The 86,465-nt window shown below is 69.1% G+C and carries 73 protein-coding genes and 9 pseudogenes (1 of these 82 running past the window's edge); 48 read left to right on the top strand and 34 right to left on the bottom strand.

The features are described 5' to 3' along the window. Positions 1–9 precede the first annotated feature (9 nt). Positions 10–1,251: a 3-carboxy-cis,cis-muconate cycloisomerase gene (gene pcaB, locus ACZ3IC_RS21275; RefSeq protein ID WP_467418160.1), complete on the bottom strand. Its 1,242-nt coding sequence runs from the start codon at positions 1,249–1,251 to the stop codon at positions 10–12. 347 nt (positions 1,252–1,598) lie between these two features. Beyond that, positions 1,599–2,366 (bottom strand): VOC family protein, encoded by a 768-nt coding sequence (locus tag ACZ3IC_RS21270; RefSeq protein WP_467418159.1) that lies wholly within the window; start codon positions 2,364–2,366, stop codon positions 1,599–1,601. 755 nt (positions 2,367–3,121) lie between these two features. On the opposite strand from ACZ3IC_RS21270, the pseudogene ACZ3IC_RS21265 reads away from it, so the two are divergent. From ACZ3IC_RS21265 to ACZ3IC_RS21235, 7 genes and pseudogenes are all read left to right on the top strand, one after another. Continuing rightward, positions 3,122–3,601: pseudogene (locus tag ACZ3IC_RS21265) on the top strand (aminoacyl--tRNA ligase-related protein); the annotation flags it as partial. Between the two features lie 454 nt (positions 3,602–4,055). Continuing rightward, positions 4,056–5,684, top strand: a complete 1,629-nt coding sequence (locus tag ACZ3IC_RS21260; RefSeq protein ID WP_467418157.1) for a sensor histidine kinase — start codon at positions 4,056–4,058, stop codon at positions 5,682–5,684. Continuing rightward, positions 5,681–6,088 carry a roadblock/LC7 domain-containing protein gene (locus ACZ3IC_RS21255; RefSeq protein WP_093896207.1) on the top strand — a complete coding sequence of 136 codons (408 nt, stop codon included), beginning with the start codon at positions 5,681–5,683 and terminating at the stop codon, positions 6,086–6,088. Before ACZ3IC_RS21260 ends, ACZ3IC_RS21255 begins: the two co-directional genes overlap by 4 nt. Beyond that, positions 6,085–6,456 carry a DUF742 domain-containing protein gene (locus ACZ3IC_RS21250; protein ID WP_467418154.1) on the top strand — a complete coding sequence of 124 codons (372 nt, stop codon included), beginning with the start codon at positions 6,085–6,087 and terminating at the stop codon, positions 6,454–6,456. Before ACZ3IC_RS21255 ends, ACZ3IC_RS21250 begins: the two co-directional genes overlap by 4 nt. Then, positions 6,437–7,051, top strand: coding sequence for a GTP-binding protein (locus ACZ3IC_RS21245; protein ID WP_467418153.1), 615 nt, complete (start codon positions 6,437–6,439; stop codon positions 7,049–7,051). The genes ACZ3IC_RS21250 and ACZ3IC_RS21245 overlap by 20 nt, the downstream gene beginning before the upstream one ends. Positions 7,052–7,117: 66 nt before the next feature. Next, entirely contained in the window at positions 7,118–8,719 is a 1,602-nt protein-coding gene (locus tag ACZ3IC_RS21240; RefSeq protein WP_467418151.1) for a cytochrome P450, read from the top strand. 171 nt (positions 8,720–8,890) lie between these two features. Beyond that, positions 8,891–10,237 (top strand): 6-phospho-beta-glucosidase, encoded by a 1,347-nt coding sequence (locus tag ACZ3IC_RS21235; protein WP_467418150.1) that lies wholly within the window; start codon positions 8,891–8,893, stop codon positions 10,235–10,237. Here ACZ3IC_RS21235 and ACZ3IC_RS21230 read toward each other — a convergent pair. The 7 genes from ACZ3IC_RS21230 to ACZ3IC_RS21200 form a co-directional block, all read right to left on the bottom strand. Next, entirely contained in the window at positions 10,234–12,261 is a 2,028-nt protein-coding gene (locus ACZ3IC_RS21230) for a hypothetical protein (protein ID WP_467418149.1), read from the bottom strand. The two genes, ACZ3IC_RS21235 and ACZ3IC_RS21230, sit on opposite strands and share 4 nt — an antisense overlap. After that, positions 12,258–13,451 carry a VWA domain-containing protein gene (locus ACZ3IC_RS21225; RefSeq protein WP_467418147.1) on the bottom strand — a complete coding sequence of 398 codons (1,194 nt, stop codon included), beginning with the start codon at positions 13,449–13,451 and terminating at the stop codon, positions 12,258–12,260. Before ACZ3IC_RS21225 ends, ACZ3IC_RS21230 begins: the two co-directional genes overlap by 4 nt. Further along, positions 13,448–15,808 (bottom strand): DUF5682 family protein, encoded by a 2,361-nt coding sequence (locus tag ACZ3IC_RS21220; RefSeq protein WP_467418145.1) that lies wholly within the window; start codon positions 15,806–15,808, stop codon positions 13,448–13,450. Before ACZ3IC_RS21220 ends, ACZ3IC_RS21225 begins: the two co-directional genes overlap by 4 nt. Continuing rightward, positions 15,808–16,944: an AAA family ATPase gene (locus tag ACZ3IC_RS21215; protein WP_467418144.1), complete on the bottom strand. Its 1,137-nt coding sequence runs from the start codon at positions 16,942–16,944 to the stop codon at positions 15,808–15,810. Before ACZ3IC_RS21215 ends, ACZ3IC_RS21220 begins: the two co-directional genes overlap by 1 nt. After that, positions 16,941–20,588: a DUF4132 domain-containing protein gene (locus ACZ3IC_RS21210; protein ID WP_467418143.1), complete on the bottom strand. Its 3,648-nt coding sequence runs from the start codon at positions 20,586–20,588 to the stop codon at positions 16,941–16,943. The genes ACZ3IC_RS21215 and ACZ3IC_RS21210 overlap by 4 nt, the downstream gene beginning before the upstream one ends. A gap of 248 nt (positions 20,589–20,836) precedes the next feature. Then, positions 20,837–21,277, bottom strand: a complete 441-nt coding sequence (locus tag ACZ3IC_RS21205) for a hypothetical protein (protein ID WP_467418142.1) — start codon at positions 21,275–21,277, stop codon at positions 20,837–20,839. After that, positions 21,271–21,729, bottom strand: coding sequence for an ATP-binding protein (locus ACZ3IC_RS21200; protein WP_467418141.1), 459 nt, complete (start codon positions 21,727–21,729; stop codon positions 21,271–21,273). The genes ACZ3IC_RS21205 and ACZ3IC_RS21200 overlap by 7 nt, the downstream gene beginning before the upstream one ends. Positions 21,730–21,933: 204 nt before the next feature. On the opposite strand from ACZ3IC_RS21200, the gene ACZ3IC_RS21195 reads away from it, so the two are divergent. From ACZ3IC_RS21195 to ACZ3IC_RS21180, 4 genes are all read left to right on the top strand, one after another. Beyond that, a complete protein-coding gene (locus ACZ3IC_RS21195) occupies positions 21,934–22,794 on the top strand; it encodes a helix-turn-helix domain-containing protein (RefSeq protein WP_467418140.1) in 861 nt (286 codons plus the stop codon). Further along, on the top strand, positions 22,794–23,030 hold the full coding sequence (locus ACZ3IC_RS21190) for a DUF397 domain-containing protein (RefSeq protein ID WP_467418139.1): 237 nt from the start codon (positions 22,794–22,796) through the stop codon (positions 23,028–23,030). The genes ACZ3IC_RS21195 and ACZ3IC_RS21190 overlap by 1 nt, the downstream gene beginning before the upstream one ends. A gap of 94 nt (positions 23,031–23,124) precedes the next feature. Further along, complete coding sequence (locus ACZ3IC_RS21185; RefSeq protein WP_467418137.1) at positions 23,125–23,934, top strand: SAM-dependent methyltransferase; 810 nt, start codon at positions 23,125–23,127, stop codon at positions 23,932–23,934. A gap of 166 nt (positions 23,935–24,100) precedes the next feature. Beyond that, on the top strand, positions 24,101–24,550 hold the full coding sequence (locus ACZ3IC_RS21180; protein WP_467418135.1) for a YchJ family protein: 450 nt from the start codon (positions 24,101–24,103) through the stop codon (positions 24,548–24,550). A gap of 26 nt (positions 24,551–24,576) precedes the next feature. Here ACZ3IC_RS21180 and ACZ3IC_RS21175 read toward each other — a convergent pair whose 3' ends face one another. From ACZ3IC_RS21175 to ACZ3IC_RS21160, 4 genes are all read right to left on the bottom strand, one after another. Then, positions 24,577–26,652, bottom strand: coding sequence for an MDR family MFS transporter (locus ACZ3IC_RS21175; RefSeq protein ID WP_467418134.1), 2,076 nt, complete (start codon positions 26,650–26,652; stop codon positions 24,577–24,579). An 87-nt stretch (positions 26,653–26,739) separates the two neighbouring features. Beyond that, positions 26,740–26,871 (bottom strand): hypothetical protein, encoded by a 132-nt coding sequence (locus ACZ3IC_RS21170; protein ID WP_467418178.1) that lies wholly within the window; start codon positions 26,869–26,871, stop codon positions 26,740–26,742. A gap of 97 nt (positions 26,872–26,968) precedes the next feature. Then, positions 26,969–27,232, bottom strand: a complete 264-nt coding sequence (locus ACZ3IC_RS21165; RefSeq protein ID WP_467418133.1) for a hypothetical protein — start codon at positions 27,230–27,232, stop codon at positions 26,969–26,971. A gap of 208 nt (positions 27,233–27,440) precedes the next feature. Continuing rightward, positions 27,441–28,655, bottom strand: coding sequence for a PucR-like N-terminal domain-containing protein (locus tag ACZ3IC_RS21160; RefSeq protein ID WP_467418131.1), 1,215 nt, complete (start codon positions 28,653–28,655; stop codon positions 27,441–27,443). 627 nt (positions 28,656–29,282) lie between these two features. Here ACZ3IC_RS21160 and ACZ3IC_RS21155 point away from each other — a divergent pair. The 17 genes from ACZ3IC_RS21155 (at position 29,283) to ACZ3IC_RS21075 (ending at position 46,435) form a co-directional block, all read left to right on the top strand. Continuing rightward, complete coding sequence (locus tag ACZ3IC_RS21155) at positions 29,283–29,930, top strand: hypothetical protein (protein WP_467418130.1); 648 nt, start codon at positions 29,283–29,285, stop codon at positions 29,928–29,930. 182 nt (positions 29,931–30,112) lie between these two features. Further along, entirely contained in the window at positions 30,113–31,552 is a 1,440-nt protein-coding gene (locus ACZ3IC_RS21150) for a DUF6801 domain-containing protein (protein WP_467418129.1), read from the top strand. Between the two features lie 49 nt (positions 31,553–31,601). Beyond that, on the top strand, positions 31,602–32,561 hold the full coding sequence (locus ACZ3IC_RS21145; protein ID WP_467418127.1) for a hypothetical protein: 960 nt from the start codon (positions 31,602–31,604) through the stop codon (positions 32,559–32,561). 575 nt (positions 32,562–33,136) lie between these two features. Then, complete coding sequence (locus ACZ3IC_RS21140) at positions 33,137–34,132, top strand: ABC transporter ATP-binding protein (protein WP_467418126.1); 996 nt, start codon at positions 33,137–33,139, stop codon at positions 34,130–34,132. Next, positions 34,129–34,989: an MlaE family ABC transporter permease gene (locus ACZ3IC_RS21135; protein ID WP_467418125.1), complete on the top strand. Its 861-nt coding sequence runs from the start codon at positions 34,129–34,131 to the stop codon at positions 34,987–34,989. The genes ACZ3IC_RS21140 and ACZ3IC_RS21135 overlap by 4 nt, the downstream gene beginning before the upstream one ends. Before the next feature lie 3 nt (positions 34,990–34,992). After that, positions 34,993–35,796, top strand: coding sequence for an MlaE family ABC transporter permease (locus ACZ3IC_RS21130; RefSeq protein WP_467418123.1), 804 nt, complete (start codon positions 34,993–34,995; stop codon positions 35,794–35,796). Continuing rightward, the gene (locus ACZ3IC_RS21125) at positions 35,796–37,109 is read left to right on the top strand and encodes an MCE family protein (protein ID WP_467418122.1); all 1,314 of its coding nucleotides are present in this window, start codon (positions 35,796–35,798) and stop codon (positions 37,107–37,109) included. The genes ACZ3IC_RS21130 and ACZ3IC_RS21125 overlap by 1 nt, the downstream gene beginning before the upstream one ends. Beyond that, complete coding sequence (locus ACZ3IC_RS21120) at positions 37,106–38,137, top strand: MCE family protein (RefSeq protein WP_467418121.1); 1,032 nt, start codon at positions 37,106–37,108, stop codon at positions 38,135–38,137. Before ACZ3IC_RS21125 ends, ACZ3IC_RS21120 begins: the two co-directional genes overlap by 4 nt. Beyond that, positions 38,134–39,153, top strand: a complete 1,020-nt coding sequence (locus tag ACZ3IC_RS21115) for an MCE family protein (protein WP_467418119.1) — start codon at positions 38,134–38,136, stop codon at positions 39,151–39,153. The genes ACZ3IC_RS21120 and ACZ3IC_RS21115 overlap by 4 nt, the downstream gene beginning before the upstream one ends. A 1-nt stretch (position 39,154) precedes the next feature. Next, positions 39,155–40,273 carry an MCE family protein gene (locus tag ACZ3IC_RS21110; RefSeq protein WP_467418118.1) on the top strand — a complete coding sequence of 373 codons (1,119 nt, stop codon included), beginning with the start codon at positions 39,155–39,157 and terminating at the stop codon, positions 40,271–40,273. Further along, positions 40,270–41,412: an MCE family protein gene (locus tag ACZ3IC_RS21105; RefSeq protein ID WP_467418116.1), complete on the top strand. Its 1,143-nt coding sequence runs from the start codon at positions 40,270–40,272 to the stop codon at positions 41,410–41,412. Before ACZ3IC_RS21110 ends, ACZ3IC_RS21105 begins: the two co-directional genes overlap by 4 nt. Then, complete coding sequence (locus tag ACZ3IC_RS21100) at positions 41,412–42,674, top strand: MCE family protein (RefSeq protein ID WP_467418115.1); 1,263 nt, start codon at positions 41,412–41,414, stop codon at positions 42,672–42,674. The genes ACZ3IC_RS21105 and ACZ3IC_RS21100 overlap by 1 nt, the downstream gene beginning before the upstream one ends. Beyond that, the gene (locus tag ACZ3IC_RS21095) at positions 42,671–43,192 is read left to right on the top strand and encodes a hypothetical protein (protein WP_467418114.1); all 522 of its coding nucleotides are present in this window, start codon (positions 42,671–42,673) and stop codon (positions 43,190–43,192) included. The genes ACZ3IC_RS21100 and ACZ3IC_RS21095 overlap by 4 nt, the downstream gene beginning before the upstream one ends. Beyond that, positions 43,189–43,809 carry a hypothetical protein gene (locus ACZ3IC_RS21090; RefSeq protein ID WP_467418113.1) on the top strand — a complete coding sequence of 207 codons (621 nt, stop codon included), beginning with the start codon at positions 43,189–43,191 and terminating at the stop codon, positions 43,807–43,809. Before ACZ3IC_RS21095 ends, ACZ3IC_RS21090 begins: the two co-directional genes overlap by 4 nt. A gap of 55 nt (positions 43,810–43,864) precedes the next feature. Then, a complete protein-coding gene (locus ACZ3IC_RS21085) occupies positions 43,865–44,395 on the top strand; it encodes a nuclear transport factor 2 family protein (protein WP_467418111.1) in 531 nt (176 codons plus the stop codon). Positions 44,396–44,436: 41 nt separating this feature from the next. Continuing rightward, positions 44,437–45,183, top strand: a complete 747-nt coding sequence (locus tag ACZ3IC_RS21080) for a hypothetical protein (protein ID WP_467418110.1) — start codon at positions 44,437–44,439, stop codon at positions 45,181–45,183. A 22-nt stretch (positions 45,184–45,205) separates the two neighbouring features. After that, positions 45,206–46,435 (top strand): lytic transglycosylase domain-containing protein, encoded by a 1,230-nt coding sequence (locus ACZ3IC_RS21075; RefSeq protein WP_467418108.1) that lies wholly within the window; start codon positions 45,206–45,208, stop codon positions 46,433–46,435. Here the strand turns inward: ACZ3IC_RS21075 and ACZ3IC_RS21070 are convergent. Next, on the bottom strand, positions 46,418–47,485 hold the full coding sequence (locus tag ACZ3IC_RS21070; protein WP_467418106.1) for an ATP-dependent DNA ligase: 1,068 nt from the start codon (positions 47,483–47,485) through the stop codon (positions 46,418–46,420). The genes ACZ3IC_RS21075 and ACZ3IC_RS21070 overlap by 18 nt on opposite strands. 98 nt (positions 47,486–47,583) lie before the next feature. Here ACZ3IC_RS21070 and ligD point away from each other — a divergent pair, with 98 nt between their 5' ends. Both ligD and ACZ3IC_RS21060 read left to right on the top strand, forming a co-directional pair. Beyond that, complete coding sequence (ligD, locus tag ACZ3IC_RS21065) at positions 47,584–48,594, top strand: non-homologous end-joining DNA ligase (RefSeq protein WP_467418173.1); 1,011 nt, start codon at positions 47,584–47,586, stop codon at positions 48,592–48,594. After that, the gene (locus ACZ3IC_RS21060; RefSeq protein WP_467418104.1) at positions 48,591–49,670 is read left to right on the top strand and encodes an ABC transporter permease; all 1,080 of its coding nucleotides are present in this window, start codon (positions 48,591–48,593) and stop codon (positions 49,668–49,670) included. The genes ligD and ACZ3IC_RS21060 overlap by 4 nt, the downstream gene beginning before the upstream one ends. A 13-nt stretch (positions 49,671–49,683) precedes the next feature. Here ACZ3IC_RS21060 and ACZ3IC_RS21055 read toward each other — a convergent pair whose 3' ends face one another. Together ACZ3IC_RS21055 and ACZ3IC_RS21050 are read right to left on the bottom strand one after the other, a co-directional pair. Continuing rightward, on the bottom strand, positions 49,684–51,840 hold the full coding sequence (locus ACZ3IC_RS21055; RefSeq protein ID WP_467418171.1) for an OmpL47-type beta-barrel domain-containing protein: 2,157 nt from the start codon (positions 51,838–51,840) through the stop codon (positions 49,684–49,686). Positions 51,841–51,914: 74 nt separating this feature from the next. Then, complete coding sequence (locus ACZ3IC_RS21050) at positions 51,915–54,353, bottom strand: ThuA domain-containing protein (RefSeq protein ID WP_467418170.1); 2,439 nt, start codon at positions 54,351–54,353, stop codon at positions 51,915–51,917. Positions 54,354–54,706: 353 nt separating this feature from the next. Here ACZ3IC_RS21050 and ACZ3IC_RS21045 point away from each other — a divergent pair. Then, positions 54,707–55,657: pseudogene (locus ACZ3IC_RS21045) on the top strand (multicopper oxidase domain-containing protein); the annotation flags it as partial. Positions 55,658–55,716: 59 nt separating this feature from the next. On the opposite strand, the pseudogene ACZ3IC_RS21040 reads toward ACZ3IC_RS21045, so the two are convergent. Then, positions 55,717–55,770: pseudogene (locus ACZ3IC_RS21040) on the bottom strand (hypothetical protein); the annotation flags it as partial. A gap of 66 nt (positions 55,771–55,836) precedes the next feature. Next, positions 55,837–56,265 (bottom strand): annotated as a pseudogene (locus ACZ3IC_RS21035) (C-terminal helicase domain-containing protein); the annotation flags it as partial. Positions 56,266–56,678: 413 nt separating this feature from the next. On the opposite strand from ACZ3IC_RS21035, the gene ACZ3IC_RS21030 reads away from it, so the two are divergent. Beyond that, positions 56,679–57,479 carry a VOC family protein gene (locus ACZ3IC_RS21030; RefSeq protein ID WP_467418102.1) on the top strand — a complete coding sequence of 267 codons (801 nt, stop codon included), beginning with the start codon at positions 56,679–56,681 and terminating at the stop codon, positions 57,477–57,479. A 73-nt stretch (positions 57,480–57,552) separates the two neighbouring features. Further along, the gene (locus tag ACZ3IC_RS21025; protein ID WP_467418100.1) at positions 57,553–57,807 is read left to right on the top strand and encodes a WhiB family transcriptional regulator; all 255 of its coding nucleotides are present in this window, start codon (positions 57,553–57,555) and stop codon (positions 57,805–57,807) included. Positions 57,808–58,137: 330 nt separating this feature from the next. Here ACZ3IC_RS21025 and ACZ3IC_RS21020 read toward each other — a convergent pair whose 3' ends face one another. After that, on the bottom strand, positions 58,138–59,112 hold the full coding sequence (locus ACZ3IC_RS21020) for an acyl-ACP desaturase (protein ID WP_467418099.1): 975 nt from the start codon (positions 59,110–59,112) through the stop codon (positions 58,138–58,140). 578 nt (positions 59,113–59,690) lie between these two features. Further along, positions 59,691–60,107 carry a spore wall synthesis regulator SsgD gene (gene ssgD, locus ACZ3IC_RS21015; protein ID WP_467418097.1) on the bottom strand — a complete coding sequence of 139 codons (417 nt, stop codon included), beginning with the start codon at positions 60,105–60,107 and terminating at the stop codon, positions 59,691–59,693. Positions 60,108–60,244: 137 nt separating this feature from the next. Between ssgD and ACZ3IC_RS21010 the strand changes: the two are divergent. Further along, positions 60,245–60,666 (top strand): annotated as a pseudogene (locus tag ACZ3IC_RS21010) (hypothetical protein); the annotation flags it as partial. A 491-nt stretch (positions 60,667–61,157) separates the two neighbouring features. Continuing rightward, positions 61,158–62,744, top strand: a complete 1,587-nt coding sequence (locus ACZ3IC_RS21005) for an AMP-binding protein (RefSeq protein ID WP_467418096.1) — start codon at positions 61,158–61,160, stop codon at positions 62,742–62,744. 234 nt (positions 62,745–62,978) lie between these two features. On the opposite strand, the gene ACZ3IC_RS21000 is transcribed toward ACZ3IC_RS21005, so the two are convergent. From ACZ3IC_RS21000 to ACZ3IC_RS20970, 7 genes and pseudogenes are all read right to left on the bottom strand, one after another. Then, positions 62,979–63,299, bottom strand: coding sequence for a thioredoxin family protein (locus ACZ3IC_RS21000; RefSeq protein ID WP_467418094.1), 321 nt, complete (start codon positions 63,297–63,299; stop codon positions 62,979–62,981). A 305-nt stretch (positions 63,300–63,604) separates the two neighbouring features. Next, positions 63,605–64,327, bottom strand: coding sequence for an alpha/beta fold hydrolase (locus tag ACZ3IC_RS20995; protein WP_467418093.1), 723 nt, complete (start codon positions 64,325–64,327; stop codon positions 63,605–63,607). A 345-nt stretch (positions 64,328–64,672) separates the two neighbouring features. Further along, complete coding sequence (locus ACZ3IC_RS20990) at positions 64,673–65,950, bottom strand: RNA polymerase sigma factor (RefSeq protein ID WP_467418092.1); 1,278 nt, start codon at positions 65,948–65,950, stop codon at positions 64,673–64,675. Beyond that, positions 65,947–66,309 (bottom strand): YciI family protein, encoded by a 363-nt coding sequence (locus ACZ3IC_RS20985; RefSeq protein ID WP_467418090.1) that lies wholly within the window; start codon positions 66,307–66,309, stop codon positions 65,947–65,949. Before ACZ3IC_RS20985 ends, ACZ3IC_RS20990 begins: the two co-directional genes overlap by 4 nt. 213 nt (positions 66,310–66,522) lie before the next feature. Further along, positions 66,523–66,793 (bottom strand): annotated as a pseudogene (locus ACZ3IC_RS20980) (Tn3 family transposase); the annotation flags it as partial. Between the two features lie 135 nt (positions 66,794–66,928). Then, complete coding sequence (locus tag ACZ3IC_RS20975) at positions 66,929–67,414, bottom strand: hypothetical protein (RefSeq protein WP_467418089.1); 486 nt, start codon at positions 67,412–67,414, stop codon at positions 66,929–66,931. After that, a complete protein-coding gene (locus ACZ3IC_RS20970; RefSeq protein ID WP_467418088.1) occupies positions 67,411–68,544 on the bottom strand; it encodes an NAD(P)H-dependent glycerol-3-phosphate dehydrogenase in 1,134 nt (377 codons plus the stop codon). The genes ACZ3IC_RS20975 and ACZ3IC_RS20970 overlap by 4 nt, the downstream gene beginning before the upstream one ends. A gap of 597 nt (positions 68,545–69,141) precedes the next feature. Here ACZ3IC_RS20970 and ACZ3IC_RS20965 point away from each other — a divergent pair. The 5 genes from ACZ3IC_RS20965 to ACZ3IC_RS20945 all read left to right on the top strand — a co-directional run bounded on the left by ACZ3IC_RS20965 (position 69,142) and on the right by ACZ3IC_RS20945 (position 73,316). Continuing rightward, the gene (locus ACZ3IC_RS20965) at positions 69,142–69,813 is read left to right on the top strand and encodes a recombinase family protein (protein WP_467418086.1); all 672 of its coding nucleotides are present in this window, start codon (positions 69,142–69,144) and stop codon (positions 69,811–69,813) included. Positions 69,814–71,195: 1,382 nt separating this feature from the next. After that, a complete protein-coding gene (locus ACZ3IC_RS20960; RefSeq protein WP_467418085.1) occupies positions 71,196–71,525 on the top strand; it encodes a tyrosine-type recombinase/integrase in 330 nt (109 codons plus the stop codon). Further along, positions 71,522–71,848 carry a helix-turn-helix domain-containing protein gene (locus tag ACZ3IC_RS20955; protein ID WP_467418084.1) on the top strand — a complete coding sequence of 109 codons (327 nt, stop codon included), beginning with the start codon at positions 71,522–71,524 and terminating at the stop codon, positions 71,846–71,848. Before ACZ3IC_RS20960 ends, ACZ3IC_RS20955 begins: the two co-directional genes overlap by 4 nt. Further along, positions 71,845–72,828 carry a hypothetical protein gene (locus ACZ3IC_RS20950; RefSeq protein WP_467418082.1) on the top strand — a complete coding sequence of 328 codons (984 nt, stop codon included), beginning with the start codon at positions 71,845–71,847 and terminating at the stop codon, positions 72,826–72,828. Before ACZ3IC_RS20955 ends, ACZ3IC_RS20950 begins: the two co-directional genes overlap by 4 nt. Positions 72,829–72,839: 11 nt before the next feature. Next, positions 72,840–73,316, top strand: a complete 477-nt coding sequence (locus ACZ3IC_RS20945; protein ID WP_467418081.1) for a hypothetical protein — start codon at positions 72,840–72,842, stop codon at positions 73,314–73,316. Positions 73,317–73,961: 645 nt separating this feature from the next. Here the strand turns inward: ACZ3IC_RS20945 and ACZ3IC_RS20940 are convergent. Together ACZ3IC_RS20940 and ACZ3IC_RS20935 are read right to left on the bottom strand one after the other, a co-directional pair. Beyond that, positions 73,962–74,939, bottom strand: a complete 978-nt coding sequence (locus ACZ3IC_RS20940; protein WP_467418079.1) for a recombinase family protein — start codon at positions 74,937–74,939, stop codon at positions 73,962–73,964. A 38-nt stretch (positions 74,940–74,977) separates the two neighbouring features. After that, complete coding sequence (locus tag ACZ3IC_RS20935) at positions 74,978–75,325, bottom strand: DUF6193 family natural product biosynthesis protein (protein ID WP_467418168.1); 348 nt, start codon at positions 75,323–75,325, stop codon at positions 74,978–74,980. Between the two features lie 642 nt (positions 75,326–75,967). On the opposite strand from ACZ3IC_RS20935, the pseudogene ACZ3IC_RS20930 reads away from it, so the two are divergent. Continuing rightward, positions 75,968–76,483: pseudogene (locus ACZ3IC_RS20930) on the top strand (TniQ family protein); the annotation flags it as partial. A 341-nt stretch (positions 76,484–76,824) separates the two neighbouring features. Here ACZ3IC_RS20930 and ACZ3IC_RS20925 read toward each other — a convergent pair. Then, positions 76,825–77,043: an alpha-ketoglutarate-dependent dioxygenase AlkB gene (locus ACZ3IC_RS20925; protein ID WP_467418166.1), complete on the bottom strand. Its 219-nt coding sequence runs from the start codon at positions 77,041–77,043 to the stop codon at positions 76,825–76,827. A 192-nt stretch (positions 77,044–77,235) separates the two neighbouring features. On the opposite strand from ACZ3IC_RS20925, the gene ACZ3IC_RS20920 reads away from it, so the two are divergent. Then, positions 77,236–77,466, top strand: coding sequence for a hypothetical protein (locus tag ACZ3IC_RS20920; protein WP_467418078.1), 231 nt, complete (start codon positions 77,236–77,238; stop codon positions 77,464–77,466). 199 nt (positions 77,467–77,665) lie between these two features. Here ACZ3IC_RS20920 and ACZ3IC_RS20915 read toward each other — a convergent pair whose 3' ends face one another. Beyond that, positions 77,666–78,748 carry a hypothetical protein gene (locus tag ACZ3IC_RS20915; protein ID WP_467418077.1) on the bottom strand — a complete coding sequence of 361 codons (1,083 nt, stop codon included), beginning with the start codon at positions 78,746–78,748 and terminating at the stop codon, positions 77,666–77,668. A gap of 227 nt (positions 78,749–78,975) precedes the next feature. Here ACZ3IC_RS20915 and ACZ3IC_RS20910 point away from each other — a divergent pair, with 227 nt between their 5' ends. Continuing rightward, entirely contained in the window at positions 78,976–79,653 is a 678-nt protein-coding gene (locus ACZ3IC_RS20910; protein WP_467418076.1) for an endonuclease V, read from the top strand. 49 nt (positions 79,654–79,702) lie between these two features. Next, the gene (mmpA, locus tag ACZ3IC_RS20905) at positions 79,703–79,846 is read left to right on the top strand and encodes a morphogenic membrane protein MmpA (RefSeq protein WP_467418075.1); all 144 of its coding nucleotides are present in this window, start codon (positions 79,703–79,705) and stop codon (positions 79,844–79,846) included. Between the two features lie 30 nt (positions 79,847–79,876). On the opposite strand, the pseudogene ACZ3IC_RS20900 reads toward mmpA, so the two are convergent. Next, positions 79,877–79,972, bottom strand: a pseudogene (locus ACZ3IC_RS20900) (peptidoglycan-binding domain-containing protein); the annotation flags it as partial. A 63-nt stretch (positions 79,973–80,035) separates the two neighbouring features. Next, the gene (locus ACZ3IC_RS20895; RefSeq protein WP_467418074.1) at positions 80,036–81,226 is read right to left on the bottom strand and encodes a saccharopine dehydrogenase family protein; all 1,191 of its coding nucleotides are present in this window, start codon (positions 81,224–81,226) and stop codon (positions 80,036–80,038) included. A gap of 205 nt (positions 81,227–81,431) precedes the next feature. On the opposite strand from ACZ3IC_RS20895, the gene ACZ3IC_RS20890 reads away from it, so the two are divergent. The 4 genes and pseudogenes from ACZ3IC_RS20890 to ACZ3IC_RS20875 all read left to right on the top strand — a co-directional run bounded on the left by ACZ3IC_RS20890 (position 81,432) and on the right by ACZ3IC_RS20875 (position 86,425). Next, positions 81,432–82,574, top strand: coding sequence for a CaiB/BaiF CoA transferase family protein (locus tag ACZ3IC_RS20890; protein WP_467418072.1), 1,143 nt, complete (start codon positions 81,432–81,434; stop codon positions 82,572–82,574). A 38-nt stretch (positions 82,575–82,612) separates the two neighbouring features. Next, positions 82,613–82,768 (top strand): annotated as a pseudogene (locus tag ACZ3IC_RS20885) (acyl-CoA dehydrogenase family protein); the annotation flags it as partial. A gap of 36 nt (positions 82,769–82,804) precedes the next feature. Beyond that, positions 82,805–84,019 (top strand): acetyl-CoA C-acetyltransferase, encoded by a 1,215-nt coding sequence (locus ACZ3IC_RS20880; RefSeq protein WP_467418071.1) that lies wholly within the window; start codon positions 82,805–82,807, stop codon positions 84,017–84,019. A 234-nt stretch (positions 84,020–84,253) separates the two neighbouring features. Next, positions 84,254–86,425, top strand: coding sequence for a 3-hydroxyacyl-CoA dehydrogenase NAD-binding domain-containing protein (locus ACZ3IC_RS20875; RefSeq protein WP_467418069.1), 2,172 nt, complete (start codon positions 84,254–84,256; stop codon positions 86,423–86,425). A 22-nt stretch (positions 86,426–86,447) separates the two neighbouring features. Here ACZ3IC_RS20875 and ACZ3IC_RS20870 read toward each other — a convergent pair whose 3' ends face one another. Further along, a protein-coding gene (locus ACZ3IC_RS20870; RefSeq protein ID WP_467418068.1) for a MerR family transcriptional regulator crosses the window boundary here: on the bottom strand, positions 86,448–86,465 show its final stretch. Its footprint extends 714 nt past the window's final position; 18 of the gene's 732 nt are visible here — the last part of the coding sequence; its start codon lies off the right edge, out of view — the gene reads right to left on this strand; it ends in the stop codon at positions 86,448–86,450.

Raw genomic sequence — 86,465 nt, 5'->3', positions numbered from 1 at the left:
CTGCACTGGTCACGCTTCCGACGACGCAGCCAGGCCCGAGCCCGCCGCTCCCACTACAAACACCGAGGCCACATCCTCCAGATGCGGTTGCAGTACTAGCCGCTCCGAGACGATCAGCCCGTCGGTGAGCTGGAGATTCTCCTGCATGGTGTACGGGACGACACGCAGTCCGTCGGTGAGTTCGGCGGCGGCGTACGCGGCCCCGCCGACGAGCCGCAGCAATTCGCGCAGCGGCTCCCACTCGGCGTGCCATGCCCCGGCAGGCCGCTCGTCCTCGGCGGCGAGCGATCCGTACAGCGTCGCAGCCAGGCCGGGGGCGCGTCGGGAGGCCGCCGCGATCAGCGTGGCGCGCACCGGGTCGGCCTTGTGCGGCATGGTGGATGGACCACCGTCCTGCCCCTCGGTGACCTCGCCGATCTCGGTACGGGACAGGGTGAGCACATCGGCCGCCAATTTACCGAGCGCGCCTGCCGTGAAGGCGAGCGCGCCCGCCAGGTCGGCGATCGGGGTACGCAGGCTGTGCCACGGCAACAGCGGTTCGGCCAGACCGAGTTCGTTCGCGAACGCTTGGAGCAGGGCCAGTCCAGGGCCGCCGTCGTGGGTATCGGTGGCGTCGTGCACGTCCGTGGTGGGCGCGAAGGCCTCGAAGGCGGCCAACGTTCCTGCCGCGCCGCCGAGTTGTGCGGGTAGCGATTCCCGTACGACCAACAGCCGGTCCCGTGCGTCGAGGATCAGCGCACGCCACCCGGCCGCCTTCAGCCCGAAGGTGATCGGCACGGCGTGCTGGGTGAGCGTACGGCCGGCCATCGGTGTGTTGCGGTGTGCGGCGGCGAGGCGTGCCACCGCGTCCGCGGCCCGTACCAGATCGTCGAGCACCGGCGCCAGCGTCCGTGCCGCGACCAGCATGGCGGCCGTGTCGAGGATGTCCTGGCTGGTGGCGCCCCGGTGCACATACGGCCGAAGGTCCTGGTCCACCGCGGCGACGAGGTCGACGACCAGCGGGATGACCGGATTGCCTCCCGCACGGGCGCGCAGCGCCAGATCCCGTACATCGAACCGGCTCGCGTCGGCCGACGCCGCGGTCACCGCCTGCCCGGCCGCGGCGGGAGCGAGCCCGCAGCCGGACTGGGCGCGGGTGAGCGCGGCCTCGGCGTCGAGCATCGCCTGCAGAAAGGCGCTGTCGCCGGTGGCCGTCTCGGCGGGGGAGCCGACCCGCCCGGGGGCGAGCAGTCCGGCATCGCTCTCGTGCATCAGCTGAACTCCAGGAAGACCGCTTCGCCGTTCCCGGTTGGGCGGAAGTCGAAACGGTGGGTGCAGGTCGCGGGTTCGTGGGTTCGCGGGTCCGTGGGTTCGCGGGTTCGCCGGTCCGCGGGCTCGCGGGTCCGTGGGTCCGCGGGTCCGTGGGTCCGTGGGTCCGTGGGTCCGCGGGTGTCGCGATCAGTGTGGCCCGGCGTTCGGCGTCCAGCGACTCGGATGAACCAGGCGTCCCTCGGCCTGCTCCCGGCGGGGAGCTCCACGAGTCCGGGGACTCTTCGGCCCCGCCGACGTCCGGCTCCGGCGGCAGGATTCCCTGTGCCGGGAGGGGCACTGGCCCGGCACTAGCCCTCGTCGCCCGCCCGGTAGATGCCGAACACCGCACCCTGCGGATCCCGTACCACCGCGATCCGCGGCCCGTCCGGAACGCTCGTCGGCGGCATCAGCAGTTCGCCGCCCGCCCCCTGCGCGGTGGCTGCCGTCGCATCGACGTCCGTCACGGCGAAGTACGGCTGCCAGTTCGGCGGCGTCTCCGGCGGGAAGCTGTCGTCCGTGATCAGCATGCCGCCGAAGTCCTCGTCGGCCACACCCCACTGCGTGTAGTTCTCCGATGCGGCATTCACCGTCCACCCGAAGACCGCGGGATAGAAAGTGAGCGCCGGGTCGGCCTCATGGGTGACGAGTTCGACCCAGCCGAGCGCGCCCGGGGCGTTCAGCCGCTCCGCGCCGGCGAAGGCGCGCCCCTGCCACAGCGAGAACACCGCACCGGACGGATCCGCGACCACCGCGAACCTGCCCTGGTCGAACACGTCCATCGGGCCGACCAGGAGCGAGCCGCCCGCCGACTTCACCTTCTCGACCGTGGCGTCCGTGTCCTCGCTGGCGAATGAGACCGTCCAGGCGGGCGTCTGTCCCGGCTGATAGATCGGACTGAGTGCGGCCACGCGCGCATCTCCGAGGTGCGCCATGGTGTAGCCGCCCGCCTCCTCGCGTGGATCGGTCTCGGGGCGCCAGCCGAAGAGTGCCGCGTAGAACGACTTGGCGGCAGGAATGTCGGTGGTGCTCAGCTCGATCCAGCAGGGACCGCTGGGTACCGGTTTGGTGAGCTTCATTCGGTTTCCTCCATGGACACATGGATGTGTACCTGTCTGTCCTTGTGCAGTTGAACGCTATGACCTTGCGGCGTGGGCAGCCATCGGTGCGGTGCCAGCGGCCTCACCGGAGCAAGTGTTTTACAGGTGTAATACCCGTTAATTTGGTTGGGTGAGCGATACAACCATCCGATCCCGGCAGCCCTCCGTGCGCGAGCTTCCGCCGGCAGCCCCGCTGCGCCTCGCCCGGCCCTCGGACATGTGGTTCCGGACCCGTCCCCGCCCCGCCGCCCGCCCCGGGCACGTCCGAGGAACTGTTCGGTAGCGACGCCGAACGGGCCGCCCTCCGCACCGCGAGCCGTTGCGACGCCCGTCGTGCACTGCTGCGCAGCCTCGCCCCGTGATCGGCGCCGGTGCGGGCATCCTCGCCGCCATGCTCGTGACCAACCGCCGGGCCGCCGGACGCCTCGAAAGTGCACTGGCTGCCACCGAACGGGCCCGCGCCCACGCCGTACACGCACTCACAGCACCGCAGCCGTCGCTCGCCGTCGGCAGCGCATGGCCGGAAGCAGCGCAGGACCGGCGGCGGCACCGGAAAGAAATCCCGCGCGGGTGTCGGTACGTCGCTGTAGCGTCCACCGTATGAAGCGCGCTGCCATGACGACGACGCCGGAGAGTGTCCCGGCGCGCTGACAGCTGTTCAGTCCGAAGCCCCGGGGCGAGTGCCCCGGGGCTTCGCCCTGCGGTCACTGCCCGATGACCGTGAGGAGACCGCCATGCACGACCACCGCAAGCTCGGCCGTGAGCTGGGCCTGTTCGACACCGACCCGCTGATCGGCGCGGGACTGCCGTACTGGCTGCCCGACGGTGCAGTCGTACGTCACACCCTGCAGGAGTAAATCCTCACCGCTGAACAGCGGGCGGGATACCGGCATGTGTACTCGCCGGTGCTCGGCAAGCGGGAGCTGTACGAAATCTCCGGGCACTGGTCGCACTACAGCGACGACATGTTCCCGCCGATGGACCTGGGCGGCGAGCAGGTCGTGCTGCGGCCCAGCCTGTGTCCGCATCGCGCGCTCATCTACCGCTCCCGCTCCCACAGCTACCGCGAACTGCCGCTGCGCATGGCCGAGCTGGGCGGCATGTACCGCTCCGAACTCTCGGGGGTGCTCGGCGGACTGACCCGTGTGAGGGCCATCCAGCTGAACGGCGCGCACGTCTTCTGCCCCCTGGACCAGGCCGCCGAGGAAGCGAGGTTGCCGTGCTTCCGTCCTTCAGTCATGAATGTGCTCCATTCGATCCACTTCGATCTCATGTGCGCTTGCCCCTCGGTGCGGGATGGAACGGATCACTTGCGAGGGTGAGTCGTTCGTCGCTTCCCTGCCCGACGTGCTTGATGCGCAACGGTGCTCTGATCAGGTCTTCGGGCAACTCCGCAGGCGTCCCGCCGTTCGGTACGCAGAGTGTCCCGCCTCGCGGATTCCCCCCTCTCGTCACTCCCTGTGCGCAATCGGAGGCGGTGCGTGCAAAAACTCGTGAGTGTATTACCGCGGGAGTGCTCGCGCAGGGGGTTGGGTGAATGTGCCGGAGCGCTGATTCGATCTGACTAAGCTCACGCGCAGTGAAGCCGAGTTGATGTGAATTCGAGCGCTTGTTCCCAAGTGTCCTGCAAGCGCCCCTACCTCCCGAATCAGCAGCCAGAGGTTTTAGATGGTTCGTGTTCAATCACCGCCGATCGAACGAGAAACCCCCGTCGTTCGCGCCATGTTGTTGCCCGTACTGCTGATGGGCGGCGCAACCGCCGCCGCGGTGGCACTGGTTTCCGCGGCCGCGCGGATACCAGTCGTCGTGTGCGGCGCGCTCGCCACCGTCGTGGTTGCCGCACTCACCGTTCAACTCGCCCGCAGGGCGCGCGATCTGCGTACTCAGCGCGCGGTGTACGAACGGCGCTTCGTCGACCTGGAGCGGCGCATCGCCACCCACGACGACGAGACCGTGCGGATCAGCAAGGAGCTCCTGCCGGCCGCCATCCACCGTCTGCGCGTGGGCAATTCGCCCGAAGAGGTGCTCCGGGACGTAGTCGACGCGGACGAGCTGTACCGCGACCTTCCCGACGCCCAACGCACTCTCGTCTACACGGTGCTGAACATCATCGACAACGAAGAGGCGATGCGTGACTCCGCGCAGCGCGCCTTCGTCAACGTCGCCCGGCGCGTCCAGGCGATCGTCCACCGCCAGGCGAGTGAACTGCGGGAGATGGAGGAGCACCACGGGCGCAACCCCGACGTCTTCGACGACTTGCTCCGCATCGACCACGGCACCGCGCTGATCGGCCGTCTCGCCGACTCCATCGCGGTACTCGGCGGCGCCCGCCCCAGCCGCCAATGGCCCAAGCCCGTACCGCTGTTCAGCGTGCTGCGCGGCGCCATGTCGCGAATCCTGGAGTACCCGCGCGTCGATCTGCACTCGATCGCCAAGGTCGCCATCATCGGCACGGCCGTCGAGCCGCTCATCCACGCCTGCGCCGAACTCCTCGACAACGCCACCCGCTACTCGCCGCCGCAGACCCGGGTGCACGTCACGGCCGTGGAGGTGCAGACCGGCATCGCCATCGAGATCGAGGACGGTGGCGTCTCGCTCAGCGAGGAGGCCCGCGCGCGGGCCGAGAACATGCTCGCCAGGGCCCAGGCCGGCTCCAGCATGAACGACCTCGGCGAGTCCCCGCGTCTCGGCATGGCCGTCGTCGGACGGCTCTCGCGGATGTACGACCTCCAGGTCTCGCTGCGGCAGTCCGCGTACGGCGGCGTCCGCGCCGTACTCATCGTGCCCCGCGTCATGATCACCACCGGACCTGCTCCCGGTATCGCCCACGGCATCGGCGCCACGTCGAGGCCCACCAGCGACATCGACCAGGAGGCCATGAAGCACGTCGTGCCGCCGCGCCGCAAACCCCGCCCCGTGGCCCAGCGCCCCGCCACCGGACCGGTCGCACCCGTCGCCCGGCCGGTCGTCCCCGTTGCCCGGCCGGTCGTCCCCGCGGCCGCCATGGAGGACGACGTCCCCGTGGTGACCGAGTGGACCGCGGGTGGGCTCCCACAACGCCGCAGCCGCGGTCGCGCCCCGCTGGGCTCGCACAATCTCCCCGCACAGCCCGTCAACCCCACCGCAGGACAGCGCAACGGCCACACCAACGGCCATGGCCAGGGGAACGACAGCGGCAAGGAGCAGCCCCCCGGACTCTGGCTGGAGGCCTTCACCAACGCCGTCAACGGCGTGCCGCAGGAGCCGAAGACCGACGAAAACTCTGACGACGCCCGGGACAAGGGAGACCTGAAGTGATCCAGCAGCGGGGAAATATGGACTGGATGCTCAAGGAACTGGCCGACGACGTGCCGGACATCCACCAGATCGTGGTGCTCTCCGCCGACGGTCTGCGCATCGCCCGGCACGGCGGCGACCCCGATGTCGCCGACCGTCTCGCGGCGGCCTGCGCCGGACTCCAGAGCCTGGCCGCAGCGGTCGCCTCCGAAATCCCTTACAGCGACGGCCTCATGCGCCTGGTCGTCATCGAAGTCACCGGCGGCTTCTTCTACTTGATGGCCGCCGGAACCGGCGCGTACCTCGCGGTCCTGGCCGGTGAGACGGTCGACGCGGGGCTTGTCGGGTCGCGGATGCGCGACATGGTCGTCAGGATCGGTGCCCACCTGACGAGCCCGCCGCGCCATGACGGGCAGGCCGGATGAACTCTCCCCGACGAGAACGCCGAAAGGCCGATCCGGCACTGAGCGACCCGGAACGGCTGTATGTGATCACCGGCGATCTTGACGGCAGCGAGCGGGCGCCGCTCGACCTGGTCACGATGGTCGTCGCGAAGGCCGAGCCGACGCCGACGGTCCAGCCCGAACAGGCCGTGATCCTGCGGCTCTGCCAGGCGCCGCTATCCGTCGCCGAGATCTCGGCGTACCTCGGTCTGCCCTTCAGTGTGGTGACGTCGCTCCTCACGGAACTCCTCGCGACCGAACTCATCGAATCGCGCGCGCCCATCGTCCGCGCCACCCTCCCGGACAGGTCCCTTCTCGAAGCGGTGATGCATGGACTTCAGAAACTCTGACACGATCACCGGCCCCCGGAGCGAGGACGTCCTTCCCACCACGGCGACAGCCGCGGTGAAGGTCGTGATCGTCGGCGGATTCGGGGTCGGCAAGACGACCATGGTCGGATCCGTCAGCGAGATCCGTCCGCTGACCACCGAAGAGACCATGACCCAGGCCGGAATCGGCGTCGACGACAACTTCGGGGTGGAAAGCAAGACCGCCACCACCGTCGCCATGGACTTCGGCCGGATCTCCATCACAGAGGAACTGATCCTCTATCTGTTCGGCACCCCGGGCCAGGAACGGTTCTGGTTCCTGTGGAACGGCCTGTTCGAAGGAGCCCTCGGTGCGGTGGTCCTCATCGACACCCGCCGCCTCGAAGTCAGCTTCGACGTCATCGGACGGCTGGAGGAGCGCGGCGTGCCGTTCGTCGTCGCAGTCAACACCTTCCCCGACGCCCCGAAGCACCCCGTCGAGGCGCTGCGCAGCGCCCTGGATCTCCCCGAAGAGGTTCCGGTGATCGACTGCGATGCCCGGCTGCGCACCTCCGGCCGCGACGTATTGATGACCCTGATGCGCTATCTGCACAGTCTGGCCCTCCCGCTCGCCTGACCGCAGCACACCCCCCCGCGCGTCCCCATCCGTCTGGTCCTTGGAATCCTGATCCCTGGAGCGATCGTGACAACCCCATTCCACTACGAGCCCGGAGCGGCCCAGGGGCCGGTTCCGCCCCCCGAGTGCCCGGCCCACGGCCTCGGTATCGGCCCCGGCGGACTGCACCGGCTCTACGGCCCGGAGGCCGAGCGGGACCCCCACGGGCTGTACGACAAACTGCGCGCCGAACACGGCAGCGTGGCCCCCGTACTGCTGCACGGAGACGTACCCGCCTGGCTGGTCCTCGGGCACAGCGAGAACCTGCACATGACCCGCACCCCCTCGCAGTTCTCCCGCGACTCGCGGCGGTGGCGGGCCCTGCGGGACGGCACAGTCGCCCCGGACCATCCGCTCGCCCCGATCTTCACCTGGCAGCCGATCTGCGCCTTCGCCGACGGCGCCACCCACGAACGCCAGCGCGGCGCCGTCACTGACAGCATGGGCCGCATCGACACCCGCGGGGTCCGCCGCCACGTCAACCGCTACAGCAACCGGCTCGTCAACGACTTCTGCCAGGAAGGCCGCGTCGACCTGGTCAGCCAGTTCGCCGAGCGGCTGCCGATGATGGTGATGTGCGCGATCCTCGGCATGCCCGAGGAGTACAATGACCGGATGGTCCAGGCAGCCCGCGACATGACCCGCGGCACGGCGACCGCCGTCGCGAGCAACGCCTACGTCCTCGAAGCGCTGACCCGGCTCGTCCAACGCCGCCGGCGCGAACCCGCGGACGACTTCGCCACCTGGCTCGTCGAGCATCCTGCGGGGATGAACGACCAGGAAGTCAGTGAGCATCTGAGGCTGATCCTCATCGCCTCCTACGAGGCGACCGTCAACCTGATCGCCAACGTCCTGCGCATGGTGCTCACCGACCCCCGCTTCCGGGCCAGGCTCAGCGGCGGCCATATGACGGTGCCCGAAGCGGTCGAGCAGACGCTGTGGGACGAGCCGCCGTTCACCGCGGTCTTCGGCCGTTGGGCGGTCGGCGACACCGAACTGGGCGGCAAGCAGATCAAGGCGGGCGACGCCCTGATTGTCGGCATCGCCCCGGCCAACACCGATCCGGTCGTACGACCCGACCTCAACGCCGACATGGAGGGCAACCGCGCCCATCTCGCGTTCAGCGGGGGCCCCCATGAATGCCCCGGGCAGGACATCGGGCGCGCCATCGCGGACGTCGGTGTCGATGCCCTGCTGATGCGGCTCCCCGACCTCGAACTCGCCGTTGACGAGAGCGAGCTGAGGTGGATCGGGAACATCCTGGGCCGGCACCTGGTGGAGCTTCCGGCGGACTTCGCCGTGCGTGCGCCGCAGGACGACAAGGAACCGCCGTCCATGGGGAGGCCGAACCCGCCGCGCCAGGACTGGGAGGCGCAGCCGACGGTCCGGCACACCGCCCCCACACCCGTACGCGCTCCCAGTACGGCCCCGGCTCCTGCCGCTATGAGTGCGTCGGGTGTGACAGGCATGACAGGTGTGACGGGTGTGACGTCCACGGCGGCGGCCACCGACGAGTCCGGGGGCACGTCCGTCGGGCAGTCCGCCGCCGGCCGGATCCCGCAACAGAGCAGCGGAACCGCACCCGCGAGGCTGTGGCGGGCCGTTTCGCACTGGTGGAGCGGCAACTGACCCGACCGCGCCCGTCGGGGCGGAGGCGACACCGATCACTCACCGGCCCGGTGGCCACGGACCCACACGTCCGTGGCCACCGGGCCGGTGCCGTGGCCACCGGGTGGAAGTCGTTCCGTCCGGAGTCGCGCGGGCCCCGTCCGGGCCGCCCCCCCCGTACCATGCGGAAGCGTGAAGCTGACAATTCTGGGCGGCGGCGGATTCCGGGTTCCACTCGTGTACGGGGCGCTGCTCGCCGATCACGCCGAGGGCCGCGTGTCCGCGGTCACCCTTTACGACACCGACGCCGACCGGCTCACCGCCATCGCCCGGGTGCTCGGCGAACAGGCCGCGAACGTCCCGGACGCGCCGACTGTCAATGCCACCACCGAACTCGACGAGGCACTGCGCGGCGCCGACTTCGTCTTCTCGGCGATCCGTGTCGGCGGCCTCGAAGGCCGGGCCGCCGACGAGCGGGTCGCCCTCGATGAAGGTGTACTCGGCCAGGAGACGGTCGGGGCAGGGGGGATCGCGTACGGGCTGCGCACCGTGCCCGTCGCCGTCGACCTCGCGCAGCGCATCGCCCGGCTCGCCCCGCACGCCTGGGTCATCAACTTCACCAACCCGGCCGGTCTGGTCACCGAGGCCATGTCCCGTTACCTGGGCGACCGGGTCATCGGCATCTGCGACTCCCCGGTGGGCCTCGGCCGCCGTATCGCGCGGGTGCTCGGCGCCGACCCCGACCGGGCCCAAATCGACTACGTCGGCCTCAACCATCTGGGCTGGGTCCGCGGACTGCGTGTCGACGGCCGCGACGAACTCCCGCGACTGCTGGCGGACCCGGAACTCCTCGGCTCCTTCGAGGAGGGCAGGCTCTTCGGCGTCGACTGGCTGCAGTCGTTGGGTGCCATTCCCAACGAGTATCTGCACTACTACTACTTCAACCGGGAAGCCGTACGCGCCTACCAGGACGCTGAACAGACCCGCGGCGCCTTCCTCCGCGAGCAGCAGGAGGGCTTCTACACCCGGATGAAGGACCCGGCCGCCCCGGCACTGCCGTCCTGGGACCGCACCCGCGCCGAACGCGAAGCCACCTACATGTCGGAGAACCGGGAGGTCGCCGGGGTTGGTGAGCGGGACGAAAGCGATCTGGAGTCCGGCGGTTACGAGAAGGTGGCGCTCGCCCTCATGCGGGCCGTCGCCCGCAATGAACGGACCTCGCTCATCCTCAACGTCCGCAACCGCACGACGCTTTCCGTGCTCGACGCGGACGCCGTCATCGAGGTGCCATGCCTGGTCGACGCGAACGGCGCCCATCCCGTCGCCGTCGACCCGCTTCCGTACCACGCCGTCGGTCTGGTCACCGCGGTCAAGGCCGTCGAGCGCGCGGTGCTGGACGCTGCGCAAAGCGGCTCACGTGCCACCGCCGTAAGAGCCTTCGCGCTGCATCCGCTGGTCGATTCGGTGTCCGTGGCCGGACGCCTTTTCGACGGATACACGAAGGTTCATCCCCAACTCGCCTATCTGAACCGGCCCTAGTCGTGCGCCGAAGCGGTCACGAAGTCCGGTTGGAAGGAAAGGAGTTCGCTGCTGACAAGGAGATGGAGCTGGGCGTCCAGCCACGCGTCGGAAGGGGCCGTGAGGCCCTCCTCGTTCAGCGAGGCTCCGTCGTCCAGCGTGTCGAGGAAGGCGCGCAGCAGGGTCGCGGCACGGGCCAGGCCGGTGCGTGACAGCGCCGTCGCCGCCTCGTCGATACGGGAGCGGGCGGGGCTGTTCAGATGGCGCAGTCCGCTGTGCGGCACCGCCGACATTGCGGATATCGCCTCGTCCAGCACCGCCGTCAGCGGATCGGACGGACGGCGCACCGCCGCTGCCAGGGCCGTGGAACCGTCACCGGGGGCGAGATCGGGCACGATCACCCCGGCCGGGGTGAGCACTGCGATCGGATCGATCCGGATTCCTCCGCCGGAGCGGTGCACCGAACCACTGACATGCGTGGCACCACCCTCCAGCGCATCGGCCAGGGCGTCCAAGGCACCGGGGCACTCCGGCCGGTAGCCCGACGTCACCAGCACGGGGGTCCCCGAGGCATCGCGCACGACGGCTTCGAGCCGCTGTTCGGCGGGGTCGTAACCGACGCTCTCCACCTGTGACAGTGCGACGACATGGACCGCCTCCGCCTCGACCCGCGGCCGGATCAGCCGGGGCGGCCTGCCCTCCCAGCCCGCAGTCAGCGCGGACAGATCCCGTACGAGCAAGGGTTCCGGCAGCTCCGTCCAGGCGGCGCCGACAGGGGTGATCGTCGTCGTGCCGAGTCGGCCCCGGGCGATTGTCAGTGCGCGGCTCGCCGTGCGCCGCACGCTTTCGCTGACCAGGCTTCCGGTGGCCAGCGAGCTCAGCGGGGTGGCGAGGACGCGGCGGGTGGCCAGCCGGTGGCCGGTGAGCTCCTTGCCCTCGGCCGCCGTCCAGGTCTTGCGGAGGACGAGGACGGTGCCCGCGCCGGGATGAGCGAAATACACCTCGGAGACCAGGGACTGCGCCGTTCCGTGGATGCGGCAGCCGAGCGAGGTGAGCCGGACCCGGCGCAGCGGGGTGTCCCCGGATTCGCGGGTGCCCAGTACGCCGGGGAGCGTCGCGGCCCGCCGCCGTGCGTGCAACTCGGCGAGCAGCGCGGCGACCAACTCCGGGCGGTAGTGGGCAGTACGGTCGGCGTAAGCCGTGAGCTGGTCCGACAACTCGGCGAGCGCGCCCGCGGGCCAGTGCAGCGACTCGGCGGTCAGCCCGGCACCGGCACGAGCCAGGGCTCCGCCGTGGACCGGTCCGACATGGGCCACGCCCTCCGCCAGCAGCTCATCCGCCAGCCCCACGGCCGCGTCGAGCGAGGGCCGGGCCGTGGCCGGTGCGGTGGAGCGTCCGCCGACCTGGACGGGGACGGACCGCTCGTCGGTCCCCGCTGCGTCGGCCGCCCGGAATGCCCATACCGCGAGCGCCACCACCTCGCCGCGCAGGGCGGCTGCCGCATCTGTCAGCGCGTACGCGATCTCGTCGGGGACGGGGAAGCGCACCGTGCAGGTGGGGAGTTCGACCCGGGGCTCGGGATGGTCCGGGGACGGACGATGCACAACGGCGGCGTATCCCCGTTCGAAGGTGCGACGGGCCGCGGCGAGCGGACGGGCGCCTACGGCTTCGGTGAGGGCCGCGTCGTCGGTGCTGCCGGGGGACCAGTCGGTGACGGGGGCGGCGGCGCTGTTCGGTTCGGCCTCGGACACGCGCTGATAGGCCAGCACCAGAGCGATGAGATGGCGGCACACGCCTGGTGCGGCGCAGCTGCAGTCGCCGCTGTCCAGACCCGTACCGGGCGGCAGCGACGTGGTGGTGCCGTCGTCGAAGCGGGCCCGCACCGTGGTGTCCGGGTCTGTTGTGGGAGTGGGCACCGTGCCCGCGTCCAGCTCCTTCGTGGCTCGTTTGACCAGGCCGCGGTTGGCCAGGGCCGCGAGGGTGTCCGCAGTGAGGGCGAGCAGATCGGGGCGCGCGGCGACGGCGCCGGTCAGCGCGTCGGTCATCGGCCCAGCCTCTCGGCGACGAACTCGGCGAGGCGGCCCGGTGTCATCGCCCCGATGTGTGCCCCGGCCCCGGCGAGCCGCCCGGCCAGTTGACGGTCGTACTCGGGGTTGGCGTCCTCGTCGAGCGCGGCCAGGCCCAGCACGGTGGTGCCCTGCTCCACCAGCGCCCGCACCGCGCGCAGCAGCCGGTAGGGGTCGCCGCCCTCGTAGAAGTCGGTGACCAGCGCGACGATCGTGCGCCGCGGGTTCTCCACCAGCCCCGCGCCGTACTCCACGGCGCGCGCGATGTCGGTACCGCCGCCCAGCTGGACCCGCATCAGCAGCTCGACCGGGTCGGTCACATCCGAGGTCAGGTCCACCACCTGGGTGTCGAAGGCGACGAGATGCGTCTTGAGACCGGGCAGGCCCCACAGACACGCGGCGGTCACCGCGGAGTGGATGACCGATCCGGCCATCGAGCCCGACTGATCGACCAGCAGGATCAGTTGCCAGTGCGTCACATGGCGTCGGGTACGGGAGTGGAAGTGGGCGCGCTCGATGAGCAGGCGCCGCTCGGTCGACTGGTAGTGGGCGAGGTTGGCCCGTACCGTCTGCCGGAAGTCGAAGTCCCTGGCCAGTGGTACCCGGCTGGGCTTGCGGGAGCGCGTGCCGTGGAATGCTCGGCGGATCTCCGGCTGGAGCTTGGCCAAAAGCTGTTTCACCACCGATTCGACGATGCGCCGGGCCAGCCGCAGCACCTGCGGGTTCATCAGATGCTTGGTGCGCAGCACGGCCCGCAGCAGCGTCGCACTCGGCTCGACCCGTTCCAGCACCGCGGGGTCGGTGACGATCTCCTGGATGCCGTACCGCTCGACGGCGTCCCGTTCCAGGCGCTCGATGGTCTCCTTCGGGAAGAGCCGGTGGATGTCGTCGAGCCAGTCGACGGCGGTCACCGCGGACGGGCCGTCCCCGCCTTGCCGGGGGGTGTTGCCCGAGCGGCGCACACCGCGTCTGGTGAGGTCGGGGTCGCGTCCGTAGAGCCAGTCGAGTGCGGCATCCCGGCCGTCGTTGCCCGGTTCCAGCGGTCCGGTGTGCCGTTCGGCGGCGGAGCCGAGGACCAGCCGCCAGCGTTCCAGCCCCGGGTCGGGAGCTGCGCCGGGACCTTCCCCGGGCATGGGTGCCCGGCCGGGTACGTGTTCGGGCGTGGTCATGGGGTGGCTCCCAGTTCATAGCCGGCCAGCAGTCGGGACACGGACTCCTCCAGCGCGCGGGCCCGGGCGATCAGCAGCGGGTCCTCGGTGGTCCGCAGCAAGGAACGCGACGAGCCGCGCACCCCACGCCGTTCCAACAGGCGACCGGCGATCCGGTCGCGTTCGCGTGGCGGGAAGAATGCGAAGGCCTGACGCAGTGCGGGCAGACCCGACAGGAACGCGTCATCGGGCAGCGCACAGACCAGGCTGTCCAGCACATCGATCAGCGACTCCGCTCCGCCGCCGGCCTCCTTGCCGCTCTCGTTCCCCCCGGCGCCCGTCACCTCGTCGCGGGCCAGCGCGAACAGTCCGGCCAGCCAGTCGCCGAGCGCGTCCATACCAGCGGTCGCCACCATACGTACCGCCTCGGCCGGATCCCCCCAGGCGGCCGAGACCTGCTCAAGGGCCCGGTTCAGTCCGAACGCGGCCCCGCGCAGATCGACCGGTGCCTCCGGATCGCCGCTGATCCGCCATGCGATCGCGGTCGCCGTTTCCCGGGGGACGGAGAGCAGCTGCGGCGCGTGCAGCACCGCGTCCCGCACCGCGACCACGGCCCGCAGGCGAGGGAAGTCCACCCCTGACGCACCGCGCGCCCCCTCCAGGAGCCACAGCAACCGCTCCGTCGCCCCGTCGATCACAGCGGCGAGCAGCGGACCGTGCGCCACCCCGAACACTCGGTCGTGCCGCCACAGGCCCAGGGCTGTGGCGAGTATGTCTCCGAGCGGTCCGGTGATCTTCAACTCACGGACACGGAAGGCCAGTTCGCCGAGCAGTTGTTCCGAGAACCCGTCCATGCCGCACAGCACGGCATCGAACAGCGACCGGGCCAGGTCATCGGCCTCGGCCTCGGCGCCCCGCGTCCGCTCGGCTAGCGCGGCCGCCGCCGCCTCCGCCAGGGTCGCGCCGTACGCCCCCGCCTCCACCAGCGCGGCCTCGCGCCCCGCGACAGGCTGCGCCTCCCAGCGTTCGGTGAACACCGGGTCGATTCCGTGCTTGGGACCGGCGGTCCGCCCGTGACCGGGAATCCCCAGCACCCGTAGCCGGTGCAGCACCCGGCTGCGCTCCAGATCAGTGGCGTCCGTGAGATCCAGCCGGTAGGAGGCCTCGGGGCCGCCGTCGAGCGCCAGCCCGGCCAGCCGCGCCGCCACATCGTGTACCAGGGGCGGCGCCGGAGTGCCCGGATGCAGCTGCCCGGTGCGGTCGCCGCTGCACGCCGCCACCATCTCGACGACCGCGGGATGCGCACCCGTCGTCAGCATGCCCCGGCCCGTCCAGGGTAGTGGGCGGTCCAGGTCGTCCGTGATCAGGGCGCCCGCGAGGCCGTCCAGCACATCGATCCTGGCGGGGTGCGGATGACCGCGCAGCGTCGTGAGCCCCTGGGCCAGACTCCGCGCGGCGATCAGATCGGAGGTGGACACCGGGAATCTGCGCGCCCGCAGCCGCTCGACGACCACACGCAGCAGACCGTCCGCCGCGGCCTCGGGGCCCGCTTCCCACACCTGCTGGTAATAGCCGGGCGACGGCATTCCCGACTGGTACCCCGCGAAGGCGTCCAACTGCCGGAAGGAGTAAGGCACGAGGAAACTTCCGGCCATGGCCCCGTCCGGCGGGGCGGGCACCTGCGGCCACCCGTCCCCGCCCCGTTCCCAGTCGTCACTGCTCGTGCCGCTCTGCCCACCGGTTTCGGTGAGCGCACGGAGCGCGGGCTGATGGAAGCCACCGGTCACCACCAGCACAGGCCGGTCCCCGGCCATCTCGACCGCCGCCCGGACCCACGCCGCCATGTACGCCTCGCGGGCCCGGTCGCCCGCATCGGCCTCCGCGTCACCGCGCACCAGGGCGAAGTACGCGTCGAGCCGTTCGGCGAGACCGTCGTCCGGCTCCACCTCGAACAGTCGGTCCCACAGGGCGTCCGAGGAGTCCACCGCGAAGTGCCGGCACAGCCGCTCCGTCGCCTCCGCGTAACGGACCTCCGCATCGGCATAACGGTTGGTGCGCTCGGCGAACGCCGGATGCCAGGCCGGCAGATCGATGAAGCGGACCTCCGCCCCGGCCGCCCGCCCCGCCCGCAACGCGACCCACTCGGGCGAGTAGTCGCACAGCGGTGCCCAGGACGTCGCGGCACGGTCCCCGTCGCGGTAGTGGCTGAACACCGCGACCGGCAGCTCATGCCCGAGCAGCAGCTCATCCAGTCGGCTGTTCATCTCGGCAGGACCCTCGATCAGCACCTGGGCGGGTCGAAGCTCCCCGATGGTCCGCTCGACGAGCCGTGCGCAGGCGGGGGAGTGGTGACGGACCCCCAGGAACACCGCGGCCATCAGTCGGCCAGCAGATGGCGTGCGTCGTACAGGGCCTTCCACGCCGGGCTGCGACGGCGCGGCACCTGCTGCTCCAGATAGCGGCGCAGCCGGGCCAGGTCCTCCGGGCTGTCCTTCGCCGCCGTCCCCGCCAGACACGCCACCACATCGGCGGCACTGCCTGGCTCGCCGCGCAGGAACCAGCCGCGCACGCCCACGGCATGGGCGACCGAGACGGCCTCGGCGGTACTCATCACCGCCGAAGGACGGTCCGAGCCCCCACCGGGCCCGCCCTTCTCGCCGGCCCCCGCGCGCAGTTCCCGGAACGTACCGACCAGGACCTCCAGTACATCCCGGTCCGGCGGCGGCTCCACTCCCGAACGCCGCAGCAGCGTCGTCACCTCCGCCTCGACGAGTGCCAGTTCGGTGTCCAGGTCGGGAATCGGGAACACTGTCTCGAAGTTGAACCGCCGCTTGAGCGCCGCACTCATCTCATTGACGCCCCGGTCCCGGGTGTTGGCCGTCGCGATGACATTGAATCCCTGCCGGGCGAAGACCATGCCTTCCGGTCCGGTCAGCTCGGGGATGGCCACCACCCGTTCGGAGAGCAGCGACAGCAGCGAGTCCTGCACCTCCAGCGGACAGCGGGTGATCTCCTCGAACCGCACGAGCCTGCCCTCGGCCATGCCGCGCAGCATCGGAGCCGGGACGAGCGAACGGGTGGAGGGGCCCTCGGCGACCAGCAGCGCGTAATTCCAGCCGTACTTGATCTGGTCCTCGGTGGTGGCCGCGCCACCCTGCACCGTCAGCGTCGAGTCCCCGCTGACCGCGGCCGCGATCAGTTCGGACAGCAGAGACTTGGCGGTGCCCGGCTCCCCGACCAGCATCAGTCCACGGCTCGTCGCCAGCGTCACCAGCGCACGGTCCACCAGCGACGGGTTGCCGACGAACTTCCGGCTGATTCCCGCGCCCGCGTCACCGATGACAAAACGGCGTGCCGCACGCAGGCTCAACTCCCACCCCGGGGGCCGGGGATCACGGTCGTCGGCGCGCAGCGCCGCCAGCTCCTCGGCGTACCGCACCTCGGCCGGTGGTCGCTGTACCCGAACCGCGTCGCCGTCCGAAGCTTCGGCATGCGTCTCGTTCCGTACGGTCATGATGCGATGCCCTCAGTGAGTTCCGCCAGGTCGCCGAGGAGTTCGGACACGGTCACCGCGTCCAGGTCGGCGAAACGGAGCAGGTGGCTGCGACTGTCCCAGTGATCACTGGGCCGGCTGTCGAGCCAGACCGTTTCGAGGATCTGGTCGGGGAACATGTCGACCACCCCGACCGCGATGCCCTCGTACAGCGCGATCACCAGATAGCAGTCGTCGGCCAGCCGCTTGGAGATCCAGCGCTCCACCCCGGCGTCCTGCGGCGCCCCGCGTTCCCAGCCGCGCCGCTCCAGCCCCAGGACCTTCCCGGTCGGCACCTTGAGCCCCTCGAACCTGGTGAGCCGGTAGCCCGTCATCTCCTCCTCGGACAGCGCGAACACGGAGCGCCCGAGCTGTGCGAACGGCTGAAGGATCTCGTAGTCGGCGAACACCTCGGACCAGGCGGTCAATTTCTCCCCGAGGTGCAGCGGGTGCGCGAGCCGCACGGTCGCATCATCGGCCAGGGCGAAGACATCGTCCTCCGCGTCGGCGAACGTACGGTCCTCCGCGACCCGGAACGCCGTGTGCACCCCGTCGTCCGTCTCGCTCAGCCACACCAGTCGGCGCACCAGATGCCACAGCAGCGGATGACCGACGAACAGCTCCTGGAACTCCTGGGCCGTCCAGGAACGCCCTGTCACCATCGCGGCCTCCAGCCGGCGCACCTGGTCGGAGGCGATCGTCCGGACGTCTTTCTTGAGCGCCATGAAGCGCTTGCGTTCAGCCGGGGCGAGCTCCGCGTCGTCCCGGACTCCCGGCTGCGGCAGATCCTTGCGGCGCTTGCCGTCACCGTCCAGTACGTACGGCCGCAGCTGTTCGTCGAAGCCGACCGTGAACGTACGGGTGCCGTAGTCGACGACTGCCGAACCGTTCGCGTCCAGACCGAAGTCCGGCACCAGACGGTCGGAGAGCTGTTCCCCGGTCAGCCCCAGCCCCGCGGCGACCTCGGCGATCTTCTCCTGGGCCCGTACCTTCAGCGCCTTGAACTTCACCCGCTGCGAGATGCCGTGCAGATGAAGCAGCGCGACATCACTGCCGATGGACGCCAGCACATCGAGACCCTCCACCGCCCGGTGGTGCGCGCCCTCACCGGGCCAGGACCGGATGACCGGTGTGAGTCGGCGGACCGTCTCGTCGTCGCCCAGCAGTCCCAGCGCGTGCAGCGCCCACGATTCCTTCGCGGGCAGATTGGCAAGCTGCCACTGCTCGAACAGGGCCCAGGCGAACTCGGCGAGCGAAACGTCATCGGCCGTTTCGATGAGCGAAGCGACCCCCGGATACACCTCGCCGGGCTTCGACAGCGCCAGCATCGTCAGGGCATGACGCACCGACTGCACCGGCAACGCACCACCGGACCGGACCACGATCTGGGGCAGCAGCGAGGGCTCCGTCCAACCGGGCAGTACGGGCATCTTGGCGGGCAGCGCTCGCTCCAGCGGGTCCGCGGCCAGCAGCACCTCCACCGCGGCCAGCGCCTGCGCGCCGTACGCCCGGGCGGCATCGCGCACCACGGTGTCGCCGTGCGCTGTAGCGATCAGCGTCAGCGCCTGTTCGGCGGCGCGCCGAGCGGCGCCTGTCTTGCCCACGGCGTCCGGCACCAGGAGCGGGGCAGCCGCGACGCCGTGCCGGGTGAACCAGGAACGGGCCGTGGTCGCAGTGGACTTGAGGCGCACCGCCCAGTCCGCCATGTGTCGGGCGACCTGTACATCGACGAACGGGAGCAGCAGCGGGGCGAGTGCACCGGGCTGCCGGGGCACGGCGCGCAACAGCAGCGGCAGAGCAGCGAGGCCGAAGCGGGCGGCGATCGGCTTGAGGGTGTCCTCGCCGTCCCACAAGTCGGTCGGATCCCAGGTGGCGAGCAGCGGTGCGACCAGTTCCTCGGGTCCGTGCACGAAGACCCAGGCCGGCCGCAGGTCGCCCAGGCTCAAGTCGTGGTGCAGGGTGGCGGTGTCCTTCTCCCAGTCGCTGTTGTCGCGCTTGGTCGTGTACCAGGAGGAGGCGGCCGCCCATGTGGCCTGTTCCTCGGGCAGCCACTCCAGCGAGGGCTCGGACACCGGGGTCAGCCCCGTCACGACCGTGGCCTTGGCGCGGGTGAGGGGCCGGGACCACGGCGGCGCCGTCAGGACGGTCGGCAGGGCGTCCGCGGGTGCGTCGGGGATCAGGTCTGTCGGGTTGAGCAGCGGTTCGACGATCTCCACTACCTCGGCGTCCAGCTCCCCGAGTGCGAGCGAGACCAGTTCGTGGTGGGCGCCGATATGACCGCGCAGCAGTTGCAGCGTCCGGCTGGACGACGCGGCCGCGCTGCCGCGAACATCGGCGGCCAGCAGTCGTACCGCACGCACCGGATAGCGGCGCATGGCGTCGAGGAGAGCGGGGCGGACGTGCTTCGAGTCCGCGTGGGCGAGCAGGGCGAGGAAGGCCTCGTCGGTGGGAAGCTCGACCAGGGAGTTGGCGGTGAGCTTCACGCCGTCGGAGTAGTAGTGGTTGCCGTTGAGGGAGTCGGCCAGCAGTGGAGCGATCGCCCCTCCGATGCCCTCGGCCACTGTCGCGATGAACGCGACGCCGTCGGTGAAGACCGGCCGGAAGGGGAACTGCGTCATCTGGTCGGCCGAGTTCAGTGAGCTGAACACCATGGCGTGCAGGGTGCGGTCCTGCTCCGCGCTCACTTCGGGATCCGCGCAGAGCTCGTCGACCCAGCCGGTCTCACTCGGCACCAGATAGGAGACGATGATCTTGCGCAGGGCGTCGGTGCGGCACTTGGCCAGCACCTCGACCGCCGCCCGGTAGGTCTCCTCGTCGGTCGCCGCGAGCAGCGCACGGACCCGGTCCATCGGCAATCTGCGGTCCCTCGCCCAGTACGCATGGCGCGGGCCTGCGAGTGCCTCCAGCCGGGGCTCGCTCCGCCGGTGGCCGCTCTGGTGCCAGTTGGCATCGACCGAGAACATCTCGACCGCGGCCCGTGCGGCGAACGGCAGACCGTAGCGCCCGGACCAGTGGTCCGCCCACGCGGAGTCGGGCACGGGAAGCCTGACGACCGCGGCCATGACGGCCGCTCCGACCGGCGAAGGACTTCCGGCGACATGCGCCCGCAGATGGTCGGCCAGTCCGGCATCCGAACGCGGGGCGTCCATGAACTCCTGGATCCACGCGGTCTCTTCGGTGATCCGGTCCTCGACCTTGCCGAGCACCTCCTGCCGCGCCTTGCCGGGCGCCCGGCGCACTCCGCCGCGCCGGGGGTGGAGCGTTCGCCGCCAGCTCGCGGGAAGTACGAAGGTGTCCTCGTCCGGCAGAGCAAGAGCGTCCGCTTCGGGAAGCGCAGGAGAGTCCCCTCCGGGAACCGCGCCTGGCGCTGTCGCAGTCGCCGCGGCAGCCCCTGTGGCCGTTGCGGTCCCCGCAGCCGAAGCCCCCACCTCGCGGTACCCCTTCTTCTCCTTCTCCGCGATCGTCTTGAGGACCTGCGCCGCCGCGGCCTCGGCCGACGCGTACTCCTTCGTCTGCGTACGTCCGTCGCTTCCGCACCGCCCGTAGCGCACCGTCACCACAGCGCCCTCGGCCTCGGTTTCCCAGAACTTCGACGCACTGCCTTCGACGTACTCCCAGCGGCGCACGGCTCCGCCCCCTTCACACCCGGACAGCCCGCCTGCCGCGGGCTTTCGATCAGTGGTTCCACAGTAGAACGGACCACTGACAACGCAGCGTGACCGAGGTGTCCGGCAGGAATGAAGCAGCAGGTCAACGGGCTGACAGCTCACTGCCGGACGTGCCCGCGGACGGGGCGTCAGCAGTTTGTCGGCTGGGACATACCGAGCCGAGGGAGCGGGGGATTCCTCACCGGGACCCCGTGCTCTCGGCCGCGTCAGGGAGCGGAGACGGCTCGTGCGCCGCCGGACGGCGCCCACGACGGCGTCACACCGGTGACCTGGCACACCATCAGGAAGAGCGGGATGGGTGGGGTGTATGGCGTGCGGTTGTCGGGCTGATGGATCAGCCGGGGCCGCACCGCCGGAACGTACGCCCCTTTCGCATAGGCGGCCTGCGAGGGCCAGTCCAGATAGAGGTCGGATCCCGCGGGCACGATCCACCACCAGCGGTCGGCGTCCGCGAAGACGCAACCGGTGCGTGGCAGATGGGACATCAGCCGGAAGCCGTACCGGGACGGCATCCCCACCGCGTCGCAGCCCAGGGTCGCCGAAAGCGTGGGCGGCAGTGGCAACTGCACCGTGCCCGCGTCGGCGCCGCGCCGGGGCTCGCGGGAGCGGCGCGTTCCGAGCAGATGGGACATCGCGTTCTTCAACATGACCGCTCCGAGCCGTGCGGCAGTTCTGCCCAGACGATGCGGCCCGAGCCGTTGCCCGCGTCGCGGGAACCCCAGGAGCTGCTCATCGCGTCGACGAGCAGCAGGCCGCGTCCGTGTTCGTCATCGGCGGTGCGGCACAGCTGTGGCCCGCCGGGCTGGTGTCCTTGGTCCTGTACGGCTATGCGCAGCCGTCCGTCGAGGCATCGCAGTTCGCATACGACGCGAGCGCTCATGGTGTGGACCACCGCGTTGGTGACCAGTTCGGACACGATCAGGATTGCCGCCTCGTGCGCGTCCCCGTCCAGCCGCCACTCATCGAGCCGTGCCCGCGTCAGCCGCCGTGCACCGGCCACCGACTCGGGGCGCGCGGGCAGCACGAAGCAGTACCGGAGCGCTTCCGTCCCGGGCCTGAGATCCATGAGCCGGGGGATGAGCGCAGTGCCAGGTGCCACGACCGATTCCTCACAGTGGGGGCTGCGTCACACTCAGCGATCTCGAAATGAGGGCGTCCGTGACTACGTGAACTGGTTCGCTCACCAACTCTCCCCCTGTCGAGAACACTTGGCAAGGGGCACTCTGAAAATTTCAGAGTGACTGTGTCTTGGATCGCCTGCGCATGGCACACTGCTGGCAAACAGCGCATCGGGAGGTCTGAAGTGAGCGAACCGCGGTCCGCCCCGACCGTCGGTCAGGTCGTTCTCGGCAAGCGCCTGCAGGAACTGCGGGAGCGTGTCGGCCTGAGCCGTGACCAGGCTGCCAAGGTGCTGCGGGTCGCACCTGCGACGATACGCAGGATGGAGACCGCCGAGGTCGCTCTCAAGATCCCCTATGTCCAACTGCTGCTGAAGGCGTACGGGATCGCCGACGACGAGGCCGACGCCTTCGTGGAGCTCGCCGAGGAGGCCAATAAACCCGGCTGGTGGCAGCGCTTCCACGATGTGCTGCCCGATTGGTTCAGCATGTACGTCAGCCTGGAGGGCGCCGCGAGCCTCCTGCGCATGTACGAGCCGCACTTCGTCCCCGGACTGCTGCAGACCGAGGACTACGCGCGCTCGGTGATGCGCACCGGAGCCGTCGGCCAGACCAGACCCGAGGACATCGAACGTCACGTGGCGCTGCGGATGCAGCGCCAGTCCCTGCTGACCAGACCGGACGCCCCGAAGCTGTGGGTGGTGATGGACGAAACGGTGCTGCGCCGGCCCGTCGGCAGCGTCGACGCCATGCGCCGGCAGATCGACCGGCTGCTCGAAGCGACCGAGATGCCGCATGTGACGCTGCAGATCGCGGAATTCTCGACCGGTCACCATCCGGGCACCTACGGCCCCTTCGTCCTCTTCCGCTTCGGCGTCCCCGAACTCCCCGACATGGTTTACAGCGAGTACCTGACCGGAGCCGTCTACTTCGACGCGCGCCCCGAGGTGGCCTCCTACCTCGAAGTCATGGACCGCATGGCGGCTCAGGCCGCAACTGCACAACGCACGAAGGAAATCCTCCAGGACTTCCGCAAGGAGCTTTGATGGAACCCATATACAACGGCATGCCGGCTGCCGAACTCGGCTCCGATGGCTGGTACAAGCCGTGGAGCGGTGGGAACGGAGGCAATTGCGTCGAGGCCATGAAGCTGTCCGACGGAAGAGTCGCCGTACGCCAGTCCGCCGATCCTGACGGCCCCGCCCTGATCTACTCCCACCGTGAGATCGCCGCCTTCATCCAGGGGGCCAAGTCCGGCCAGGCGGACTTCCTTCTCACCTGAATCCGTGGCCTTCTCAACCGAATCCGCAGCGCCGGAGCCCGTCCCCGCTCCACACTCTTGTTGTTCGCCGACTTATGGACCCATGGAGCGCGCTATGACCGGGCACGAGCCCCCAGCCGTCGAGATCGACACCACCAAGCCGCATTCCGCCCGGATGTACGACTGGTTCCTCGGCGGCAAGGACAACTACCCGGTCGACGAACAGATGGCCCGGCAGCTGCTGTCCCTCGACGCCAGAGGGCGCGACATGGCCCGGGCCAACCGGGCCTTCATGCACCGGGCCACCCGATGGCTCGCCGAGAACGGCATCCGCCAGTTCCTCGACATCGGCACCGGCATACCCACCGAGCCCAATCTCCACCAGATCGCCCAGCGGACCGCCCCGGACGCACGCATCGTCTACTGCGACAACGACCCGATCGTCCTCGCGCACGCGGCGGCCCTGCTGCGCTCCACCCCACAGGGCGCCACCGAGTACATCCAGGCCGACGCCCGCAAGCCGGAAGTCATCCTCGAACAGGCCGGCAAGGTCCTCGACTTCGACAAGCCGATCGCGCTGTCGCTGCTGGCCCTGCTGCACTTCCTGGACGACGAGGACGGCGCGGCCGAGCTCGTCGATCGCCTGGTCGAGCGGCTCCCCTCCGGCAGCTATCTGGTGCTCTCGCACACCACCGGGGACTTCGACCCCGAGGGCGCGGCGCAGGCGTCCGCCATGTACAGGGCTCGCGGAATGACGCTGCGCCTGCGGACCCACGCCGAAGTCAGCACGTTCTTCCGCGGACTCGAGCTCGTCGAGCCGGGTGTCTCGCTCTCCGTGGACTGGCACCCGGAGCTCGGCGAGGTCATCGACGTCCCCGGCGGCGAGCCGATCCCGGGCTACGCGGGCGTGGCCCGCAAGGCCTGACCGTCCCGTCCCGCGCCTCGACGTGCTCACCCGCGTCGGCGGACTCGGTACGACGACGAACCTGCGGGCCCGGCTCCGCCGCCGCACCGGACTGCCTCCCAGCGACTACCGTCGCCGGTTCGCCCCGGCCTGCTGAGCCGCTCGGGCCGCAGGTGACAATGGACTCATGTCACGACGCACCTCACGACCGAGGCGGTCCGTCACCGCCGGAGCGCGGCCTTCCGCGATCACCGCGGACTCGCCGTGCCCGTGCGGCCTGCCCGCCACCTACGCGGACTGCTGCGGTCGACTGCACGCCGGGACCGTCGCCGCGCCGACCTGCGAGGCGCTGATGCGCTCCCGGTACGCCGCATTCGTCGTCCGGGACGAGGCGTACCTGCTCCGTACCTGGCACCCCGGGACCCGGCCGCCCGCCGTCGACTTCGATCCCGGGATGCGGTGGGTGCGCCTGGAGATCTTGGAGAAGACGGACGGCAGCGCGTTCCACACCACGGGCACGGTCACCTTCCGTGCGCATTACACGGACAACGGGCGGCCGGACTCGCTCCATGAGAAGAGCCGCTTCGTCCGGGTCGGGGGCGCCTGGGTGTACTCGACCGCGGACTTCTCCGACTGACCCGGCCGTGCGGTGACCGGGACCGTTCAGATGGCGGCTCTCACCCCTGGCTCGTTCGGCGAGAGTTCCTGCGTCAGGTCCTCCGCCAGCAGGCGCTTGGCGATCACGTCCACCGCCGCCCTCAGCTGCCGGTCGTCCGGGCGTGCCCCGTGCTCGTCCAGGCGTTCATTGAGCCACCGTGCCCACGCGTCGTTGATCGCCGCGGCCTCCCGGCGGCCGGCGGCCGTATGCGTGAACAGATGACCGTCGCCGGTGAGATAGCCCTCCTCGATCATGCGGTCGAAGACCGGCACCAGCACCTCCGGAGGTAGTCGGTGCCGGGTCGCGATCAGACCCAGACCCGCATGGCCGACCATGCGGGTGAACAGCTCGACCTGCATCACCGCCCAGGCCCCCGCCATGTCCAGCCGGGTGTCCGATTCCGCGACGATCCGCCGGGCCGTGTCCGGTCCCGCTCCGTGGAGGATCTTGGCCACGGAGAACTCCAGGAGCTTGGCCGAGTCGCCGGTGCCGGGCTGGGCGAAGCCCTCGCCCATGTCCGTCGAGCCGACCCGTGCCGTGTCCCGCAGCTGCACCTGCTTCAGGAACAGCGCCACGACGAAACCCAGGACCGCGACCGGCACCGTCCACAGGAACACGGTGTGCAGCGTGTCGGCGTACGCCTGGGCCAATGGCGCGGACTGCGCGGCGGGCAGACCGTGCAGCCCCGCCGGGCTCTGGGCCGCCTTCGCCAACACCGCCGGGTCGCCGCCCGCCCGGGCCGCCGCGGCGATGCCCTCGGTCAGATTCGGCTTCAGCGCATTGGCGTAGATCGTGCCGAAGACCGCTGTGCCGAACGAGCTGCCGAGCGTACGGAAGAACGTCACGCCCGAGGTCGCCGTACCCAGATCCGCGTAGTCGACCGTGTTCTGCACGGCGATCGTCAGCACCTGCATGGACAGCCCGATGCCGACGCCGAGCACCAGCATGTACAGCGACTCCAGCCACACCCCGCTGCCCGGACCCATCCGGGACAGCAGATAGAGCCCGACCGCCATGATCAGCGAACCCACGATGGGGAAGAACCGGTACCGGCCCGTCTTGGAGACGACATTGCCGCTGAAGACCGAGGCGACCAGCAGCCCGACGACCATCGGCAGCGTCCGCACCCCCGACAGGGTCGCCGAGTCCCCGTCCACGTACTGCAGATACGTCGGCAGGAAGATCATGGCGCCGAGCATCGCGAAGCCCACGATGAAGCTCAGGATCGAGCAGACGGTGAACACCGGATTCCGGAACAGCCGCATCGGCAGCATCGGTTCCTCGGCCCGGAACTCCACGAGACAGAAGAGCGCCAGCGCGAGGGCGCCACCCGCGAAGAGGCCGATGATGACGGGCGATCCCCATGCGTACTCATTGCCGCCCCAGCTCGTCGCCAGGATCAGCGCGCCGGCGCCGACCGTGACCAGCGCGATGCCCAGATAGTCGATCACGGGCCGTCCGGCGGCCTTGACCGACGGGATCGTCCGGGCGGCGGCGATGACCACCACGATCGCGATCGGCACATTGACGTAGAACGCCCAGCGCCAGCTCAGATGGTCGGTGAAGAGTCCGCCGAGCAATGGCCCGATCACTGTCGACACCCCGAAGACCGCACCGATCGCACCCTGGTACTTGCCGCGCTCGCGCAATGGGATCACATCGGCGATCAGCGCCATCGAGGTGACCATCAGCCCGCCCGCGCCGATGCCCTGCAGTCCGCGCCAGACGATCAGCAGCGTCATATTGGTCGCGAGACCGCACAGGAACGAGCCGGTGATGAAGATGATCGCCGACAGCTGGAAGATGATCTTCCGGCCGAACAGGTCGCCGAACTTGCCGACCAGGACCGTCGCCACCGTCTCGGCGAGCAGATAAGCGGTGACCACCCAGGACATATGGGCTGCGCCGCCGAGATCCGAAACGATCGTCGGCAGTGCGGTACCGACGATCGTCTGGTCCAGGGCGGCCAGCAGAATCCCCAGCACGATCGTCGCGAAGACGATGTTCCGACGGCGCGGATCGAGTACGGGCGGCGCGGCGGCACTCTGCGCGGCGGGGACGGTCTCGCTGGCAGTGGTCACGCTTGCACCCTCACACCGGCCCCCGTCTCCCGCATGTGGGGGACGGCCGGACGTGTCGTCAGGCCGGCAGATCCCGCACGGAAGCCTTCATACGGTCACGAACGCCTCCCGTACCGGCTCCGCCACCCGGTCCGGCGAGAGAAACGGATTGAGGTCCTCCAGCTCGACGAGCAGCAGCTCGCCCTCAGCGGTCCGGCAGGCGTCGCTGTTGTCGGCCACGCCCGAACATTGCTCAGGTGTGAACTTACTTTTCAGTAAGGTGAGCGTCGCGCCATCCCTCGCAAGACGCATGCGGAGCGGGGAAGTGGCGGGCGGCTCACCAGGAGCTGTCGGGGCGCACCGGCAGCCGGGGGTGGTGGGCGGCAAGAGCCTTGTTGGCGCGGGCCAGCTCGGAGAGTGCCTGCTCGCGGTCGGCCCGGTCCTCGGCACAGAGTCGTGGTCCACGGAACCTGCGCACCTCGCGCGCGGCGCATTCGGCGTCGAGCTCCGCCTGCAGGATGTACGGCGGGATGCAGGACCCGATCAGCGCGGCGACCCGGTCCGGGATCGGCACGGGGACGAGGAGGTGTGAGGCGGTCATGGGGCCCTCTCGGGTGGTTGGCCAGGAGGTGGTTCTCGGCTGCGGCCGCCGGGTGGGCGGCCGACTCCTCCATGTGTACGGGACGCGGTTCCTGGTTTCTCGTTGAGAGCGTCTCCGTGTGGCAACCGTTTGAGAGTGACCGGCTATTTCGCTTTACCCGCAAGTAAGTTGACTGCCGGTGAGCATCGTGATCCGGATGAAAGCCGACTCACAGCGGGGATTCGTCACCGCGGGCACGCAACTGGAGTGCGCGCAGCACGGCCTCGGTGGAGAACCGGCTCTCGGGGTCGGTCAGTTGCTCGCCGAAGATGGACTCCAGATTGCGCATCCGGTAGCGGACGGTCTGCGGATGCACATCCAACAGCTCGCCCATATGGGCCGCCGTGCCGCGGGTGTCCAGCCAGATCCGCAGCGTCTCGATCAGCCGCTCCCGCCGGGTGGCGCTGATTGCGGCGATCGGCGCCAGATCCCGCTGGGCGAGCTGGTCGACGAGGACCGGGTCGGAGAGCAGCCACAGGGTGATGAGGTGGTCCTCGCAGAGGATGAAGGGCGCATCGTCGATGATGCCCGCGTCGACGAGTTCGAGGACGCGGCGGGCCCAGCGGATCGAGTCCGAGGCGAGGGCGGTGGGGACGGTCAGGCCGATCGCGGCATGGGTGCCGAGGAGGGCCTGGTCCAGCATGCGTCTTCGTGCGTCGTCGAGTGCGCCGGGGATCAATAAGTGCGGCTGGGGGTCGCTGAGATCGGCCAGGATGTCGCGGTCGGCGACGGCCCGGTCCAGGCCGGCGGGGGAGCGTGCGGCGATCAGCGTGACCTGTTCGGGCAACGCCCATCCCGTCTGCTCGCACAGTTCGGCGATGGCGGAACGGGGTGCGGGGCGGCCGGCGAGAATCAGGTGCAGCAGGCGCCGGCGCATGGCCTCGCTCTGCTCGCCGGTCTGCGACTGCACCTCCAGGAAGCCCTCCCGGGACAGGGATTCGAGCTCGTCGATGTAGGCGAAGAGCGCATCGGCGAAGCTGAGCATGAGGGTCGGTGAGAAGTTGTAACTCCGGCCGACCTTCTTTGCCCGTCGCAGCGCAATTCGGGCACCCAGTCGATAAGCACCCTGAAGCGTCTCCATCGTGCGGCCCTCATATGCCTCGAAACGTCCGAATCGACGGCACATGTCGTCCCGCAGCGAGGTCGACGCGGACGGCTCGGCGACGAGGTCCACGAATGAGGAGAGGCTCTGCTCGACGCCGACGCGAATAGCCTGCTCATTGGGACCGCTGAGCAGTCGTGCGTATTCCGGGTAGGCCCGGGTGACTTCGACGCCGATTTCCTTGATGAGGCTCGGCAGTTCGGGCCGCATGATCGCGGCGAATTCCTGGGGGAGCGGCCCCAGTGGATCCCCCGTGTCCGACGGCTGAATGAGTTTCGGCATGACTGTCCCCTTGCTCTCCGGCGCCCGGTGGGGGGTCAGGCGGTGGGGGAAAGCGCTCCCACGAACCGACAGGTGCGTACCAAGTCCGCGATGAAGATAGACCAAGTGAGCGGTTGTGCCCACCACTTGGACGAGATCGAAGTGCAAGGGGCACACATCTCGGCCCCGTTGTGGTGCTCCGGTGCAGGTGGGGCGGGAGTGCTCACTTCAGGACAATGTTTTTCGGACATCTGCTCTTCCGGCGACAAGAAAGTAACCCTGGGTAAACGCGGGATGCGGGAGTGCAGACCGCCGTCGATGACTGCGTCCGAGGTGAGTGTCCGAAGGGCTCCCGGGCGGCGCTTACCCGGCGTAACTACTCACTTTCGTATAGAAAATCGTAGCGATCTGCTGAGTTCTCGCTAAGGGAGAATGCGTTTATCGGGAGGGGCGGGGAATTTCTGTGCCGGGTATTGCCGCGTTGGGCTACTGGCTCGTAACGTTCGATCCGCACGGAGTTCGATCACGCAGTCGAGTCCATGGACTTCTGCGATCCACGATGTGAGCCGCCCTCGTGCCGGACTCATTGCCGGGCGCGGTACGAGGTAATCGGGTACGTCCAACTCCACTCCCCTCGGAGGCCTTTCCGTGAGAAGCATCATCAAGCGTTCCCTGTTCGCCACCGCCGTTGCCGCTGCCGCGTTCGGCCTGACCGCCACCTCGGCCTCGGCCACCGCGCAGGCCCAGTGGACCATCGTCAATCCGAACGCGAACGGGTCGTTCACGGCCGCGCTCAAGGCCGGGACGACGGCGGACCTCCTGGACATCACCACCAACCAGGCCGTGACCTGCTACTCGGCCACCGCGAGCGGCACCGCCGCCAACGGCACGCAGCCGGACGGGGACGACATCGCACAGATCACCTCGGCCGCATGGGGCGATCCGGTCAGTGACCCCTGTGACGGACCGCTCGGCTCCGCGTTCAGCGCCGAGCTCACCGGCACCATCCACCTCAACGCCACCGGTTACAGCGGTGGCGTCACCCAGGCCAACCTGTCGGGTGTCGACGTGACGATCACCGGTGACACGCTCTTCGGTGTCTGCACGGCCACGATCTCGGGTTCCGCCAGCAACGCCTCGTACAACAACGCCACGGGCGAGCTGACCATCAACAACGGCACAGGGCTCAACATTTCCAACGTGGACAACTGTGCCGGGCTGATGAACGACGGCGACACCGCCGCGTTCTCGGCGACGTACGTGCTCGACGACGCCATCACCGTCACTTCTCCGTGAGTTGTTAGCCGGCACAGCCGCGGACTGTGGGGAGAGGCGTCGCCGCCCACGCAGTCTGCGGCTGTCGCTCCCCGCACCTTCCCCCGCGCACCTGCCACTTGGCTTCGAGATGACGATGGGTTGGCGAGATGAGATTCAGGACGAGCCGAATCCGGCGGGCGGCGCATGTCGGCACCGTCGGCGTGCTGGCTCTGGCGGCCGGGCTGGTGCCGGGCACGGGTTCCGCGAGCGACACCCGCGTGGTCGAGGCGGATCTCACCTACTCCTGCGGATTCTCGGCCGGACCCCAGCCGGTTGCCGTCCGGGTGACGGCCGGGCTGCCGGTGACCTCGACTGCCGGATCGGTGATTCAGCCCGAGGACGTGTCCGTCTCGCTTACCCTGCCCCGCGCGTTCCTCGCCGAATTCCTGGGAACCGGCTCGAAGCAGGTGTCCGGCGTCACGCAACTCGTGACAGAGGTGACGCAGCGCGGTGAGTCGACCGAAGTGCCCTGGCAGGACTTGCATATCGCCGAAACGACTGTCGGCGCACAAGACGATCTGTCGGTGCGAGCGACGGGGGCGGTGCCCACCATCACCCCGCGCTCCAGCGGTGACATCGTGTTCACCGTGGGACAGCTCGACCTCGAGCTGTCCACGGAGCCGACCGATGACGCAGCCGCTGCACCGTCGGTGCTCCCCGTCTCCTGCGGGCCGGCTGCCGACCAGCCTGCGGAACTGGGGACCGTCGGTGTGCCGGCCGGAGCCGTGGAAACGCCGCCCGGCTCGACAGCAGTGGACCCGCCCGGTCCAGGGATCGTCTCTTTTGGGCCGCAGCCAAAGGCAGCTGCTGCAAAAGACGGCGAGGTCGTGCCTGGCAAGGTGCAGCCTCCGGAAGGATGCTATTTCCCTCCCGGTCGCGAGCCCGTGCCTGTGCCGCCGCCGACTGGTTCCAAAAACGCCACCGGATATCTGGGGGGCTATTCGAACGCTGAGAAGCTGAACGGTGCCATGCTGTTCAAGGACCCGGGACACCTCGTCCTCCGGTTGAACTACATGCTGAGCAGCAATCTCGTGTGCCCCGACGACACGGCGGCGTGGCTCATGACGGACGGGACACTCGACTACAACGGGAAGCCGCAGATGCCGCCGACGGAGGCGACATTTCTTACGTTCGGATTCATGCCGACCACCGCGAAGGTCGAGATGACCCTTGACGGCAGAATTGACATTGCCACGATGGCGTGGAAGAAGAAAAACCCTGCCGGGCGGACCCGCGAGACGACAATCACGGCCGCCGACATGTGGGTTCGGCTGTATGACGTGAAGGTCAACGGACAGCCGCTCGACGTCGGTCCGCAGTGCCGCTCCGCCCGTCCGATGCGCCTCGAGCTCAAGGGCGAGGGGCTGACGGGCCGCCAGCTCCCTCCATCCGGTTACACGGTGAACGACGGTGGACCTCTCACGGGGTATGCCGAGATACCTCCCTTCAGCGGATGCGGTGTCACGGAGGATCTGGACAGCCTGTTCACCTCCTCGGTGTCCGGTAAGGGGAACTACGTGAAAATGACGCAGGCCGCGCTGTGTGTGGAGGGCAATCCGAAGTCGATCTGCCCGCCCCCCAAGCCCACCCCTGAACGCTGAAGCAGGCGCACCCGCGCGCCTTCCCTCGATGCGAAAGGCTGGACCCTCAATGAGTGCTGCCCCGAAAAGTGTCAGACCCGCTCTGCTCGGTGCGCTGGTGGCGGTCGCCGTCGGCATTCCGCTGAGCACCTCGCCGGCGAGCGCCGCCTCCGCCCAGGAGATGAACGGCAATTGGGCGCCCTTCACCCGGTGTCCGGTCGACGACCCGGCCATGCTGGCCGCGGACGGCAGGACGGAGATCGCGATATGCGTGGCCTCGCAGTCCGAGAGCGGGTCCATCAAGCTCGGGAACACCGAAGCGACAACCGGTGCGAACGACCTGCAGTTCGGCGTCGTCCGCAACGCGACGACGGGGGTGTCCAGGATCGTGGCGCCCGAGGGCGGGGCGATCGTCGGAGCCCCGACGGAGATTCCCGGCGGTCTGCTCGGCCTCATGTGCCCCAGCGGGATCCCCGTCGTCTCGGGAATCTGTGAGCAGCTGACGGACAACAGCCTCAACCGGGTCGTTGCCACCGTGCAGTCGGCGGGCGCACCCAGCAACTTCGATCTGACCGCGGGGATGCAGAGCGGGAAGACGATCGTCGACATTCCGGTCCGCATCCACCTGGAGAACCCGTTCCTGGGGTCCAAGTGTTACATCGGCACCACCTCCGACCCGGTCGTGCTGCGTCCGCAGAACCTCACCGCACCGGCCCTGGCCAGCCAGCGCTTCGATGCCGACGGCACGCCGAACACCAGGGGCGTGATGAACAGGGTCGCGCTGACCGGTAACGCACAGGGCGATGCCGGCTTCGCCGTCCCCTCGGTGAGCGGCTGCGGACCCCTCGGGCTCGGCGAGCTGAACTGGGCGGTCAACCTGAAGACGGCGCTGCCCTCGGGGGCCGGGAACAACAACCTGGTGCTGAACGACACCGCCACCTACACGGCGGGCCTGACGTCCCCGGGCTCGGCCGTGCCCAGCGCAGGTCAGCTGCTTGCGGAGAACTGGCACGCCGGAGTGGTGCGGTAGGTACTTCTTCGGTTCGGCCGATTCCTGTAAAGCACGGGAATTACCGTTGTCGTCCGCCCCGCCCGGATTTTCTTACCGTGCGGGGCGGACGGATGTGTGCAGAGCCCGTCGGAGGACTCACTTATCGACAAGTGCACGGCGTCCACTACTCACCCGTGTACAAAAACAATGTGAGCGTCGATCGCCGTGCAAAAAGTTCAGGAACCGCTATTGCGGAGTCAGGTTACTGACCCGTAGCGTCCCAGTTGAGCAGCTCGGAAACGCATCCGTAACTGCTTGTTCGGCGCACATGGAGTCGTCGTGACTCCGCCCCCATCGGCCGCGGGACCCCCGCCCGCACGCCGGAGACCTTGCGCAGATTCCGACAAAGCCGGTCCACGGCTTTGTCACTCCGTGACAAGTGATCCACGCCGAGCACCCGGTTCGTCGATTTCCGCTGTTCAACGGCTTGTCCTGGTGGTTTCGGCGGACCTAACGTGCGCCCCGTGGTGCATGTGTGACGAGCCGCCATTGGATTTCTCAGAGCCGGAGCGCTGACAGATGACTTCGTTCACAACAACTTCGAAGGAGGGCCGATGGGAATCGAAGTAGTCGTCGAAGGCCTCACGAAGTCCTTCGGCAAGCAGAACATCTGGCAGGACGTCACTCTTACGCTGCCCGCCGGCGAGGTGAGCGTGATGCTCGGCCCTTCCGGCACGGGAAAAACCGTCTTCCTGAAATCCATCATCGGTCTGCTGAAGCCCGAGCAGGGGCGTGTCCTCATCAATGGCGTCGACATGGTGAACAGTCCCGAGCGCGAGATCATGGAGACCCGTAAGCTCTTCGGGCTCATGTTCCAGGACGGCGCCCTCTTCGGTTCGATGTCGCTCTTCGACAACATTGCCTTCCCGCTGCGTGAGCACACCCGCAAAAAGGAATCGGAAATCCGCCGGATCGTCATGGAGCGCATCGACATCGTCGGTCTCCTCGGCGCCGAGGATAAACTGCCCGGCGAGATATCCGGCGGTATGCGTAAACGCGCCGGTCTGGCCCGCGCCCTCGTCCTGGACCCGCAGATCATTCTGTGCGACGAACCGGACTCCGGACTCGACCCGGTCCGCACTGCGTACATTTCCCAGCTGCTCATCGATCTCAACGCGCAGATCGACGCGACGATGCTCATCGTCACCCACAACCTCGACATCGCGGCCACCGTCCCGGATAACATGGGCATGCTGTTCCGCCGCAATCTCGTCACTTTCGGGCCGCGCGAGGTGCTGCTCACCAGCGATGTGCCGGTCGTCGCCCAGTTTCTTGCAGGGCGCCGCGAAGGCCCCATCGGGATGGCCGAGGAGAAGGATGCCGCGACCCTCGCCGCGGAGGAGATGAACGGTTACGGGGTCGGCATCAGCTCCGCCAACGGCCCGCGCACCGTCGTGCCGCAGTTGGAGCCGTCGCCGGGCATGCCGGTACGGCAGGCTGCCCTGCGCCGCCGGGAACGCGTCCTGTCGATGATGGGCCGGCTGCCGGAGGCCGCCCGTACCGCCATCATGAACAGCTACACCCCGGCCGCGGGCGGTGGACGCCCGTGACGGCCTCCATGCCGGTGCGGCCCCCTGAGCCGCCCACGGCCCGCGTGGCCGACGCGACCGGGCCGAAGACCCCGGAGCGCAGACCTCCGACACGGCTGCTCGCCCCACTGCGCGAGACCGGGAAGCTGTTCTCCCTCGCCGGGACCGTGAGCCGCGAGATTTTCCGCAGGCCCTTCCAGGTACGGGAGTTCATCGAACAGTTCTGGTTCGTCGCCAGCGTCACCATTTTGCCTGCCGCGCTCGTCTCCATCCCGTTCGGCGCGGTCATCGCCCTCCAGGTCGGCTCGCTGACCCAGCAGCTCGGCGCACAGTCCTTCACCGGGGGCGCCAGTGTCCTCGCGGTCATCCAGCAGGCCAGCCCGATCATCGTGGCGCTCCTGATCTCCGGTGCGGCGGGCTCGGCCATCTGCGCGGACCTCGGATCGCGGAAGATCCGCGAGGAACTCGACGCGATGGAGGTCATGGGCGTCTCGCCCATCCAGCGCCTCGTCGTCCCGCGCGTCCTGGCCACCATGTTCGTGGCCGTCCTGCTGAACGGCCTGGTCTCCGTCGTCGGCACGCTCGGCGGCTACTTCTTCAACGTCATCCTGCAGCACGGCACACCCGGGGCCTACCTCGCCAGCTTCTCCGCGCTCGCCCAGCTCCCCGATCTGTACATCAGCGAGGTCAAGGCGCTGATCTTCGGCTTCATCGCAGGCATCGTCGCCGCCTACCGCGGACTCAACCCGCGCGGCGGTCCCAAGGGCGTCGGGGACGCGGTCAACCAGTCCGTCGTCATCACCTTCATGCTGCTGTTCTTCGTGAACATGGTCCTCACGGCGATCTACCTCCAGATCGTCCCCGCGAAGGGGAGCTGACCGATGTCGTTGCTCAGTCGGCTCGATCGATCGGGTGAACAGCTCACCTTCTATGTGAGGGCGTTGATCTGGATCCCGCGGACCCTGCGCCGCTATTTGCGCGAGGTCCAGCGGCTGCTGGCCGAAGTGGCCTTCGGCAGCGGCGGTCTCGGCGTCATCGGCGGCACCATCGGCGTGATGATCGCGATGACCCTCTTCACCGGCACCGTTGTCGGCCTCCAGGGGTACGCGGCCCTCAACCAGATCGGCACCTCCGCCTTCACCGGCTTCATCTCCGCCTACTTCAACACCCGTGAGATCGCCCCGCTCGTCGCCGGGCTCGCGCTCTCCGCCACCGTCGGCGCCGGCTTCACCGCCCAGCTCGGCGCGATGCGGATCAACGAGGAGGTCGACGCCCTGGAGGCGATGGGCGTGCGGTCCATGCCCTACCTCGTCACCACCCGCATCATTGCCGGGGTCGTCGCGATCATCCCGCTGTACGCGATCGGGCTGCTCTCCTCGTACCTCGCGTCCCGCTACATCACGGTCCTGTTCAACGGGCAGTCCGCGGGCACCTACGACCACTACTTCAACCTCTTCCTCTCCCCGGACGACGTGCTGCTGTCGGTGCTCAAGGTGCTGATCTTCAGCGTGATGGTGATCCTCGCCCACTGCTACTACGGCTTCCACGCCACGGGCGGACCCGCCGGAGTGGGGGTGGCGGTCGGCCGGTCGGTGCGCAACGCCATCGTGCTCATCAGCGTCACCGACTTCTTCCTCTCCCTTGCCATCTGGGGCGCCACGACGACGGTGAAGGTGGCCGGCTGATGAACACACACCGGATGCAGACCGTCCGCCGCAGACTCGCCGGAGTCACCTTTCTGCTCGTGCCCGCCGTGCTCGTGTGGGTGTCCGTCTCGGTGTACAACAAGGACTTCACCGACGACGCCACCGTGACCGTACGCACCGGCAGCGTCGGCAACGAGATGCACGACAACGCGGATGTGAAAGTGCGCGGCGTCGTCGTCGGACAGGTCCGCGACATTTCGGCCGACGGGGACGGAGCCCGGCTCACCCTCGCCATCGAGCCCGACAAACTCGACCGGATCCCGGCCGATGTGACCGCCCAGATGCTCCCCACCACACTTTTCGGGGAACGGTTCGTGGCGCTCGTACCGCCCGAGATGCCGTCCGCGCAGCCCCTGCGGGCGGGGGCCGTCATCCCGCAGGACCGCTCCAGCAACGCCATCGAGCTGGAGCAAGTCCTCGACAATGTCCTGCCGCTGCTGACCGCGGTGAAGCCGGAGAAGCTCGCCGCCACCCTGGGCGCGGTCTCCCAGGCGCTCGAAGGACGCGGCGGGAAACTCGGCGACACCCTGCTCACGCTCGACGCCCACCTGGAGAAATTCAACCCCCAACTCCCCACGCTCAACGCTGACATCAAGGAGCTCGTCAAGGTGACCAAGGTGTACGGGGACGCCGCGCCCGATGTCCTTGACGCGCTCACCGCCTTCACCACCACCAGCACCACCATCGCGGAACAGCAGGCAAAACTCGCCGACCTGTACGGGTCCACGACCGACTCCGCGCAGGACATCACCTCGTTCCTGCAGGAGAACAAGGACAATTTGATCCGGCTCTCCGCGACGGGCCGGCCGACGCTGGAACTGCTGGCGCGGTATTCCGACGAATTCCCCTGCACCCTGCGGACCCTGGCCGGCTTCGTCCCCGCCATGGACAAGGCGCTCGGCAAGGGAACCGACCAGCCCGGACTCCACGTCACCGTCAAGTCCGTGCAATCCAAGGGCAAGTACGTGCCCGGCAAGGACACCCCGGTCTACGACGCGACCGGCGGACCGCACTGCTACTCCGTGCCGTACGTCGGCCGGACCGTGCCGACCGCACACGCCCGTACGGCCGAGGCCGTCACCCCGGCCGGCACCCCGCGCGGCGCAGAGCCCTCCGGCCCCGCGCCCTCGGACACGGACTCCCGCCTCGGCATGCCCAACTCCCCGCAGGAGAGCCAACTCGTCAACGAGCTGGTCGCTCCCTCACTGAAAGTCCAGCCGCAGACCCTGCCCGACTGGAGCAGCGTGCTCATCGGTCCGGCCTTCCGCGGTGCGGAGGTGAAGCTCAAGTGAAGCGCCGCTCTCTCGCAAGGCCGCTCGCGAAGTCGATCGTCTTCATCCTGGTGACCGTTGTGGCCACCGCCGTCCTGGCACTGTCCATCGCCAATACGGGGGTCGGCGACACCACCACCTACAAGGCCAGGTTCACCGACGTCACCGGACTGATCGTCGGTGACAGCGTCCGGATCGCCGGGGTCGAGGTCGGACAGGTCGAGTCCATCGAAGTGGCCGACAAGCGGCTCGCCGAGGTCGGCTTCGCCGTCCGCAAGGGGCGCAAGCTCCCCGCCTCGGTGACCGCCTCGATCAAGTACCTCAACATGGTCGGCCAGCGGTACATCGACCTCGACCGGGGCGCGGGGCCGGTCGGCCGCAGCTTCGCCGCCGGAGCGACCATTCCGCTCTCCCGCACCACCCCGGCGCTCGACCTCACCCAGCTCTTCAACGGCTTCCAGCCGCTCTTCGAAGGACTCTCCCCACCGGACGTCAACCAGCTCGCGGGGTCCATCGTCCAGGTGCTCCAGGGCGAGGGCGGCACCGTCGACAGCATCCTCCAGCACGTCGGCTCGCTCACCGGAACCGTCGCCGCCAAGGACAAGGTGATCGGCGAGGTGATCAAGAACCTCAACACGGTCCTGAAAACCGTCAACGACCGCGAGGCCGGCTTCAACGACCTCGTCGTCACCCTCCAGAAACTCGTCACCGGATTCTCCGGCGACCGCAAACCGCTCGGCGAGGCAGTCACCGCGATGGGTGCGCTCACCACCGTCACCGCGGACCTCCTCGACGACGGCCGGGAGCCCCTCAAAAGCGACATCAAACAACTCGGCCGCCTCTCCGACCAGTTGGGCAAGGGCACGCCGCAGATCGAGAACTTCCTGCAGAAGACCCCGGCCAAGATGGAAGCGATCAGCCGCCTGGCCTCGTACGGCTCGTGGCTCAACCTCTACCTCTGCGAGGCCAAGGTCAGCGGCGTGACGACCGAGGACGGCAGCGCCCCGCCCACCGGCATCGCGATCACCCAACCGAGGTGCCTGGCATGAGAATCAAACCCGTACGGGAACGCAACCCCGTCGCCGTCGCCATGGTCGGACTGCTCGTCCTCGCCCTGATCGGCCTGGCCGCCTACCGCGCCGACTCGCTGCCCTTCATCGGCGGCGGCACCACCTACAACGCCGACTTCACCGAGTCCGCCGGACTCGGCGAGGGCGACGAGGTACGGGTCGCCGGAGTGAAGGTCGGCGAGGTCACCGGCGTCTCGCTCGACGGCTCCAAGGTGAAGGTCGGCTTCAAGGTCAACGACGTCTGGATCGGCGACTCCTCCACCGTGGGCATCGCCATCAAGACGCTGCTCGGCGAGAAGTATCTCGCCGTCGACCCGCTGGGCGACGCCCCGCAGGACCCGCACGATCGCATCACGGTGAGCCGCACCACATCCCCGTACGACGTCACCCAGGCGTTCAACGGACTCGGTGAGACCATCGGGGAGATCGACACCCAGCAGCTCGCCAAGAGCTTCGAGACGATCTCCGCCACCTTCAAGGACTCCCCGCCGGACGTGAAGAGCGCCGCCGACGGCCTCTCCGCCCTCTCCAAAACGGTCTCCGAGCGGGACGCCCAGCTTGCCACCCTCCTCAAGGGCAGCAAGCAGCTCACCAAGACGCTCGCCGGCAAGAAGAGCAGCTTCGAAACCCTGCTGGAGGACGGCAACGTGCTCCTCGGCGAAATCCAGGCGCGCCGTGACTCCATCCATTTGCTGCTCACCGGCACCCGCAACCTGGGCACCCAGCTCACCGGCCTTGTCGCGGACAACAACAGGCAGCTGAAACCCACCCTGGACTCGCTCGGCCGGGTCACCGCGGTGCTGGTGAAAAACCGCAAGAGCCTCGACAAGGTGCTGTCGCTCACCGGTTCGTACAACCGGCTCGTCGGCAACACCCTCGGCAGCGGCCGCTGGTTCGACAACTACGTCTGCGGAGTCGTCCCGAAGAACTACCTGCCCGCCGGCACACCCCCGGCGACCGGATGCATGCCACCCCAGCAGCAAGGCGGCCGCTGACATGAGAATCACACGCATCGTCGGCATCGGCGCCGGACTCGCCGTCGTGGCCGTCGCGGCCACCACCGGTGTGATGGCCACGGACGACGAGGGAACGACCACCATCACCGCCTACTTCGACCGGGCCACCGGTGTGTACGCCGGATCGGACCTGCGGATCCTCGGCGTCAAGGTCGGCCGGGTCGAATCGGTCACGCCCAGGGGAGACGAGGTCAGGGTCACCCTGCGGGTCGACCAGGGTGTCAAGGTCCCCAAGGAGGCGCACGCCGTGGTCGTCGCCCCCAGGCTCGTCGCCGACCGCTACGTCCAGCTCGCCCCCGCGTACACCGGGGGACCGCTGATCGCGGAGAACGCCGTACTGCCGGCCGCGAACAACGCCACACCCGTTGAGGTCGATCAGCTGTACGACTCCATCACGGAGCTCTCCACAGCCCTCGGTCCGGACGGAGCCAACGCGCAAGGAGCGCTCTCCGGGCTGCTCGACACCGGGGCCAAGAACCTGGACGGCAACGGAAAAGCCATCGGGGACTCCATCGAGCAGTTCGGCAAGGCGACCAAGACCCTCGACAAGAGCAGCGGCAATCTCTTCGACACCCTGTCCTACCTGCAGACCTTCACCACCATGCTGAAAGAGAACGACGCCGATGTGCGCGCCGCCGAACAGCAGCTCAACTCCGTCACCGGGTTCCTCGCCGACGACAAGGAGAACCTCAGCGCGGCGCTGAAGGAGCTGGGCACCGCGCTGGGCCAGGTCAAGAGCTTCATCCAGAAGAACCGCGGAGCCCTGAAGGCCAACGTGGACGCCCTGGTGCCGCTCACCCAGACCCTGGTCGACCAGCGTGCCTCGCTTGCCGAGTCACTGGACACGCTGCCGCTCGCCGCGGGCAACGTGATCAACGCCTACGACCCGGTGAACCGCACCCTCAACGGCCGTACGAACCTCAATGAGCTCTCCATGGGCGGACCGCTCACCGAGGACCCGGCCATCGGACTCGCAGGCCTCACACCGGTTGACGGCACACGGCAGAAGGCGCTGCCCGCCCTGCCGCTCCCGCCCGTCGGCACCGTCTACGGCACCCCGGCGAAGACCGCCACGGACAAGAAGCAGGTGAACCGATGAGCCGCGCCCTGCGCAGACCGACGGCCCGCACGACCGGCGTTGTCGCGGTGCTGGCCGTGGGCGTCGGCCTGGCCCTGGTCGTCACCGGTGCCGGCCTGCCGACGTTCACCGGCATCGATCAGGTGCCGCTGCCCGGCGGCGCCGACCTCGGCGACCACCCGTACGAGATCACCGCGGAATTCGGGGACGTTCTCAGCCTCGCCCCGCAGTCCTCGGTGAAGGTCAACGATGTCGCCGTCGGCCGCGTCACCAAGATCTCCCTGAACCCGGGCAGCTGGAACGCCAAGGTCACCATGCGGGTCAACGGCAAGGTCGAACTGCCCGCGAACGCCTACGCCCACCTCGAACAGTCCAGCCTCCTCGGTGAGAAGTACATCCAGCTCTCAGCGCCCGCGACCGGCACCGCCCGGGGCAGGCTCGCCGACGGAGACCGGATCCCACTGACGCGGACCAACCGCAACCCCGAGGTCGAGGAGGTCTTCGGCGCCCTGTCGATGCTCCTCAACGGCGGCGGCATCAACCAGCTCAAGACGATCACCACCGAGCTCAACAAGGCACTGGCCGGACAGGAACCCCAGGTCCGCTCCATGCTGAGCCGGGTCAACACCCTCGTCACGAACCTGGACGGCCACAAGGAGGACATCACCGACGCACTCGACGGCGTCAACCGGCTCGCCGCCACCCTCGCCACCCGTGAACAGGACGTCGGCACGGTCCTCACCGGGCTCAGCCCCGGCCTGAAGGTCCTGGAGAAGCAGCGCGGTTCGCTCCTCACCATGCTCCACTCGCTCGACACCCTCTCCACCGTCGCCGTCGACACGATCAACAAGAGCAAGGCCGACATGATCGCCGACCTCAAGGCCATCGCCCCCAGCCTCAAGGCGCTCGCCGACTCCGGCAGCGACCTGCCGGACTCCCTCCAGGTACTGCTCACCTACCCGTTCACGGACGAGGTGCTGCGCGGGGTGAAGGGCGACTATCTCAACGTCTACCTGGATGTGACGGCCATGCCCGGCACACAGATCATTCCGCCGCTCGACCCGGACGCCACCCCGCCCCCGGCAGCAGCGAAGTCCGGCTCTGCACCGCCCCTGCCCCTTCCCTCTGTCTCCACGTCGGGCACGAAGGGAATCAGCTGATGATCACCCTCGCCATCCGGCTCAAGAACATCGCCTTCCTGATCATTGCGGTGCTCGTCCTCGGCTACCTCGGGGTGCGGTACGCCGACCTCGGTCACTACATCGGCATGCGCAGCTACTACACCGTCACGGTCCAGCTCCCGCGTACCGGAGGGCTGTACACCCACTCCGACGTCACCTACCGAGGTGTTTCCGTCGGCCGGGTCGGGCCGATCGAGCTCACCGACAACGGAGTCGAGGCCGAACTGCGCATCGAGAAGGACGCCCCGCCCATCCCGGACAGCCTCAGGGCCGTCGTCGCCAACCTGTCCGCGGTCGGCGAGCAGTACGTCGATCTGCGGCCCACCCGGACAAAGGGCCCCTACCTGGCGAACGGCTCAATCATCGACCAGGCCGACACCACTGTCCCGGCCCCCGTAACCGACGTCCTCACCAGCGTCGACGAGCTGGCGGGCTCCGTCGATCCGGAATCCCTGCGCACGGTCGTCGACGAGTTCGGCGCCGCGTTCGAGGGGCGCGGCGACGACCTCCAGGTGCTGCTGGACACCGGGAATGAATTCGTCCAGGCAGCCGACGACGCACTTCCCACCAACACGCGGCTGATGGTCGACGGCGAGACCGTGCTGCGCACCCAGGCCGAACAGGGCGAGGCGCTCAAGGGTTTCGCCTCCGGTGCGAAGGAACTGGCCGCCGAACTCAAGGGCTCCGACACCGATCTGCGCAAACTGATCGCGGTCGCCCCCGATGCGACCGCTCAGATCAGTGGGCTGCTGCGGGACCTCGACCCGAGCCTCGGCGTCGTTGTCGCGAACCTTCTCACCACCTCCGAGGTCGCCGTCACCCGCCAGCACGGACTGGAGGAACTCCTGGTGAAACTGCCCGCGGTGGCAGCCGCGGGATCGAGTGCGGTGGACGAGAACGGGGCCCGGTTCGGCATGTCGGTCACCTTCTTCGAACCGCTGCCCTGCACCGCCGGATACGGCTCCACGGTCTACCGCAACGGTCTCGACACCTCGGCAGGACCGCCGGTCAACACCAAGGCCCGCTGCACCTCGTCGCCCGGCACCGGCATCAACGTCCGCGGCAGCGCCAACGCCCCGAAGGGCGGCCCGGTGCCCGAGCCCGCCAAGCCCGGCTCGATGCTCCTCGGGCACGACGCGGCGGATCAACTCCCCGGCGCGCTCGGCGTCACGGGGGACACCTCGCCGACGGCCGACGGTATGGCCGGTCTGCTGGGACTCGGACAGGGAGGCGGCGCATGACGTCCCGTACGAAGACTCTGAGCGGTTGGGCGGTGCTGTTCGCCGCCGCGCTGATCTGCGCACTCGGCGGCTGGTCGTACGCCGACGCGCGCGGCGACGAGAACCTGTCGTACGCGAAGAACCGAGATGTCGCACTGGCCGACGGGAAGCGCCACCTCGCTCGGCTGAACAGCCTGGACGGCAAGGACGCCAAGAGCGTCGACGCGGGCCTCGGCGCCTGGCTGGACTCCTCGACCGGGCCCCTGCGCGATCAGCTGAAGCGCACCCGGAGCAAGGACGCGAGCGAGCTGAAGAAGTCCGGTTCCACCGCACGCGGCAAGGTGACCGACGCGGCGCTCACCGCGCTCGACGAGCGGACCGGTACGGCGGAGATGATCGCGACCGTCGATGTCGAGGTCACCCCGCGTACCGGAAAGGGCGGCACCGAACGCAAACGCTTCGAGGCCACGCTCGCCCGGACCGCGAACGGCTGGAAGGTCAAGGCGCTCACGGCGATCGCGGTCGGGGGCGGCGCATGAAGCAACGGGGAGGGGTGGCGGTCGTGAGTACGGACGTGGCTGCGGAGGCCGCCGAGGACGCCGGGGAACTCGACGTGGCCGGTGGCGAAGAAGACAGGCCGGACACGCCCGAGGCGGGCCGCCGGTGGCCGCGCATCGTCGCAGCGGTCCTGGTCGTCGCCCTGGTCGTGGTTGGCGGCGGACTCTTCGCCAAGGGCAGGCAGCTGCGCGACACCCCCGCCACATCGAACCGCGCGCTGACCGACAGCGCGGCGACCACCCGGGTCGCGGGCGATGTCAGCAATGCGCTCGGCAAGGTCTTCTCCTACAGCCCGCAGGCGACCGGCGTCACCAAGGAGTCGGCGAAACAGCTTCTGGCAGGCAGGGCGCTCCAGCAGTACGCGGCCTTGTTCGGCCAGGTCGAGAAGCAGGCAGCCGACCAGAAGCTGACACTCACCACCCATGTCGTACGCGCCGGAGTGACCCGGATGACGGACAGCAGCGCCCATGTGCTCGTCTTCCTCGACCAGGTCTACGAACGCGAAGGAAAGCCGGCCACCACAGCGGCGGCACAGCTCTCCGTCACGGCCGAACTGCGGGACGGCCACTGGGCCGTCGTCGAGATCACCTCCAGATAACAGAGCCCACACGCGAGCGAATCGGTACGGATCGGCCGGCAGGGGAGAGACAGCAATGGCACGGGTACGGATGACGAGGAACCCGCTGATCGCGGTGGCGATCGTGCTGACCGTCGCGGCGGCCGGCGCGGCAGGCTGGGGCGGACTGTCCCGGTACGACGCCGCGCACGACGAATCGGCGGCGTACGCACAGACCCGCGACGACGCGCTGGCCGCGGGCGAGCAGGCCGTACAGAACATGAACACGCTCGACCACCAGAAGCTGGAGAAGGGCCTCGACAGCTGGGAGGACTCCACCACCGGTGATCTGCACAAGCAACTCGTCGACGGACGGGACGCGTTCGTGAAGCAGATCCAGCAGGCGAAGACGGTGAGCACGGCCCAGGTCCTGTCCGGGGCGGTGACCGAACTCGACGACCGGGCCGGCAAGGCCGGGGTCATGGTGGCGCTGCGGGTCACCGTGACCGCGCCGAAGGGCAAGCCCGCGGTGAAGGAGAGCCGGATGCTCGGGCAGCTCACCCGTACCTCCGAGGGGTGGAAGCTCAGCGCCCTTGGCCAGGCACCCGTCGGCAACACGACCGGCTGACGCCACCGACTTCCACCCGCCACCCGAGAGGACCCGCAGACATGTCGACGACCCGTCACCTCGTCAACCGCCGACGCCGGCTGGCCACCGTCGCCGCGGAACGAGTCACCGCCACCGCCCCGCCGCGCCGGCCCGCGCCCCCGGGCACATCACGTGACGGGACCGGGCGGACCCCGGCCGCGGAGGAGACCGCGACCGACGACGATAAAGCCGTGGACGTCGCAGATACGGGGGAGTCACAGGAGCGGAAGAAGGAACTGCGACGCGAGCACCCGCCCCGCCTCCGGCTGCCCGCCGTCCTCTGCGCCCTCACCGTGCTCCTCGGTGCCTTCGCCACCTGGGCGTTCAGCTCGGCCGCAAGCCTGCGTGACGACCCGGCCCGGCAGAACACCGCCCTCACCGACATCAGCCGCACCAGCGAGGTGAAGGGGCAGATCTCCGAGGCCGTCGGTGCGGTGTTCTCGTACAACTACGCCTCACCCGCCAAGTCCGAGCGTGCGGTGAAGAGTTATCTCGTCGGCGAGGCGGTGCGGCAGCACGAGGACATGCTCGCCCAGGTACGGGCCCAGGGGCAGAAGCAGAAGCTCGTGCTGACCACGACCGTCACGGACAGCGGCGTGGAACGTCTCGACGGCGACCGGGCCCGGCTGCTGATCTTCGCCGACCAGAGCAACACCCGTACCGGCAAGTCCGACGAGACCACCTACGCGGCGGCCATGTTCGCCGTGGACGCTGTGCGCCGCGGCGGCACCTGGCGGATCTCCGCCATCGATACGTTCACCCAGTGACCCGGGAAAGAAGGGGGCACGCATGAGATTCAACGGCACCATGCGCCGCGGGCTCAGCGGCACGGCAGCCGCGGTCGCCGCGATGGCCGCGCTCACCGCGTCCCAGGCCCCGGGACTCGTCCGCCACGAACAGACCGCGAAGGAGCGCCAGGAGGCCGACGAGGTCAAGTGGTCGCACGTGGCCAACGACGACTCGTACCACACCGAACTGCCCCCGCTGAAGTCGCTGGAGCCGCCGAAGGCCGGTGTGCGGCAGAGCCCGGCCGTCGCCCGGTCCTGGGCCGAGGCAGGCATCCCGGCCACGGTGCTCGCCGCCTACCGCAAGGCGGAGAGCTCGCTCGGGCGCACCGACCCCGGATGCCGTCTGCCGTGGCAGTTACTCGCGGCGATCGGCAAGGTCGAATCCGGCCAGGCGGGCGGGGGGCGGGTCGACGCCCATGGCACGACGCTCAGCCCGATCCTGGGGCCGGTACTCAACGGCGCGGGCTTCGCCAACATCCCGGACACCGACGGCGGCGCGTACGACGGCGACAGGACGTACGACCGGGCGGTCGGCCCGATGCAGTTCATCCCTTCCACCTGGGCCCATTGGGGCAAGGACGGGAACGGCGACGGCCGCCGCGATCCGAACAATGTCCACGACGCGGCGCTGGCTGCCGGGTATTACCTCTGTGCCGGACCGCGCGATCTGTCCGTGAAGGCCGATCTGGACCGGGCGATCCTCAGCTACAACCACTCGGACACCTATCTGCGCACCGTGCTGTCCTGGCTGGAGTTCTACCGCAAGGGCGTCCACCCGGTGGCCGACGGCAGGGGCACCGTTCCGAAGAGCCCCGGCGCGGGCGGGCCGAACAGGCCGACGCACCCGGTCGGCGGTCCCGGCGCCCCGGGCGGCGGCATCATCGTGGGCCCGCAGCCCGGCGGTTCGCCCGGCCCCTCGTCATCGGAGTCCCCGAAGCCATCCGACTCACCGACCGGCTCCCCGGACCCGACAGGTTCCCCGGACCCGACCGACCCGGGGGGTTCCCCCGATCCGACCGACAGCGGATCGGCCACCCCGGACCCCGGTACGAGCCCCGACCCCGACCCCAGTACCTCGGAACCGGGCCCGGGCACGGACCCCGGCTGTCCGACGGACTCCGCGTCCCCCGACCCGGCCGACTCGGCCGGAACATCCGAATCCCCGTCGCCCGACCCGGGCACGAGCGGGGACCCGTGCGCCACGCCGTCGGACTCAACGCTCACCGGCTGACAGCACCTCGGCCAGGTCGTACCGCACCACCTCTTCCAGCTGCGCGTAGGTGCAGCTCTCGGGGGTGCGGTCCGGCCGCCACCGGCGGAACCGGGCGGTGTGCCGAAAACGGTCGCCCTCCATGTGGTCGTACGCCACCTCACAGACCCGCTCCGGACGCAGCGCCACCCACGACCGGTCCTTCTTCCCGGACCAGCGGCTGGGCGTCCCGGGCAGCCGGGCACGCTCGTGCGCCTCGGCGTCCGCCCAGTCCGCCCACGGGTGGCGGGCGAAATCGATGCGCAGCGGCTCCAGCTCCGCGACGAGCTCCTCGCGGCGCTTCATCGAGAAGGCCGCACAGACCCCGACGTGCTGCAGGACGCCCTCGGAGTCGTACAGGCCGAGCAGCAAGGAGCCGATGACCGGGCCGCTCCTGTGGCAGCGGTACCCGGCCACCACACAGTCAGCGGTCCGCTCGTGCTTGATCTTGTACATCACCCGGGTGTCGGGGCGGTACGGCAGATCGAGCGGTTTGGCGACGACACCGTCGAGCCCCGCGCCCTCGTACCGTTCGAACCACTCCTGGGCGACTGCCGGGTCCGTGGTCGCCGGTGCGAGGTGGACGGGGGCCGACGCACCGGACAGGGCCGCCTCCAGCACGGCGCGCCGGTCGGACTGCCGGGTGGAGAGCAGCGAATCGTCGCCCACCGCCAGGATGTCGAAGGCGATCAGACTGGCCGGGGTCTGCTCGGCGAGCAGCCGCACCCGGGAGTCGGCGGGGTGGATGCGCTCGCTGAGCCGGTCGAAGTCCAGCCGTCCGTCGTACGCGATCACGATCTCGCCGTCGATCACACAGCGCGGCGGCAGATTGTCCCGGACGGCGGTGACCAGTTCGGGGAAGTAGCGGGTGAGCGGCTTTCCGGTGCGGCTGCCGATCACCACCTCGTCGCCGTCGCGGTGCACGATCGCGCGGAAGCCGTCCCACTTGGCCTCGTACTGCATACCGGGCGGGATCCTGGACACGGACTTGGCGAGCATCGGCTTCACAGGCGGCATCACCGGCAGATCCATGGTCCCGATTCTTGCCCAAAGGGGGTCGTACGTCTCCCGATATGCGGCATATGTGAGCCCGGCCTACCGTGACCGTCATGGGCGCAGCGGGAAATGCGGTGGAGCTGGAAGCCGACGGACGGGCCGTACGGCTGTCCAGTCCGGACAAGGTCTACTTCCCGGAGAAGGGGTACACGAAGAGGGACGTGGCCGAGTACTTCCTGGCCGTGGGCCCCGGCATCACACGCGCCCTGCGCAACCGGCCGACCACCCTCCAGCGCTTCGTGGACGGCGTCGACGGCGAGTTCTTCTACCAGAAGCGGGCCCCGAAGAACCTCCCGGGCTGGATCCCCACCGCGCGAATCGCCTTCCCCAGCGGCCGTCCCGCCGACGAGATCTGCCCCACCGAACTCGCCGCCGTCATCTGGGCGGCCAATCTCGGCACGCTCACCTTCCACCCCTGGCCGGTCCGGAGCACCGACACCGACCATCCGGACGAACTGCGCATCGACCTCGACCCCCAGCCCGGTACGGACTACGCCGACGCGGTGAGGGCCGCCCATGAGCTGCGGTCCGTCCTCGACGACCACGGTCTGCGCGGCTGGCCCAAGACCTCCGGCGGCCGGGGCATCCATGTCTTCGTGCCCATCGAGCCGCAGTGGACCTTCACCGAGGTCCGGCGCGCCACCATCGCCGCCGGGCGCGAACTGGAACGCCGGATGCCGGATCGGGTGACCACCGCCTGGTGGAAGGAGGAGCGCGGCGAGCGGATCTTCGTCGACTTCAACCAGACCGCCCGCGACCGCACGATCGCCTCCGCCTACTCCGTACGCCCCCGCCCGCACGCCCCGGTCTCGGCCCCGCTGCGCTGGGCGGAGATCGACGACGTGGAACCGGGCGACTTCGACATCAGGACCATGCCGAAGCGGTACGCCGAGTTGGGCGATGTGCACGCGGACATGGACGAGCACGCCTTCCGGCTCGACGGGCTGCTGGAGCTGGCGGACCGGGACGAGCGGGAACGCGGGCTCGGCGACATGCCGTACCCGCCCGAGTACCCGAAGATGCCCGGCGAACCGAAACGGGTCCGGCCCAGCAAGGCCCGGCACGACGAGGGCGGCGCCGCATGAGCGCACCCGACCTGGAGCCCTCCGCGCCGCACAGAACACATGGCCGGCCGCTGAGCCGTGGCCAGAAATGGGCCGGGTACAAGAAATCGCCGTACTTCCCCGCAACCGTCCTGCTGTTCATCGTCGCTGCCGCCGCGGGACTCTTCGCCGGTTCCTACACCTATGCGATGGCCAACCCGACTCCGCACCGGATCCCGACCGCCGTGGTCAGTCAGCCGGACACGGCGCGCGGCAAGGAATTCGTCGCCGGCATGGACAAGGCGCTCGACACCTCGCTCGTCATCCGTGTGTTCGCGACACCGGCACAGGCGCGCGAATCACTGGAGAATCAGGAGGTTTTCGCGATCATACGGTCGAACAACCGTGGTGTGGCACTGGACGTCGCCGGTGCCTCCGGTGCCTCCGTCGCCCAGCTGTTCGCCGAGTCCGCGGTGAAGGTGGGGTCCGAGCTCGGTGTGCCTGTCGTGGTCACCGATGTCAAACCGCTGCAGAAGGGCGACCCGCACGGTCTCGCCCTCTTCTACATCTCGCTCGCCGCCGTCATCGTCGGCTTCGTCGGCGCGATGCAGTTGAATGTGCACGCCCGCGATCTGATCCCGCTGGAACGGATCGCGTTCACCATCGGTTACGCCGCGCTCGGTGGTTTCGCCATCACCGCGGTGGTGGACTGGTGGCTGGGCGCGGTCGATCTGCCGTTCTTCGAGTCCTGGCTGATCCTGTCCTTCACGATGTTCACCTCGGGCATGGTCTTCACCATGTTCAACACCCTGATGGGGCGCTGGGCCGTGATCCCGACCTGGGGCCTCATGGTGATCCTCGGTAACCCGTCCTCCGGCGGCGCGGTGTCCTGGCCGCTGCTGCCGTCGCTGCTCGGGTACATCGGGCGCTGGCTGCCGCCGGGTGCCTCCGTCAACGCCCAGCACACCGCGGTCTACTACCAGGGCCATCAGCGGATCTTCCCGTTCCTGGTCCTCGGGGCCTGGGCGCTGGTCTCCTGCACGGTGTTCTGGGTATGGCGCCACCGGCACCCCGGAGGCCGTGACCACATGCCTCAGCATGCGGCCACGGCCACCTGATACCGGCCAGGGGCTACAGCTCCTTGATCCGGATGTCGCGGTACGAGACCACGTCCGTGGTGCTGTGGACCTGGAGCCCGATGTAACCGGAGGCGTACCGCCGGCCGTCGGTGCCCGGGTCGTCGCCCCGCGGCGGCTCGAAGACCTGACCGCCGTTGTTGTCGAACTCGTTCAGCAGGACGCCGTTGCGGTAGACCGAGTAGTGCTGGTCCACCACCCGGATCTCGTAGTCGTTCCAGGTGCCCTTGGGAGTGACCCCGGCGCCGGCCAGCCCGATCCGGTCGAAGCCGTAGACCGAGCCGGTCTTGTACATGTCGCCGTCCGGACGGTCGAGGATCTGCACCTCATGGCCGTACTTGATGGCGACCCACTCCGGACGCGGCTCCTCCGGGTTGTCGTGGACGTTCGGGAAGCGGACGAACACACCACTGTTGGCATTGCCCGTGCCGGGGGCGTCGTCGCGCCACTGGAGCTTGAGCGAGAAGTCGCCGTACTGCCGTCCCGGGAACCAGAGCATGCCCATGCCGTTCACCGCGGTGGAGCTGGTGATCGTGCCGTCCGCGTTGAGCCCGAACTTCCCGCCACCGACCTGCTGCCACTTCGCGAAGGACTCCGCCGTGCCGTCGAAGAGCTTCTTGTACCCCTCGTCCTGGCCCGGCCTGCCGATCCCTGACTGCTTGGCCGCCCGGTAGATCTTCCTGTGCTCGCGGGCGTCGATCACACCGGCGGTGAGCAGCTGGTCGAGGACGCTGTCGACGTGCTTGAGGAACAGCGCGTGCGACGACCAGTCCTTCTCGTCCTCGATCAGCTCATTGATGGTGCAGCGGTTGCCCGTGATGCGGTTGGGAACCCCGGTGTCGACCGTGCCGACGATGACGGTGAGCCGCTCGTCGAACTCCGGGCAGTTCGGTGCCGGTACGCCCCCGCTCTCCGCGACGGTGAAGGACACCTGCTTCGCCTCGGAGGTGTTCCCCGCCTTGTCCGTCGCCCGGTGGGCGACGGTGTGGTACCCGACGCGGTCGACGATGACGGTGGTGGTGTACGCGAGGTACGGGCCGCCGTCGAGCGAGTACTCGACCTTGTCCACGCCGGATTCGGCGTCGGTCGCGGTGATGGTCACCTCGGCGCTGGTGATGTAGGCGTTGTCGGAGTTCTTGTCGCCCTCGACCCTGGCCGTGGTCTCCGGCGGTGTCTTGTCCTGGGTCGGCGGTGCGACGACGGTGAAGTCGACCGATTTCTCGGCCGCCGCGTTGCCCGCCCTGTCGGTGGCCCGGTAGCGGACCTGGTGTGTGCCGGTCTCGTGCACCATCACGGGGGCGGTGTACGGCTGCCATGCGCCGTCCGCCCCGATCGCGTACTCGATGGTGTTGACGCCGGACCCGGTGTCGGAGGCGGTCACGGTGACCGTCGCCATCCCCAGGTACTGCCCCTGATCGTCCTTCTCACCGGACACGGTCGCGGAGGTCTCCGGCGGTGTCCTGTCGTCCGTCGGCGGTGCGGCGACCGCGAAGTCGACCGACTTCTCCGCCGCCGCGTTGCCCGCCTTGTCGGTGGCCCGGTACCGGATCGTGTGCGTCCCGACCTCGTTCACCACGACCGGTGCGGTGTACGGCTGCCAGGCGCCGTCCGCTCCGATCGCGTACTCGACGGTGTCGACACCGGAGCTGTCATCGGTCGCCGAGACGGCGACCGTCGCCTGGCCGATGTACGCGCCATCGGCGTTCTTGTCGCCGTCCACCTTCACCGAGGTCTCGGGCGCGGTGGTGTCCGCACCGCCCCCGTCCTCGGTCACGGTGAGGATGCCCTGCATCGCCTCGTGCCCCGGCATGGTGCAGTGGTAGAAGTACCGGCCGGGGGAAAGCGTGACCTCGGCGGTGTGCCTGCCGCCCTGGTCGTCGGCCGGGTTGGCGAGGATGTTCAGTGTGACGTCGTTGTTGAATTCCGGGTCCGACACGCTGAAGGTGAGGGTGTGCGGCATCCCCGTGGTGTTGCCGGTCGCCGCGCTGTTCTCGAAGACGATGGTCGCCTTGCCGGCCACCGCGGTCTTCGGCGCGGACAGATAGCGGTCGATGGGGTCGCCCGCAGTCCAGGTGAGGACCTGGTCGGCCGCCGCGGCGGCGGGAGCCGCCGTACGGCCGTACGCCGCCGTCGAGGTCAGCCCCAGCACCATCAGGAACGAACCCAGCAGGGCGAGCCACAACCGGGCGGGCCGGTACCGCTGTCGCAAGAAGATCGAACGGTGTCTCACTGCACTGCCGCCTTCCTGGCCAGATCCTCGGCGGCCGGGGTCGGACCGCCGCCCTTGTACGTCACACGCCACAGCGCGGACTTGGAGTCGGAGGTGAAGAAGCCGCGCCCGTAGTCCAGGACGTACAGCGAACCGTCCGGGGCGAACTTCCAGTCCATCAGGTTGCGGATGCCGTCCGCCCCGACCGGGATGATCTTCTTCAGTGACTCGGCATGTGTGGGCAGCCCGCCCTTGCCGACCGTCCTCGGGTCGGTGAGCACGGCGTGCCGCGGCTGGGTGCCGTCGTAGAAGTCACCGACGAACCACTTGCCGTCCCAGTAGGAGGGCCACTTGTCGGCGCTGGTGCTCGCCGCGTCGTACCGGTAGACCGGGCCGTTCATCGTGGCCTGACCGCCGCCCTTGAGCCACGGCAGCAGCTGCTTCTGCTCCTCCACCTTGTAGCTCGGGATGCCGTTCGCGTCGCGCGGGTAGTCCACGCCACCGCCCTGCGGCGAGTACCAGATGGTGTTGGAGGTGATCGGCGGCAGGTTCACCAGGCCGTCGTTGTTCGGTGACTCGTTCTTGGGGTGATCGCAGTTGTACCAGCCGAGCGGCCTGCTCGGGTCGGGCAGATTGCGGTCCCGGTAGGGCTGCTTGTTGCCCATGCAGTACGGCCAGCCGTGGTTGCCCGCCTTGGTGATCGCGGCGAACGTGTCGTACTTGGCCGGACCCCATGTGGTGCTCGGCGAGCCCGCGTCGGGGCCGACCCAGCCCGCGTACAGCGTGTCGGTGGTCTTGTCGACGGAGATCCGGGCCGGGTTGCGTACCCCCATTACATAGATTTCGCCGCGGGTCTTGCCACCGCCCTCGTCCGGCTCCTTGCCGGTGAAGAGATTGCCCTCGGGGAGCGTGTAGGTACCGTCGTCCTCGGGGTGGATCCGCAGGATCTTCCCGTTGAGGTTGTTGGTGTTACCCGCGGTGCGCCGGGCATCGGCGAACGAGACACTCTTGTAGCTCGGCTGCGGGTTGTTTCCGGAGTAACCGTCGGTGAAACGCGAGGAGTTGTTGTCACCGGTCGCGATGTACAGGTTGCCCTTGGAGTCCCAGGCCATCCCGCCGCCCGCATGGCAGCAGCTGTGGATCTGGACGGGCCAGTGCAGCAGCACCTTCTCGGAGGACAGGTCCAGCTTGTCGGTGGCCGGGTCGAGGGTGAAGCGGGAGACCTGACGCACCGCCATCTGCTTGTCGCGGTCGATCTTCGAGTGGGGTGTGTAGTGCAGATATACCCAGCCGTTCTCCTCGAAGTCCGGGTCCAGCTCGATCCCGAGCAGCCCCTCCTCGACCTTGACCAGCTCGTCGCCGCCGCCCTTGTTGCCGAAGACGGTCAGTTCACCGGCGAGGGTGACCTTCTCGGTCTTCGGATCGTAGACGTGGATCTGTCCCAGACCCTTGCCGATGTCCGGGTTGTTCCAGTCGGTGATGACCGGCTTGCTGCTGTCGGCGCCGCCGCGCCCGATGTACAGCACCCGCCCGTCGGGGGCGGCGACCAGGCCGTGCGGTTCGCCGATCTGGTCGTTCTGGCCCGGCTGATTGGGCTGGGTGACGCGCTCCGCCTTGTAGTTGGAGGTGACCGTCGCCTTGCAGTCGGCTTGCGAGATCCGGGTCGTCCAGTTCAGCGCGCCGCGCAGATGGTCGCGGAAGTCGGTCTCCGCGAAGCCGTCGACCGTACCGCCCATCGCCGTGTAGAAGGACCGGCCGCCGTCGTAGTCGCGGCACCAGGAGATCGGATGGTCCCAGCCATTGGCGCTCGCGCCCGGCTTGTATGTGAGCTCCCTGACGCGCGCCACGGTGTGCACATCGCCGGATGGATTCTTCGTCCAGTTCAGCCACTTGTCCGGGCGCTTCCACTCCAGCGGCAGGTTCTTGGTCGCCGGATGCTGCCGGTCTCCGATCTCAACCGTCGCACGCTGTACGTTGGTGGGGCTGTCGGCCGCCGGGCGGGCCCCGACCAGGCCGGTGAACCAGTCCGAGTACGGTTCGGTGCGCGCCGCGCCGTGGATGCCGAGGAAGCCGCCGCCCGCCTCCATGTACGCCTCGAGCCCCGCCTCCTGCTCCGGGTCGAGAACGTCGCCGCCACCTGTCAGGAAGACGACGGCGTTGTACCTGCCGAGCTGCTTGCCGTTGGTGAAGACGGCAGGGTCGTCGGTGGCGACGGTCCTGAACCGACCGGCCTCCGGCCCGCTGAGCCCGATCTTCTCGATCGCCGCGATCCCGGCGTCGACGGTCGGGGACTCCTCGGTGGCGGAGGCGTGGAACACCAGCACCCTGACGTTGGCGCCGCCCGGCGGCGACGGCAGGGACAACGTTGTCGCGCTACTCCGCGAGGGTTCCGGATAGGGTCTGGCGCTGGCGGCGTTGCCGCCGAGCAGGGAAGCGGTCAGTGCGCCGGTCGCCAGGGCCGCCGCAAGTCCGCGTCGCGATCTGGACCTGTGATGTGGTGTGCGCTGCATGTGGTCACCCACCCCTCTTTGGTCACTGCAACAGCGGATGAAGCTAGACCTCTTTTCGCGGCTCGCCAATAGCTATGGCAGCAATGGCACGAACTTTGTCCTGGGTGTGGATAAACGAAGATCCCCCGGCTACGGTGTGGGCCGTCCGGGGGGGGCACCCGTGCCCCGCCAACCTCTGCTACCTCTGAAGCCGCCGCAATCCCCGTAACCTCCGTAATCTCCGCGGTCTACGCAGTCTCCGCGATCTGGGCAAGTTCGCAAAAACTTCGTAAATTCCTTAGTGCAGTGGGGAGTTCGACATGGATAGAAGGAGCTTCAACCGGCGGTTTCTGGTCGGTGGTGGGGTGGCGGCCGCGACCGGCTTGACATCGTTGTCGCTCGGTACGATCGAGGCCAGCTCGGCGGAACCCCCGCCCAAGACCGCCCCAGCCGGAGGCGTCGTTCGCCATCTCAAGCTGTACGCGGAGAAGCTGGCGGACGGTCAGATGGGATACGGCCTGGAGAAGGGCAAGGCGTCGATCCCGGGACCGCTCATCGACATCAACGAGGGCGACACCCTGCACATCGAGTTCGAGAACACCATGGATGTGCCGGCCAGCCTTCATGTGCACGGTGTCGACTACGACATCGCGAGCGACGGCACCCGTATGAACAAGAGCATCGTCGAACCGGGTGGCACCCGCACCTACACCTGGCGCACCCATGTGCCGGGCCGGCGCAAGGACGGCACCTGGCAGCCGGGCAGTGCGGGCTACTGGCACTACCACGACCATGTCGTCGGTACGGATCACGGCACCAGCGGCATCAGGAAGGGCCTGTACGGGCCGGTGGTCGTCCGGCGCAAGGGTGACATCCTGCCGGACAAGACGATCACGATCGTCTTCAACGACGTGACGATCAACAACAAGGCGGCCCACGAGGCCCCCAACTTCCAGGCCACGGTGGGCGACCGGCTCGAAGTGGTGATGATCACGCACGGCGATTACTACCACACGTTCCACATCCACGGTCATCGCTGGGCGGACAACCGGACCGGTCTGCTCACCGGCCCGGACGACCCGAGCCGCGTCATCGACACGAAGATCGTCGGCCCGGCGGACTCCTTCGGCTTCCAGGTCATCGCGGGCGAGCGTGTGGGCGCCGGTGCGTGGATGTACCACTGCCATGTGCAGAGCCACGCCGACATGGGCATGGCCGGACTGTTGTTGGTCGCCAAGGCGGACGGCACCGTACCGGGGTACGACCCGCACGACATGACGACACACGACACAGCCGCGCCGGACAAGGCGGCGCCGGACAAGGCGGCGCCGGACAAGGCGGCGCCGGACAAGACCGCGCCGGACAAGACCGCTTCGGGTGACACCGCGCCCGGCAAGACAGCGAAGGAGTCGGCCGCCCACGACCCGGCGGCGCACGGGTCCTGACGCTGTCAGTTCTCCGACACCGCTCCGGCTGCTTCGGCCGTTCCAGTGGCGAGGCGCAGTTGTTCCTCCTCGACGATGCGTCGGGCCAGAGCCCCGTCCGACACATCCACGGCATCCGGCGCCGTCTCGGCGACGTCGCTGCGCCGTGCGTACAGGTCGAACAGCCGCTCCTGCGGGCCAGGATGTTGAGCATCCGCTCGTCGACGCTGTCGGCCGCGAGCAGCCGGTGCACCTGGACGGTCCTTATCTGACCCATCCGATGGGCGCGGGCCACCGCCTGGTGCTCCATCGTCGGCTTGATGTGGTTCGCAGATGATGACGACCGAGGCGGCCTGCATGTTCAGTCCGACACCGCCCGCCTGGATCTGGCTCAGCAGGACGGCATGCCCCTCGACGGCACCGAATCCGTCGATCATCTCCTGGCGCCGGGCAGCAGGTGTGCACGGCATCGACGGCGCGGGCGTGATCAGCCGGCACCGCACGCGCCGTGTCCAGCAGCCGTTCGGCCTGCTCCAACAGCTCCCGGGCGGCCCTTCCCGTGGGCGCCCCGGCCTCCGCCGGTCCGGCCTCCGTCAGTTTGGCCTCTGTCATGTACGTTCCTCTGTCCGCGCAGTCCGGCTGCCGTCCTGCCCGGCACCTGCCCCGAGCGACTCGTATCGTGCCACGCGGCGCCGGCAGTGCCGTCGGCTCAGGGCGTGGGCGGCCGGCGTTCCGCCGGGGAAAGCAGCAGCACCTCCAGGGCCCGAGCGCAGGACAGGGCCTGCGATTGTCAGTGCCCGGTGCAAGACTCGGAACGTCAGGAAGAACCCCCGCACCGCGAGAACGGGCCTCGTCGAAGGAGCTCACCATGCTCACCACCCGTTTTGTCAACGGAGCACCCAATTGGATCGATCTGGGTACGCCCGACCTCGACGGGGCCATCGCGTTCTACACCGGTCTCTTCGGCTGGGAGTATCTGGCCGGCGGCCCGGAGACCGGCGGGTACGGCATGTTCACGCTGGGCGGGAAGACGGTCGGGGGCGCGATGACGATCACCGAGGAGCAGGCGGAGCCGTCCTGGTCGGTGTACTTCCAGTCGTCGGACGCCGACGTCACGGCGAAGGCGGTCGGGCAGGCCGGCGGCAGTGTGCCGTTCGCCCCGATGGATGTCCTGGACTTCGGTAGGGTGGCCGGTTTCAAGGACCGGGCGGGAGCGTTCTTCGGTATCTGGGAGCCGAAGGAGAATCCGGGCCTCGGTGCCGTGGGTGTTGCGGGCTCCCTGTGCTGGGCCGAGCTGTACACCCCGGACGTCCCTGCGGCCGCCGCGTTCTACAACACCGTTTTCGGATGGGAGACCGCGCAGACGCCGTTCCCGGGAGGCGGCGGGTCCTACACGGTGATCCGGACCAAGGGCGGCGATGAGGACGCGAGCTTCGGCGGTCTGGTACCGCTCAACACCGTTCCCACGCAGGCGGTCGCCGGGCCGCACTGGCTGCCCTACTTTGAGGTCGACGACTGCGACGCGGCCGTCGCGGAAGTGGAGCGGCTGGGTGGCAAACTGACGCTGGAGCCGATGGAGATGGAAGGCGTGGGCAAGTTCGCCGACGTCGCCGATCCGGATGGGGCGGAGTTCGCTCTGATCAAGAGTGCGCAGACGCCGGAGAGCTGACCGGAAGCCACCGGCGCGCCGCATTGATGCAGCGTTGATCGGTCGTTTATCGCTACCGGGCACTGTGGGACCCATGCTGATCAACACCACGGCCGACCCCGCGCTCGCCTGGCAGGAGACTGCGCTGTGCGCGCAGGCGGGGCCCGAGTTCTTCTTTCCCGCCCCCGGCAGCTCCACCCGTGAGGCCAAGCAGCTCTGCAACGCCTGCGAGGGGCGCGCGGCCTGCCTGGAGTACGCCCTCGCCAACGATGAGCGCTTCGGCGTATGGGGCGGTCTCTCCGAGAAGGAGCGGGACCTGCTGCGCAGAACCGGTCGCGAACGGGCCTGAACTCACCCTGCCCGCATGACGATCCGGTTCGCCCGGGCACCGGCCGCACCCGCGCGTCCAGGCCGGAGCTCCCATCAACACCGGCGAGCACCATGCATCCATGCAGCTGCTGCTGAGACTGCTCGCCGTCACCAGCGAGGACCCGCATGTGCGGCAGTATCGACGGGCGATCGAGCACTACGCGCAGGAACTGCACGAAACGATGTAGCCCGGCGCTGGGCGCCGTGCCCACGGCCCGTCCGGCGGATCGGGGCCGGACGGGCCCTCGGCCGCCGGACAGGGCTGCGGAGCAGTGGCCCGGTCGGCGGCCTGTGACAGCCGTGCGGGCCGTCAGGCCAGGCCGCGCGCCGCCAGCCGCGCCTTGCGGGCCGCCAGCTTCTCGTCGAACTTCGACGCCTCGCTGTTCAGACCGCCCATGTACAGGCCCAGCTCCTCCTGCGCCTTCAGACCGTCGGGGCCCAGGCCGTCGATGTCGAGGACCTTCAGATAGCGCAGCACGGGCTGGATCACGTCGTCGTGGTGGATGCGCATGTTGTAGATCTCGCCGATCGCCATCTGCGCGGCGGCCCGCTCGAAGCCCGGCATGCCGTGACCGGGCATCCGGAAGTTGACGACGACATCGCGCACGGCCTGCATCGTGAGGTCCGGGGCGAGCTCGAAGGCCGCACCGAGGAGGTTGCGGTAGAAGACCATGTGCAGGTTCTCGTCCGTCGCGATCCGCGCCAGCATGCGGTCGCAGACCGGGTCGCCCGACTGGTGGCCGGTGTTGCGGTGCGAGACGCGGGTGGCCAGCTCCTGGAAGGCGACGTACGCCACGGAATGCAGCATCGAGTGACGGTTGTCGGACTCGAAGCCCTCTGCCATGTGTGCCATCCGGAACTGCTCCAGCTTGTCCGGATCGACGGCGCGCGAGGTGAGCAGATAGTCGCGCATCACGATGCCGTGCCGGCCCTCCTCCGCGGTCCAGCGGTGCACCCAGGTGCCCCAGGCGCCGTCACGGCCGAAGAGGGAGGCGATCTCGTGGTGGTAGCTGGGGAGATTGTCCTCGGTCAGCAGATTCACGACCAGCGCGATCTTGCCGATGTCGGTGACCTTGGACTGATCGGCCTGCCAGGCCTCACCGTCCTCGAAGATGCCGGGGAAGTTCCGCCCGTCGGAGAACGGCACGTACTCGTGGGGCATCCAGTCCTTGGCGACCTTGAGATGGCGGTTGAGCTCCTTCTCCACCACCTCTTCCAAGGCGTACAGCAGTTGGGCGTCGGTCCACGCCTTCGGGCTGCCGAGGGGGGGAGCGGTGATCGTCACGGGGACTCCTGGGGACGGGAGAATTACCTACGGATACGTAGGTTACGAGACCGTAGGTTAGATCGGCGGTAAGGCCATCGCCAAGCCAGCCTCCCGCGGTGTCCGATTGCGTGACGTTATGTACGCATGTCGTCGAGGCGTCGAGGCCGACGGTCCGCCCAACTGCCGGGCGTCCGGTGTCCGCCATGTGCAGTCCGGTGGTCGGCTCGTCCAGTACGTACACACTGCCTGTCCGATGCAGCTGGGTGGCGAGTGGCAGCCGCGGTCGATTCGCACGGCGGGGACTGGGGGCCGGCCCCCGCACCGACCCCGTCCGGCGGCTGCAAGGCCTGGGCCTTACTCCACAGATGCCCCCACCGGCCAACCCCCAACGCTCACACTTCGGTGCGCCCCCTCGGCCGTGATGTCACCCGAATTCCCCGCCGGGCAACAGCGCCACCGGCGCCGCACACCATCGCCGCACCGCCCGGCACGTTCCGGCGGGCCCGTACGCCCGCGACCGTCGGAACCGACAGCACGCCGTCCCCGCCCGGCACCGGTGCCGGCTCACCGGCCGCGCCGATCCGCCGGACGCGCAGTCAGCAGGCCCCGCCGAGCAGATCGGTCAGACTCCGGTCGAGATCGAGGAACCGGTGCTCGTCGCCGGGCGGCACCAGTTCCTGCGCCCGCTCGAGAAAGCGACGCAGTTCCGCAGTGCGGACGTGCACCATCGCGATTCCCTCGGTGGCATGGAACTCGAGCACGGTGCGGTCGTATCCGAACGGCCTGATGCGTACGTCCCCGACGCCGGCTGCTCCGTCCACTCCCGCCGCGAGCAGTTCGCGGGAGAACTCCCACGACACGTCGGTGCCCTCCAGGGTCGCCGTCGCGGGGAACGCCATGCGTACGGCGAACGGATCCCTTCGGTCGTACTGCAGGGTGGCGGGAAGGGTCTCCATCCGCGGTGCGGATGCGACCATGCGGGCCTGCACGGACTGCTCGATATCGGTGGACAAGACCTGCTCCCTTTCCCTGCTCTGCCGGATGAACGGTCCCCAGCACTGATACAGACGACGGAACTGCCTCATCCGTGCACCGGAAGGTGGCGTGAGCTGTATCACCGCACGCCGTCCGACCGATCGCGTGCCCACATTCCGAAGCGACGATCCCGGCCGGCGACCCGGCCTGCGGCGTCTTCGGTCCGGCGTTCCGCGACCGTCACCACGGCATCGCGGTCGGTGGCGACCACCGGGCCGACCAGCCGTCGCCGAACGCCGCGGCGGTGACGGGCGAGCAGGCCGCAGTTGGCAGCGGTCCGCCACCCCGCCGGCCGCCTACCGCTCGGGTGTCGCCCGGCTGCCGCACAGCAGGTCGGGTGCACTGGCGGTCGGCCCGACCAACACGGACCTCAGCGTGGACGGCGGCCGTACCTGGGACACGGTCGACACGGGTTCGTAAGACACGGTCGACTGCACACCGGACGGCGGCTGCTGGGCCGCAGGAGAGACCGGACGAATGGCGCCGCGGCTCGCACCGACTGCGACGAGCATCTGCTGGCCCAGTTGCTGGTGCTGAAGTCGTACAGCGCATGGGGTGTTTCCCGAAGCTGGAGGAGATCCCGGACACGGTGGTCGACTGGCTGAAGCCGTCCGGGGCCAGGTAGACGTTGACGCCTTCATGCTGGCGGATGGGGACGTCACCCAGCGGCTCGCCACGAGCCGGTCGCCGTAATACCTCGGATCTCTCGCGAACCCAGACAGGGCCCGCAGTCTCCCACCACTGGACCGGCGGGCACAGCCCGCCGGTCCAGTGGTGGTCGCCCTCGGACGAGACGGGCGCCTGCCCGTCCGGTAGCAGATCCGCTGGACGAGATGGGTCCTTGATGAGCCGTCAGGGAGTTGTTGGCAGACTGGCTGTCAACGTTGCGACAGCTGCGCCGTACCTCGCGTGCGGTCGGCCTGCGGGCCGACTCCGTGCGCGGAGGGGCCCGCTCCAGGACGCTGGGGGCGGGCTGTTCGACGTGATGTGTGCCCGAGCGCGTTCGGATCTGAGGGAAGAGGAAGAGCGTGACGTCGATAGCCCAGCCGGTGTTCCGTAACTACGTGGAGATCATCCTGGACGGTCTGGCCGAGGAGCCAGGCAGGGAGATTCTCGTCAGCGGCGATCGCCGCATGGGAGCGGATGAATTCCGTTCTCTGGTGTACCGGCTGGCGGCGGCGCTGCGTGAGCGCGGGGTCGGTCCGGGGCGGACCGTGACGTTGCTGTGCGGGAACCTGCCCGAGACGATCGCGGTGCGCTACGCGGTCAACCTTTTGGGCGCGCACTTCAACCACCTCTACAACCGGCTCGCGTCCGACGTGCAGGCCCTGATGATGGCCGACGTCGAGACGTACGCCTTCGTCGTCGACCCGCGGCTGGCCGGCCGGGCCGCCGAGCTGCTGCGGGCGGTGCCGCCGGTGGAACATGTCCTGCTCCTCGGCGAGGTCCCCGAAGATGGGAAGACGCGGAACGGTATCGCGGCGGGCGGCCCGGGTGAGGATCTCCTGGCTCTGGCCGAGAAGCAGCCGGACGCACCGGTGCCCGGTGCCGCGGGGCCGGAGGACTTGTGCTTCATCCGGCACTCGGGTGGCACGACGGGCCATCCCAAGGGAGTGCGGTCCACGTTCGGGAGGATGCAGGACGGCATCGCGCAGACGCAGCAGCTGTTCAGCGGGACAGGACGGCGGGATCTGGTGTGCACGCCGTTGTCGCACGCCGCCGGGTTCATCGCGGACGGCACCCTCGCTGCGGGCGGCACGGTCGTGCTGCACTACGCCTTCGACCCGGCCGAGATCCTCGCCACGATCGCCCGCGAGCGCATCACGAACATGATGCTGCTGCCCCCGCTGCTCTACCAGGTCCTCGACCACCCCGACGCCGAGCACGCCGACACCTCCAGCCTGCAGCAGATCACCTACGGCGGCACCTCGTCCTCCCCGGCCCGCATCGCTGAGGCGGTGCGCCGCTTCGGGCGGGTGCTGCAGCAGGGGTACGGCCAGTTCGAGGCGGGTGCCGTCAGCTTCCTGCCCGCCGCCGAGCACGACCCCGACCGCCCCGACATCCTGCGCACGGCCGGACGGCCCGTGCCGGGTGTCGAGGTCGAGATCCGCGACGAGAGTGGCCGCGTACTGCCGGCCGGTGAGGTCGGGGAGATCTGCGTCCGCTCCGACGGGGCGTTCGAGGGTTACTGGAAGAACCCCGAATTGACCGCCCAGGTCCTGCGCGACGGCTGGGTGCTCACGGGTGACCTGGGCTGTCTCGACGAGCGCGGTTACCTGAGCGTCGTGGACCGGATCAAGGACATGATCGCGGTGGTCGGCGGCCATGTGTACACCACCGAGCTGGAGGACTTCCTCAACACCCACCCCGCCGTGCGGCAGAGCGCCGTCTACGGGGTGAAGGGCGACGGCGGCTACGAACGCATCCATGCCACGGTCGTCACCGCCCCCGGCACCACCGTCACCGCCGACGGCCTGCGGACCTGGGTCCGGGAGGGCCGGGGCGCAATGTACGAGCCCGACCACATCGCCTTCACCGGCGCGCTGGCGCTGACGGATGCGGGCAAGCCCGACAAGAAGCTCCTGCGGGCCGCCGCGGCCAGCGGTCAGAGCTGACCGCCGCCTCCGTCTGGCAGGCCGGGGCTCGCACCAAGAACGTCGCCCCGGGTTCGGTGCCGGGGCGACGCGGCTCCGGAGTCGGGCGCGCATCCGGCTCGTGCGCGCCTTTGCCGCGGGCGTACGGCTTGTCCGTGGTCCGGGCGCCTGCATGCCCGCTCCTGGCCACCTCCTGCCGCCGCTGTTGCGGCGCGGGGGCGGTGCCGGAGCGGGCGGGCCTGGTGGATCGACGGATTACAGGAAGGAATCGAGGAACTCCCGCATCTGCCCCTTGCTCTGCGGGCCGATCCTCTTGCCGGCGACGGCGCCGTTCTTGAACAGCAGCATGGCCGGGATCGCGGTCTCCTGGTAGCCGGGCAGGGTGGCCGGGTCGCGGTCGATGTTGAGGGCCGCCACGGTGAGTTTCCCGGCGTAGTCGTCGGAGATCTCCTCCAGGACCGGCGTCATCATCTTGCAGGCCCCCGACCACTCCGCCCAGAAGTACGCCAGTACCGGCTCACCGGCCTTAACTATTTTCGCGTCTAACGTGGCGTCGGTGACGGTCACAAGGGCCACGACGGAACTCCGATCTGTTGAGGTCAGCCATGACACAGGCCGACCCGCCGACCCTCGCAGTCCTGACAGAGCTGTCAAGACCGCTCCCTGACCGCGCCGTTGGACTCGTCCGTGGCGGAGCCCTACGAGGAGAACCGCCAGCTCCGGCAGCAACTCGCCCGCACGCTCGGCGACCTGCCTGCCGCCCGGCTCCAGACCCCTGTGACTCGCAGCGACCGATGACGCCGGTGCCGAGTTCTCGGCCATGTCCGTGCCAACTTTGAAGAGGGGCCATTCGTGTCCGGTTCCGCGTTCGGCCTGGAACATCACCGCGTCCCGCCGCCGAGGTCCCGGTCGGGTGCCTCAGCAGACCGCAGGAATCTCAAGGCCATCTCCGTGAACGCGTCCGGCTCGGCATCGTGGATCAGGTGCCCGACCGGAATGGTCTCACTGCGGCCGCCCGGGATTCGCCGAGTCAATTCGGCGACCCGGCCCTGGGGAACGTGGCTTCGCGAGCCGCCGCCGATGACGAGGGACCGCGCGGTGATCCCGCTGAGCCGCTCCAGCCACATCGGGTCGGGATCGTCAACCTGCCTCCTGATGGCCAACACCATCTCCCAGTCATAGGACAGTTCCCCGTCCGGCCTGGTGGGGACAGTCCGCTTCCGGGGAAGCGGCGCCGCGACATCCTCAAGGATCAGCCGACCCACCCGCTCCGGATGCTCCCCGGCAAGCAGGTAGGCCACGATCCCACCCATCGAGTGCCCGATGAGGTCCACCCGGTCGAGCGCCAGGGCGTCCAGGAAGCCGAGTACATCGGCCCGCATGACTTCCAGGGAGTACTCGCCGGGCCAGTCACTTCGCCCGTGGCCGCGCAAGTCGAGTGCATACACCCGCCAGTGGCGAGCGAAGGCAGGCACCACCCCGTCCCAGTCCGCCGCGCACTCGCCCAACGCGTGCAGCAGGACGAGCGGCGGAGCGTCAGGGGAACCGGCGACCCGATAGGCCAGCCGGATGCCCCCGACCCCGATCGTGCAGTGATCAACCATGCTCGGAAGATAACCGCGGCACTCTGCCAGCAAAGCAGTGTTCACCAGCAGCCGAACCAGATCAGTTCTCTGTCGTGTCAGCTACCCCTGCGGTGAGTCACCCCCTGAGCGCCACGCAGGCGCGGTGGCCTGGTCGCTGTTCGACAACGATCCATCCGCGCCCACGAGGAGCCAGACAACACGATGGAAAGCCTCCTGGACAGTGCCCTGATCGCAGCAGGCCAGGTCAGCGCCCCGCCAAGTGGTTCGGCTCAAGATAAGGATCGTTTGACGACAGGGGGCGGGTTACCTCAATCGGGTGCAGCGCCTGTGCCTATACGCCTACCCCTCCGCCGCCACCGCGCGTCACGCGCGGGCCTCCAGGCGGTGGGCGCGGGCGCTGAGGTGGCGGCGTTCGGGGGTGCTGGTGGTGCGGCGGGCAGCTTCACGGTAGGAGGCCGCCGCGACCTCGTGTTCGCCGAGGAGTTCGAGGAGATGGGCGCGGGTGGCGAGCAGCCGGTGGTGGCGGGCCATGCGGGTGTCGGCCTCCAGCGCCGTGATCAGGTCGAGTCCCGCGGCCGGGCCGTGGACCATGGCGACGGCGACCGCGCGGTTGAGGGAGACCACCGGGTTGGGTGCAAACCCTTCCAGGATCTCGTACAGGGCGAGGATCTCGGGCCAGTCGGTGGCGTCGGTGTCCTCGGCCTCGTCGTGCACGGCCGCGATGGCCGCTTGCAGCTGGTACGGGCCGACCCGGCCGCGCGGCAGGGTCCGGCTGATCAGGTCGACTCCCTCGGCGACGGCCCGGCGGTCCCACCGGCTGCGGTCCTGTTCCGCCAGCGGCACCAGTTCCCCGGAGGGGCCGGTGCGGGCGGGGCGGCGTGCGTCGGTGAGCAGCATCAGCGCGAGGAGGCCCGCGGTCTCGGTGTCGTCGGGCACTTGGCGGTGCAGCATCCAGGTGAGCCGGATCGCCTCGGCGGACAGTTCCGGCGTGGTCAGGCCGGTGTCGTCGGCCCCGCCGGTGGTGGTGTACCCCTCGTTGAAGATCAGGTAGAGCACATGCCGGACCTCGGCCAGCCGCTCGGTGAGGTCGGTTCCCTCCGGCACGGCCAGGGGAGTGCCGGACTCCTTGACGGTCCGCTTGGCCCGGCTGACGCGCTGGGCCATGGTCGACTCGGGCACCAGGAAGGCCGCGGCGATCTGCACGGTGGTCAGACCGCCGACCGCGCGCAGGGTCAGTGCGATCCGGCCGGCCGGTGACAGCGCGGGGTGGCAGCACAGGAACAGCAGGGCCAGCGAGTCGTCCCGATCCGCGTCGGGCACGGTGTCGGCGGCGTGGCCGAGCAGCTCGGCCTGCGGAGTGGCCAGGGCGAGGGTGTCCTCACGGCGCCGGCGGGCGCTGTCGCTGCGGATCTGGTCGACCAGCTTGCGGGAGGCGACGGTGACCAGCCAGCCCCGGGGGTTGTCTGGGACGCCGGTTTCGGGCCATTGCAGGGCGGCGGCCAGCAGGGCCTCCTGGACCGCGTCCTCGCACGCGTCGAAGACGCCGTAGCGGCGCACCAGCGCGCCGAGGACCTGCGGCGCCAGCTCGCGCAGCAGGTCCTCGGCGGCATGGTGCGGGGCGGCGTGGTGCGCGGCGGTCACACGTTCGCCGCGGACTCGTGCAGGACGGGCCACAGCTCAATCGGCTCCACGTCGGCGAACGGCATGTCCGCGGCGATCGCCTGCGCCCGCTCCAGGCTGTCGCAGTCGAGCATGTAGAAGCTGGCGATGTACTCCTTGGTCTCCAGGTACGGGCCGTCGGTGACCGCCGGGACGCCGTCCTCGCGGCGCACGAGCTGGGCGTTGGTCGCGTCCGCCAGGCCGTAGGCGCCGAGGAGTTCACCGCTCTCGCGGTACTTCTTGTTGAACGCCTCCTGCTTGGCGATCGCCTCCGGCCACGCCTCGGCGGGGAAGGAGTCCCACTTGGCCTGGTTGCCGTAGATCATCGCGACGTACTTCATCTCGGGTGTCCTCCCCATTTCGCACGCCCCGTTGGCGCGCTGTCACCCCTCAGTCGGAGCGGGAAACGGGTCCTCGACATCCGACGAAAACTTTCTTCGAAATCTTTTTTCGCACCGCCATCGACCAGCCCAAACACCGAAGCGACGCAAGCGATCAACCTACAACCCGGCTACACACCGGCGTTGATTCGGCGCCCTGCTGAAGAGTCGGGCTCAGTCGCGGCCGTCGTCGTCCTCGTCCAGCTCGGGCGCGTCCGGGCCGCGCAGCGGGCGCAGGGCTCCGGCGGCTGGGACGCTGGCGGTGAAGCTGTAGCGGCCGAGCAGGTTCAGGTTCTTGTGCTTGAGGGGGGGAGAGAGCCGGGGCGATGTCCTCGTCCTGGATCTCGTGGCCTTCGGCTTGGAGCTGGTCGACGGCGGCGTCGATGTACCGGGTCGTCCAGAGCACGAGGGCGTTGAGGACCAGGCCGAGCGCGCCGATCTGATCTTATCCGAACTAGTCCATCTCAGGGACAGGTCCGCCTGCGAGCCGACGTTCACGACGGAAAGTAGTCGTGAAGAAGTTTGGTGGGCGCGTTCCGTCGGGCGTGTCGATCGCGTCGGCATCGTGTGCTTCGCGATCTTACTGGGAGAACGCGTAGGTCCGGACGGGGTCGAGGTGCAGTTCGTAGGGCCCGAAGCAGTCGGCCGCGAGCGTCGCGACCGGAGCACCGCAGGGGCAGGCTCGGTTGAGTCCCTCGTCGCCGCTCGGTCCGCAGCACCCAGTGCTGTTCTCCCAGTTGGGCAGTGGCTGAAGGCCGGCGGCATCGTCGGGGTGCACCAACACTGTCTGTCGGCTGCCCGCTGAAATGACGAAGCCTTCTTCGCGGCAGATCCGAGGTCCTCGCGGCTGAGCCGGCTTTGGGTTCTTCTGATCCTCCTGCGCGACGTAGGGAGGTCCCCAGGGCTCGGGATCGATCGCGTAGCAGCCCCGCGGAACGGTGGAAGGTGCCCGTCGTGTCTCCTTGTCCCGGTCGCGCTCGCCGACGGAGACGTCAGGGATGGCGGCAAGTTCGGCCAGCTCCGGCGTGATCGCGGTGCCGCACTTGGAACAGAGGAAGACAGTCATTCCCTCGTTGTAGTCCTCAGGGCTGCTGCTTCGCATCCTCGTTTCGCTGCTCGGAGTCGATGCGCGCGAACGTCGCGCTCCAGGGCGTCCAGGACGGTGTGGACACGCTCGATGCAGGCGAGATGTCGCTGCTGTGCGGCTTCGGCCAGGTGCGCCGAGTTGTCAGCCCGCATCGGCAGTCCTCTCCGCCCCGTTGCGACTTGCCCGGCGTCGGTCGGTGCTGGGGACAGCTTGTCGTGCTCCTGGTCGGTGATGCGCGTGATGACATGCTCGACCGCAGCCGCCAACCACTCGTTGACCTCGGCGGCTCGGGACCGGCCAGATGCCGTGGCATCGGCCTGGAGCTCGCGTGTGCGGGCGAGGGTGTCGCGGTGAATCGGCAGGAACTGCCGATCGCTTCGGAAGTCCTGGCAGAAGTAGCAGCCGTCGGCCGCGGTCTTTGGGCAGGGCCGCGAGATGTGCCGTCCGCACCAGCCGCCAGCTACCGCGTGGAGGCGGCGGCCGATCTTCTCGGCGAGCCATTCGACGCCGGACAGGTCGGCGTCACAGCGGACCTTGACGGCTTCGCCCTTGAGGTTGAAGCGCACCTCGGGCCGGAAGTAGGGTGTGTGGCAAGCCCGCTGGAAGCGGCGTGCGGCGTCCTCGTCGGGACAGGCGATCGTTGCGGCGGCGGGCTGGCCGTCCATGATCTCGGGCGCGAGGTTCGGGCCCGACAGTACCGCGACCCGGTCCGCGCTCACTCCGGTCACCTCGGTGATGACCTGGCTCGCCCGCAGCTCGCTGCTCCGCTCGATGCCCTTCATCAGCGACACGATCAATGTCTCGGGACCGATGTGCGGAGCCCACGCAGCGAGGTTCGCCCGCAGGGACTGCGCGGGAATGGACAGCACGAGGAAGTCGGCGCCTCCCAGCGCGACGGTCGGGTCGGTGGTGGCCGTTATGGTGTGGGGCAGTTCGATGTCCGGGAAGTACCCGGGGTTGCGGTGCGCCGTGGTGATCGCGTCGGCGATCTCACTCCGCCGGGCGTGCATGATTACGTCGGTGCCCGCGTCGGCCATGATCTTGGCGAGGGCGGTTCCCCAGGACCCGGCCGAGAACACCGCCGCACGGGCGGGACGGTGCTGGCTCACTGAGAGTCCTCTCGCTGATACGCAGGCCTGCTGTCAGAGCGGCGGCAGGTCCGAACATCTTATCGGCGCAGCCAGACCCGATAGGGCCCTGAGATCTTCTGTGATCGCGAGTGGGGCCGAAGTCACGCACGCGGTCACTCTCACAAACGACCCTTTCCCGGAGCAAGATCAAAAACCCGCCGCCGAACCGGGCCCGACTCCCGATCGGTTCTCAGCTTGAGATTTAACCCAGCAGATTCGAACACGTCTGACCGGCGCTTTCAGGCGCGATCAACGCGCCCACGACGGGGCCGAATCGGGTGAAAACGCCCAGTCGACACGGCAGAGGGCCGTGTTCGAATGGCGAGGATAAATCTCAAGCTCAGAACCCGTTCTCACTCAAAAGCAGGGCGGACCCCCTTCTGAGACTTCGAATGACGACAGGTGCCGCGCACGTCCCATGAACCCGTGCGATACGGGTTCACGGCGGCGCGAATCCAATCAGATCCGATGCTGATTGATGACATGGTTTGCTGACAGCTAGGGTCGAATGCGACCACCGACATGGGGAGCGGCATGGCCAACCTGGTCTAGAAGCGGGTGTCGACCGACCAGCAGTTGACCGACCGTCAAAACCTCGTTGAGGAGCCGGTCACGTTCGAAGAGGAGGGCGGCACTTCCAGCCGCCTCCATCCCTTGGAACGGCCGAAGTTCGGCGAGCTCCTCACCTACGCGCGGCCGGGCGACACCGTGCACATCTCCGAGATGTTCCGCCTGGTGCGCGGCACCCAGCACATCCTCGACGTGCTCGACGTCATGCACCGCGAGCGCCTCGCCCTGCGCATCCACGACGGCGCGTTCTCCGCGATGGACCTCACCGCCCGCCACCCGCGCACCGGCGAACTGCTGTCCACCGTGAAGTTCAAGGTGCAGACCCTCGCCGCCGCCGGCGAACTCCAGCGGGAGCTGACCTACGACGGGCTGCGGGCAGCCGAGGCCAAAGGCAACAAGGGCGGACGCCGCCCCGCCGTCCAGGCCACGGAGACCGAGAGAGTCCGCACCACATACCTGGAGGGTCGCTCCATTGCCGCCCTCGCCCGCGAGCACAGCGTCAGCCGCGGCGCCATCCGTACCGCCGTCGCTGACCTCCTGCCCGAGTACACGCCCGCCGACCCAGGCGCCACGGCCCCGAGCTGCCGGTCGCCCTCGACATGCCGGGCAAGGTCACCGACTTCCTCCGCTCCACCGAGCTGGAGCCCGTCGAGCGCGCCACGCTCGACCAGGGCGTGACCGTACGGCGCGGCCAGGGGCTACACCCTGCGCGTCACCGCTGTGCCCGCGATCCACCGCCGGCTCCTCGACCTCTGCCAGCCCCTCGACGGCAGCCCAGGAACTTCGGCGGTCCCGGCACAGCGCAAGGCCCGCCGCGAGTACGGGAACCGTGTCAACTCGCTCGTGCCCGACGCGGGTGCTGAAGGGCTGCCGAGGCTGAGGTCAGACCGCTACGCAGGGCTACCTGCTACCTGCTACCTGTGGTACGGGGTACGTACGTAGCTAGTTACGAGAACAGGGCCGACACCCAGCGCTGAGTAATCAGCGCGAGCCCTCCAAGATCATCCTGTGGCGGGTTTCTGGCGTATCTGGGAACCGGCGCGAATCGCATCTGATGCGAACTGGCGCCATCTTGTGCCGCGTTGTCCGGGTGGACATCGGTAAGCCGCTGATCAGCAGATAGAGGGCCCGCCGTGAGGCTGCTGAGACGGTAGCTGATGGCCGGGCCGGTGTCGTCCCGCTTCACTCGATTGGATGGCTGACCTGCCGTTCCCCTCCGGGCTTCGCATCTGATGCGAGATTCTCGCGCCGGATGCGATCTACGGAGCGTGACGAGTTGGTGGGTAAGGGCGGGATGGCGCCGGGAGCCGTGCGGCTGCCCCTGGCCGACGGGGTGCCGCTGCTGCGGCCGGAGGAGCAGGTCTTCGAGGCGATGCTGGACGGCTGGCGCAACCAGCAACTGGCCCGGAACTTGGCGCTGTCGACCATCAACGGCCGTGAGCGGAAGGTGCGGGCGTTCGCTCGCACGCGGACGCCTTTCCGTGGGCCTGGTCTTCGCAGCTGGCGGACGAGTGGTTCGGCGACCTGCGGGCGGTCCACGGCTGTGTCCGCTCGACGCTGCGCGGCTACCAGGAGGCGGTGCGGCTGTTCTGCGACTACGCCAGCGACCCCGCCTATGGCTGGGCCGCCCAGTGCGAGCGGCGCTTCGGCAACCATCCGATCCAGGTGTGTCACGAGTGGAACACCGCCGTTCACATGCAGGAGTGCGAGGCCGAGTCGCCGAAGCGGGCCTTCACCCGGGAGGAATTGCAGGCGTTCTTCGACCACGCCGACGACGAGGTGAGCCGGGTCCGCAGACGCGGCCGCAAGGGGTGGCTGCCCGCCTTCCGCGACGCGATGTTGTTCCGCGTACGCCTACGGGCTGCGGCGCAACGAGACGCGGATGCTCGACACGGCCGACTTCGGTCGCAACCCCGAGGGGGCGGAGTTCGGCGAGTACGGCGTCTGCTACGTCCGCCACGGCAAAGCGAAGAAGGGCTCGCCCCCGAAGCGCCGCAGCGTGCTGACCGTGTGGGACTGGTCGGCCGAGATCCTCGACCAGTGGATCAACGAGGTGCGCCATGCGACACACCGACGGGCCCGCCCTGTGGCCGTCCGAACGCGGCCGGCGCGTCGGTCTGCAACGGCTGGACTCCCGCTTCGCCGCCTACCGCGACGACCTCGGCCTGGACCCGGTCCTGGACTTCCACTCGCTGCGCAGGTCGTACGTCACCCACCTGATTGACGACGGCCACGACCCGCTGTTCGTCCAGGAGCAGGCCGGCCACGACCACGCGTTCACCACCTCCATCTACACCTGCGTGTCCTCCGACTTCCGCACCCGCACCCTGCGGCGGGCCCTGGACGCCACCATCGAGGCCGCGCTCAAGCCCGCGAGGAGGGCCCAATGAAACGCCAGGTCAGCTACCAGTGGCGGCTGCGCGAGCGGATGGCCGCCGCAGGGATGTTCACCACCAGCGAGCTCGCCCCACCGCTCGCCGAGCGCGGCATCGACCTCTCCCTCTCCCAGGTCCACCGCCTGATCACCGGCACCCCCGAGCGGCTGTCGCTGCCGGTGCTGGCCGCGCTCTGCGACATCTTCGAGTGCACTCCGGCCGACCTGATTGCCACCAAGGCGGAGAACGCCACCATCCGCAAGGTCGCCACCGGCGACGCGGTCGTCGACCTGTCGGCGGTCCGTCCCAAGCGCGCCCGCATCCGGCCCGAGGGATGAGCCGCACCCGCGTCCGCGCCGAGGTCCTGTTCTGCGCGCGCTGCCGCCGGGCCGTGCGTCTCGGGGCGGCGCACTGGCCCGAGGGCTATCTCTGCCCGCGCTGCTACGACCACGCGCTGGAGACCTACGGGACCTGCACCGGCTGCGGCACTGAGCGGCTGACGTGCGGCCTCGCGCCGGACGGCGGCAAGCTCTGCACCGACTGCGCCGGTGGCCTCGGCGACTGCACCTGCGAACGGTGTGGACGAGAGGCCAGGCGTTACCGGCGCGGAGTCTGCGGCCAATGCGTGCTGGCCGAGCGCCTTGGCGAACTCCTTGACGACGGCACCGGCTCCGTCCGGGCCGAACTCCTCCCGCTCTTCGACGCCCTGGGGCAGACGCGCCGCCCGAAGGGCGCCCTGACCTGGACCAGCAAGCCCCACGTCCAGCGGAACCTGCGGGCTCTGGCCCGTGGCGAAGTCCCGCTCACCCACGAGGGCCTGAGCCGGCTCACCCCCTGGAGTTCAGTGGCCTACCTGCGTGATCTGCTCATCCAGGCCGGGATCCTGCCACCGGCCGACCGGCAGCTGCTGCTGTTCCAGCGATGGCTCGCCGAGAAACTGCCCGCCATCGACGATGCCGAGCACCGGAAATTGCTGGAGCTCTTCGCCGCCTGGCACGTCCAGCGCCGCCTGAACACCTGGCCGGCCGCGGCCCGCTCACCGGCAAGCAGGTCCAGCAAGCCCGCGACGAGATCCGCCTCGCGACCGCCTTCCTCGATCACCTTGCCGAGCGTGGACGGTCTCTCGCCGACTGCGCGCAGGCCGATGTCGATGCCTGGTACGCCGGCGGCTACACCGCCCGGCGCCTCACCCACGCCTTCCTGCGGTGGGCGATGCGGTCCAAGCACATGCCGAAGGTCGCCATCCCGCACCGCTCCACAAGCAATCCCGCCCCGCTCGCCCAGCACCAGCGGCTCGCACTGCTGCGACAACTCGTAAACCGCGACGACGTGCCGCTCCAGGACCGCGTCGCGGCCGTGCTCGTCCTTCTCTACGCACAGCCGCTCACCCGGATCGCCCGGCTCGGCATCGATGACGTCCTGCACGAGCACGGCGAGGTCGTGGTCCGGCTCGGCGACCCGTCGCCCGTTCCGACCCCCTTCGCCGGAATGCTGCTGGACTACCTGGGGCAGCGGCCGAACACCATGACCGCGGCCAATCCGGACGCCCGATGGCTCTTCCCCGGCTGCCGGGCTGGACAGCCCATGACCTCGGAAACCCTGGAACTCCGACTCGGTCACCTGGCCTTCTTGACCCAGCGAGGACGCACCGCGGCGATTCGCCACCTCGTCCTCCAGGCCCCCGCTCCGGTGGTCGCCCGGATGCTCGGCTACCACGACGACACCACCGCCCAGCTCGCCGCCGAGGCAGGAGGAACCTGGCGTTACTACGCTCCTGGCGACCACTCACGGTCACCAGGAGCGTAGTAACGCCGCCCCGCCGAACAGTTCGGCGGGGCGATGCGATCACAGTGGAATCGAATGGGCTCAGGCTCGCTCTCGCACCTCGGTGCCGTCGTACGTCCCGCCGACGCAGGTGCCTAGCCCGGGCTCGATCTGCATAACCTGCCCGCCCCCGTCCAAGCACTGTTGCGGGAAGATCCAAGCTTCCGCGTTGGCGAATCCCACGCTTCCGAGCGTGAGAGCAACGGTCCCGGCGCACAAGGCAACCGCTGTAAGGGCACGACGCATGGGGACATCCTCGGGTCGAATCGGTTGGGCAACCAGCCAATTGGATCCCCGTTCGGTGCCTTGCTTTCGGCATTCCTCCGATTGTGGGCGCGTCTCGCTCGCATCCGTCGGTTGCCGAGGAACGACTACCTGGGGTGTGAAACTGGCGACCACTCACGGTCACCAAGAGCACTCAAGCACTCAACAGCTGAGGAATACGAGACTCCCGATTACGCGAGGTCGCCAGTTTCACACCCCATGTTTGGGGTGCCGTCAACGAGCGGCGAACCAGGTGACAAGTAACCCGCCAGTGGCTTTCGGATCGAAGACGCCGGCACGCCTGGCGCAACCGCAGGCTGTAGCCGATCGTTATCTCGGCATCGGGGATCAATCAGGCAGCGGTTAGCGGTAAGCCCGTTTTCGGCCCCGGACCACGCTGAGCGCGCCGGAAGAGTTTCGACCGGGGGTCGTCCCCGTGGCCGTGAGGCGGGCGGCGTAGACCCGGTGTGCCTTGCGTGCGGCGGGGCCGGCGGAATCGGCAGCCAGGGCCGCGCTCTGTTGGAGGGCGGCGCGGTGGAGTTCGAGTGGGGCGGTGAGGCGGACCGAGTGGCCCTTGCCGCGGCGGATGGTGCGTCCGGCGGCGACTGCGCGGCGGATGGTCTCGTCGCCTGCGGTGAGCAGGTGGTCGGCGAGCAGGCCGGGCAGGTCGAGGGTGATCTCCGGGTCCGGCGCGGGCTGCTGGTGTCGCTCGTCGGCCCCGGCCGGGAGGACGTCGAGCTGCCCTGGCAGGTCGCGGGCTCCGGCAGCATCGAGGACCCGGCGGATCGTCTTCGGGTCGACCTGGTGGCGGCGGGCCAGCGCCTTGACAGCGGCTCCTTCGCCGAACGCCTCGACCACCTTCGCCGCCTGGTCCGGGTCGAGCGCGGCGGGGCGGCCGAGCGTCTTGCCTGCGGCTTCGGCGGCGACGACGCCTTCGCAGGTGTTCTTGCTGATCATGTCGCGCTGGAACTCCAGCACGGCGGCGAGGACGGAGACCATCATCTTGGTACCGGGGTCGTCGGAGGCGAGGTCGATGCCGGACAACAGCCCGGACTCGACTCGCAGGTGCAGGCCGCGGCGGATGAGCACCGGCCGCAGGGCGAGGATGTCGGCGACGGAGCGGAAGAGGCGGGCGGCGTCGGCGATGCGGATGGTGTCGCCGACGGCGGCCTCGTGCAGGAGCCGAGTGAAGCCGGCACGGTCGAGGGAGAGTTGGCGGGTGGAGGTGGCGGGGTCCTCGTAGACGGGGGCGCCGGCGGCCAGCAGTGCGGCCAGGGCATGCCGTTGGCGGGCGTCGGTCTGCTTGTCGGTGGAATGCCGGAGGTAGATGCGGTCGGCCATGCCCGATCGTTTCCCTTCCCGGGTCGCCGATGTCGCTCTCAGGAGTCCTGTACAGGGTTCCCAGAGGACGTCTGGAGCAGGTCGGCAGGGATCCGGCCGACGGCGATGACGATCGCTTCGGCGGTTGTGGTGACGTGGTGCAGGGCGGGGCCATTCCACCACTCCCTGATGGTGTAGTCGCCGGTTCCCCGGGGTGAGCCGATCGAGACGAAGGACGGGGAGAACGGGTAGTCGGGCGTGTTGGAGAAGCTCAGTGCCCAGTGGCTCGTGAAGGGGTAGAGCCTGCGGAGCTCCGGTTCGGCGTGGGCGGACTCGATGAGCGCCTGGTACTGCGGCCAGTCGGCGTGATCGGCGTCCTTCAGCAGCCACTGCCACTCTGAGGCGATGACGTCAGCGGGGTTGTTGTCGGGGACCTCGAAACGTCCGGTCAGGAGGTCAAAGGTCGCGGCCTGCCTGATCTCGTCGAGGCTGGCCCCTCCGCCCAGCCGCGGATCACTTGGGGAAGTTCACGTATGTCCTTAGTGTTGCCGCAGATCACGAGCCTGTCGTTGGACGAGCCCCAGATGGTCCAATTTCGCTCGTGATGCCACGCCGCGATGTGGGACGAACGGCGATGCGGGACGACACTGGTGATCGTGGCATGACGCAGTGGATCGGACGGGGTGACGGCCAGGGGAAGGGACAGGCCTTGGTCAGTGGCTGCGGCTTGGAGTGCTGCGGCGAGGCTGCCGTGGGCGGTTACGTCCGGGTAGAGGGCGGCTGGGTCTGGTTCGCGACTCATGACGTTCCGATCTTCATGCCCGTGTGGCGCGCCGTGGCGGCCATCATAGGGGGCTAAAAGGGGAGGCGGAAGGCGGGATCGGATCCGATTGGATCGGCGACCCGTTTGTGAATGTCCGTAGTCGTGTGCACGGACGAACTGGGGATTCGCCGCGGAGTGCAGGGAAGTGCGAACTCCCAGATGGTCCGAAGCCATCCGCACTACGGTCGACTTGGCCGTAGTCGTGTGCGCGACGGGGGACTTCCGGATGGTCGATGGACCAGTGGCGGAGTGCGGGGTTCTGACCTCGCCTGCCGAGTTATGGGATGCCGCGGTGCGGCAGGCCGAGGTGATTGGGCCGCTCGCCGCTGGCGCCGTACGCCGGGCCGACCGAGCGGCGCCGACTGTTCGAGCGCGAGCTGACGTGAGCCCACCGCGGCGCTGGCCTCTGCACCCGCAGCCCGGCCCTCTGGAGTCGCTGTCGTCCTGGCTGGACCGGCTGGCCCGCCTGTACGAGATGCCGGTGAAGGACCTGCTCACCCACAATCTCGGCCTGACCGGCCTGGATGTCCCGGCAGACCTCGACTACGACCCGCCGAGGGCAATGCTCACCGCGCTGGCCGAACGCACCGGGACCGAGCTCGCCCAGCTGCGGGCGATGAGGCTGGTCGGCTGGGAGCCGTGGCTGTTCGACAAGCTCACGGTGCCGATACAGGACACGCAGCCGATGTTCGACGCCTACGTCCGGGACAACTCCGCGCTCCTGTCTCCCGGGGAGGCCGGCACCAACCAGGTCAATCGCTGGAAACGCTGGCCGGGACCGTGGCTCGGATACTGGCCGCTGCACCGGGCCTGCCCCCGCATCGCCTTCCTGCTGCTGGCCCTGTTCGCCGAGATGGAGCGCACCTTCACTGCCGAACGCGCCGCCCACGCCCGCGCCGTTACTGAAGCCGCTGGCCGTCGCATCGGCCGCCCCGTTGCCCACCCCGCCGACAAGATCGAGTACGCGCCTGCTCAAGGGCCAGGGCGCCAGCTACGGCGAGATCAGCGCCAAGACCGGCACCCCGAAGACCTCCCTGCACCGCTACCTCCAGGGATAGCCGTGCTGGAATCGATGATCCGGCGTCAGCTTGCCTGGGCAGCCTTCGGATCAAAGTGGCGGAAGGTGAGACTGACGCGGCAGCCGGCCGAGCGATCCCGGGGAACGGCGTGGGTCCAGCCGCGCTGGGTCACGGCGGTCATGAGCAGCAGCGAGCCATGCTCGAGGGCAAGTTCCTCGCGGTGGGTCCGGTCGAGGCTGCGGAAGGCCAGGCGGCGCGTCGCGCCGAGGGAGACAACCGCGATCGAGCTGCCGGAGACAAGACCGTCGTAGGAATCCTGGTGGAAGCCCGTCGGCGGCCCGCCATCGGCGCGTGCAGCCGACTCCGGTTATCCGTGCAAAAGTCACTTCGGAAGCTGACACCCGGGCGAGGTCTACGAGAGTGGAACTTGCTGGGGTTCTACTGGAAGCATCCGGGACGGCTCCCCGCTTGTGACTTGTACGTCTACGTCGTCTCCGCCGTGAAATGGGCGCGTGAGACGAACCCCGACGTGGCGCTCTACCTCACGCAGTCGGCACTTACGGCTGTCGCAGAGGACGACGGACCGCCCCTGGACGATGCCGCGGCATGCCTGCGGCATTCCCTGACCCAGGAGAGCCCCGGGCACGACGCCTGGTCGTACGAGGAGGCGAGCCGGTTCGTCACCGCTGCCCTCCTCGCCCGGTAGACGCACCTGCCAGGAGTGGTGCAGTGCTGGGAACGGCTGTGGCCCGCCGCAGGAAGCGGTGGGCCTGGCTCTGCCCACGAGAACCGACAGCAGATGTTCAGCAGTTCCGACAGCACGCCGGCGCACTCCGTGTTCGACAGGGGTACCGGGTCCGAGCTCCGACCTGTGGCCACCTCGCAGTGGCGGCCGGTTCATTGAGTCAGGAAGCCTGAGAGGTCCCGTTGCCGGACGAGGTGCGGGCGAACCAGGTTCGCGCCTCGTCGTCGGACAGGACGCGGGTCAGCTCGGCCGTACCCGGGAGATAGGGGAAGAACCGGTCGGCGTTCCAACTGCGTTGGTACAGCGGTTCGTCCAGCACGAGCAGACGGTACCCCTCCACCACGGGGATGTCGTCGGGCAGCCCCTCGTTCCAGATCCGTTCGCCGTCCGGGGCGAGGAGTTCGAAGGCCCCGGTCGCGACGGCCTCAGCGCGTTCTCGGGCGGGCTCGGGGTCCGTGGCCAGGCGGACGCTCTCAGCCGAAGGGGCGGTACCGGGCACGTGGCCGCCGCCGATGAGTACGTGGGCGAGCAGCGTGTGCAACTGGAAGTTGTCCCCGATGCCGCCGATGCGTACCTCGAACCCGCTCCCGGTGGGCCGGTGCAGCACCACCAGGGGCTCGTCGTCCAGGACCGCCAGCGCGTAGGCCAGGCACTTGAGGTCATGCCGCTCCAGGGCTGTCAGATCGCGGCAGGCGGGGAGGAGCGTGGATGCGTGCCGACGGCGCACCTCTGCGCTGCGGCACAGTACGGCCAGCGCGGGCGGCTGCCATTCCTCGACCGAGCACCAAGCCAGCGCCAACCGCGTGGCATCGTACGCGTCGCCGCCCAGGCGGGCCAGCAGCGCATTATCGATGATCTTCTCGTCGGGCTCCGGTAGTTCGTCCGCGGCTCCGCCGGCGGCGGTCCAGCATCGGGCGAACTCCAGGGCATCGAGCAGGTCTCGGTGGACGCCGCCGAGGATCGGCTCCGCGCAGGCCGCCGGGTCTGCGCCGCCCTCGACGCAAAAGCCGGCCGCCGATGCCAGGAGCGGGCGCGGGCCGGTGGGCGGGAAAGCGGGGAGCAGTGCGGCCAACCGGGGCCCCGCCAGGACGCGTTCGGTGTTTGTCGCCTGCTGCAGAGCCTTCAGCGCGGCGGTGAAGGCATGTTCGGTGCGGGCGCCGTCGCGTGCGTCAACGGCCTGCTCCAGCTCGGATATGACGGCGCCGAGGTCCGAAACCTTCTGCTTCTTCCTCTTGAAGATCACTGGCACACCTTAGGCCAAGGGCTGACAGGCGGCACCGCTCGAATCTTCTGGCCGCTCTGTGCTGTCGAAATCGGTGAACATCCGCTGTCGGTTCCCGTGGACAGAGCCAGACCTGACATACGCCAGGGGTGCCCGGCGAATCAGGACCGGGCAGGTCGTGGCCCCGTGCTTCCGGCAGGCCGCCGCCGAGCAGGCTGCCGTGCCCGGTGTCTAGACTTGACGGCACTATGACAACACTCCCGATGCCCGCCGACGAGGCCGAGGCCCGAGCCGTTCAGGACGCCCTGCGCCCCCGGATGGTGCTCGACGAACCCGGCCCGCCGCCCGGTACCGGCCGGGTCACGGGGGTCGATGTCGCCTACGACGACGAGAGCGATGTCGTCGTGGCAGCGGCGGTCGTCCTCGACGAGTCCACGCTCGACGTGGTCGCCGAGGCAACCGCCGTCGGCCGGGTCACGTTCCCGTACATCCCCGGATTTCTGGCCTTCCGGGAGATTCCGACCGTGCTGGCCGTGCTGGAGTCCCTGTCGGTCGACCCCGGACTCGTGATCTGTGACGGATATGGCCTGGCGCACCCGCGCCGTTTCGGACTCGCCAGTCACCTCGGGGTGCTCACCGGACTCCCGGTGATCGGCGTCGCCAAGAACCCGTTCACTTTCTCGTACGAGCAACCTGGCCCCCGCCGGGGTGACTGGTCGCCGCTGCTCGACGGCGAGGAGGAGGTGGGTCGAGCGCTGCGTACCCAGGACGGCATCAAGCCGGTCTTCGTCTCCGTCGGACACCGGACCGGTCTGGACAACGCCTGCGCCCACACCCTTCTGCTGGCCCGCGACTTCCGTCAGCCGGAGACCACCCGCAGGGCCGACGCGCTCTGCCGTCAGGCCCTGCGGGAAGCGACCGCCTGAGTATCCGTACGGATAACGCCCGCCGATCATGACGGGCAAACTGGTACGCATGACCGAACATCGAACGTCCATGCGACCAGGAACCGTCTATCTCGCCCAGCGCCGGGTCGCAGTGGGGATGACTCTCGGTATAGCCGCGGGAGCGGTCTGGGCCGTCTCGATGATCTGTACGCTGGTGGCCTGGGCATTCTGACCCGGCGGGCGCGCCGCGCCGCCGTGGTGGCTACTTGTACTGGTCCGAGCCCTGGGCGTTGAGCAGAGCACGCCAGGTGTCCTCGTCCCCGACGCCCGTCACGGGTAGATTCCGGGACGCCTGGAACTCCTTCCGCTCCGAAGCCGGACACCGGCATGCCGACCGCTCAGTAGCCGGGCGCCGGTCCGTTCAACGAACCGCCGCGACCCGGAAGCGCAGCCCGGCCGCGCGCAGCCGCTCCAGCAGTGCGTCCCCCATCGCGATGGCCGTGGTGACCTGCCCGGATGTCGACGGGAGCTCGTCCAGGGCGAGGCAGAGCGCGGATTCGGCGAGCATCTTCGCCGTTTCGTCGTAACCGGGATCGCCGCCCGATACTTCGGTGAAGACCCGGTGCCCGCCGCCTTTGCCGACGAAGCGCACGGTGAACCAGCTGCGCCGCCTGCGCTCGGCGTCCGGGCCCTCGCCCGGCTCGTACCGGTCCATCAGCCAGGACCGCGCCGCCGGAACCTGCGCAGCACCCACGAGGGCGCCGATCGCGGCGGTGCCGCCCAGCGCGACGGGCAGATGCTTCACCGAGGCGAAGTGGCGGTAGCGGAAGTCCGGACCGTACCGGTCGAGCGCCCGCGCCGAACGCTGGACGACCTGCGAGTCCAGCGTCGGCAGCGGCAGCGCCCAGGTACCGGTCTCCGCACTGAAGTGAGGGGCGCCGAGCCGGGCGCGGGCGCGGCGGGCGACCAGACGGGGTTCGTGCAGCCGGCGTTCCTGCGCGGCGCGCAGCATGTGAGTGCCGCGGCCCATCACGGTGAGCGCGGAGGCGAACGTACCGCCGGAGAAGACGGCGTCGCTGCGGACGAACCCGTCGATCGTCAGCGGCACGTCCTGCGGCAACTGCTGGACGGTGAAGTACACCCCGAGGTCGTGCGGTACGGAGTCGAAACCGCAGGAGTGCACGATCCGCGCCCCGGTCTCGCGGGCCCGCGCGTCGTGCTCCAGATACATCCGGTCCACGAACTCCGACTCGCCGGTGAGGTCCGTGTAGTCCGTCCCGGCCTCGGCGCAGGCCGCGACCAGCTGCTCGCCGTACCAGACGTAGGGGCCCACCGTCGTGGCCACCACATGGGCGGATTCGGCGAGTTCGCGCAGCGAGTGCTCGTCGTCGGCCTCGGCGTGCAGCAGCGGGAGATCTGCGCAGCGCGGGTCGATCGCGGTGAGGCGTTCACGCAGCTGCTCCAGTTTGGCCCGATTGCGTCCGGCCACGGCCCAGCGGCAGTCGGCTGGCGCGTGGGCGGCGAGATATTCGGCGGTGAGGGCGCCCACGAAGCCGGTGGCGCCGAAGAGGACTACGTCATAGGGGCGTTGTGCCCCGTTCTGCCTGTTCACAACTGCCTCCGCAGGGGGCCGGCGCCGATGTAGCAGGCAGAGGTTAGCGGAGGGGGCCGTGGCGGTGTACGGCCGGGCGGCGATCGTGGGGGAGGATCCCGGAGAAGGAACTAAGCGCTTGCTCGGCCCAAGGGGTTGTGCGGAGCGTGGTGCGTTCTTAGCATCATTGCTGTTACATCAGTTGTGTCATACCTCTGGGGGCTTGATGGCAACGACGGAAAACGGCCCGCTGGCAGGTGTGCGCGTGGTCGAACTGGCAGGCATCGGACCCGGCCCGTTCGCCGCGATGCTCCTGGCCGACCTCGGCGCCGATGTCGTCAGGGTCGACCGGCCCGGCAGCCCGGGGCTCGGGGTCGACCCCGCGTACGACCTCACCAACCGCAACAAGCGCTCCGTGCTCGTCGACCTCAAGGCCGAGGACGGGGCCGCCAAGGTGCTCGATCTGGTCGAGCGCGCCGACATCCTGATCGAGGGCTACCGGCCGGGCGTCGCCGAACGTCTCGGCGTCGGCCCCGCCGCCGCGCTGGCCCGTAATCCCCAGCTCGTGTACGGACGGATGACCGGCTGGGGTCAGGATGGACCGCTCGCCGAACGAGCCGGGCACGACATCGCCTACATCGCCCTCACCGGCACCCTCTCCGTGATCGGCAAGCCCGGTGAGCCGCCCACCGTCCCGGCCAACCTGGTCGGCGACTACGCGGGTGGCTCGCTCTATCTCGCAGTCGGCGTACTCGCCGCCCTCCAGCACGCCCGCACCCCCGGCGGCCGGGGCCAGGTGGTGGACGCGGCGATCGTCGACGGCGCCGCCCATCTCGCCACGATGATCCACGGAATGCTGGCGGCCGGCGGCTGGCAGGACCGGCGCGGCTCCAACCTCCTGGACGGCGGCTGCCCGTTCTACGGTTCGTACGAGACCGCCGACGGCCAGTACATGGCGGTCGGCCCGCTGGAGCAGCGGTTCTACGACGAGTTCAGCAAGCTTCTCGGTATCGAGGACGAGGCCCCGGACCGGGGGGACGTTGCCCGTTGGGAGGAGCTGCGCACAGTCGTCGCCGACCGGTTCAGGACCCGTACGCGCGCGGAGTGGACCGAGGCGTTCGAGGGCACGGACGCCTGCGTCGCCCCCGTCCTCTCGCTCCGTGAGGCGCCCCGCCATCCGCACATCGCCGCCCGCTCCACCTTCGTCGAGCACGGCGGACTCACTCAGCCCGCCCCCGCGCCCCGCTTCTCCGCCACTCCCGTCTCCGTACGCAGCGGGCCCGCGCAGCCCGGCTCGGACACCGAGTCCGTCGCCGCCGACTGGGACGTACCCAGCATCACGAGGACCCGGAAGGACACCACCGGCTGATGGAACTCCCCCTGCCGCCGATCCACGCGGGTGACTCGCGCGTCGCCGACCTCTGTCACCAACTTCACGGCGGCTACGGTCACATGACGGAATATCCGGTTGCCAAGGCGTTCACCGACGGCCGCATCCAGACCATCTACGGCGGCACGACCGAGACGACGAAGGAGATCATCGGCCGGTCGCTGCTCTCCTGACCCCTGACGCACAACCACCCTCGAAAGGCTGCTGTCTTGAGTACCGAAGCATATGTCTACGACGCGATCCGCACCCCGCGCGGCCGCGGCAAGGCCAATGGCGCCCTGCACGGCACCAAGCCGATCGACCTCGTCGTCGGCCTCATCCAGGAAATCCGCAGCCGTTTCCCCGGCCTGGACCCGGCGGCCATCGACGACATCGTCCTCGGCGTGGTCAGCCCGCTCGGCGACCAGGGCTCCGACATCGCCCGGATCGCCGCCATCGCGGCCGGCCTTCCGGACTCCGTCGCGGGCGTCCAGGAGAACCGCTTCTGCGCCTCGGGCCTGGAAGCCGTCAACCTGGCCGCCGCCAAGGTCCGTTCCGGCTGGGAGGATCTCATCCTCGCGGGCGGCGTCGAGTCGATGTCCCGCGTCCCGATGGGCTCCGACGGCGGCGCCTGGGCGATGGACCCGATGACCAACTTCGCCACCGGCTTCGCCCCGCAGGGCGTCGGCGCCGACCTCATTGCCACCATCGAGGGCTTCTCCCGTCGCGATGTCGACGAATTCGCCGCGCTCTCCCAGGAACGCGCTGCCGAAGCGTGGAAGGACGGCCGGTTCGCGCGCTCCGTCGTCCCCGTCAAGGACCGCAATGGCCTCGTCGTCCTCGACCACGACGAGCACATGCGCCCCGGCACCACCGCCGACTCGCTCGCCGCGCTCAAGCCGTCCTTCGCCGCGATCGGTGAGATGGGCGGCTTCGACGCGGTGGCGCTGCAGAAGTACCACTGGGTCGAGAAGATCGACCACGTCCACCACGCGGGCAACTCCTCCGGCATTGTCGACGGCGCCGCGCTCGTCGCGATCGGCAACCAGGAGATCGGCGAGCGGTACGGACTCACGCCGCGCGCCCGGATCGTCTCCGCCGCCGTCTCCGGCTCCGAGCCCACCATCATGCTGACCGGCCCCGCGCCCGCCACCCGCAAGGCCCTCACCAAAGCCGGGCTGACCATCGACGACATCGACCTCGTCGAGATCAACGAGGCGTTCGCCGGTGTCGTGCTGCGCTTCGCCAGGGATATGGGGCTCTCCCTCGACAAGATCAACGTCAACGGCGGCGCCATCGCGCTGGGCCACCCCCTCGGCGCCACCGGCGCGATGATCCTCGGCACGCTCATCGACGAACTGGAACGGCGCGACCAGCGGTACGGCCTCGCCACCCTCTGCGTCGGCGGCGGCATGGGCATCGCCACCGTCATCGAGCGCCTCTGACCGTCCCCGACCACCGTGGGGGGCCGACAGCGGGTGGCGTGGCGTCGCGGGGTCGGGCACGCGCCTCGCGGCGTTGTCGTCCCTCACCATGTTCCCCGAGCTCTCGGCTTCGCTCGAGCAGGGGAGGCCCCATTCGCCATGGATCGGTCCTCCGCCTTGCGATCCACGCACCCCGACCCCGCTCCTTCACCCACGCCACCCCTGCCGGCCCCTCTCTTACGGAGAAGAAAAGCAATGACCGAGAGCACGACCATCCGCTGGGAACAGGACGAGACCGGCGTCGTCACCCTCGTACTCGACGACCCCGACCAGTCCGCCAACACGATGAACCAGGCCTTCAAGGACTCCATCGCGGCCATCGCCGACCGCGCCGAGGCCGAGAAGGACTCCATCCGCGGCATCATCTATACCTCCGCCAAGAAGACGTTCTTCGCGGGCGGTGACCTCAAGGACATGATCAAGGTCGGTCCCGAGAACGCCCAGCAGGCCTTCGACACCGGCACCGCCATCAAGAACTCGCTGCGTCGCATCGAGACCCTCGGCATCCCCGTCGTCGCCGCCATCAACGGCGCGGCGCTCGGCGGCGGTTACGAGATCGCGCTCGCCTCCCACCACCGCGTCGCCCTCGACGCGCCCGGCTCCCGGATCGGTCTGCCCGAGGTCACCCTCGGCCTGCTTCCCGCGGGCGGCGGCGTCACCCGCACCGTACGCCTCATGGGTATCGCCGACGCGCTGCTGAAGGTCCTCCTCCAGGGCACCCAGTACACGCCGCAGCGCGCCCTGGAGAACGGCCTGGTCCACGAGGTCGCCGCCACCCGGGAGGAGATGCTCGACAAGGCCCGCGCCTTCATCGACGCGAACCCCGAGTCCCAGCAGCCCTGGGACGTCAAGGGTTACAAGATTCCCGGCGGCACCCCGTCCCACCCGAAGTTCGCCGCCAATTTGCCCGCCTTCCCGGCCAACCTGAAGAAGCAGATCGCGGGCGCCCCGATGCCCGCACCCCGCAACATCCTGGCCGCCGCCGTCGAGGGCTCGCAGGTCGACTTCGAGACCGCGCTGACCATCGAGGCCCGCTACTTCACCGAGCTGGTCACCGGCCAGGTCTCGAAGAACATGATCCAGGCGTTCTTTTTCGACCTTCAGGCCGTCAACTCCGGTGCCAGCCGACCCAAGGGCATCGAGGAGCGCCAGGTCCGCAAGGTCGCCGTCCTCGGCGCCGGGATGATGGGCGCGGGCATCGCGTACTCCTGCGCTCGCGCCGGCCTCGACGTCGTCCTCAAGGACGTCTCCGTGGAGGCCGCCGCCAAGGGCAAGGCGTACAGCGAGAAGCTCCTTGACAAGGCGCTCTCCCGGGGCCGTACGACCGAGGCCAAGCGCGACGAGCTGCTGGCCCGCATCACCCCGACCGGCGACCCGGCCGATCTGGCGGGCTGCGACGCCGTCATCGAGGCGGTCTTCGAGGACACCGCGCTCAAGCACAAGGTGTTCCAGGAGATCCAGGACGTCATCGAGCCGGACGCCCTGCTCTGCTCCAACACCTCGACCCTGCCCATCACCGTCCTCGCCGAAGGCGTCTCGCGCCCCGCCGACTTCATCGGGCTGCACTTCTTCTCGCCCGTGGACAGGATGCCGCTGGTCGAGATCATCAAGGGTGAGCGGACCGGCGACGAGGCCCTCGCGCGAGCCTTCGACCTGGTCCGCCGGATCAAGAAGACGCCGATCGTCGTCAACGACTCCCGAGGCTTCTTCACCTCGCGCGTCATCGGCCAGTTCATCAACGAGGGCGTCGCCATGGTCGGCGAGGGCGTCGAGCCCGCGTCGGTCGAGCAGGCCGCGGCGCAGTCCGGCTACCCGGCCAAGGTGCTCTCCCTGATGGACGAACTCACCCTCACCCTGCCCCGCAAAATCCGCAACGAGACCAAGCGGGCCGTCGAGGAGGCCGGTGGCACCTGGGCCGGACACCCGGCGGACGCGGTCATCGACCGGATGGTCGACGAGTTCGGCCGTCCGGGACGCAGCGGTGGCGCGGGCTTCTACGAGTACGACGAGGCCGGCAAGCGGACCCGTCTCTGGCCCGGCCTGCGGGAGCACTTCAGCAAGCCGGACACCGACATCCCCTTCATCGACATGAAGGAGCGGATGCTGTTCTCCGAGGCGCTGGACAGCGTCCGCTGCCTGGAGGAGAACGTCCTCGTCTCCGTCGCCGACGCCAACATCGGGTCCATCATGGGCATCGGCTTCCCGCCGTGGACCGGCGGCGTGCTCCAGTACATCAACGGGTACGAGGGCGGCCTGCCCGGCTTCGTGGCACGCGCCCGGGAGCTCGCGGAGCGGTACGGCGACCGCTTCCTGCCGCCCGCACTGCTCGTGGAGAAGGCCGAGAAGGGCGAGACCTTCCACGACTGACCCCGGCCCCTGCGGGCCGCGTTCACTCCGCCGTGAACGC

The organism is Streptomyces sp. NPDC002958 (assembly GCF_055563255.1).
This window is presented reverse-complemented; position numbering and strand designations above follow the sequence as displayed.

Bases quoted from the DNA above. Each gene is read 5' to 3' on its own strand.
- ACZ3IC_RS21245 (WP_467418153.1), top strand. From the start codon at position 6,437: ATGGACTTCAGAAACTCTGACACGATCACCGGCCCCCGGAGCGAGGAC.
- ACZ3IC_RS20950 (WP_467418082.1), top strand. From the start codon at position 71,845: ATGAGCCGCACCCGCGTCCGCGCCGAGGTCCTGTTCTGCGCGCGCTGC.
- ACZ3IC_RS21180 (WP_467418135.1), top strand. From the start codon at position 24,101: ATGTCACGACGCACCTCACGACCGAGGCGGTCCGTCACCGCCGGAGCG.
- ACZ3IC_RS21030 (WP_467418102.1), top strand. From the start codon at position 56,679: ATGCTCACCACCCGTTTTGTCAACGGAGCACCCAATTGGATCGATCTG.
- ACZ3IC_RS21270 (WP_467418159.1), bottom strand. From the start codon at position 2,366: ATGAAGCTCACCAAACCGGTACCCAGCGGTCCCTGCTGGATCGAGCTG.
- ACZ3IC_RS21090 (WP_467418113.1), top strand. From the start codon at position 43,189: ATGAAGCAACGGGGAGGGGTGGCGGTCGTGAGTACGGACGTGGCTGCG.
- ACZ3IC_RS20875 (WP_467418069.1), top strand. From the start codon at position 84,254: ATGACCGAGAGCACGACCATCCGCTGGGAACAGGACGAGACCGGCGTC.
- ACZ3IC_RS21105 (WP_467418116.1), top strand. From the start codon at position 40,270: ATGAGCCGCGCCCTGCGCAGACCGACGGCCCGCACGACCGGCGTTGTC.
- ACZ3IC_RS21110 (WP_467418118.1), top strand. From the start codon at position 39,155: ATGAGAATCACACGCATCGTCGGCATCGGCGCCGGACTCGCCGTCGTG.
- ACZ3IC_RS21145 (WP_467418127.1), top strand. From the start codon at position 31,602: ATGAGTGCTGCCCCGAAAAGTGTCAGACCCGCTCTGCTCGGTGCGCTG.
- ACZ3IC_RS21230 (WP_467418149.1), bottom strand. From the start codon at position 12,261: ATGACCGACGCGCTGACCGGCGCCGTCGCCGCGCGCCCCGATCTGCTC.
- ACZ3IC_RS21185 (WP_467418137.1), top strand. From the start codon at position 23,125: ATGACCGGGCACGAGCCCCCAGCCGTCGAGATCGACACCACCAAGCCG.
- ACZ3IC_RS21100 (WP_467418115.1), top strand. From the start codon at position 41,412: ATGATCACCCTCGCCATCCGGCTCAAGAACATCGCCTTCCTGATCATT.
- ACZ3IC_RS21215 (WP_467418144.1), bottom strand. From the start codon at position 16,944: ATGACCGTACGGAACGAGACGCATGCCGAAGCTTCGGACGGCGACGCG.
- pcaB (WP_467418160.1), bottom strand. From the start codon at position 1,251: ATGCACGAGAGCGATGCCGGACTGCTCGCCCCCGGGCGGGTCGGCTCC.
- ACZ3IC_RS21055 (WP_467418171.1), bottom strand. From the start codon at position 51,840: ATGGTGCTGGGGCTGACCTCGACGGCGGCGTACGGCCGTACGGCGGCT.
- ACZ3IC_RS20910 (WP_467418076.1), top strand. From the start codon at position 78,976: ATGACAACACTCCCGATGCCCGCCGACGAGGCCGAGGCCCGAGCCGTT.
- ACZ3IC_RS20960 (WP_467418085.1), top strand. From the start codon at position 71,196: ATGCGACACACCGACGGGCCCGCCCTGTGGCCGTCCGAACGCGGCCGG.
- ACZ3IC_RS21080 (WP_467418110.1), top strand. From the start codon at position 44,437: ATGTCGACGACCCGTCACCTCGTCAACCGCCGACGCCGGCTGGCCACC.
- ACZ3IC_RS21225 (WP_467418147.1), bottom strand. From the start codon at position 13,451: ATGACCACGCCCGAACACGTACCCGGCCGGGCACCCATGCCCGGGGAA.
- ACZ3IC_RS20985 (WP_467418090.1), bottom strand. From the start codon at position 66,309: ATGAAGTACGTCGCGATGATCTACGGCAACCAGGCCAAGTGGGACTCC.
- ACZ3IC_RS21095 (WP_467418114.1), top strand. From the start codon at position 42,671: ATGACGTCCCGTACGAAGACTCTGAGCGGTTGGGCGGTGCTGTTCGCC.
- ACZ3IC_RS21060 (WP_467418104.1), top strand. From the start codon at position 48,591: ATGAGCGCACCCGACCTGGAGCCCTCCGCGCCGCACAGAACACATGGC.
- ACZ3IC_RS21140 (WP_467418126.1), top strand. From the start codon at position 33,137: ATGGGAATCGAAGTAGTCGTCGAAGGCCTCACGAAGTCCTTCGGCAAG.
- ACZ3IC_RS21070 (WP_467418106.1), bottom strand. From the start codon at position 47,485: ATGGATCTGCCGGTGATGCCGCCTGTGAAGCCGATGCTCGCCAAGTCC.
- ACZ3IC_RS21205 (WP_467418142.1), bottom strand. From the start codon at position 21,277: ATGTTGAAGAACGCGATGTCCCATCTGCTCGGAACGCGCCGCTCCCGC.
- ACZ3IC_RS20975 (WP_467418089.1), bottom strand. From the start codon at position 67,414: ATGACTGTCTTCCTCTGTTCCAAGTGCGGCACCGCGATCACGCCGGAG.
- ACZ3IC_RS21075 (WP_467418108.1), top strand. From the start codon at position 45,206: ATGAGATTCAACGGCACCATGCGCCGCGGGCTCAGCGGCACGGCAGCC.
- ACZ3IC_RS21160 (WP_467418131.1), bottom strand. From the start codon at position 28,655: ATGCCGAAACTCATTCAGCCGTCGGACACGGGGGATCCACTGGGGCCG.
- ACZ3IC_RS21115 (WP_467418119.1), top strand. From the start codon at position 38,134: ATGAGAATCAAACCCGTACGGGAACGCAACCCCGTCGCCGTCGCCATG.
- ACZ3IC_RS20890 (WP_467418072.1), top strand. From the start codon at position 81,432: ATGGCAACGACGGAAAACGGCCCGCTGGCAGGTGTGCGCGTGGTCGAA.
- ACZ3IC_RS21250 (WP_467418154.1), top strand. From the start codon at position 6,085: ATGAACTCTCCCCGACGAGAACGCCGAAAGGCCGATCCGGCACTGAGC.
- ACZ3IC_RS20995 (WP_467418093.1), bottom strand. From the start codon at position 64,327: ATGGTTGATCACTGCACGATCGGGGTCGGGGGCATCCGGCTGGCCTAT.
- mmpA (WP_467418075.1), top strand. From the start codon at position 79,703: ATGACCGAACATCGAACGTCCATGCGACCAGGAACCGTCTATCTCGCC.
- ACZ3IC_RS21220 (WP_467418145.1), bottom strand. From the start codon at position 15,808: ATGGCCGCGGTGTTCCTGGGGGTCCGTCACCACTCCCCCGCCTGCGCA.
- ACZ3IC_RS21025 (WP_467418100.1), top strand. From the start codon at position 57,553: ATGCTGATCAACACCACGGCCGACCCCGCGCTCGCCTGGCAGGAGACT.
- ACZ3IC_RS21260 (WP_467418157.1), top strand. From the start codon at position 4,056: ATGGTTCGTGTTCAATCACCGCCGATCGAACGAGAAACCCCCGTCGTT.
- ACZ3IC_RS21130 (WP_467418123.1), top strand. From the start codon at position 34,993: ATGTCGTTGCTCAGTCGGCTCGATCGATCGGGTGAACAGCTCACCTTC.
- ACZ3IC_RS21125 (WP_467418122.1), top strand. From the start codon at position 35,796: ATGAACACACACCGGATGCAGACCGTCCGCCGCAGACTCGCCGGAGTC.
- ACZ3IC_RS20955 (WP_467418084.1), top strand. From the start codon at position 71,522: ATGAAACGCCAGGTCAGCTACCAGTGGCGGCTGCGCGAGCGGATGGCC.
- ACZ3IC_RS21165 (WP_467418133.1), bottom strand. From the start codon at position 27,232: ATGACCGCCTCACACCTCCTCGTCCCCGTGCCGATCCCGGACCGGGTC.
- ACZ3IC_RS20940 (WP_467418079.1), bottom strand. From the start codon at position 74,939: ATGGCCGACCGCATCTACCTCCGGCATTCCACCGACAAGCAGACCGAC.
- ACZ3IC_RS21190 (WP_467418139.1), top strand. From the start codon at position 22,794: ATGGAACCCATATACAACGGCATGCCGGCTGCCGAACTCGGCTCCGAT.
- ACZ3IC_RS21085 (WP_467418111.1), top strand. From the start codon at position 43,865: ATGGCACGGGTACGGATGACGAGGAACCCGCTGATCGCGGTGGCGATC.